This window comes from Microcoleus sp. AT3-A2 (assembly GCF_036705685.1).
Classification (GTDB): Bacteria; Cyanobacteriota; Cyanobacteriia; order Cyanobacteriales; family Microcoleaceae; genus Microcoleus.
Window position 1 is genome coordinate 230,686 of sequence record NZ_JAUBVF010000001.1, and the last position, 115,343, is coordinate 346,028.

105 protein-coding genes, 1 tRNA gene and 2 riboswitches (2 of these 108 only partly in view) are annotated in these 115,343 nt (G+C 44.9%); of the genes, 60 read left to right on the top strand and 46 right to left on the bottom strand.

What is annotated here, in order from left to right; translation table 11 throughout:
* Both urtA and QUB37_RS01035 read right to left on the bottom strand, forming a co-directional pair.
* Positions 1–216: the 5' portion of an urea ABC transporter substrate-binding protein gene (gene urtA, locus QUB37_RS01030; RefSeq protein ID WP_333158247.1), read on the bottom strand. 2,709 nt of this gene lie to the left of the window's left edge; the window shows 216 of its 2,925 coding nt (coding positions 1–216); it begins with the start codon at positions 214–216; the stop codon falls past the left edge of the window.
* Between the two features lie 1,077 nt (positions 217–1,293).
* Positions 1,294–1,608, bottom strand: a complete 315-nt coding sequence (locus QUB37_RS01035; RefSeq protein ID WP_333158249.1) for a winged helix-turn-helix domain-containing protein — start codon at positions 1,606–1,608, stop codon at positions 1,294–1,296.
* A 779-nt stretch (positions 1,609–2,387) separates the two neighbouring features.
* Between QUB37_RS01035 and QUB37_RS01040 the strand changes: the two genes are divergently transcribed.
* The 9 genes from QUB37_RS01040 to QUB37_RS01080 all read left to right on the top strand — a co-directional run bounded on the left by QUB37_RS01040 (position 2,388) and on the right by QUB37_RS01080 (position 12,263).
* Positions 2,388–5,534 (top strand): peptidase domain-containing ABC transporter, encoded by a 3,147-nt coding sequence (locus QUB37_RS01040; protein WP_333158251.1) that lies wholly within the window; start codon positions 2,388–2,390, stop codon positions 5,532–5,534.
* Between the two features lie 173 nt (positions 5,535–5,707).
* A complete protein-coding gene (locus QUB37_RS01045) occupies positions 5,708–7,510 on the top strand; it encodes an HlyD family efflux transporter periplasmic adaptor subunit (protein ID WP_333158253.1) in 1,803 nt (600 codons plus the stop codon).
* A gap of 73 nt (positions 7,511–7,583) precedes the next feature.
* On the top strand, positions 7,584–8,045 hold the full coding sequence (locus QUB37_RS01050) for a HetP family heterocyst commitment protein (RefSeq protein WP_333158255.1): 462 nt from the start codon (positions 7,584–7,586) through the stop codon (positions 8,043–8,045).
* A gap of 404 nt (positions 8,046–8,449) precedes the next feature.
* On the top strand, positions 8,450–8,725 hold the full coding sequence (locus QUB37_RS01055; protein ID WP_333158257.1) for a hypothetical protein: 276 nt from the start codon (positions 8,450–8,452) through the stop codon (positions 8,723–8,725).
* Positions 8,726–8,801: 76 nt separating this feature from the next.
* Entirely contained in the window at positions 8,802–9,077 is a 276-nt protein-coding gene (locus tag QUB37_RS01060) for a hypothetical protein (protein WP_333158259.1), read from the top strand.
* Between the two features lie 318 nt (positions 9,078–9,395).
* Positions 9,396–9,641 carry a hypothetical protein gene (locus QUB37_RS01065; protein ID WP_333158260.1) on the top strand — a complete coding sequence of 82 codons (246 nt, stop codon included), beginning with the start codon at positions 9,396–9,398 and terminating at the stop codon, positions 9,639–9,641.
* Positions 9,642–9,682: 41 nt separating this feature from the next.
* The gene (locus tag QUB37_RS01070; protein ID WP_333158262.1) at positions 9,683–10,009 is read left to right on the top strand and encodes a TonB-dependent receptor; all 327 of its coding nucleotides are present in this window, start codon (positions 9,683–9,685) and stop codon (positions 10,007–10,009) included.
* A gap of 122 nt (positions 10,010–10,131) precedes the next feature.
* Positions 10,132–11,898: a GNAT family N-acetyltransferase gene (locus tag QUB37_RS01075; protein ID WP_333158264.1), complete on the top strand. Its 1,767-nt coding sequence runs from the start codon at positions 10,132–10,134 to the stop codon at positions 11,896–11,898.
* Positions 11,899–12,050: 152 nt separating this feature from the next.
* Positions 12,051–12,263 (top strand): hypothetical protein, encoded by a 213-nt coding sequence (locus QUB37_RS01080; protein WP_333158266.1) that lies wholly within the window; start codon positions 12,051–12,053, stop codon positions 12,261–12,263.
* 34 nt (positions 12,264–12,297) lie between these two features.
* On the opposite strand, the gene QUB37_RS01085 is transcribed toward QUB37_RS01080, so the two are convergent.
* A complete protein-coding gene (locus QUB37_RS01085; RefSeq protein WP_333158268.1) occupies positions 12,298–12,528 on the bottom strand; it encodes a hypothetical protein in 231 nt (76 codons plus the stop codon).
* A 345-nt stretch (positions 12,529–12,873) separates the two neighbouring features.
* Between QUB37_RS01085 and QUB37_RS01090 the strand changes: the two genes are divergently transcribed.
* Entirely contained in the window at positions 12,874–13,725 is an 852-nt protein-coding gene (locus QUB37_RS01090; RefSeq protein WP_333158270.1) for a hypothetical protein, read from the top strand.
* A gap of 85 nt (positions 13,726–13,810) precedes the next feature.
* Positions 13,811–14,551 (top strand): peptidylprolyl isomerase, encoded by a 741-nt coding sequence (locus tag QUB37_RS01095; RefSeq protein WP_333158272.1) that lies wholly within the window; start codon positions 13,811–13,813, stop codon positions 14,549–14,551.
* 614 nt (positions 14,552–15,165) lie between these two features.
* Here the strand turns inward: QUB37_RS01095 and recQ are convergent.
* Positions 15,166–17,361 (bottom strand): DNA helicase RecQ, encoded by a 2,196-nt coding sequence (gene recQ, locus QUB37_RS01100; protein WP_333158274.1) that lies wholly within the window; start codon positions 17,359–17,361, stop codon positions 15,166–15,168.
* 97 nt (positions 17,362–17,458) lie between these two features.
* Here recQ and QUB37_RS01105 point away from each other — a divergent pair, with 97 nt between their 5' ends.
* Positions 17,459–17,743: a DUF427 domain-containing protein gene (locus QUB37_RS01105; RefSeq protein WP_190738299.1), complete on the top strand. Its 285-nt coding sequence runs from the start codon at positions 17,459–17,461 to the stop codon at positions 17,741–17,743.
* A gap of 68 nt (positions 17,744–17,811) precedes the next feature.
* On the opposite strand, the gene QUB37_RS01110 is transcribed toward QUB37_RS01105, so the two are convergent.
* Positions 17,812–18,477, bottom strand: a complete 666-nt coding sequence (locus tag QUB37_RS01110) for an L-threonylcarbamoyladenylate synthase (protein ID WP_333158276.1) — start codon at positions 18,475–18,477, stop codon at positions 17,812–17,814.
* 75 nt (positions 18,478–18,552) lie between these two features.
* Between QUB37_RS01110 and larC the strand changes: the two genes are divergently transcribed.
* Positions 18,553–19,962 carry a nickel pincer cofactor biosynthesis protein LarC gene (gene larC, locus QUB37_RS01115; RefSeq protein ID WP_333158279.1) on the top strand — a complete coding sequence of 470 codons (1,410 nt, stop codon included), beginning with the start codon at positions 18,553–18,555 and terminating at the stop codon, positions 19,960–19,962.
* A gap of 251 nt (positions 19,963–20,213) precedes the next feature.
* On the top strand, positions 20,214–20,780 hold the full coding sequence (locus QUB37_RS01120) for a Uma2 family endonuclease (protein WP_333158281.1): 567 nt from the start codon (positions 20,214–20,216) through the stop codon (positions 20,778–20,780).
* A gap of 201 nt (positions 20,781–20,981) precedes the next feature.
* Here the strand turns inward: QUB37_RS01120 and QUB37_RS01125 are convergent, their stop codons facing one another.
* A complete protein-coding gene (locus QUB37_RS01125; RefSeq protein ID WP_333158283.1) occupies positions 20,982–23,330 on the bottom strand; it encodes a PhoX family phosphatase in 2,349 nt (782 codons plus the stop codon).
* 284 nt (positions 23,331–23,614) lie between these two features.
* Entirely contained in the window at positions 23,615–24,082 is a 468-nt protein-coding gene (locus QUB37_RS01130; RefSeq protein WP_333158285.1) for a hypothetical protein, read from the bottom strand.
* Between the two features lie 249 nt (positions 24,083–24,331).
* Here QUB37_RS01130 and folK point away from each other — a divergent pair, with 249 nt between their 5' ends.
* The 5 genes from folK (at position 24,332) to QUB37_RS01155 (ending at position 28,722) form a co-directional block, all read left to right on the top strand.
* Positions 24,332–24,820 (top strand): 2-amino-4-hydroxy-6-hydroxymethyldihydropteridine diphosphokinase, encoded by a 489-nt coding sequence (gene folK, locus QUB37_RS01135; RefSeq protein ID WP_333158287.1) that lies wholly within the window; start codon positions 24,332–24,334, stop codon positions 24,818–24,820.
* Between the two features lie 181 nt (positions 24,821–25,001).
* On the top strand, positions 25,002–25,550 hold the full coding sequence (locus QUB37_RS01140; RefSeq protein WP_333158482.1) for an NUDIX hydrolase: 549 nt from the start codon (positions 25,002–25,004) through the stop codon (positions 25,548–25,550).
* A gap of 150 nt (positions 25,551–25,700) precedes the next feature.
* Entirely contained in the window at positions 25,701–27,146 is a 1,446-nt protein-coding gene (locus QUB37_RS01145) for an FAD-binding domain-containing protein (RefSeq protein ID WP_333158484.1), read from the top strand.
* 299 nt (positions 27,147–27,445) lie between these two features.
* Positions 27,446–28,057 (top strand): Uma2 family endonuclease, encoded by a 612-nt coding sequence (locus QUB37_RS01150; protein ID WP_333158289.1) that lies wholly within the window; start codon positions 27,446–27,448, stop codon positions 28,055–28,057.
* 17 nt (positions 28,058–28,074) lie between these two features.
* Positions 28,075–28,722, top strand: a complete 648-nt coding sequence (locus QUB37_RS01155; RefSeq protein WP_333158291.1) for a Uma2 family endonuclease — start codon at positions 28,075–28,077, stop codon at positions 28,720–28,722.
* A gap of 103 nt (positions 28,723–28,825) precedes the next feature.
* On the opposite strand, the gene QUB37_RS01160 is transcribed toward QUB37_RS01155, so the two are convergent.
* Complete coding sequence (locus QUB37_RS01160; protein ID WP_333158294.1) at positions 28,826–29,275, bottom strand: hypothetical protein; 450 nt, start codon at positions 29,273–29,275, stop codon at positions 28,826–28,828.
* 97 nt (positions 29,276–29,372) lie between these two features.
* Between QUB37_RS01160 and QUB37_RS01165 the strand changes: the two genes are divergently transcribed.
* Genes QUB37_RS01165 through QUB37_RS01175 form a run of 3 tightly spaced genes read left to right on the top strand, consistent with a single transcriptional unit; the run spans position 29,373 to position 32,237 of the window.
* Positions 29,373–29,699, top strand: a complete 327-nt coding sequence (locus QUB37_RS01165) for a hypothetical protein (RefSeq protein WP_333158296.1) — start codon at positions 29,373–29,375, stop codon at positions 29,697–29,699.
* A gap of 15 nt (positions 29,700–29,714) precedes the next feature.
* A complete protein-coding gene (locus tag QUB37_RS01170) occupies positions 29,715–31,847 on the top strand; it encodes a pentapeptide repeat-containing protein (RefSeq protein WP_333158298.1) in 2,133 nt (710 codons plus the stop codon).
* Between the two features lie 57 nt (positions 31,848–31,904).
* Positions 31,905–32,237, top strand: a complete 333-nt coding sequence (locus tag QUB37_RS01175) for a DUF2834 domain-containing protein (RefSeq protein WP_333158301.1) — start codon at positions 31,905–31,907, stop codon at positions 32,235–32,237.
* A gap of 432 nt (positions 32,238–32,669) precedes the next feature.
* Here the strand turns inward: QUB37_RS01175 and QUB37_RS01180 are convergent, their stop codons facing one another.
* The 3 genes from QUB37_RS01180 to QUB37_RS01190 all read right to left on the bottom strand — a co-directional run bounded on the left by QUB37_RS01180 (position 32,670) and on the right by QUB37_RS01190 (position 37,041).
* Positions 32,670–34,244 carry an FAD-dependent oxidoreductase gene (locus QUB37_RS01180; RefSeq protein WP_333158303.1) on the bottom strand — a complete coding sequence of 525 codons (1,575 nt, stop codon included), beginning with the start codon at positions 34,242–34,244 and terminating at the stop codon, positions 32,670–32,672.
* A gap of 250 nt (positions 34,245–34,494) precedes the next feature.
* Positions 34,495–36,069 carry an FAD-dependent oxidoreductase gene (locus QUB37_RS01185; RefSeq protein ID WP_333158305.1) on the bottom strand — a complete coding sequence of 525 codons (1,575 nt, stop codon included), beginning with the start codon at positions 36,067–36,069 and terminating at the stop codon, positions 34,495–34,497.
* A 252-nt stretch (positions 36,070–36,321) separates the two neighbouring features.
* Positions 36,322–37,041, bottom strand: coding sequence for a Uma2 family endonuclease (locus QUB37_RS01190; protein ID WP_333158307.1), 720 nt, complete (start codon positions 37,039–37,041; stop codon positions 36,322–36,324).
* Positions 37,042–37,215: 174 nt separating this feature from the next.
* Positions 37,216–37,362: riboswitch (cobalamin riboswitch) on the top strand.
* Between the two features lie 61 nt (positions 37,363–37,423).
* Here QUB37_RS01190 and QUB37_RS01195 point away from each other — a divergent pair.
* The 9 genes from QUB37_RS01195 to QUB37_RS01235 all read left to right on the top strand — a co-directional run bounded on the left by QUB37_RS01195 (position 37,424) and on the right by QUB37_RS01235 (position 45,835).
* Complete coding sequence (locus QUB37_RS01195) at positions 37,424–38,143, top strand: energy-coupling factor ABC transporter permease (RefSeq protein ID WP_333158487.1); 720 nt, start codon at positions 37,424–37,426, stop codon at positions 38,141–38,143.
* Positions 38,144–38,146: 3 nt separating this feature from the next.
* Positions 38,147–38,479, top strand: a complete 333-nt coding sequence (locus tag QUB37_RS01200; protein WP_333158309.1) for an energy-coupling factor ABC transporter substrate-binding protein — start codon at positions 38,147–38,149, stop codon at positions 38,477–38,479.
* Positions 38,476–39,276: a cobalt ECF transporter T component CbiQ gene (cbiQ, locus tag QUB37_RS01205; RefSeq protein WP_333158311.1), complete on the top strand. Its 801-nt coding sequence runs from the start codon at positions 38,476–38,478 to the stop codon at positions 39,274–39,276. The genes QUB37_RS01200 and cbiQ overlap by 4 nt, the downstream gene beginning before the upstream one ends.
* Positions 39,277–39,506: 230 nt before the next feature.
* On the top strand, positions 39,507–40,613 hold the full coding sequence (locus tag QUB37_RS01210) for a DUF2207 domain-containing protein (RefSeq protein ID WP_333158313.1): 1,107 nt from the start codon (positions 39,507–39,509) through the stop codon (positions 40,611–40,613).
* A 296-nt stretch (positions 40,614–40,909) separates the two neighbouring features.
* Positions 40,910–42,322 carry an ABC transporter substrate-binding protein gene (locus QUB37_RS01215; protein WP_333158315.1) on the top strand — a complete coding sequence of 471 codons (1,413 nt, stop codon included), beginning with the start codon at positions 40,910–40,912 and terminating at the stop codon, positions 42,320–42,322.
* A gap of 209 nt (positions 42,323–42,531) precedes the next feature.
* Positions 42,532–43,110, top strand: a complete 579-nt coding sequence (locus tag QUB37_RS01220) for a Uma2 family endonuclease (RefSeq protein WP_333158317.1) — start codon at positions 42,532–42,534, stop codon at positions 43,108–43,110.
* 38 nt (positions 43,111–43,148) lie between these two features.
* A riboswitch (cobalamin riboswitch) is annotated at positions 43,149–43,293 on the top strand.
* Between the two features lie 157 nt (positions 43,294–43,450).
* On the top strand, positions 43,451–43,891 hold the full coding sequence (locus QUB37_RS01225; protein WP_333158319.1) for a hypothetical protein: 441 nt from the start codon (positions 43,451–43,453) through the stop codon (positions 43,889–43,891).
* Positions 43,892–43,910: 19 nt separating this feature from the next.
* Positions 43,911–44,777 carry a methyltransferase domain-containing protein gene (locus QUB37_RS01230; RefSeq protein WP_333158321.1) on the top strand — a complete coding sequence of 289 codons (867 nt, stop codon included), beginning with the start codon at positions 43,911–43,913 and terminating at the stop codon, positions 44,775–44,777.
* A 209-nt stretch (positions 44,778–44,986) separates the two neighbouring features.
* Positions 44,987–45,835 carry an ABC transporter ATP-binding protein gene (locus QUB37_RS01235; RefSeq protein ID WP_333158323.1) on the top strand — a complete coding sequence of 283 codons (849 nt, stop codon included), beginning with the start codon at positions 44,987–44,989 and terminating at the stop codon, positions 45,833–45,835.
* A 157-nt stretch (positions 45,836–45,992) separates the two neighbouring features.
* On the opposite strand, the gene QUB37_RS01240 is transcribed toward QUB37_RS01235, so the two are convergent.
* On the bottom strand, positions 45,993–46,694 hold the full coding sequence (locus QUB37_RS01240; RefSeq protein ID WP_445299857.1) for a diacylglycerol/polyprenol kinase family protein: 702 nt from the start codon (positions 46,692–46,694) through the stop codon (positions 45,993–45,995).
* Positions 46,695–46,896: 202 nt separating this feature from the next.
* Between QUB37_RS01240 and QUB37_RS01245 the strand changes: the two genes are divergently transcribed.
* Both QUB37_RS01245 and QUB37_RS01250 read left to right on the top strand, forming a co-directional pair.
* Positions 46,897–47,178, top strand: coding sequence for an antibiotic biosynthesis monooxygenase (locus QUB37_RS01245; protein ID WP_333158325.1), 282 nt, complete (start codon positions 46,897–46,899; stop codon positions 47,176–47,178).
* 56 nt (positions 47,179–47,234) lie between these two features.
* A complete protein-coding gene (locus tag QUB37_RS01250; protein WP_333158327.1) occupies positions 47,235–47,741 on the top strand; it encodes a DinB family protein in 507 nt (168 codons plus the stop codon).
* Between the two features lie 236 nt (positions 47,742–47,977).
* Here QUB37_RS01250 and QUB37_RS01255 read toward each other — a convergent pair whose 3' ends face one another.
* Complete coding sequence (locus QUB37_RS01255) at positions 47,978–48,934, bottom strand: glycosyltransferase (RefSeq protein ID WP_333158329.1); 957 nt, start codon at positions 48,932–48,934, stop codon at positions 47,978–47,980.
* A 105-nt stretch (positions 48,935–49,039) separates the two neighbouring features.
* Positions 49,040–49,510: a tetratricopeptide repeat protein gene (locus QUB37_RS01260; RefSeq protein WP_333158331.1), complete on the bottom strand. Its 471-nt coding sequence runs from the start codon at positions 49,508–49,510 to the stop codon at positions 49,040–49,042.
* Positions 49,511–49,586: 76 nt separating this feature from the next.
* Here QUB37_RS01260 and QUB37_RS01265 point away from each other — a divergent pair, with 76 nt between their 5' ends.
* Both QUB37_RS01265 and QUB37_RS01270 read left to right on the top strand, forming a co-directional pair.
* Complete coding sequence (locus tag QUB37_RS01265; protein WP_333158333.1) at positions 49,587–50,930, top strand: glycosyltransferase family 4 protein; 1,344 nt, start codon at positions 49,587–49,589, stop codon at positions 50,928–50,930.
* Between the two features lie 34 nt (positions 50,931–50,964).
* Positions 50,965–52,887, top strand: coding sequence for a hypothetical protein (locus QUB37_RS01270; protein WP_333158336.1), 1,923 nt, complete (start codon positions 50,965–50,967; stop codon positions 52,885–52,887).
* A 307-nt stretch (positions 52,888–53,194) separates the two neighbouring features.
* On the opposite strand, the gene QUB37_RS01275 is transcribed toward QUB37_RS01270, so the two are convergent.
* Together QUB37_RS01275 and upp are read right to left on the bottom strand one after the other, a co-directional pair.
* Positions 53,195–53,341 (bottom strand): hypothetical protein, encoded by a 147-nt coding sequence (locus QUB37_RS01275; RefSeq protein ID WP_333158338.1) that lies wholly within the window; start codon positions 53,339–53,341, stop codon positions 53,195–53,197.
* A gap of 319 nt (positions 53,342–53,660) precedes the next feature.
* A complete protein-coding gene (gene upp / locus QUB37_RS01280) occupies positions 53,661–54,296 on the bottom strand; it encodes a uracil phosphoribosyltransferase (RefSeq protein WP_333158339.1) in 636 nt (211 codons plus the stop codon).
* Positions 54,297–54,897: 601 nt separating this feature from the next.
* Between upp and QUB37_RS01285 the strand changes: the two genes are divergently transcribed.
* A complete protein-coding gene (locus QUB37_RS01285; protein WP_333158341.1) occupies positions 54,898–55,470 on the top strand; it encodes a DUF4360 domain-containing protein in 573 nt (190 codons plus the stop codon).
* A 98-nt stretch (positions 55,471–55,568) separates the two neighbouring features.
* Here the strand turns inward: QUB37_RS01285 and QUB37_RS01290 are convergent, their stop codons facing one another.
* The 3 genes from QUB37_RS01290 to QUB37_RS01300 form a co-directional block, all read right to left on the bottom strand.
* Positions 55,569–56,816 carry a URC4/urg3 family protein gene (locus QUB37_RS01290; protein ID WP_333158343.1) on the bottom strand — a complete coding sequence of 416 codons (1,248 nt, stop codon included), beginning with the start codon at positions 56,814–56,816 and terminating at the stop codon, positions 55,569–55,571.
* Complete coding sequence (locus QUB37_RS01295) at positions 56,813–57,895, bottom strand: adenylate/guanylate cyclase domain-containing protein (RefSeq protein WP_333158345.1); 1,083 nt, start codon at positions 57,893–57,895, stop codon at positions 56,813–56,815. The genes QUB37_RS01290 and QUB37_RS01295 overlap by 4 nt, the downstream gene beginning before the upstream one ends.
* 89 nt (positions 57,896–57,984) lie before the next feature.
* Positions 57,985–59,232, bottom strand: coding sequence for a GTP cyclohydrolase II (locus QUB37_RS01300; protein ID WP_333158347.1), 1,248 nt, complete (start codon positions 59,230–59,232; stop codon positions 57,985–57,987).
* 409 nt (positions 59,233–59,641) lie between these two features.
* Between QUB37_RS01300 and QUB37_RS01305 the strand changes: the two genes are divergently transcribed.
* On the top strand, positions 59,642–60,976 hold the full coding sequence (locus QUB37_RS01305; protein WP_333158349.1) for a cytosine deaminase: 1,335 nt from the start codon (positions 59,642–59,644) through the stop codon (positions 60,974–60,976).
* Between the two features lie 326 nt (positions 60,977–61,302).
* Positions 61,303–61,977, top strand: a complete 675-nt coding sequence (gene queC, locus QUB37_RS01310; RefSeq protein WP_333158351.1) for a 7-cyano-7-deazaguanine synthase QueC — start codon at positions 61,303–61,305, stop codon at positions 61,975–61,977.
* Positions 61,978–62,082: 105 nt separating this feature from the next.
* Here the strand turns inward: queC and QUB37_RS01315 are convergent, their stop codons facing one another.
* From QUB37_RS01315 to QUB37_RS01325, 3 genes are all read right to left on the bottom strand, one after another.
* Positions 62,083–62,412 (bottom strand): hypothetical protein, encoded by a 330-nt coding sequence (locus tag QUB37_RS01315; RefSeq protein WP_333158353.1) that lies wholly within the window; start codon positions 62,410–62,412, stop codon positions 62,083–62,085.
* 35 nt (positions 62,413–62,447) lie between these two features.
* Positions 62,448–62,777: a tetratricopeptide repeat protein gene (locus tag QUB37_RS01320; RefSeq protein ID WP_333158355.1), complete on the bottom strand. Its 330-nt coding sequence runs from the start codon at positions 62,775–62,777 to the stop codon at positions 62,448–62,450.
* Between the two features lie 89 nt (positions 62,778–62,866).
* Positions 62,867–63,196 (bottom strand): tetratricopeptide repeat protein, encoded by a 330-nt coding sequence (locus QUB37_RS01325; RefSeq protein ID WP_333158357.1) that lies wholly within the window; start codon positions 63,194–63,196, stop codon positions 62,867–62,869.
* A gap of 469 nt (positions 63,197–63,665) precedes the next feature.
* Between QUB37_RS01325 and QUB37_RS01330 the strand changes: the two genes are divergently transcribed.
* Entirely contained in the window at positions 63,666–64,013 is a 348-nt protein-coding gene (locus QUB37_RS01330) for a hypothetical protein (protein WP_333158359.1), read from the top strand.
* A gap of 417 nt (positions 64,014–64,430) precedes the next feature.
* Positions 64,431–65,045 carry a hypothetical protein gene (locus QUB37_RS01335; protein ID WP_333158361.1) on the top strand — a complete coding sequence of 205 codons (615 nt, stop codon included), beginning with the start codon at positions 64,431–64,433 and terminating at the stop codon, positions 65,043–65,045.
* Between the two features lie 33 nt (positions 65,046–65,078).
* On the opposite strand, the gene QUB37_RS01340 is transcribed toward QUB37_RS01335, so the two are convergent.
* Together QUB37_RS01340 and QUB37_RS01345 are read right to left on the bottom strand one after the other, a co-directional pair.
* A complete protein-coding gene (locus QUB37_RS01340; protein WP_333158364.1) occupies positions 65,079–66,509 on the bottom strand; it encodes a hemolysin family protein in 1,431 nt (476 codons plus the stop codon).
* Between the two features lie 89 nt (positions 66,510–66,598).
* Positions 66,599–67,291, bottom strand: coding sequence for a hypothetical protein (locus QUB37_RS01345; RefSeq protein WP_333158366.1), 693 nt, complete (start codon positions 67,289–67,291; stop codon positions 66,599–66,601).
* Positions 67,292–67,475: 184 nt separating this feature from the next.
* Here QUB37_RS01345 and QUB37_RS01350 point away from each other — a divergent pair.
* Positions 67,476–67,548, top strand: a tRNA-Ile gene (locus tag QUB37_RS01350).
* Positions 67,549–67,796: 248 nt separating this feature from the next.
* Here QUB37_RS01350 and pyrR read toward each other — a convergent pair.
* From pyrR to QUB37_RS01380, 6 genes are all read right to left on the bottom strand, one after another.
* The gene (gene pyrR / locus QUB37_RS01355) at positions 67,797–68,330 is read right to left on the bottom strand and encodes a bifunctional pyr operon transcriptional regulator/uracil phosphoribosyltransferase PyrR (protein ID WP_333158368.1); all 534 of its coding nucleotides are present in this window, start codon (positions 68,328–68,330) and stop codon (positions 67,797–67,799) included.
* A 123-nt stretch (positions 68,331–68,453) separates the two neighbouring features.
* On the bottom strand, positions 68,454–69,722 hold the full coding sequence (locus QUB37_RS01360; protein ID WP_333158370.1) for a transposase: 1,269 nt from the start codon (positions 69,720–69,722) through the stop codon (positions 68,454–68,456).
* Positions 69,715–70,113, bottom strand: a complete 399-nt coding sequence (gene tnpA / locus QUB37_RS01365) for an IS200/IS605 family transposase (protein WP_333158372.1) — start codon at positions 70,111–70,113, stop codon at positions 69,715–69,717. The genes QUB37_RS01360 and tnpA (QUB37_RS01365) overlap by 8 nt, the downstream gene beginning before the upstream one ends.
* 292 nt (positions 70,114–70,405) lie before the next feature.
* On the bottom strand, positions 70,406–71,485 hold the full coding sequence (gene cbiB / locus QUB37_RS01370) for an adenosylcobinamide-phosphate synthase CbiB (RefSeq protein ID WP_333158491.1): 1,080 nt from the start codon (positions 71,483–71,485) through the stop codon (positions 70,406–70,408).
* A gap of 362 nt (positions 71,486–71,847) precedes the next feature.
* Positions 71,848–72,231 carry a GFA family protein gene (locus QUB37_RS01375; RefSeq protein ID WP_333158374.1) on the bottom strand — a complete coding sequence of 128 codons (384 nt, stop codon included), beginning with the start codon at positions 72,229–72,231 and terminating at the stop codon, positions 71,848–71,850.
* Positions 72,232–72,268: 37 nt separating this feature from the next.
* Entirely contained in the window at positions 72,269–72,712 is a 444-nt protein-coding gene (locus tag QUB37_RS01380) for an Rrf2 family transcriptional regulator (RefSeq protein WP_006635345.1), read from the bottom strand.
* Positions 72,713–72,977: 265 nt separating this feature from the next.
* Between QUB37_RS01380 and QUB37_RS01385 the strand changes: the two genes are divergently transcribed.
* Both QUB37_RS01385 and QUB37_RS01390 read left to right on the top strand, forming a co-directional pair.
* Positions 72,978–73,367: an AbrB family transcriptional regulator gene (locus tag QUB37_RS01385; RefSeq protein WP_015179394.1), complete on the top strand. Its 390-nt coding sequence runs from the start codon at positions 72,978–72,980 to the stop codon at positions 73,365–73,367.
* Positions 73,368–73,475: 108 nt separating this feature from the next.
* Positions 73,476–73,694 (top strand): hypothetical protein, encoded by a 219-nt coding sequence (locus QUB37_RS01390; protein ID WP_333158376.1) that lies wholly within the window; start codon positions 73,476–73,478, stop codon positions 73,692–73,694.
* Positions 73,695–73,800: 106 nt separating this feature from the next.
* On the opposite strand, the gene QUB37_RS01395 is transcribed toward QUB37_RS01390, so the two are convergent.
* The gene (locus QUB37_RS01395) at positions 73,801–75,069 is read right to left on the bottom strand and encodes a transposase (protein WP_333158370.1); all 1,269 of its coding nucleotides are present in this window, start codon (positions 75,067–75,069) and stop codon (positions 73,801–73,803) included.
* A complete protein-coding gene (tnpA, locus tag QUB37_RS01400) occupies positions 75,062–75,460 on the bottom strand; it encodes an IS200/IS605 family transposase (protein WP_333158372.1) in 399 nt (132 codons plus the stop codon). Before tnpA (QUB37_RS01400) ends, QUB37_RS01395 begins: the two co-directional genes overlap by 8 nt.
* A 384-nt stretch (positions 75,461–75,844) precedes the next feature.
* Here tnpA (QUB37_RS01400) and QUB37_RS01405 point away from each other — a divergent pair, with 384 nt between their 5' ends.
* A complete protein-coding gene (locus QUB37_RS01405) occupies positions 75,845–79,510 on the top strand; it encodes a PAS domain S-box protein (protein ID WP_333158378.1) in 3,666 nt (1,221 codons plus the stop codon).
* Positions 79,511–79,805: 295 nt separating this feature from the next.
* Here QUB37_RS01405 and QUB37_RS01410 read toward each other — a convergent pair whose 3' ends face one another.
* Positions 79,806–80,909: a site-2 protease family protein gene (locus tag QUB37_RS01410; protein WP_333158380.1), complete on the bottom strand. Its 1,104-nt coding sequence runs from the start codon at positions 80,907–80,909 to the stop codon at positions 79,806–79,808.
* Between the two features lie 380 nt (positions 80,910–81,289).
* Here QUB37_RS01410 and QUB37_RS01415 point away from each other — a divergent pair, with 380 nt between their 5' ends.
* Complete coding sequence (locus tag QUB37_RS01415) at positions 81,290–82,366, top strand: DUF3616 domain-containing protein (RefSeq protein ID WP_333158382.1); 1,077 nt, start codon at positions 81,290–81,292, stop codon at positions 82,364–82,366.
* A gap of 140 nt (positions 82,367–82,506) precedes the next feature.
* Here QUB37_RS01415 and QUB37_RS01420 read toward each other — a convergent pair whose 3' ends face one another.
* Together QUB37_RS01420 and QUB37_RS01425 are read right to left on the bottom strand one after the other, a co-directional pair.
* Entirely contained in the window at positions 82,507–84,144 is a 1,638-nt protein-coding gene (locus tag QUB37_RS01420) for an AAA family ATPase (protein ID WP_333158384.1), read from the bottom strand.
* 189 nt (positions 84,145–84,333) lie between these two features.
* The gene (locus QUB37_RS01425) at positions 84,334–84,693 is read right to left on the bottom strand and encodes a DUF2470 domain-containing protein (RefSeq protein ID WP_333158386.1); all 360 of its coding nucleotides are present in this window, start codon (positions 84,691–84,693) and stop codon (positions 84,334–84,336) included.
* Positions 84,694–84,817: 124 nt separating this feature from the next.
* On the opposite strand from QUB37_RS01425, the gene QUB37_RS01430 reads away from it, so the two are divergent.
* The 3 genes from QUB37_RS01430 (at position 84,818) to QUB37_RS01440 (ending at position 87,271) form a co-directional block, all read left to right on the top strand.
* Complete coding sequence (locus tag QUB37_RS01430) at positions 84,818–85,174, top strand: transcriptional regulator (protein ID WP_333158387.1); 357 nt, start codon at positions 84,818–84,820, stop codon at positions 85,172–85,174.
* 268 nt (positions 85,175–85,442) lie between these two features.
* On the top strand, positions 85,443–86,774 hold the full coding sequence (locus QUB37_RS01435) for a serine/threonine-protein kinase (protein WP_333158389.1): 1,332 nt from the start codon (positions 85,443–85,445) through the stop codon (positions 86,772–86,774).
* A gap of 269 nt (positions 86,775–87,043) precedes the next feature.
* Complete coding sequence (locus QUB37_RS01440; protein ID WP_333158391.1) at positions 87,044–87,271, top strand: type II toxin-antitoxin system HicB family antitoxin; 228 nt, start codon at positions 87,044–87,046, stop codon at positions 87,269–87,271.
* A gap of 8 nt (positions 87,272–87,279) precedes the next feature.
* Here the strand turns inward: QUB37_RS01440 and QUB37_RS01445 are convergent, their stop codons facing one another.
* Positions 87,280–87,615, bottom strand: a complete 336-nt coding sequence (locus tag QUB37_RS01445; protein ID WP_333158393.1) for a type II toxin-antitoxin system PemK/MazF family toxin — start codon at positions 87,613–87,615, stop codon at positions 87,280–87,282.
* A gap of 2 nt (positions 87,616–87,617) precedes the next feature.
* Positions 87,618–87,836: a hypothetical protein gene (locus QUB37_RS01450; RefSeq protein ID WP_190734845.1), complete on the bottom strand. Its 219-nt coding sequence runs from the start codon at positions 87,834–87,836 to the stop codon at positions 87,618–87,620.
* Positions 87,837–87,956: 120 nt separating this feature from the next.
* Here QUB37_RS01450 and QUB37_RS01455 point away from each other — a divergent pair, with 120 nt between their 5' ends.
* On the top strand, positions 87,957–88,244 hold the full coding sequence (locus QUB37_RS01455) for a DUF433 domain-containing protein (protein WP_333158395.1): 288 nt from the start codon (positions 87,957–87,959) through the stop codon (positions 88,242–88,244).
* A gap of 68 nt (positions 88,245–88,312) precedes the next feature.
* Here the strand turns inward: QUB37_RS01455 and QUB37_RS01460 are convergent, their stop codons facing one another.
* The 5 genes from QUB37_RS01460 to QUB37_RS01480 all read right to left on the bottom strand — a co-directional run bounded on the left by QUB37_RS01460 (position 88,313) and on the right by QUB37_RS01480 (position 100,208).
* On the bottom strand, positions 88,313–90,475 hold the full coding sequence (locus QUB37_RS01460) for a flotillin family protein (RefSeq protein ID WP_333158397.1): 2,163 nt from the start codon (positions 90,473–90,475) through the stop codon (positions 88,313–88,315).
* 140 nt (positions 90,476–90,615) lie between these two features.
* Positions 90,616–91,245 (bottom strand): response regulator transcription factor, encoded by a 630-nt coding sequence (locus tag QUB37_RS01465; RefSeq protein WP_333158493.1) that lies wholly within the window; start codon positions 91,243–91,245, stop codon positions 90,616–90,618.
* Between the two features lie 84 nt (positions 91,246–91,329).
* The gene (locus QUB37_RS01470; protein ID WP_333158399.1) at positions 91,330–92,361 is read right to left on the bottom strand and encodes a response regulator; all 1,032 of its coding nucleotides are present in this window, start codon (positions 92,359–92,361) and stop codon (positions 91,330–91,332) included.
* Entirely contained in the window at positions 92,358–98,834 is a 6,477-nt protein-coding gene (locus tag QUB37_RS01475; RefSeq protein ID WP_333158401.1) for an AAA family ATPase, read from the bottom strand. The genes QUB37_RS01470 and QUB37_RS01475 overlap by 4 nt, the downstream gene beginning before the upstream one ends.
* A 96-nt stretch (positions 98,835–98,930) precedes the next feature.
* Positions 98,931–100,208, bottom strand: coding sequence for a glycosyltransferase (locus QUB37_RS01480; RefSeq protein ID WP_333158403.1), 1,278 nt, complete (start codon positions 100,206–100,208; stop codon positions 98,931–98,933).
* A 360-nt stretch (positions 100,209–100,568) separates the two neighbouring features.
* On the opposite strand from QUB37_RS01480, the gene QUB37_RS01485 reads away from it, so the two are divergent.
* The 5 genes from QUB37_RS01485 to QUB37_RS01505 all read left to right on the top strand — a co-directional run bounded on the left by QUB37_RS01485 (position 100,569) and on the right by QUB37_RS01505 (position 102,702).
* A complete protein-coding gene (locus tag QUB37_RS01485; protein WP_333158405.1) occupies positions 100,569–100,766 on the top strand; it encodes a hypothetical protein in 198 nt (65 codons plus the stop codon).
* A 111-nt stretch (positions 100,767–100,877) separates the two neighbouring features.
* Positions 100,878–101,018, top strand: coding sequence for a hypothetical protein (locus tag QUB37_RS01490; protein ID WP_333158407.1), 141 nt, complete (start codon positions 100,878–100,880; stop codon positions 101,016–101,018).
* On the top strand, positions 101,018–101,353 hold the full coding sequence (locus QUB37_RS01495; RefSeq protein ID WP_333158409.1) for a Nif11-like leader peptide family RiPP precursor: 336 nt from the start codon (positions 101,018–101,020) through the stop codon (positions 101,351–101,353). The genes QUB37_RS01490 and QUB37_RS01495 overlap by 1 nt, the downstream gene beginning before the upstream one ends.
* A 217-nt stretch (positions 101,354–101,570) precedes the next feature.
* A complete protein-coding gene (locus tag QUB37_RS01500; RefSeq protein WP_333158411.1) occupies positions 101,571–102,461 on the top strand; it encodes a GNAT family N-acetyltransferase in 891 nt (296 codons plus the stop codon).
* Between the two features lie 85 nt (positions 102,462–102,546).
* The gene (locus tag QUB37_RS01505) at positions 102,547–102,702 is read left to right on the top strand and encodes a hypothetical protein (RefSeq protein ID WP_333158413.1); all 156 of its coding nucleotides are present in this window, start codon (positions 102,547–102,549) and stop codon (positions 102,700–102,702) included.
* Between the two features lie 110 nt (positions 102,703–102,812).
* Here QUB37_RS01505 and QUB37_RS01510 read toward each other — a convergent pair whose 3' ends face one another.
* From QUB37_RS01510 to QUB37_RS01525, 4 genes are all read right to left on the bottom strand, one after another.
* Positions 102,813–105,722 (bottom strand): NHLP bacteriocin export ABC transporter permease/ATPase subunit, encoded by a 2,910-nt coding sequence (locus QUB37_RS01510; RefSeq protein ID WP_333158415.1) that lies wholly within the window; start codon positions 105,720–105,722, stop codon positions 102,813–102,815.
* A 168-nt stretch (positions 105,723–105,890) separates the two neighbouring features.
* Entirely contained in the window at positions 105,891–108,101 is a 2,211-nt protein-coding gene (locus tag QUB37_RS01515; RefSeq protein WP_333158416.1) for an NHLP family bacteriocin export ABC transporter peptidase/permease/ATPase subunit, read from the bottom strand.
* Between the two features lie 142 nt (positions 108,102–108,243).
* Positions 108,244–110,031: an NHLP bacteriocin system secretion protein gene (locus QUB37_RS01520; protein WP_333158418.1), complete on the bottom strand. Its 1,788-nt coding sequence runs from the start codon at positions 110,029–110,031 to the stop codon at positions 108,244–108,246.
* 779 nt (positions 110,032–110,810) lie between these two features.
* Entirely contained in the window at positions 110,811–110,960 is a 150-nt protein-coding gene (locus QUB37_RS01525; RefSeq protein ID WP_333049849.1) for an isochorismate synthase, read from the bottom strand.
* 108 nt (positions 110,961–111,068) lie between these two features.
* Here QUB37_RS01525 and QUB37_RS01530 point away from each other — a divergent pair, with 108 nt between their 5' ends.
* The 6 genes from QUB37_RS01530 to QUB37_RS01555 form a co-directional block, all read left to right on the top strand.
* Positions 111,069–111,248 (top strand): hypothetical protein, encoded by a 180-nt coding sequence (locus tag QUB37_RS01530; RefSeq protein WP_333158420.1) that lies wholly within the window; start codon positions 111,069–111,071, stop codon positions 111,246–111,248.
* Between the two features lie 211 nt (positions 111,249–111,459).
* Positions 111,460–112,863 (top strand): nicotinate phosphoribosyltransferase, encoded by a 1,404-nt coding sequence (locus tag QUB37_RS01535; protein WP_333158422.1) that lies wholly within the window; start codon positions 111,460–111,462, stop codon positions 112,861–112,863.
* Between the two features lie 153 nt (positions 112,864–113,016).
* Positions 113,017–113,616: a nicotinate-nucleotide adenylyltransferase gene (locus QUB37_RS01540; protein ID WP_333091299.1), complete on the top strand. Its 600-nt coding sequence runs from the start codon at positions 113,017–113,019 to the stop codon at positions 113,614–113,616.
* Positions 113,577–114,326 (top strand): NrtR DNA-binding winged helix domain-containing protein, encoded by a 750-nt coding sequence (locus QUB37_RS01545; protein WP_333158425.1) that lies wholly within the window; start codon positions 113,577–113,579, stop codon positions 114,324–114,326. The genes QUB37_RS01540 and QUB37_RS01545 overlap by 40 nt, the downstream gene beginning before the upstream one ends.
* 70 nt (positions 114,327–114,396) lie before the next feature.
* Positions 114,397–114,690 carry an isochorismate lyase gene (locus QUB37_RS01550; RefSeq protein ID WP_333158427.1) on the top strand — a complete coding sequence of 98 codons (294 nt, stop codon included), beginning with the start codon at positions 114,397–114,399 and terminating at the stop codon, positions 114,688–114,690.
* 87 nt (positions 114,691–114,777) lie between these two features.
* Positions 114,778–115,343: the start of an NAD+ synthase gene (locus tag QUB37_RS01555; protein ID WP_333158429.1), read on the top strand. It continues 1,171 nt past the right edge of the window; the window shows 566 of its 1,737 coding nt (coding positions 1–566); it begins with the start codon at positions 114,778–114,780; the stop codon falls past the right edge of the window.

The window sequence follows — 115,343 nt, forward strand, 5'->3', positions numbered from 1 at the left end:
TTGCAAATCGCTGGCTCCATCTTCTATAACCGCTTCCAAGGGGCGTCCGAGCACCCCTCCCGCGGCATTAATTTCCTCAACAGCCAACAGCGTCGCATCTTTAACTGAAATTTCGCTGATGGACATCGTGCCCGTCAGGGAATGCAAAACGCCTATTTTGATCGGCTCACGAGTCGGGCCGGCTGCTTCGAGAGGGTTACTGCTCCTTGCTCCCATAGGGTTTTAGATAATTTTTACCGAAAAATGGGGTTTAAAGCCCCGCACTTAAGTGCGGCTTTTATCTAGGACTTTCCTTGATAAAAAGTGCTGAGGTTTCATATAATCATATCATGATAGTAAGAAAAGCAAAGCTAAAAAATGGAACGAAAGACCAATACTGTGCACTTCATGAAGCCATCCGAACAGGCGAGTTCATTAGAAACAAAGCTGTCAGATTTTGGATGGACAACGCAGATGTTAGTAAACCCATCTTGTACGCACTCTGCAAAGATATTGCCGGCATAGCGCTTTCGTGAAAAACCTCTATTCAGCCGCCCATCAAGCCAGTGCGGAACGCGCTTGGGCTTCTATATCTAGCTTCTATAGCCGCTGTAAAAAAGGCGAGAAAAGGAAGGGTTATCCCAAATTCAAAAAGCATTGTCGCTCTGTAGAGTACAATGTGTCATGCTGTAAACTAAGCTGTTGCACATTTAAACAGTGATACAAGCATTACCCTGCTTTTTGATTTTTCGCTCCCATTCAATTATTAATTGTCCTTATTTTAAGAGGATCTGCCATAAATACTTTAGCTATTCAATAGATGTAAATAGCATACTATTGGCAATATATTCTTTGGTCTAAGCGCATACTAATTCAATTAAGTTATAGCCGGGGCTGTATTTGGGGACAAATTATAAATAAAGATTAGGGATTTCTGTTTCATTTGTTTCAGGTACTCTTCTTTATTACGAAAACGAGCCTTATCAAGAAAGATCACTATTTTTGCTTTTTGTTAGCCACTTGTGAGGCTTGACCACCTGTTTTTACCCATTCATTAGATCGTTATAAAACTTCTTAGCATTTTATAAAAATTATGTGAATTACCTTTATTGATTAACTCTACCCACTTTTTTTATCTGAATACCTCACTCCTCCCATTAGATTAACTCTTCCCTTTTTTCTGTCTAATATGAAATTTTTTCTGATGCCTTTTTTACACCATTTCTTTCTTCTGGTGACTCTTAAACAAAATCTAATCTCGTCGCAAAACTATACCTGTAATCTTTCGGGTGTTGATTTTGCTATTTTTAAATATTAGGCTATCTTTATTTTAAAAGCTGTTCTTTTTTCGGGATTTCTCTTGGAATCTAGACTAGACTTTGCCCAAAGGTAAACATACTTTTTTTTCTTTAATTTCCTCCGAACTTTTCCTCCACTTAATTTTGTTCTTGTGGATTTCTCTAAGTATATTGCTAATCTCTGCGCTGTCCATCTGACAAAATCATCTCCTAATTCTTGAGAGTCTCTCTCTATGGTTGTTAATAATATTTCTATCAATCCCGATTTCAACAGTGTCGGTAATTGAAAATACAAAGAATTGCCACTGCCCGTCGGCATGACAATCATCATATCCCGTTTTTGTAAAGCAGCTTCGACAATTTCCTGAGTTGGTTGTTGGGTTATACACTATTCCATGCTTTTGGACAACAAATACACTGAGTACGATCGCACAAAATTCGTTACGCAGAGAAACCGATACTTTTAATCGGGGTTTAGACGGATAGTGATGGGTAGCGATAATGATGGGTTTGGGCCCTCACAGAAGTCACCCCTAAATGGAAGGCCCTTATCAACAACAGAATTTTCTATTTTACTTTAATTCGTTACATACCCAGATTAGATGGTGAATTAATTGCTTTAATTGCTGCTACAAACTAACAGTTATCAATATTTGTTGACAATGTTCGGAATCTGGACTTCACCAATAAGCGTCGAAAATTGATGGTTTTTGAATCCTGAATGTAAATTTTTGCGTATATATACGTATACCGGACACAACAACTGGCTCGCCCAGCTTCACATAATCTTAACAAATATCCGTATAATTACGGTAGTTTTATAAAGATTACGTAAAGATTGCCCTTAAAGGTAGCCAAAACCACGATTTTGTAAGTTAAACTGAGAGCCAGCCAAAACCACACTTACGTAATCACCACAAAATCCTGAAAAAACGCAACTTTATATATCCTAAAGGCGTTGAAGGGATGCCGTAACTAAGAGGTGTTAGTCGGACATATCGACAAACAGTTTTTAAGCCAACTAGGTTGCAACTAAACCAATAAAAATAGCTCATAGCCGGGTTAGTTTTCATTCAAGAAAAATGAAATAAATTTTTGACAGGGTAAGTTATGAAAAAAAATTTAGGGGTTAAAAATCAAATTTTTAAAACCCCAGAAGCCTGGGAAAATTTCCCGGCTATTCAGAAAATTTTCGAGGAAGTCGGTGCAGAACCGACATTAGTGGCGAAATTAAATACAGCCTGTGAAATTTGCGAGTTTCAGCTCGGAGATGAAATCACTCAATATCAAACATCAGATAATAGCAACAATTTCGTTAAAAAAGAACAGAGCGATCGCAATTTTTATTTGGTTTGCGAGGGAAGAGTCAGGCTGCTAGCGGTAGAAGCGTCTCAACAGCAGGAGATTTCGGCGGTGGTACTGGAAGTCGGAGCAATATTTGGGACAGAAGACTTATTTATTGAAAACGTACTTCCTTACAGAGCAATTGCGGCCGGTACTTGCCAAATCGCTCGAATTGCCGCCACCACATTGCAGCTTATCTTAGAAGAATCCCCGCAACTGCAACAGCACTTGCAGCAAGAATTTAAACAGCGACAGCGGTTAATATTTTTCAAGACACAAACAGATTTGCGATCGCTCCCTCCCCACCAACAACAGATTCTGTGGCCGCACTTACTTCCTTACATAGAAGAAAGCCGAATTCCGGCCGGAGTTTCCCTCGCTGAGCACTGCCAAAACTCCAACGATCATTTTTGGCTCCGCAGCGGTCAAATTCAAGGTCAAGCACCGCCAATTATCGGCAGTAACTGGGAATATTCAGACATAAAGAGCGACTGGATAGCGGTAAAAGACCTGCTAATTTACCAGCTTAGCAGGGAACAGTGGGAAATCGCTAAAGCCACAATTAGTTCCGAAAGCAATTCCCGCCCTAAAATCATCCGCAAACCTCCAATTTTAAGCTTAGTAGCGCCGCCAAAAGATGCCAGCTCTACCTCAAAAACCGAGCCATCAAAATTAACCGCAGTTGCTCAGCAAAAACCCCCAGCCGGAATCATCAGCTTTCCCAAACCCAAGCAGCGGCGCTGGTTGAGCAGCAGGCACCCATTCATTCAACAACAGAGCGCAGCAGATTGTGGAGCTACTTGCTTAGCCATGATTAGCGAATATTGGGGTAAAAAATTCAGCCTAAATTACTTACGCGAATTGGCAGAAATCGGTCGCAGTGGCGCGTCACTCAAGAGTCTGGCAAAAGCAGCGGAAAGGATGGGATTTCAAACCCGTCCCGTGCGAGCTTCTTTAACTCCACTGCGAAATCAAAATCCCTGGATTGCTCACTGGCAAGGCAATCACTATGTGGCAGTTTACCGCTTTAAAAATCAACAAGTTTTAGTGGCTGATCCGGCTGCGGGCAAGCGGTGGATGAGCATTAAAAGTTTTACCGAAAATTGGACTGGGTACGCCCTAATTTTAGACCCGACAGCGGAACTATACCGCAATCACACTGCCGAACATCAAGGCATCAAACTTAAAAATTTTGTTGGCATAGTCTGGCCCTACCGCGCTGCGATCGCCCAAATTCTGCTCCTCTCCTTGTTGCTGCAATTATTTGGTTTAGTTACTCCCCTATTTACCCAAGTAATTCTCGACCAAGTGGTTGTCAGCAAAAGCATAGTAACTCTGCACGTTTTTGCGATCGGGCTGCTGCTGTTTAGTGTTTGGCGATCGCTGTTGGGTGCAACGAGACAGTATTTGCTGGATTATTTGTCGAACCGGATTGACCTGACTTTAATTAGCGGCTTTATCAGTCACACTCTCAGTTTGCCGATCAAGTTTTTTGAATCTCGTCAGGTGGGCGATATCTTGACGCGGGTTCAGGAAAATCAAAAAATTCAGGCATTTTTGACTCGCCAAGCTATTACGGCTTGGTTGGATGCTTTGATGGCTGTAGTTTACATCGGACTGATGGTTTACTATAACTGGCGTCTGGCTTTGTTGGTGCTGGCGTTGATTCCGCCGATCGTGATTTTGACTTTAGTGGCAACTCCCTTTCTGCGAAAAGTGTCGCGAGAGATTTTTACCGAAAGTGCCAAGCAAAATTCATCTTTGGTGGAAATGATTACTGGGGTAGCGACGGTTAAGGCAACTGCTGCTGAGCGAGAAATGCGCTGGCGCTGGGAAGACCAATTAACTTCCATGATTAATGCTAAATTTCGCGGCCAGAAGTTGGCTAATTCTTTGCAGGTAATTGGGGGTGGGATTAATACTTTGGGCAGCACGGCTTTGCTGTGGTACGGGGCAATGCTGGTGATTCAAGACGAGTTGACGATCGGTCAATTTGTCGCTTTTAATATGATGATTGGGAGCGTGATTTCTCCTGTGCTGTCTGTAGTGGGACTTTGGGATGAGTTTCAAGAAGTGCTCGTTTCGATCGAGCGTTTGGATGATGTATTCTCTGCCCAACCTGAAGAAAGCCCTTACAAGCCAATGCTGGTGCTGCCTCGCATTCAAGGAAACGTCAAGTTTGACAATGTTTCTTTCCGTTATGCTCAGGATGAGGAACGCAATACGCTGCAAAATCTTTCCTTTGAGGTGCAAGCTGGAGAAACTGTGGCAATTGTCGGCCGCAGCGGTTCCGGTAAGAGCACTTTGGTAAAGCTGCTGCAAGGTTTCTATTATCCAGAAAAGGGGCGGCTGACAATTGACGGCCACGATATTCGCCACATTTCTTTGCAGTCGCTGCGAGTTCAGTTGGGTGTTGTTCCTCAAGATTGTTTCTTATTTTCGGGAACGATTTTGGAAAATATTACGCTGTATAAAAACGGAAATGATGCTGCTTCTGCAAGCTTGGAACAGGCGATAGAAGTGGCGAAGCTAGCAGAAGCTCACGCTTTTATTCAAGATATGCCGCTGGGTTATCAAACTCCTGTGGGGGAAAGGGGAACGAGTTTGTCTGGGGGTCAGCGACAACGAATTGCGATCGCCCGCGCTCTTTTGGGTGATCCCCGAATTTTGGTTTTGGATGAAGCAACTTCTTCGCTGGATACCGAATCTGAGCGCAGGTTTCAGCAAAATCTCGCCCGTATTAGTCGCGATCGCACTTCGTTTATTATCGCTCATCGGTTGTCTACGGTGCGTAATGCCGATCGAATTTTGGTTCTAGACAAAGGCATTTTAGCCGAACAAGGCAACCACGACGAATTGATGGCTGAACGCGGACTTTACTATCACCTCGCTCAGCAACAACTCGATATTTAAGTCATTAGTCATTAGTCATTAGTCATTAGTCATTAGTCATTAATCATTAGCAACCAATATAAGACTAAATATCATTTTTACTGGCTCCTGACTCCTAATTTCTGACTCCTGACTGATAGCTCCTAACAACTCCCAACTGCCAACAGTCAACCGAATAATCTAGAGGAAAGACAATGTTTTCAGAAGATGCCAAAGAATTAGGTCACGCTCCTAACGAAATAGGCGAAGTTTATGGGGGCGTAGCTTCAAGGCAAGAAAACGAAACCCGAAAAAAAGAGCGCTCTTTAGAAGTTGTCGAATCTCAAAATCGCTCTTCTCAAACTAATGACGGTATCAATATTGCCAAGTTACGGCAGCCTGATGCGAATAATTGGTCTACTTCTTTGCACTCGGTACTCGACCAGCCACCAGTATCTTTTCCCCAGCGGTTGATATTAGGAGGAATAGTTTTTTCCGTAGCTTTTGGAGCGTGGGCAACTTTGGGAAAAATTGACGAGGTTGGTCATGCTCAGGGCAAATTAGTTCCCAAAGGCGCTGTTTACAAAATTCACCCGACGGATACGGGAAAAATTATTAACCTCGCTATCAAAGAAGGTCAAAAAATCAAAGCTGGACAATTATTGGCGGAATTAGACCCGTCGAATGCCCAGAGCGAGGTGGAGCGTCTTGAGAAAATTTTGGACGCTTATCGAATTCAATTGGTGCAAGAGATGAGTTCGATCGAGAGAACTAAATTGGAAGTTGAAGCGAGCCAAGCTATTGCTGCTGCAGACCAGCGGGGGGCTGAAGCTGCGATCGCCCGTGCTCGCGCTTCAGCCGCCACCACGCAGTCTCAAATCGAGCAATTGCAAGCAGATTTAGTGTCTCAGCAAGCGCGCAAGCAACAGCTCAAACCTCTGGAAAAGGATGTGCAAGACTTACTCTCGCAACTCAAAACAGATATTAACTCCCAGGAAGGGCGGCGCGATCAGGTGAAACCATTGCAACGCAAAAGTCAAGAATTGCTGGGGCAATTGCAAGCAAAAGTGACTGCTCACAAAGAGCGGATCGCGCGTCTCAAACCTTTGGTAGATGAAGGAGCACTGTCAAAAGACGTATTGTTTCAAGCTGAGGAAGCTCTGCGAGAAAGTGAAAATGCGGTGATTAGAAGCCAGTTGGGGGAGACAACTCAAGCTGACGATCGCGCCTTTGAAGTCGAGCAAACAGTTCGCGACAGACAAAGTGCTGCCATCAGGAGTCAACTGTCTGATGCAACTGGGGTTAAGGAAAGGTTGTTTGAAGTCGAGCAAAATTTGCGCGATCGAACTAGCGCCATTTCTAGAACCCAAGGTGAATTAGCCCAACAACTCGCAGAAGTCGATCGACTGCAAGCCGAAGCGGCCAGCAAACAAGCTGCAGCGCGCCAAATGCAGTTAGAAAAAGAGCAAAAAATTCAGCAGTTGGAAATGCAATTAAATCAAGTCAAATCCAAAATTGCCGAAACCCAAACCCTGCTCGATCAAGCCAAAAATCAGCTCAAACAAAGATTTCTCTACGCACCCGTCAGCGGAGTGATTTCCGCACTCAACATTCACAACAAAGGCGAAGTAGTTCAACCGGGTCAAACTATTGCAGAAATGACTCCGAATCATGCTCCGCTAGTGCTGGAAGTCAGTTTGCCGAACCGAGAAGCGGGATTTGTCAAAACCGGAATGCCGGTGCAAGTCAAATTTGATGCTTTTCCTTATCAAAATTACGGTGTGATTCCGGGAAAAGTTTTATCTATTTCGCCGGATGCCAAAACAGACGAGCGATTGGGTGTTTTTTACCGGGTGGAAGTGAGTATCGATCGAGACTCAGTGAAAGCCAAAAATCAAACCTGGAAACTCAAAGCTGGCCAGACAGCTACTGCGGAAATTGTCATTCGCCAGCGCAGCATAGCCGACATTTTGCTTGACCCTCTCAAGCAGCTACAAAAGGGCGGCATGAGTTTGTAGAAATGAGTCATCAGTCAACAGTCATCAGTCAACAGTTAACAGTCAACCAATTTACACAAAACAGGATAAAATAATGAATTCCCAATTTCACCATTCTGCCAATCATTCCCAAGTTGGAATCAAACCCGAACAATTGGATGAGATAATTTCAGCGATTCTGGCAGGAAAGTATTCTTGGGCTTGTTTTTTACTTTTGCGGTGCACGGGTTACAACCCCCTAGACTACATCCCTTACCGTACTTCCAACCGCTTACTGAAGGAAAACAGTCAAATCAGCAAGTCGAGTAAACCGGAAACTAAGCCTGCATTGGGCAAAATTGCTGATTTAGATTATGTGGAAGTGGTGAGGGAAAAACGAGCCGGAGTTCGAGGGGGTTATGTAACTGAGGCTTTTAGCGAGTTGCACCCAGATACCGCAGGTTTTGGACTGGAAGTCAAGGAAGGGCTATGTCTCTCGACGCCGACGGTTGATGTTGGACATCAGGGCTTTTTTGCGGGATTAAAGACACGTTGGTTGAATTTCACGGGCGAGTAAATTAGTTGCTCGAAACAAAACCCGATTGCGGGCGTTGGGTGTACCAATTTTTTGGTTGACTCACCGCGGGCGATCGGGTTTTTGAGTATCGAAAATCCGCGCTTTCGATAAATCTGCCAAAATGGCAACCTTAGCCAAAGTAATTACTTTATACTCAGAAACTCGATTTTAGCTATTGTGGATTTATACTGCTTTGCGATCGATTTTAATACAGTTAGCCCTCTGTTTAGGCAATGCCCATCCTCCGTAAGTTGATTGAGTAGCCTCCCTTTTTCGTTGTCAGTCCCTGTCAAAATTAATCTGCCAAAATGGCAACACAGGTCTGATTAGCCTAGCTATATTAAATACAGAACAACCAAAGGTTGCTTCTAGCAAACAACTCACAAGCAAAAAGGAGAAAAGCCATGATTATTTCCGATCTGAACTACTTGGAAACTGCTGAAACTTCTGATGTAGTTGGTGGTATCTTTTTCGGCAACCTCGACTCCTATGTCGACGCCAGACTCAATGTTAAGGAACGCTTTGACGTAGACAAGATTTACACGCAATTTGTTGACATCAAGGGCAATCTAGCGACAGCTCAATCTGAAGCTTTTGGGAAAAACACCTCGACCCAAATCTTTACTACTGTTGTAGAAGGTAAGTATTCTGCCTCCACTGGATTTTCGGCTGCTAGCTAGGATAGAACTCCAATTCATACAGAACAACCAAAGGTTGCTTCTAGCAAATAACTCACAACCAAAAAGGACAAAAACCATGATTATTTCTGACCTGAACTACTTGGAAACTGCTGAAACTTCGGGTGTAGTTGGTGGTATCTTTTTCGGCAACCTCGACTCCTATGTCGACGCCAGACTCAATGTTAAGGAACGCTTTGACGTAGACAAGATTTACACGCAATTTGTTGACATCAAGGGCAATCTAGCGACAGCTCAATCTGAAGCTTTTGGGAAAAACACCTCGACCCAAATCTTTACTACTGTTGTAGAAGGTCAGTATTCTGCTTCCACGGGATTTTCTGCAGCTAGCTAGCATATAACTCCAATTCATCAAGTCACTTGGCAATTGGAATAAGTGGGTCGGCAGAAACAATTTCAACTGTTTGGTAGTAGGGCTTCCGAGCTCAAGCCCTACTAATAAATTAATACAGATACTTGAGGTTTCCTTAAATAGTTTGGTTAGTTTTGGCCGCCTTACTTAGATGATTTATGTAGGTAATTAATTTGCTTTTAAACAAATAATTAACTGACGAAACCTTGTTTCAAATAGAGCCGTAGGCAATTACTATTTACGACTCACAAATTTAGGATTTATCCAATTTTATAATCAACAAAAATTGGTTTAAAACTCATGACTGACTATAAAGTTGTTGTCAAACGCATAGTCTCACCCGATGGTAAAGTTATTGCTGAGGCGAAAAGCGTAGTCGAAGCATCTGGCGACGATCGAGGTGAAATTAGTCAAAGCGTTTCTGTAAAGGTTTCATCTGCTAATAGATCCAGCAGTTACGCCAAATCGAGTTCTAGTAGTTCTTCTTCATCTAGTTTTAGCAGCACTTTCTCAACATCTAGTTGCTCTAGTATATCTTCAATTTAATTAATGAATTTAGTCTGCTAAAAACTTCTCGTGATACGGCCATGAAATATTGCTTAATCATCTCTGACTTAAGTTATTTAGAACCCATTAACGAAAGCGAAAGCACAGTTGTAGTAGGTGGTGGCAATGTTTACGCTGATACATTCGCCACAACAACAGCCGAGCCTGGATATGCGATCGCTGTTGCAGGTGGACTTGCCATTGGTAATCAAACTTATACAAATACTGTAACCAACACAACGGTTAAAGACTTGGGTAGTCTGGAGTATAGTAGAGCTAAGGCAACAACCACAGCCTATGCAAAGACTGGAAACCAAACTGCTTCATCTACATTTCGCAGCACTTCTATTTCATTTTTTGGGCGTTAATAATCTCACCCGATAGGAAGAGTATGGATAATGCTGGGTTTTAGACATCCTCTCAGGAGGATTAGGAGGATCTAGTCTTAACAGACAAACATGGGGAGTATAATTGGTGAGGGAAAAATCATATGCAGATTGATAAAATTGATAATTTTGAAACATTTAATAAAATCCGAGAAAATTGGGATTCTGTATACGCTGCAGATCATCAGGCTCAGTTCTTCTTATCCTGGATTTGGTTATCTAGATGGTTGCAGATGGTGCATGAGCCGTGGTTCATATTAGCGGCAAAACCAGATACCAAAGATTCATCCTATGTTGCTTTTTTTCCTCTAAAAATTTTATTAACCCACCAGGATGGAGGCGGCTTTGAAACTGAAATCTGCATGGCAGGAAATAGCATAGCAGATTACACAGGACTTATTTGCCTGCCTGGTTATGAAGAAGAGGTAATTCCTGCTTTTGCTGCTTACATCCAGCAAAAGTTAGTATGGTCTAGTTTCAATCTAAAAAGTATTCTAGAAACAGATACACGGATGTCTCTCTTCTTGAGTAATTTTTCTGCCGATAGTTTTGAACTCACTCAACTCCGCATTCAAAGTGTGAATGAAGAAGAACCCGATATTTATCTTGCTCCTTATGTTTCATTACCAGATGACTGGGAGCAATATCTGCAAAACTACGTCGGTGTCAATACTCGTCAAAAAATCAGACGCTTTTTAAGGAAAGTTGACATATCTGATGAGTTTTATATCACCCAGGTTGACGCAGACAATTTGGAATCTCATATTGAGATACTACTCAAATTCTGGGAGTGCAGATGGAAAAAGCAAAAAGGGGATAACTTTGACGTAATCATGGGTTACAATCGCCTTATTTTACGTCATTGTTTTGAACATAACTGTCTGTATCTTTCGGTTATGTGGAAAGGAGACAGACCTTTAGGGGCGATCGCCAACTTTGTTGATTTTCAGCAAAAATCCATGCTATTTGTGATTACAGGTCGCGATCAAACCTTTAAAAATCCTCCACCAGGGCTTATCCTCCATGCTGATGCAATTCGATACGCGATTCAAAATGGCTTTAAAGTGTACGACTTTTTAATTGGCAATGAGGAATATAAGTATTCTTTTGGAGCTAAAGATCGGCACATTCAGCATATCGTAGTCAAAGACAAGAATCGCGACAATAGACAAGAGGATGTTAGGGATCTTCTTCCTTTAGCACTTAATCTCGCTGTTCGAGATCATCGATTGAACCGACTCACCGAAGCTGAGCAGGGATACCATCAGATTCTGGAAGCTCAATCAAATCACCCAGATGCACTCTATGGACTGGGAGTGTTGATGAGGCAAAAAGGCGAGTACCAAACTGCCGAAAACTTACTGAAAAACCTGCTTCAGGTTCAGCCCAATTCTATCAAGGCTTTATTTAGTTTGGGGAATTTATATCAAGCTCAAGATCGGTTATCCGAGGCGATAGAAGCCTATCATCAAGTCTTAGCTCTCCAGCCTGATGCGATCGCCGCATACAATAACATTGGCTATGCTCTACAGCAGCAAGGCCAATGGGAAGAGGCGATCGCCTACTATCAAAAAGCACTAGAACTAAAGCCTGATTGCGTTGAAGCTGAGGTTAACTTAGCTAATGCGCTTCATGCTCAAGGAAAGCTATCCTTAGAGAAACAAGCTCATTATGCGGCAATGAACAATGATTTAGGCTCCAAATGTAAACAAGTAGGCGATTTAAAAACAGCGATCGCCTACTATCGACAGTCCATCTCTATGAAACCAGATTTAGCAGAGGCTCACGATAATTTGGATCGGGTGCTGCAAGAACAAGATGAACATCAAACTGCAAGTACCTGCGATCGAAAAACTCCCATACCTGCCTAGTCCGCAAATGAGTTTTGATTAGTTTACAAAGGAGGAGCATTATGTTGATATATGATTTGTCCTACATCGAAAATGTTTCAGAAAACAAGTTGATTTTAGGTTGTGCTTCATTGGGAATAGATGCCTTTTAATCAGTAGACAGTGGAAACACTTTGACTGCTATAGACATTATTTTTAGAAACAAAGGTAAAGTTACAAAAGCAACGGGTACAGGAACAGCTATAGCGATTGGCACTAATCCTCTAGCTGATGTTGATGTTTACTACGCAGGCTTTGATAAAGTCAAAGTAAAAATTAAATCAGGAACAGGATCAAACTATGCTTTTGAGACTGTTACTGTAAAGGCGATGGACTTGCCACACTAGCTTTGATGGCTTGTAGTAAGGGCTTAAGTTCTTTTTAGTTTTTAATGATTGACCACTGCGTCACGGGTACGAGGGGTTTCTGGCCGAGGAAAGAGCCGATCGCCCCAACTCGCTGAATGCCAATTCTAATTACTTCCGCATCATCGCAGGTGCAGGGCGATCGCGATCGCCCTGCACCTGCGATGACTCCGAATCCATTCGATCGCGATCCAATGGATGCACCCATATCCCACAGCAACTCTATAATTTCAAACAAATCTGCCAAATTGGCAACACAGCTCTAATTAGTCCAGATATATTTAGATACATCGAAAGGAAGGTGCTGTTTAAATTTAAACAGACATTTTGAGGGTGATGGCGATGGCTAAATCAAACGCCCTTAGCCAGCAATGCCGATCGCCATCGCCCAGATTGGGATTGGCAACAGTTTTGTCTCCCCCTACTTTCGGGACGGATCAATGTTAATTTATTAAAAACATTTCACTCTTTAATCTGAAGTCAAGAGAAATTGCTTCCCACTATTCAAAATCATACATTTTTATTGGAAATTGGAGTGTCTCTATTCACGCAACTGCTTTTCGTCTTTACAGATAAAAGGAGATAAATCGCGATGCCGACCTTAGATTCACTAGCTGCTGAGCCCTTAAATACTGTTGGAAATAGCAATAGTTTAAGCACCTTAAATTCGCTGACGAATAACCCTAGTGCCGGCAGCAGCAGTTCCAGCAAATCTAGTGCCTTCGTAGATAACAGTGGCGCAGGCAGCACCAGCAGTGCGACAACCACTTCCCCTACAGGAAGCATTACCAGCACTGAGAGAGCCTACGCTGCGGGAGCCACCTCTAGCAGCGGGAGCGCAGAAGCTTCCACTTCTTCCAGTGAGCGTCCGACCACCTACGACAGCAACGGCGACGGATATTGGCTCGGCACCAGCGACAGCGATGTGATTATATGCGATAGCGGGATCGATCGAATTTTTGCAGGAAGCGGCGACGATATTGTCACAGCTAACAGAGGTGATGATGCGATCGATGGAGGCGATGGCAACGACACTTTGCGGGGAGGGAAAGGTCAAGATTTGCTGATTGGCGGCAACGGCGACGATTTTCTTTGTGGCGACTTCGGCACCGATACATTGATTGGAGGTAGCGGCGCTGATACCTTTGCCTTTAGACCCGAAACAGCTAGTGCAGCAGCTAATCCATTGTTAGCCGATCAAGTCGTTGATTTCAATCCCGCTGAAGGCGATCGAATTGGGCTGATAGGGGGACTTTCGGTAACAGACTTGACACTCGTCGCGTTTGATACGGATGGTTCCGGTACGACAGACGCGACTCTGGTCAAGTTTAGTTCAAATAATGGCGATCGAATTTTAGCTGTTGTTTTGGGAACAGTCAACGCAGCGGGTGCAACAACTTTGAGCAATGCTGATTTTATTAGTTTGCCAAATGACATCTTGTAGCTAACCGTTAACCGTTAACACCAACTACCCCGCAGGAATCTTTAGGGGATGAAGTTAATAAAGTTATATAGGTGGAGAGAGAAAGATGAAGGACTTTTACGGGCCATTGATTGAAGCAAGTGAAATCATCGAACAACTCAGACAAGAGATGCAATTAAAAACCTTTAGTCAAAAGGTTTTGCAGAAAAAAGTTATTGAGAAAGCAGCCCGGGAGCGGGGGTTAACTGTGACTCCCGACGAAATTCAAGCTGTGGGCGACCAACTCCGCCGCGAGAAGCGTTTGGAGAAAGCGGCGGATACGATTGCTTGGCTGGTCGATCAGATGATTTCGGTAGAAGATTTAGAAGCCGGAATTTGCGAGCGGCTCCTCAGCCAAAAACTAGCCGAACAATTATTTAGCAAAGAAGTAGAAAAGATTTTTCTTCAAAACAAACTGCAATTTGATCAAATAATTCTTTATCAAATAATTGTTTCCAACCCCCAGCTTGCTCAGGAACTATTTTATCAAATTCAAGAAGGAGAGATCAGCTTTTTTGATGCTGCTCATCTTTACGACATTGACGAAAATCGTCGGCATATATGCGGTTGCGAAGGCAAGGTTTATCGGTGGGGTTTAAAACCAGACATAGCCGTCGCCGTATTTAGCGCTAAACCCGGAGAAGTGATTCGTCCAATTGAAACAGATCTAGGATATCACTTGTTCCTGGTTGAAAAGTTTCTCCCGGCGGAATTAACCCCTGAACGGTATCAAGAAATATTGCACAATCTGTTTAACGAGTGGTTGGCTAACGAGGTCAACTATTTGGTGTACAGTTCTAAAGTGTAGAAACTTAATTTGTCGCCCTCAAAAACCCATATATATAAATTTGCCGCAACCACATACAATGCTAAAATCTAGGGTGCTTCTGGGTAAACAGAGAGACCTAATCTCGTTTCCGGCTGCATCAATATTATTCAATCATTGGGGCGGTGCATGAGTGTAAATAGTCTCATGCGTGTGGATTTAAATATTGCTCTATCTCAGGCATCCTATTACTTACATAAAAAGTGATCTGATGAGGTAATTATAGCTCAATAAGGTTTCGTTAAAAAAGTAATTTATCGCCTTCGCCGCTCACAAAAATTGAGAGCTGAAGAAAGTCTCGGTGATTGCTTCGGGGTTTCTTAGTAACCTCCCAACTGGGCGAAACATAGCGAACAATGACACCCTTAGCTAACCCCAGTTTACTGACTTATAGCGCTCTTAAAATTACTTTTAAAATTTGAGTTTTGCCAACCCCATATACGCCAGCTAGCAAAGCCCAATGGAAAAAATGTATCGGTTAAAAACGCCACTCTAATATAGAGATTATTCCAAAAAGCTACTTTTTAAATTCTCATTTTTCCCTCCTCTCTATTAATTATCTGCTTTCATCAGAGTTCATCTGCATACATCTGCGGTTAAAAACCGACATAATTTTGCCGCCACCAAGCCCGCACAAACTTAATCTCCTCAAACGTATAACGTTCTTCCAAAAAATCATAAATTGCTCTAAGTTTTTCATCCCCCATAACTTCAATTGCGTACACTATCGCCTGCTGACGTTCCGATTCAACCAACAAATTTATGTCAACTTCTCTGCCCATTTCCATCAATTCTATCAGATGCCCAGAAATAGTATTAGGACTCATACCCCGCGCATTGGCGATTCCTTGAACTGTCAAACCTTGTCGGTATAATTCCCAGGTTTGCATCTGCGAATAAGACGCAACGTTGGAAAGATTGGGAAGATTAGCGACATCAGAAGATGCAGCACCACTTGGCAATCCTTGTTCTTGGCAAAAAGTGCGAATTGCCTCCAAGAAAACTTTACCGTACTTATTTCGCTTGTTGCTACCAACGCCGTAAACTTCCTCAAATTCGGTGAGATTTTGCGGGCGTTTTTCTGCCATATCTCGCAAGCTTTTATCGGCAAAAACTACGTAAGGTGGCACAAATTGTTCGTCGGCAATTTGTTTGCGTAGCGTCCGCAGTACGGTAAATAAACCTTCTACTTCTACTGCCAAAGAACGAACCTTCCCCTGTACTTCCCGTTGGGGTTCAATGGCGATTTCAACTATGCGCTGACGTTTCATAATTTCCCAACTTTTTTCATTCAGTTTCAAAATGGGAAACCCGTCTGTTTTTTCGTCTAAAAAACCTTGATTTAACAGGGAGCGACTCAACTTTTTCCATTCGTCAGCACTTCTATCTTTGCCAATTCCGTAAGTAGAAAGTTGGTGGTGCTGGTATTGCAATATTTTTTGATTTTTTGAACCGCGCAGCACATCAATAATGTGATTCATTCCGAATTTTTCTTGGCATCTGGCGACGCAAGATAGAAATTTCATTGCCTCAATCGTCCAATCTTCTACTGGTTTTTGGTTGCAACAGTTATCGCAAGTACCGCAGTTTCCGGGGAATGAATCGCCAAAATAACTTAACTGGATTGTGCGACGGCAATCGCTGGATTCTGCATAGTTGATTACTCGACGTAATTGTTGGCGGGCAATTCGTTGTTCTTGCGGATCTGGTTTTTGCTCGATGATGTATTCGATGGTTTTGACATCGCCGTAGCCGTAAAATAAGCTGCAATGGGCGGGTTCGTTGTCTCGGCCTGCGCGGCCGGATTCTTGATAGTATCCTTCGAGATTCTTGGGTAAGTCGTAGTGAATTACAAACCGCACGTCGGGTTTGTTAATTCCCATGCCAAAGGCTACTGTGGCTACCATTACTTGCACGTCGTCGCGAATGAAGCGGGTTTGATTGGTTGCGCGATCGACATCGTTCATGCCGGCGTGGTAGGGTAAGGCTTGGATGCCGCTTTGTTGCAATTTATAGGCAACTTCGTCAACTTTTTTGCGGCTGAGGCAATAGATAATTCCCGAACCGCCTTTTTTTTGGATAATTTGCAAAACTTCGGCAAAACTGTGCTTGGTTTTGGGGCGAACTTCGTAGTATAAATTGGGGCGGTTGAAGCTGGCGACGTGGATGTAGGGATTTCGCAGAGTTAGCTGCTGGATGATGTCTTGGCGGACGCGCTCGGTGGCGGTGGCGGTTAGTCCCATAATGGGAATGTCGGGATATCGATCGCGCACTCGCTGCATTTGCCTGTATTCTGGTCGAAAGTCGTGTCCCCATTCCGAAACGCAGTGGGCTTCGTCGATCGCAAATGCCGAAATTCCTAATTTATTTGCTACTATATCTAAAAACGGTAAAAATCTCTCACCGAGCAAGCGTTCGGGTGCAACATAAAGCAATTTAATCTTACCTTCGAGAATTGCCGTTTCACGCGATCGGGTTTCCTGAGAACTCAAAGTGCTGTTGAGAAAAGTCGCCCCAATTCCATTATCCTGCAAAGCTTCCACTTGGTCTTGCATCAGAGCAATTAACGGCGAAACAACCACCGTCAATCCCGGTTTCAACAGTGCCGGTAATTGAAAACACAAAGACTTGCCACCGCCCGTCGGCATGACAATCATCATATCCCGTTTTTGTAAAGCAGCTTCGACAATTTCCTGCTGCCCCGGACGGAAAGAGTCATAGCCAAAAAAATGTTTAAGAGCTTGTTCCAGGGACAGTGGCACAGAAGATATTGGCGGATGAGACGCTGACATTTGCAGTAGTTGGTTGTTGGCTTCTCAACTATTCTATGCCTTTTGAGGACAAATACAGTTACAATAATTGAGAATCTCAATTTAAGCAGAAAAACTGATGCCGAAAGCAATTTGGAATGGTGCCGTTTTGGCGGAGAGCGACAAGTGTGAAATTGTAGACAATAACTATTATTTCCCCGCCGATGCCATCAACCGTGAGTATTTCAAGGACAGCAGCACTCACACTACTTGCGGTTGGAAAGGTGTTGCTAGTTACTACAGTGTCGAAGTCGGCGGACAAGTTAATAAAGATGCTGCTTGGTACTATCCAACTCCGAAAGATGCTGCTAAAAATATTGCAGGATATATTGCTTTTTGGAAAGGAGTTAAGGTAGAGGCTTAAAGCAATTTTGAGTTAAAAAATGGGGCGGAGTTTTTGCAATTTTTGCGCTTAACCCGCCCCTTAAAATTTTAATCCTTTTCCCAAGCTGCGACAGCTTCCGAACCCAAACCACGACGAACAACAATCGGTTCGCTTGCTGTCAAGTCGAGAATAGTAGAAACTTGATATCCTGGATCGGAACCGTCATCGACAATGACATCCACTAACTTGGACAAACAGTCAAAAAGTTCAGCTTTGCCAAAGCTTTCTGCTTTGGCTGCAGGCACTGGTGCTGCACCTTCATCATCAGTGGTAATGTGAGCGGATGTTGAAATAATCGGATTTCCCAAAGCTTCCAACAGTGTAAAACAAAGCGGGTGGTCGGGAACTCGAATTCCCGTGGTTTTGCGTTTTGGGGTCATTACCAACCGTGGCACTAACTTGGTAGCTGGCAGCAGAAATGTGTAAGGCCCAGGTATTAACCGCTTGATAATTCTGTATGCTTCATCGCTGACGGCTGCATAGTCGGCGATATTTGACAGAGAGGAACACAAGAACGTTAAAGGCTTATCATTGGATAGTTGCTTGATCTTCCTGACTCGTTCTACTGCAGACTTGGAGTTGATATCGCAGCCGATCGCGTAAACTGTATCTGTCGGATAAAGCATGACTGCCCCATCTTTCAGAGCTTTTTTAATTTTCTCGATCCGGTCTCTTTGGGGTGCAACTGGATGCACTTCGTAAATAGTTGCCATGTTAAGATATTGCAGGCTAAGTGGGCGATCGAAATATCGAGTGAAACAATCAATGCTAAAAATTAATTGTTAACAATGAATAAAATAGCTTATTTTGACTGTCCAACCGGCATTGCTGGCGATATGTGCATCGGAGCTCTCATCCACGCCGGCGTTCCTTTAGACTACCTAATCGAAAATCTCAATTTGCTCGGCATTTCGACAGAGTACCAGTTGCGGACGGAATTAGTCCACCGGAATACTCAACAAGCAACTAAATTTTATGTCGATTTAGCTGCGGATTTGTCGTTAAAACCCAAAAATCCCGCTACCGAACTCGATCCCTCGGAAACGGAATCCCCTACTTTTGACGCCCGCGGCCACCATCATCACGGGGAAGAACATTCTCACAGTCACGGGGAAGAAGATGCCGAAATTAGCCACACTCATCATCGCCACTTGCCCGAAATTGAGCAAATCATCGTCTCTGCAAAATTGCCTCCGCGCGTGGAAGCTTGGAGTTTGGCCGTATTTGGTAAATTAGCAGAGGCAGAAGGTGCCGTACACGGTATCCCCGCAAGCGAGGTTCACTTTCACGAGGTGGGGGCGACGGATGCAATTATTGATATTGTCGCTACTTGTTTGGGTTTGGATTGGTTGGATATTCAGGAGTTTTACTTTTCGGCGATGCCGACTGGTGGCGGTACGGTGAAGGCTGCACACGGCCGATTAGCGGTGCCGACGCCGGCGGTGATGCGGTTGTGGGAAACGCACCGCGTGCCGGTTTATAGCAATGGGATCGATCGCGAATTGTGCACTCCTACGGGAACTGCGATCGCCTGTACTCTCGCCTCTGCTTTCGGCCCGCCACCGTCGATGCAAGTTCAGGCGATCGGTTTGGGTGCAGGTTCTCGAAACCTGGCAATTCCTAATATTTTGCGCCTCTGGATTGGGGAGAAGTCAGAAGGGGAGAGGGGGAGAGTGGGAGAGTGGGAGAGTGGGAGAAAGACGGCTACTAATTCCCCATTCCCGATGCCCAATGCCCAATGCCCAATGCCCAATTTCATAGAAACTATTACGATATTGGAAACACAAATTGATGATTTGAGTCCGCAGGCGATCGGCTATGTTTTTGATGCTTTGTTTGCCGCCGGAGCTCTGGATGTTTTCACTGCCCCAATTGTGATGAAAAAGTCGCGGCTGGGGGTTTTGTTAACTGCGATTTGTCATCCCGAATTTCAGGATGCTTGCGAAGCTGTGATCTTTCGCGAGACTACTACTTTGGGAATTAGGCGATCGACTCAACAAAGAACTATTTTACATCGAGAAATCCAGACAGTTCAAACAGAATACGGCGAAGTCAAGATAAAAGTTGCGAAGTCGGGAGAAACGATGGTTAATGTACAGCCGGAATATGAGGATTGCGCGGAAATTGCCAGACTTAAAAATATTAGCTGGCGGGAAGTTCACCGCTTGGCGCTGCAAAGTTGGTACGATCGCACTTAATCAATTACAGTGACTTACATGAGGAATTTAGTCCCTGACGGGCTGACAATCCGTCAGACTCAGCAGGCTTGTGGAATATCTAAATCAGAGGAATCCAAACCTCTGATATCATGTCGGGTCGATTACCCCTAATACGATAGGGGCGGGTTCACGAAAAATATGTGCCAATAATTGACAATCTCAAAAACCCGCTCTTTTAATCGCTTTTTCTTCAAGCTATTCTAGAAACATACTTGATTCCCGATCGCATTATGGTTGCCTTACCCGATCGCCTATCGATGAGCGTAGAAGAATACCTGGCTTGGGAACCCACCCAAGAGGAACGTTACGAGTATTGGGATGGCGAAGTCGTCGCCATGAGTGGCGGCACCCGCAATCACAATCGAATTGCCTTCAACTTCTCTAAGCTCCTGGATGATGCCCTTGTCGATCGCCCTTGCGAGGTGTACATCGCAGATGTAAAAGTCCAAGTGGAACCAGGACAAAAGTATTTTTATCCTGATGTTGTAGTAACTTGTGATGACCATGATGACGATCCGCAATTAGTGCAATTTCCTTCCTTAATTATCGAAGTTTTATCGCCTTCCACAGAAGCAGCAGATCGCGGTCTTAAATTTGCTAAATACCGCCAATTCTCAACACTGCAAGAGTATGTCTTGGTGCAAGTTGAACAGCCCGGAGTAGAGATATTTCGGCGCAATCAACAGGGGCAATGGGTTCTCTACGAGTATGGTTTGGGCGATTCCTTGCAACTTGAATCGGTGAATCTAGAAATTGCGATCGCCGATTTATATCGCCAAGTACAATTCTCTGAATAATTCCGCTGTCAAGGGATTTGATATTAATTATTCTAGCAATTTTTTTAATTATTTGAACGAACCGCGAAGACGAGAAGAGCGCGAATAAAGAACAGTATCTTCTTCTTTCTCCTTATTCGCGTCCGCGTGCCTCGCGGTTCATTTAATCTTACTCCAGATTCGTAAAAACCCGGTTTCTGGGCCCCGATGCGTAAGTCCTATTTAAACAAACTGACCCGTTGGAGTCGATCGCACCAGACGAATTCCAATCACCGACGGCATAGGCGAACGACGCCGATCGTTCTCAATATTACTCGGCCACAAACTGCCGCGAGACACACTCCGAGTCTGATTGAAAACAGCACCGTTCAAATCCAACATTTCAATTTGCCGACTCAGTACAGTACCATCATCGATCGGGCAATCTTCTCCAGGATGCTGCACCGAAAGCAACAGCGTATCTCCCACAAAAGTCGGCCCCGTCATTTCGCACCGATTCGGGCCGTAAGCAAACGGAATTACTGTTCCTGCATTCGGGCCGGAAGTCGGAATGTAAAACAGCCAATTGTTGCCGAAAACACCAGTCAAATCTGACACATTTCCAGTCTTGTTGTGGTCGATCGTCGTTGGCTTTCCACTCGCACCCACATCAAAACCGTTGTGCGTGCTCGTAGACATATCAGTGACGGCCCAAATATTGCCTTGAGCGTCAAAATCCAAATTGTCGGCACTAGCAAATCCCGACCCACCTACCGAACCCGCTTCTCCGCCTTGAGCCAAACGTTGCCAGCGGAACGTCAAACCTGCACCGTCGGGACTGTCTTCAATTATTTTGTAAAGTCCTCCCGACTGCTGGGTGCTGTTGACGGCGCTACTGTATTTAGCAACAGTAAAAATGCGAGAATCTGGATAGCCGTCGCTTCCCGGTGCGGCGTCAGTATAAGCAATGAAAACTTCCTTAGTAGTAGGATTAACTTCCAAATCTTCCGGCCGCGCGGTCGGGGTGCCACCAATTAAATTAGCAGCTAAGAAAGCATCAACTAAAACCGCACCTTGGCTGCTGTAGAAATTAGCCAGAGTTTTATTTTGGTAGCCCGGAAGTGCTGTTTCTTCATTGGTTGTATCTACTACAAAAGAACCGCCGTCTTCGGTTTGACCAGCAATTCCGGCGCGTTTGGGCAAGCGAGTAGCGGCATCTCTTTGAGCTTTGCCAAAACTTGCTAATTCCGCCTCGCCAACTTTAGAAGGACGCACTGGATTTGTCTGGCTATTTATAGTTAGTGGCAGCCATCTTCCAGTACCGTTGCGGTTATATTGGGCCACGTACAAAACCCCATCTTCAAACAAGCGGCTGTTGGTTTTATCTGCGGGATTTGTGACACTACCGTTGCTGACAAATTTCCAGGTGTGTCCGCCGCGCCGATCGTCCCCCATGTACACTACTAATGTGCGGCCGGCTTCGGCGCGAATGGCGACGTTTTCGTGGCGGAAACGGCCCAACCATGTGTGCTTCCGGGGGCGGAAACTTGGATCTTGAGGATCGACTTCTACCATCCAGCCGTATTTTTCGCCGACTAAGCCGAATTCCTCACCCGTAGTACCCTTGGCGTAGCCAGTTTGGCCACCGTTGGGTTTGATGTTTTCCTGAACTCCCACGAAGAATAGTTCGCTACCTTGAAAATTTTCTTCGGCTGAGAGGATTGTGCCCCAAGGGGTTGTGCCGCCGGAACAGTTGTAAGCTGTACCGATGATGCGGTTGCCGAGTCCGTCGGTGTTGACTTGCGCGAAGACTTGGGTAGCTGCAGGGCCCGTGCCCGTGAGGTACTCGTTATCCCCTTGTCTGGTTCCCCAGGAGGTGACATCTTTGTATTTGTCGGTACGCTGGCTGTTGATTGCGAGGCCGGAAAGTCCGTGGATACGGCGGTTGAGGGAGTCGCCGGCGATCGCCCCAAAGCGTCCGTTGGCTTGTTTGGTGATGCGGACGATCGAACCACCCATATTGTAAAGAAATTCGCCAAGGGTAGCCTGATTTTTTACAGATAAGTCTATACCGAGGACGGCGCGATCGGTCGCCGGAAATGATGCCAAGTCTGACGGCAATTCCGGTGCCACTTTCGACATCGGGAAGGATACGTACTCGTGGTTAACCCAGAGATAACCGTCGTCACTGCTGCCGCGAAGGCCTACAAAGCCTGTGTAGTCGTTGTTGTAGCCGAAATAGTCTGCCGGATCGGGAAAAACTCGATCGCCCCAGCGGAGAATCACATACCGTTCGTATTCCGGCGGTACAACCACATCGTCAACAACGTTGTAGCTGGTTAATTTAGTATTCTGCGAGGCAGGCATCACGGTTCCCTGTCCGTTTAAGCCCGTCGGCATAAAGCTGGGAAGTTCTCGATAAATCGGCAGCGGGTGGGGCAGTCTTAACGGAGTGAAAGATAGCGGAACTACAGCTTCGGCCGAGGTGGAATTGATGCCGAATAGTGTTTTAGTTAGTTGAGGGGCAAGCACAGTGGTAGCTGCACTGCTGCCGAAGAAAATTAGCAGTTGTCGGCGAGTTATTTTAGACATAAATTCCTTTTCAAACCAACATCTCTAATCTGATGATTCCGTATGAAACTATATCACTGTTCAATTAAGGGAAGTTAACCTCAAGGTTAATTAAAATTGGGAGATATTTAGGTTAACAACAAGTTAAATATTGTAATGGGCAATTGGTAATTGGGAATAGAGAGAGAGAGATTCAGGAAAAAATATCTATCCGTGTATCCGTGATTTCCGTGTCGTGCTGTTGGTTATTTGTTATTTGTTATTTGTTATTTGTTACCCATGCCCAATGCCCCATTACCACTATTTTAATCATCTCGAAAACCCGGATCATTTTCTCGCGATGTCGATCGACTAGGCGCAGGTACATTAATCACTTGCGAAAACCCAGAATTTGCGGACGAAATATTGCTGTCTCTGAATCCCAGCAGCAATTGAGCATCGGCAAAATACCTAGTCCACTGTTCGATTCTCGCATCTTTTTGCCAGTCGTGGCGCGATACTCTCGATCGCAAAACTGGAACTCTTTGTCGGCTGCGATCGGCTGTAATGATGATTGTAACTTCTGTTAATGCCGGATTTTCTTGAAACTCGCGGGCGATCGACTCTTTCGCTAAATCTTCCGCCTGCTGCACTAAACTCGCAAAAGATTGACTGCCGTCCGAATCTAGGGTAAGGTAGCGCTCTTTTGTTTCAGCCAAAGCTATCGATATACTTGCTGTTAAACTGATAATTGCTAGAATGACGGCCGACAATAAACGTATGTACAAATTCATTATGTTTGAAACTAAATACTAACACTTGTCAATCATAATCAATAAAAATTAACATCTTATTAAGTTATGATTAAAATAATATTTTGTATAATCAGATTTTGCGGACAATAGGGCTTGTAAGCTAGATAACTAAATCTTTCTTTATTCTTGCTTTTTCCCCCTTCCCTCTTCCTTCTTCCGACTTCCCTCTTCCTTCTTCCTGACATCCGTGACATCCGTTACACAATCCGTTGCCGAACCTTCTTCTTTATGAAACTCACAAAAAGTGCGATCGCCCTCGGTAGCAACTTAGGCGACTCCCTCGCCACACTCTCTAGCGCGATCGTAACCCTCAACAACACCCCAGGAATAGCAGTAAAATCTCATTCAAGCTGGTATCAAACCGCCCCCGTGGGGCCGGCGCAACCCGATTACATCAACGCCTGCGCCATCCTAGAAGTTGCGCTACAACCAGAACAATTGCTAGCAAAATTATTAGAAATCGAGATAAAATTTAATCGAATTCGCCGAGAAAAATGGGGGCCAAGAACCCTCGACCTAGATTTGCTGCTGTACGACAATTTAATCCTAGAAACTCCGACACTGACTCTACCTCATCCCCGGATGACCGAAAGAGCTTTTGTATTAGTACCTTTAGCAGAAATTGCCCCGGATTGGGTGCATCCGGTGACGAAAAGTGCGATCGTCCAACTCCTGCAAACCGCAGACTGTTCCGGAGTGCAAAAATTGCAACTGTAAAAATTGAGTACAATTCAGGGATCGTACCAGTTTCAAAAAAAATGCAACCGTAGGTAAGCTCCAAACTGTGATAGTTATCAGTCATTCCCAATCAAAAATCAAAAATCAAAAATCAAAAATCCTATGATATCGCCTATGATGTCTTAAATCGGTGCCATCAAACATTATTCGCTTGTCGCTTATGTCGATCGGTCAAGAACTACCCCAACTCCTCAAACAACGCCTATTTTACCAAGGGCGCAAATTTAACTTTGACGTAGCTACTCTCCGTCTTCCCAACGGTTCTGAAGGCGAGTGGGAATGTATTCGCCACCCGGGCGGAGCACTTGCAGTTCCCGTCACACCCGAAGGTAAACTCGTCTTGGTACGCCAATATCGCTTTGCCACAAAAGGGCGAATTTTAGAATTTCCCGCTGGTACAGTCGAAATCAATGAAAATCCCGCCGAAACTATTAAACGCGAAATCGAAGAAGAAACCGGATATCGCGCCGGAAAATGGCAGAAATTAGGGCAATTTTTTCTCGCCCCCGGTTATTCCGACGAAATCATTTATGCTTTTTTAGCCCAAGATTTGGAAAAACTGGAACAGCCGCCAGCACAAGACGATGATGAAGACATTGAAACAGTTTTATTCACGCCGGAAGAATTAGAAAAAGCTATCTTAGCTGGGGAACCAATTGACGCGAAATCAATTTCTAGCTTTTTCTTAGCCCGTCCATTTTTGAGTTAAATAGGACGGACAGAAAAAACCCGGTTTCTTATAAAAATCGTGCGTCAAACCGATAAATCTTAACTTAGAAACCGGGTTTTTGAACCCGCGTGTGTCCAGGACTGTAAAATCTAAAATCTAAAATCTAAAATCTAAAATCGAATGTCTGATATATCCAATCTAATTTTATTTTGGCACCGCCGCGACTTGCGTATTTCTGACAACATCGGACTGGCAGCAGCGCGCCAGCAAAGCCCGAAAGTAGTCGGAATTTTTTGTCTCGATCGCAATATCCTAAATCGCGATGACGTAGCGCCAGCTAGAGTCACCTACATGATCGGCTGCTTGCAAAAACTCTCCTCGCGTTACAGGGAAGCAGGCAGCCAATTGCTGATAATTCAAGATGATCCGATCCTAGAAATACCCAGATTAGCAACAGCTATAAATGCTCAAGCAGTATTTTGGAACTGGGATGTAGAACCCTACGCAAAACAGCGCGATCAGTCCGTATCAAACGCCCTCCAACAAGCAGGAATTCAAGTTCAAAATTTCTGGGATCAACTGCTGCACGCCCCAGATGAAATTCGCAGCGGTACAGGGACTCCCTACACAGTTTATACACCATTTTGGAAAAAATGGAACAGTAAACCTAAAGCCCAACCAGTAGAGACACTGCCGATAACTTATCTGGAATTAATGACCGGCTTAACCGCCGAAGAACAAGCAATCGCCAACCAAGCAGGTGCAATGGAAACAGTGCCAACAGCCTTGAGTTTGGGATTTATTTGGGAAAATCCATTAGTAATAGAACCCGGAGAAGATGCAGCGCAACAAAAATTAGAAGAATTTTGCGATCGGGCAATTTACCAATATCAAGGACAGCGCAATTTCCCCGCCATTAACGGCACATCTCAACTCAGCGCAGCCCTCAAATTTGGTGCAATAGGCATCCGCACTGTTTGGCAAGCTACGCAGATAGTAATGGACACTTGCCGCAGCGAAGAAGCGTCTACAAGCATCCGTACTTGGCAACAGGAAATAGCGTGGCGGGAATTTTACCAACACGCCATGTATAACTTCCCAGAATTAGCAGACGGCCCCTATCGTCAAGCATTCAAAGACTTTCCTTGGGAGAACGATGAAAAACTCTTTCAAGCTTGGTGTCGAGGCAAAACTGGCTATCCTATTATCGATGCAGCAATGCGGCAGTTAAATGAGACAGGTTGGATGCACAATCGCTGCCGCATGATAGTCGCCAGTTTCCTCACCAAAGATTTAATTATTAACTGGCAGTGGGGTGAAAAATACTTCATGCAAAAATTGATAGATGCCGACCTTTCTGCTAACAACGGCGGCTGGCAATGGAGCGCATCTAGTGGCATGGATCCGAAACCTTTGCGAATATTCAATCCGGCGAGTCAAGCTCAGAAATTTGACCCTGAAGGGGAATATATTCGGCACTGGGTTCCAGAATTGCGTCGCGTTGATACTAAAGCTTTGCTAACAGGAAATATTTCCCCTTTAGAACGCCGGCTTCTTCATTATCCCTCTCCGATCGTAGATCACAACGAGCAACAGCGCAAGTTTAAGGAACTGTACAGCCAGCAAAAAAATTAAACATCACACCCAGAATCCCGACTTGTTCAAGAAGTCGGGGTTCTAGCTGACATTATGACATACGATTTACGCAATCATCCCAGGTATGGGGGCAACCACGGGGGTTTGACCCTACAAAACATATATATTGAGGCTGAGCCTAAGTCCTGTTACCTACCTAATTAATCTGTGATATCATGTTCTATTAATTAGCATTAAAAAAGTTTTTTGTAGTAAGGACTTTAGTCCTATCCTCACTCTAGTTGAGGGCGGTCGTCCTCACTAAAAACTATTAAGGGTTATATAACGGAGAAATTTTCATGATTCAAACCATAATCAAATCGATAACATTTGAAGAATTTTTGGAATGGTATCCAGATGGAACAGGACGTTTCGAGCTACGCAATGGAGTAATAGTTGAGATGAACCCAAATGGCGAGCATGAGGAAGTTACAGGTTTTCTCATCCGAAAAATTAACGTAGAAATTGACCGTTTAAATCTTCCTTATGTAACACCGTCAACTTATTTTGTCAGACCTCCAGAAACGACCACGGGCTACCAGCCTGATATCATAGTCTTAGACAAAACAGCTTTAATTTCAGAGCCACTCTGGAAAAAATCATCAGTTATTTCTCAAGGTAGCTCTGTCAAGCTTGTTGTCGAAGTAGTTAGCACTAACTGGCAAGATGATTACCTAGTAAAAGTGGCTGAGTATGAAAGATTGGGTATCCCGGAATACTGGGTTGTGGACTATGCTGCTTTGGGCGGCCGGCGGTTCATAGGTAATCCCAAACAGCCTACTGTCTCGATTTACCAGTTGGTTGATGGGGAGTACCAGGTTAGCCAGTTCCGAGAGGGCGATACGATTATTTCGTCTGCCTTCGGGGAACTTAATCTGACTGTTGAGCAGGTTTTTAGCTCTATAACTTAAATAAATCGGAGGTTGAAATGGTAACGCTGCAATTAAGACAAATCAGTGTACCCCCAGGACATAGAGTGCTGTTCCATGATGTCAACTGGCAGGAATTTGAAGCAATTTTAGAAGAGCTGGGAGAACACCGTGGCTCTAGAATAGCTTACAGTCAAGGAACTTTGGAGATTAGGATGCCACTACCAGAACATGAGAAAGCTAAAATCATTATTGGCTATTTAGTGAAAATTCTGTTTGAGGAACTAGAAATCGAATTTGAACCATTTGGTTCGACGACTTTCAAGCGAAAAAGTATGTTACAAGGAATTGAACCTGATGAATGTTTTTACATTCAGAATTACGCTCTAATGATTGGTAAAAAGCGGATCGACTTAACTGTAGATCCGCCGCCTGACTTAGCAATTGAAGTCGATATAACTTCCAAAACTCAACTCGATGCTTACGAAGCTTTGGGAGTACCTGAAATCTGGCGATATGAAAATAAAAAGCTTCAGATTAATGTGCTTCAAGAGGGGAAATATGTTGAAGCGGAAATTAGTCCGACTTTTCCCAATCTGCCAATTATTGAAGCTATTTCTCAATATTGCGAACAAAGCCAAACAGTGGGTACGAGTCAAACTCTCAGATTGTTTCGGAAGTGGGTTAAAGACCAAATACAAAATTGATATGAAATCGCTATTCCACGCACTGGCTGTTAGAAATCCGGCTTATTTACGATCGCCAAAAAGCCCAGTTTATGACAGCAAGCCTCCTAATTCCCTTGTATTTTTAATTTCGCTTTTGGGAAATAGAGAGAGTGTAAGGGTGTTGACCTTGAGCTCGATCGCCCACAAAAATAACATAAGTCCCCTTGTCCCCATAACCGGAAAATTCTACATTCCCCGCAGCAGCATTCGCCGGCAGCACGCAGAAACGCCCCCTCGGCCCCTGAATCATCAAACTCGGAGCTCCAGCAGTTTGTACTGCAATCCGCCAGTAAGGCAAATCCTGCGTTACTTCAATGACGTGGTTCGGCCCTTGAGAGACAAAACCGCAGTCGCCGCTATTGTTCGGGCCGCCGGAAACTCCAGAAACTCCCAGCGGTTCGGGAAATCCCGGAGCAATTTGTAGCGGTTGGCTCCGAAGGGCACCGGCATCCGCTAAAATCATTGCCAAGGCTACGGTCACGATCGAGCTAAACCACAGTTTGCCGCGATCGCCCGGATAATTTATCTTCATGTTTCCTCACACAATGGCATTTGGTTCTAGTTCTTTGACGGTAGGGGATAATTGCGGTTCCAAACACATTAATCTAAAATAACTTCGGAATTTTTTTATGAATCCTCAAAATAACTTCAATTGGCAGCAAGCGTTCGGAGAACTAAAAGCTAAAGTAGAACGATCGCCGCTCATCACACAAAATTCAGACAGCTATCAAGCCGTCGGAACCTTATACAATCAATTACTCGACAAGTTTCAAAGACTCCCCAAACCTGGGCAGGTGGCAGCCTTTGCCGTCGGAGCGATAATTGTCCTGACAGTCTTCAATAGTGTCGTACAGCTAATTTCAGCGCTGATGACTCTTGCCGTTCTCGGAGTGCTAATCTACATAGCGTATAAATTGGCAATTTCCCCCCAGTCCTCAAATACTAACGACAAATAATAGGAATTTCTAAATATGGCTAACCCCACCGCGCCCAGCGGCATCAATCAACCAGATCCGTCTTGGCAAACACAATCCAAGCAAATGCCACTGCTGGTTCGCAGGTGCGGCGCTTGGGCTGTGGAAATTTCGTTAATTGCGGCCAGCGCCCTCGTTCCCTTCAGTATCGGGGCATTGGTCAACAAGGAAACTGAAACCGTGCCGCTCAATTCCTCTGTAGCAGCAGCATCCGAAACCGTCGCCCGTACCTTGGGCATACCCGTGCGCGATCGCAGCCCCAGAGTCGCACCCCTAACTAATCTATTCTGGTCAGGGGCACTGCTGGCACCGGCAGTTTTAGCGGGGTGGCAACTGTTTTTGCTCGCCAGAACAGGTCAAACTCTCCCCAAACGCTGGTTCGGCGTCAAAGTTGTCACAGCGTCGGGTACTCCTCCGGGTTTTGGACCCGTGCTAATTCGCGAAAGTTTGGGGCGCTGGGGAGTGCCTCTGGGCGTCGCTTACGGCATTTGGCGCTTGAGCGGTGCGTTTCCGGATTTGCTGATTTTAGGGGGGCTGAGTGGCTTGGCAATGCTCGCAGACGGCGCGGTTGCGTGGCGTTACAAACGGCAAGCGGGACACGATCGCCTCGCGAATACTTTGGTCGTCAATGCTCGATCGAATCAACTGTCTGACAATCCTGTCAAGAGTCCAGATTGGACTGAGGAAGACGCGCAGATTGCGGCTTTGGTTGTGACTCCACAAAGTGGCCTGAAAGCAAATGCCAGTTTGTGGAATTGGATGCGCCAACACCCAGGCACAACTTTAGTGATAGTTACCGTCGGCAGCGCCGGATTGATTTTAACTTTGTTTGTCGGCACTCTCATCTACACTCAAAGTCAAGCAAATATGCGGGATTCGCGGCAGCGGAACGACGAATTATTTGTAGCTTTAGTTAGCAAATTGTCTCCCACATCGGCTAGCGGGGCATCGGGCAGGCGATCGGCTATTTTGGCTTTGGGGGCGGTGGAAGACTCCCGCGCCGTACCTCTGCTAGCGGATTTGCTCGCTCAAGAAGACAACCGCGCCATGCTGGACGCGATCCAGCAAGCTTTAGTCAGTAGCGGCCCGAAAGCTTTGCCTGACTTGCAGCGGTTGAATCAGGCCCTCAGCAACGACCTCGATTCCCTGCGCTTTGGCGGCAAGGCCCCGGAACGCGAGTTAGCGGCCGCCCGCCAGCGAACAGTACAAAGGGCGATCGGCAAAATTCTCACAGTGTATAGCAGCCAACTCAAGGGCGTGGATCTCAGCCGCACGGATTTAGCTCAAAGTCCTGCCGGCTCATCTCAGTTTACTTTAGTTTTAAACAAAGTTGACTTGTCGGGAATTAAGTTGAGAAATGCCAATTTAACCAATGCCAGCTTGCAGGGAACTCGCTTTTACGGCACCGGCGAAGACAGGCGTCCGGGTACATTTGACGATTGGATTTCTGACTTGAGCGGCGCTAATTTGGAAGGAGTAAATTTGACCGGGGCGTCCTTGAACAGTGCTGTAATGAACGGGACTAATTTTGTGCGCGCTGTCATGAACAAAGCTAATTTGTCAAACGGCAATTTGAATTCAGCTAATTTCAGCAGTGCTATTTTAATTGGAGCAAATTTACAGGAAGCACTGTTAAAAAATGCCCGTTTTACCGGAGCAGATATAGGAAGTGCGAATTTTTCGCGAGCAGATTTGTCAGGTGCACGTTTGGGCAAAGTGAAGGCTCAAGGCGCTCAGTTGTCCTTGACAAATTTGTCTAAATCGGAATGGCAAGGTGCTGATTTATCCGGTGCTGATTTGAGCGGCGCAAACTTACAAAATGCCAATTTGACTTCGACTAAACTCGCCAACGTGAATTTAAAAGATGCTCAGTTGCAAGATGCGAATTTTCGGAATGCGGAGGTGAGTTCGGTTGATTTTAGGGGCGCGAATTTAGCGGGAGCGGATTTTAAAGGCGCTGTGTTTCTGGGGAAGGCAGCTTCGGATCAATTTATTCAAAATCCGACTGGTAGTAAATCCGGTCGATTCCTAGGAGTTGATTTTGCGGAGGCTAAGAATTTAGATAAAAGTCAAATTGCTTACATTTGTTTGCAGGGGGGGGGTCATCCGAAGTGCCCGCAGAAGAAGTAAGGATTGGTTGTTAACGAGTAGGCTAATACAGTTGATCAACGAACAGGTAGGGTAATTATGAGCGTTAAGCGAATCATTTATCTCATCCTAGCAATTCTGGGCCTTGTACTGCCTTGGTACTATAACTTGCAGTTTTTTAGCAATGCTGGCTTGCTGGACTTTGTAACCGAGAGTTCGGCTAATCTGGCTGCGAAATCGGTAAGCTTAGATTTGTTGATTACAACTGTAGCAGGAAGCACTTGGATGTACGCTGAGTCAAAACGATTGGATATAAGTTTTGTAGGGCTGTACATAATTCTGGGTTTGCTTGTTTCGTTTTCATGTGCTTTCCCGCTTTTCTTGTTTGTGCGGGAAACCAAGCTGGAAAAATCAAGTGAAGTCTCAAGTTGAAAAGTTGTTTAACAGGTTAGTGCCGCCCAGCACAATAATTCGGTGCAGGCGATCGAGGTATTATATAATTTCCGCTAAAATCACCGTTATAGGTTTGTAGTGAGGACGGAAGTGCTGAGAATTTTATGAGGAGGAAATTCCTCACTACAAACCAACGTGATTGTTGTCGTTCGAGGGGACATAATATTAATACCAATTTCACTCATTTCTTGCTAAAAAATTTTTGGTTTAGTTTCATTCCCCCTGCCAAACCTACTACTGAATTGTTTATTGAAGTTGCTATTAAATCGTTCCCGGTTGCATCGGTATTTGTTCAAATGTCCAAACAGTTCGTTATCCCGAAAGCATAATTTTAGCCAACAGTCAACAGTCAACAGTCAACAGTCAACAGCCAACAGTCAACAATCATGAGGAGTACAACCGGAATTGAGATTACGCAATAGCATCCGAACTGGCAAGAGTCTCGAATTGCGCCAATAGCATTGCATCACCACTATTTGGAGCTCCAAAAATTTTAGGTAACTGGCCTGTTTCAGCTAGAACTTGTCTCACTTCTCGGTTAGATACATCGGCTAGATTTTTGTTATTTAGAATGGCATTAACCGCAGCGATACCCACACCTTGACCAACTGCGGCGTTGAATTCAACAATTCTGCCGACAGAACAAGCAAACCCTTCAAATCCAGAACAGGGACTGACCACTGCCAGGTTAGGAACGTTTTTAATTAATGCGTGGCGGATGCCAACATTAAAGATAGGGTGTTTAAAACTCAGACTTTTAAACCATCCTAGACGAGTTGCTTGATCGCGAATACCCTGGATGCCTCCGCGTACATCAAAATGATAGCTAAATGTTGCCAGGGCTTCATTAGCAGGTACGCCACCTAACAGCATTTGTGCGCCAGTTAAAGGTTCTACAACTCCCGTCACATTGCCAGCGTGTCTGATATAAAGTTCTGAGGCAGAAGTAACAGAAGTAGCGCCCAAACTCCTCAGCCAAGTTGTAATAAATAAAATCTCTCTTTGCATATTAGCCGTGGGTTTGCTCCCGTTTCTAGCTAAGGCTTCCGCTTCGCTGGCGGTGACTGCAAATAAAAGCGCATTCCACGAAAGTCTGTCATTTGGAAGTATGGCTATATTTCCCTCATCTAAAATTACGCCAGTTTCAGAAAAAGATAGTTTTCTTCCCCTAAAGGAGTGGTAAGCTACAGACAGAGCCGGCGAACGAACATCGATGTAATCGTTACCCGCCCACAGAGTTTTGAGATTGCCTTGAGTGTCTTTCATTTCCCGCCGGAGTTCTTCTGCTAGTTGGGCATCCTTGTCGGCAGCGTACAGCAAAAATTTTTGACTCTCTGAATCGGCCAGGTTGGTGAAGCGTTTTAGATAAATGTAATCGAGTTCTTTCAGTGCTCTTGCACTGAGTCCTTGGGTTTCAAAAACGAGGGTGACTGGAAGTTCTGAGTTAGGCAGACCAAATGTTTCAAATCCCTTCAGCTTTCTCACACCTGCTGCTTGAGCTAATTCGGCATTGACAGTGGCATCAATAAATTGCTTGCCGGCATAAACTACGCCTTTAGAGGTGGTTATACTAGCAATTTTTTGGCCTTCTTTAGTGACTGATTGAATTTCTACTTTGCTGAGGAGATCTGCCCCAGCTTTTACCAGCATTTCTTTCAGCGCTGCACTGGCTTTGCGGGGGTCAAGTGCAATTGCCTTAACGCCGGATTTTTGTAAGAATTCTTTATAGATTGTCGCCGGTGAACCAAAGGTATCTAACTTTAAAGATTGTTGAAGTTCTTCACTAATCTGACTTCTATCTAAATAAGCAAGACCGCCTCTTACCAAATGCCCGCCAATTCCTTCTTGCAAGCTTGCTTTCGACATCAGTAGAATTCGCGGATAACGCTTTGTTCGGCGAAGATATTCTCTGGAGGCAGAGATAACAGCTAGAACTCCTGGAACTTCATCACCAAAACAGATGACATCGTAATAACGCACATCCATGACCATTATTTAATAACCTCTCGTGATTTTCATATTTTAGAGCTAAATTTCAATGTTTTTTTACCGAAAGACGCGTTACAGACCGCAGAACAAGGCAAAAAACCCGGTTATGAAGGTTTTGATGCGTTCAGGACTAATTAAAATTGCTATAGCAATCCTAAATGAATCGTAAATTTTTTACCCCACCCCAACCCTCCCCGAACCCGCGGGGAGGGAGTAAGAAATTCACAAATGATTTAGGATTGCTATATTACGCAACAGCATCCGAAGTGACAAGATTCTCGAATTGCGCCAATAGGATTCCATCAGCATTATTTGCCACTCCAAAAATTATAGGTAACTGACCTGTTTGGGCAAGAACTTGTCTCACTTCTCGGTTAGATACATCGGCTAGATTTTTGTTATTTAGAAGGGCATTAATCGCTGCGATACCGACGCCTTGACCAACGGCGACGTTGAATTCAACAATTCTGCCTGCAGAACAGGCCAACCCTTCAAACCCAGAACAGGGGCTGACCACTGCCAGGTTAGGAACGTTTTTAATTAATGCGTGGCGGATGCCAATATTGAAGGTAGGCTTTTTAAAAGCCATACTTTCAAACCATCCTAGACTGCTTGCTTTCTCGTTAATACCCTCGATACCTCCGCGGATATCAAAATAATAGCTAAATGTTCCCAGTGCCTCATTAGCTGGTACGCCACCTAACAGCATTTGTGCGCCAGTTAAAGGTTCTACAACTCCCGTCACATTGCCGGCGTGTCTGATATAAAGTTCTGAGGCAGAAGTAACAGAAGTAGCCCCCAAACTCCTCAACCAAGCTGCAAGAAATAATATCTCGTTTTGCATATTAGCCGTGGGTTTGCTCCCGCTTCTCGCTAAGGCTTCCGCTTCGCTGGCGGTGACTGCAAATAAAAGCGCATTCCACGAAAGTCTTTCATTTGGAAGTATTGCTATATTTCCCCGATCTAACATTATGCCGGTTTCAGGAAAAGATAGCTTTATTCCTCTAAAGGAGTGGTAAGCTACAGACAGAGCCGGCGAGCGAACATCGATGTAATCTTTTCCCGCCCACAGAGTTTTGAGATTGCCTCTAGTGTCGATCATTTCCCGCCGGAGTTTTTCTGCTAGTTGGGCATCGTTGCCAGCAGCGGACAGCAAAAATTTTTGAGCGTCTGAATCGGCCAGGTTGGTGAAGCGTTTTAGATAAATGTAATCGAGTTTTTTCAGTGTTCTTGCACTGAGTCCTTGGGTTTCAAAAACGAGGGTGACTGGAAGTTCTGAGTTAGGCAGACCAAATGTTTCAAATCCCTGCAACTTTCTCACGCCGGCCGCTTGAGCTAATTCGGCATTGACAGTGGCATCAATAAATTGCTTGCCGGCATAAACTGTGCCTCTAGAGGTGGTTATACTGGCAATTCTTTTGCCTTCTTTATTGACTGATTGAATTTGTACATTGCTGAGGATATCGACTCCAGCTTGTAACAGCATTTGTTTCAGGGCTGCACTGGCTTTGCCGGCATCAAGTGCAATTGTCGTAACACCGGATTTTTGGAGGAATTCTTTATAGATTGCCGGCGGTGAACCAAAGGTATCTAAATTTAAAGATTGTTTAATTTCTGGACTAATCTGACTTCTATCTAAATAAGCAAGGCCGCCTCTTACCAAATGCCCGCCAATTCCTTCTTGCAAGCTTCCTTTAGACATGAGCAGAACTCGCGGATAACGCTTTGTCCGGCGACGATATTCTCTGGCGGCAGAGATAACAGCAAGAACTCCTGGAACTTCATCACCAAAGCCGATGACATCGTAATAACGCACATCCATGACCATTATTTAATAACCTCTCGTGATTTTCATCTTTTCGAGCTAAATTTCAATGTTTGCCCTCAAACTCTCTGTTTTTCCCAAATCTAGCTCCATCTTTCCTGATTGATTGTTTTGATAAATATTCACACATTCCTGGACGTAGCAACTGGGTTTTTTCCCGAAAATCCTGCGTTGAGGGCGATCGCACTCCGTTGAAAAACCCGGTTTCTGAGCGTCAACAGTGTGTAAGTCTTGTAGCCTTTACTGCCATCAGGTCAGATTATCAGGATCTATCCCCAACTCCCGCAATCGCTGAGCTAGTCGATCGGAACGTTGGGCCAATCGATCGGCGCGCTGCGATTCCTGTTGGGCGAGTTGCGCTGATTCTTTCACCTGTTCTTCAGGAGTCAGATAACGTTTTCCCTCTGCATCGTACCAATACAACCACTCCCTTGTCACCCCAGAATAATTGCCCCTTTCACAACCAATTCCTAAACTAATCTCTGGCATCCAAACTGGATGTCCTGGCTGTAATTCATACTTCCCATTGACTAACTTATGTACTTCCAAACGGGGTTTACGGCGGCGGCGGGAAGAATAAATGACGTAATAAAGTACGCCTAAAGCTTGATATTCCTCCAACTTTGCGGTGTATTCTTTCCGATAAGTTGGGGAAACTACTTCCAGCACAAAAGTCGGCAGAACATTTTCATCCCACAGCACGTAACTGGGACGTAATTCTTCATCATAAAACCTTTCTACACCTAAACTTAAGAAAGCATCTGGCACAATGGCCGGTTTGTCGGGGTGAGAATAGATACCCATATCTATGCCAAAAAACCAGTCCATGCGTTCTGCCCAAAGTATTAGCAAGATTGCTTTTAACAACCCCGGTATTAGTTCTTGCAGTTCGTTATCCACAGGCGTTTCATCCGAGTCTGGTAGTTCATCGGCGGAGGGCAAGTTCCTCGGCAAGTTGTACTGTAACATTGCGGCTTTCCTCAAAACTCATTAATATTATACCGTTGATTTGTTTGGCGATAGTATTTATTGAACGAACCGCGAAGACGCGCAGGAAGAGAAGAGAATATGATAGGTAATTTTGACTTAGTTAATCTGAATGAATTTTTGTAAAATATTTGCTGAGACTTACGCGATCGACTAAACTATGTCTAACCAGTCGGTTCTAATGGGGAGCAGCCGTTAGAGGAAACGGGGAAAGTTCGGTGCAAGTCCGGCGCTGTCCCGCAACTGTAATGAGAGTTTTGTCGCTTTCTGAGTCAGGATGCCCGCCGATGTGTTAGTTTACATAGTCTCATCTGCGAGGTTCAGCGTGAAGGCCAGAAATCGGAAATTGGTCAGCTTGGGATTGATGGCTGGCTTGAGTTGTTATATTGTCCTGGGATCGGCAACGCCCGCCGCAGCTATGCACATTTCGGAAGGTTTTTTGCCGGTGCAATGGGCTGCATTTTGGTGGATGGTGGCGTTGCCTTTTTTTGCAGTAGGTTTGCGCTCAATTACTCGTATTACAAAAGAACACCCGGAACTTAAACTATTGCTTGCTTTGGCGGGTGCGTTTACTTTTGTGCTTTCTGCTTTAAAAATTCCTTCGGTAACGGGCAGTTGTTCTCACCCGACGGGTACAGGCTTGGGTGCAATTTTGTTCGGCCCTTCGGTGATGGCTGTACTGGGGGCTTTAGTTCTGCTGTTTCAAACGTTACTGTTAGCGCATGGTGGCTTGACAACGCTGGGAGCGAATATGTTTTCGATGGCGATTGTCGGCCCTTTCGCTGCCTATTTTATCTATCAATTGCTGTTGCGAACTGGCAACCAGCGGGCAGCAATTTTTTGTGCGGCGGCTTTGGCAGATTTACTGACTTATGTGATGACTTCGATTCAATTAGCATTAGCTTTTCCGGCAGCAAGTGGCGGTTTTATGGCTTCGTTTCTCAAGTTTGCTGGTATCTTTGCTATCACTCAAGTACCCCTGGCTATTAGTGAGGGATTGCTGACTCTATTGGTCTGGAATTGGCTGCATTCTTACGGGAAGCCGGAGTTGGAAACTTTGAAATTATTGAGACAGGAGTCATAAGGCGTGAGTCAAAAAATTACAAAAAATCACCAATCTACTTCGCGACAAAATTGGCTGTTGGCTGGCGCTGTGATTGTTCTGGCAGCGTTTCCTCTCGTTTTTGTGCGGGGTGAATATGGCGGTTCCGATGACCAAGCTAAGAAAGCAATTACTGAAATTCAACCGGGTTATAAACCTTGGTTTAATCATTTGTTTGAGCCGGCTAGCAGCGAAATTGCCAGTCTATTGTTTGCGTCTCAAGCGGCGATGGGGGCTGGCGTAGTTGGGTACGTCATTGGGTTGTATAAAGGCCGATCGCAATCTCGGCAGCAGTCTGATCATAAATCGTCGGAATGAACCATCAGATTGATAGTCTGGCTTATACCAATCGCTTGCGCGGGTTGCCGCCATCTCACAAGTTATCTTTTGCGATCGCCCTTTTAATTCTGTCTCTCGTTTCTGGGGCGATCGTCCAATTGTCGATCGGCCTTTGGTTAGCCGTCTGGATCGTCATCTATGCGGGTATTCCGGGGAAACTGTATTTGCGGTTGCTGTCGCTACCGTTGATGTTTTTGCTGACAAGTTTGCCTGCTTTGGCGCTGGGTACGGTTGAGTTAAGTCAAATCCAGGAAATTCAGTGGGATATTTGGCAAGGTTGGGGCATTAGCGTCGGCACTTTTTATCTGTATGTGAGCCGCACTGGAATATACCAAGTGAGCTTGCTATTTGTTCGCGCCTTCGCATCGACAAGTTGTATGTATTTCATCCTCTTGACGGTTCCATTTACCGAAACTTTGCAAATTCTCAGACAATTACGGTGTCCAGAGTTAGTCACAGAACTGCTATTACTAATGTATCGGTTTATTTTTAGCTTATTGGCGATCGCCGATGAACTTTGGATAGCACAAAATTCGCGCTGTGGCTACCGCACTTGGAAACTAGGAATGCGTAGTTTAAGCATTTTAATCGGGCAATTGCTTCAGCGAACTTTGGAAAATTACCGTCAAGTCTCGCTGAGTTTAGCGTCTCGCGGCTTTAATGGAAAACTGCGCGTTTGGAATTCTTATCCTTATAAACCTTCACAAAGATATATATTTGAAGCGCTGTTTGGTTGTACAACTTTAATATTGTTAAGTATGGTATTTCAAAGTTGAAAATAAATAAAGAAATGAGGAGACGGCAGTGCCGTGTCCCTACAATTTATCGCGGTAGGGACACGGCACTGCCGTCTCCTCTATATCATTCCGGCGCAGCCGGAATTGATATGAATTCCCTGCCAGACTAAAGATATGACTTTTATGAGTATAATTCATGATTTTTATGAATTGACTCCACAAGAAACCTGTTGAATAATTGTAGTCAACAGTTATCTTGTGGAAACCCTATGATAAATAAACGACTCCTCAAAAAAATAGTTTTTTGCTTACTAGCATCATTAAGCCTACTGTTAGTCACAGTCACTCATGCAGCCGCCCAAGAGCTACCGTTTTACTGGGATAACATCAACGTCGCGATCGACGTTCAGACGAACGGAGATATGTTAGTCACCGAAACGCAAAAATATGTATTTACAGCAGCCTACAACACTGAACGATATCGCTATATTCCTTTAGGTAAGGTCGATGAAATTAAAGATGTGATCGTTACCGAAAATAATCAAATAATTCCGAGTAGCACGGGGCTAGAAAACAATGAACTTTGGATTCGTTGGCAACATCAATTAAAAGCGCCAGAATCATATACTTTTGTCATCAAATATCGGGTGGTAGGTGGATTACAGCTAGAAGGTGGGAATACTCTAGTTTATTGGAAAGCCATTGCAGCAGGTCGTAAAGCTCCGATTAATAGCGGAAAAGTTACGGTTAAATTACCAGACGCTTTGTCAGGGAAAGTTCTCTCGTTTACGAATTTTGGTACAGCCGCAGTTCCGCGTCAAGTAGATCCTAAAACATTTGAGTTTGTGGCAAGTCAGCCTATTCCACCAGAACAAGAATTAGAAGTGCAGATTGCATTTCCCCAGAAAATTCTGAATCTGCCTCAACCTGGTTGGCAACAATATGACAACCAGGGAGAAGAAGGCTCTTTCATAAACAACATAATGGGTGTAATCGTTTTTTTGCTAGTTGGTTTGACATTGTTTATTTCCTTAGCATTTTTTCCGATGGTTATGCTTCTCTTTGTGTTGACTTTCACCGTCATTATTTACCAAGAAATCAAGAAAGCAATCAATAATCGACGCTGCCCTGAGTGCAAAACGCTTAATCTCAAACGGACTTATCAAGTTTTGGTTCCTGCAACTACTGGCAATTCAGGAAAGAGGTATGTTACCCATCACTGTGGAAACTGCTCTTACCATAAGGAGTACGAAGAAGTAATTCCAATCATTATCATTAGCAATGATGGCGGCGGTGGCGGCGGTGGTGGCGGTGGCGGTGGTGGCGGTGGTGGCGGTGGTGGCGGTGGTGGCGGTGGTGGCGGTGGTGGTGGTTAATATCAACGCGACTTACGCATCACAATTAAAGAAACCGGGTTTTTACTGAATCTGTGGGTTGTAACGCGTCTTCTGGGCCAAAAACCCGGTTTCCGATCGCCCGCGTCTCCAGAAATATTGTTGATAATTCTCGTATTCTCGTTAGTTTAGCGGGCCGGATTTGAATAAGGGCGATCGCACTTCCTGCAACAGCTATTACAAATATGACTTTTATGAACTTAATTAATGAATTATATGAATTGACGTAAACAGTAATTGAATGAATAATGACAGTATCAAAATAAAGAGAAAAAATCATGTATCAAGATACTAACAAAAAAAACAGCCCGCCTCCCATTGTTTTTATTATTGCCATCGGCTTAATTGGGTTTGGTGCATACAAGTTCCTTCCCGGTTTATTGGAGACCAAAACTTTAAATACACCTACATCTACATCTACAGCGGCAACGATCGCACCCGGAGCGATCGCCAATCGTATCAGTTTAGGAAATCAGATATTGGTAGCCTCCCAAACAACAGCAGAAAAACAAGCAGGAGTTCAAGCTTTTGCTGAGGGAAATTACCAAGCGGCAGGCGAATCTTTTGAGAAATCGCTGCAACAAAATCGCAACGACCCGGAAACCCTTATCTATTTGAATAATGCCAAAGCCAGCAATGGTTTTTACTTGAAAATTGCTGTCAGCGTCCCCATTGGTAGCAACCCCAATGTTGCCCAAGAAATCCTTCGAGGTGTCGCCCAAGCTCAGGATGAAATCAATACTAGCGGTGGCATCAACGGTGCAAAACTGCAAGTAGAAATTGTCAACGATGACAACAGTCAAGAGGTTGTCAGAGAAGTTGCAAGGACATTGACAAAAGATCCGAATATACTAGCAGTAATTGGACACAATGCTAGCAACGCATCTCTTGAAGCTGCTCCGATATATCAGCAAGAAAAACTGGTAATGGTGACACCGACGAGCTTTGCCAATAATCTATCAGGATTTGGCAGCTACATCTTTCGGACAGTACCCAATATTAGCTTAATGGCAGATCCTTTAGCAGAATATGCAGTGAAAACAGCAGGCAAAACTAATATTGCCATTTGTTATGACTCCCAAGCACCGGATAACATATCATTTAAAGATGAATTTGTGGCAGCTCTTACTGCTGCTGGAGGCAAATTAGTTCCTACTGTTTGCGATTTTTCGTTACCGTCTTTTAATCCCGAAAGTGCGATCGCCGATGCTATCAGCAAAGGTGCACAAGGATTGATGGTAGCGCCCCACGTCGATCGCATTGACCGTGCGATTTCTCTGGCTCGCATCAATCGAGGCAAATTGCCACTCTACGGCAGCACTACGCTCTACACCTTTCAAACTTTAAAAGACGGACAAAAAGACGTTGACGGGCTTGTTTTGCCCGTTCCCTGGCATCCTGAAACTAATCCCGGTAGCCGTTTCCCAGAAAATGCTCGCCAGCGTTGGGGAGGCATTGTGAATTGGCGAACAGCAACGAGTTTTGACGCGACTCAAGCTGTGATCGCTGGCTTGCGGCAAAGCAATACGCGGGAAGGATTGCAACAAGCACTCAGAAATGCGAGTTTTTCGGCAGCAGGATCGAGCGAGGATGTGAAGTTTTTGCCCACGGGCGATCGGGCTGGTAAGCCGATTTTAGTGCAAGTTAAACAAGGAGGAAGCACTGGCTATAACTTTGTCCCGTTGCGGTAAGTTTGTTAAGTGCGATCGCCCTCAAATCTTGCACATTCTCAAGAAGTCTTTCAGGGGCGGGATCTCCTGCCCACTCCACCAAAAAATTCCCTCTTTGTGGAACAGGCCGGAAAGCCTGTTTCTTAGCATGATTAAAATCTAATCTTATGTTGAATTAGCCAAATTTTTAAGATAAAATGAAATGAGTAGATTAAAGGAGAGCGTTGTGTATGATCGCGCAAGTTGAAACCAAAACCTACACCGCTGAGGAATATCTAGAATTGGAAATCAATTCTCAGGATCGGCATGAATTTATCAATGGGGAGATTGTTCTGATGGCTGGCGGCACACCGGATCACAATGAAATTACCACTAATTTAGTTGTTGCGCTGAAACTGGCGTTAAAAGGGAAACCATATCGGACTTTTAGTTCGGATCAGCGGCTATGGGTTCCGCAGCTTAATAATTATACTTACCCGGATGTGATGGTGGTAGCGCGCCCGATCGAGCTGCAATCTGGACGGACGGATACAATTACCAATCCGCTGCTAATTGCTGAGGTGCTGTCTAAAGGTACCAAAGCTTATGACCGCGATGAAAAGTTTGCTGCATATCGCAGTATTCCTAGTTTTCAGGAGTATTTATTAATCGACCAATATCGGCTACAGGTCGAGCAATATTCTAAAACTGATGCGAATAAGTGGATTTTTTCGGAATATAGCTGTATGGGCGATCGGCTCAGTTTAACATCTGTTGCTGTGGAAATTTCGCTGGCCGATTTGTATGAAAATATTGAGTTTGGTGAATAGGCGGACGCTTTTTTGTCAAATATCCCAAATAGTGGTAATATCCCCGTATATCGATCGGCTCTGATGAAAAACACACATCAGACGCAAGGGGGAAAGTTCGGTGCGAATCCGGCGCTGTCCCGCAACTGTAATGAGATCATTGCATCTCTGAGTCAGGATGCCCGCCGATTTGTTTACAATCATGTTTTTCATCTGCGAGGTATGGATGATGGTGAGTTTATTATTTTTTTAATTATTGGATTGGGGTTTTTTAACCGCAGATATCAGCAGATAAACACAGATGAACGCTGATGTAATTCGATCTGGGTTCTGAAGCGTATATTATTTTAATGGGAAAGAAATGCGAATCGAAGATAGTGTTTGGCAGGGTAGTTTTGGCTACTGGCAAAACTTGTTTATTCACCAAAATATTTTGCCGATCGGACATACTGCTTGGAATGGCTTTTTGCATCAAGGACGAGGCTTGGTTGCTTGCAAAATCAATACTCCCATTAACGGTTCTGTGAATTGGAGCGTAGATACTATAAAGTATGATCTACAATTTATTTCCGACTTGGAGGCAACCGTTTATTTGCAACAACTAGAAATAGAGGAGAACACTGTTTCCAATCTGCTCTCTATCATTGATAGCTACGAACCCAAGGAAGCAATTATATTTTTGTCGATCGCCAACGGTCAGATTGATATCAATTTGTTGCAAAAGTTGGCAATTTCTCCTGTTGAGTGCTATGAACAAGTATGCAAGCGCTGGGAAGAATTTCAACTCTGCCCGAAATCCTAAAACTTACTAAATTTTCCGAATGCCGCAGCCAAAATCAATCGAAATTTCCAAGGTAACTCGCTACCAAAATGCAGCGCTTAATTACTATTTGGGCCTGACAGATTCGCCCTACCTTCACTACGGCTATTGGGAAACCCTACCTGTGCCCGCTGACGAACTAACGATCGCACGATTGCGCCTCGCTCAGCAAGCTTATACTGTAAAACTGTTGGATGCTATCCCCAAAGGCACTCATACGATACTCGATGTGGGCTGCGGGATTGGTGGAAATGCGGCTTATTTGCTCGATCGAGGTTTTGCAGTCGAAGGGCTCGCACCCGATCCTTTCCAAAAACAGCGCTTTCTTCAGTGTACGGGCGATCGGGCAATCTTCCACCTCACGAGGTTTGAAGACTTCAAAGCAACTCATTTCTACGATCTTATTCTCTTTAGCGAAAGTAGCCAGTATATGTCGGCTGTTGATATTGCTAACGGTGCCGCCAAAATCCTCAATCATGGCGGTTACGTGTTGCTGGCTGATATGCTGCGATCTGATGCTAATTATAAAGAGGGAATGTTCTCTAATTGTCATGTTGTTACGGAACTTCATGCAGCATTAAAGCAGGCTGGATTCACTTTAGTAAAAACTGAGGATATTTCCGCCCATATTTTGCCAACAATCGATTTGTATGTCGATACTTTCCGCCGATATGGACTGAATACAATGCTCTATGTTGCAGATTTAATTGCGATCACAGTTCCGCCCGTCCACAAATTCCTGCGCTGGATATTTCGCCGCTGGTTCAAGAAGTTGGTGGTTGAAGGATTGGAAGCGGGCCAACTTTTTGAGCAACATCTCTGTTATGAAATGCAACTTTGGCAGTTGTCAAAATCTGATCAAGGCTGACACAAAGATAGCAATTCTAAATCATTTGTGAATTTCTTACTCCCTCCCCTTGATAAGGGGAGGGTTGGGGTGGGGTAAAAAGTTTACGAATGCTGCAATGATTGCTATACAATGGAAATCGGTAATCGGTAATTTGAGGCATAGCCTCCGGGTATTTATTCCCAGGCAGAGCCTGGGAACAAGGCTATAAAAAATAAAAAATAACGAATATGTCTGAATGGATTCTCGAATTCGATCGCACTTCCTACTCCTATCCCTGCGGTTCGCGAGTTGCAATTCAGGGTTTAAATCTAAAAGTCCCCGCTGGGAAACGGTGCGGGCTGATCGGTCAAAATGGCTGTGGCAAAACTACATTTTTTCTGTTAGCAAATGGCTTATATCAACCGCAACAGGGAATCATTAGCTGGCAAGGTGAACCCTTTCGCTACGATCGCAAATCTTTGATGCAACTGCGCCAACAAATCGGACTCGTCTTTCAAAATCCCGAACATCAATTAGTAGCTTCGACGGTAGAAGAAGATATTTCCTATGGATTGTACAATTTAGGCTTAAAAGAATCCGAAGTTGCTCAACAGGTACAGCAGGCGATCGACAAATTCGATCTAAGCGAACTCGCCCGCGAACCAATTCACAATCTCAGTTTGGGCCAGAAAAAGCGGGTTTCCATCGCCGATATCATGGTTCTGGAGCCCAAACTGCTGCTGTTAGATGAACCTACCGCCTATCTCGATCCGCGTCACACCCGACAACTGATCGGTTTACTCCAACAAATTCACAACGCCGGAACCACTATTCTTTTAGCAAGCCACGACCTAGATTTCATCTACCGCTGGGCTGATTGGGTGTTTGTAATGGATCGAGGAAAATTGATTTTAGAAGGAACACCGGAAACAGTTTTTGCTCAGCGGGATGTGTTGGAACAATTACAGCTTGGTGTACCGCTGGCGATCGAGCTGATGGAGCAAATCAGGGCGATGTTTCCCACAGACGATCGCTCAAAAATCCCCGCTTTCGAGCAATGGCAACAACAAATTTTACAAGCACGTCGGCTGCTTTAACGGAACTTAGACAATTGATCATTGGCGTTGCTGATTCACAGTATGAATCACCTTTTATCGGAAGTTACAAAACTCACCCTCCGAAAGTTTATAGCAATTGCGAAATCTTGAATTCATACCTATATCCAGCAACACCACCCGTGGGGGGAAGTTCAGATTACACATTACCAATTATCAAAAATTGATTTAGGAAAAAGGCGATCGCCCCACTGCCGATCGGCACAGTCAGATTGTCAATTCCCAGCTTGGAAACCGACTCCAAAGTAGCAGCAGCCAAAGCTACAACAGCAGACACAGCCCAAGTTTGCCAAATATTGCCTTGAACCGCCAGCAAAATCAAACTACTAATAGCAAAACTCACCAAATACATAGTTGCAGAACCTTCCCAACTCTTCTGAATTCCCCCAACTCGATAAATATGTTTGCCGTATTTCTGCCCGATGACAGCAGCCAATCCGTCGCCCCAAGTCATGACTAAAATGCCCAAAGCAGCGTATTCCTGATGTTGCAGCGGCCAAAACCAAGCTACGAGAACGCTGATACTAACAGCATAGAAAAAAGTCCCCAAACTCTTGCGGTTGATACTATTAAGACTCGGCAAAATGGGAACTTGGTAAGAAATTAGGGCGATCGCGCCTGCTAAAACCCCCGCCGAAATCCCCACCCAACCGGGTATTTCCAGCCACCACGCCAGCAAAATCACGTTTCCAGTACCGATGTGCACCACCTTCCGCGATACTTCAGGATCGACAGAAGTAAAGCGATTTAACCCTTCAGCTACCAGTAAAATCAAACCCAACCAGACTCCCACGAGGGAAATTTGCAACCACACAGTCGGAATTTCAGAAAATATAGACACGATATTTAGGAAAAACTTAGATCGGGCACTGTTTACTACTTTAGTGGAAAGCGCGATCGCTCTGTTCGGTGTTGCGAAGATTTTCAACCGTCGCTACGGTATAATTTACTCGCTCTCCTGTGGTCGGCTTTGGAGACAAGGTGAGTTAGTCTAATAAAATTATTCGTTTGAAGTTTTGAAATTATCAGAGAATCTAACTGCTATGCAATATGTCTTAATTATTCATGAAGTAGAAAATTATGAAGCTTGGAAACAGGTATTCGATCAGGCTGAAAGCATCCGAAAAGAAGCTGGAGAGCGCTCCTATCAAGTCTTGAAATATGACAATGAACCCAACAAAATCGTTCATTTCTCCGCGTGGACATCAATCGCAGATGCTAGGGCGTTTTTTGAGTCGCCTGCACTGGTTAAAATTAGAGAGAAAGCGGGAGTTAAAGCTCCTGAATTTATTTATCTAGACCAATTAGAGTCTGGAGTATTATGAAAGACGTATTTGTTGTATAATGTAAGTTGTTCAAACTATGTGGTTAAGTTTTGAGTATGTACGACGGTAGCTACTACCAGCTAATGGCAGAGTACAATTGCTGGATGAACCAAAATATATATTCTGTCTGCTCGGCTATTCCTGATGAACAGCGCAAACAGGATATGGGTGCTTTTTTCAAGTCGATTCATGGCACTTTGAATCACTTACTGTATGGTGACAGAGCATGGATGGGTCGTTTCACTCTTCACCCATTTTCGGGTACCGTTATCGGTCAAGAACTCTATGCTGAATTTGAGGTTTTGAGAGCAGAACGGGAGACAACAGATCGGCAAATTCTAGAATGGTCTAGAAACCTTAATTCTGACTGGTTGAGTCAACCGTTTGAGTACACAAGCAATGTAGATGGTAAATGCCGCGTGCTACCGACTTGGGTTCTGGTGACACATATGTTCAATCATCAAACTCACCATAGAGGGCAAATTACCACACTGCTCAAACAACTGAGCTACGACCCAGGCGTTACAGATATTCCGTGCCTACCCGCTATATCAATCGGATAATTTCTTCTGCACGCACGAGCGACACGCCAGAAGATTCGGTGCTTAAAACCTCGTCTACACTTGCCTCTCGTCCTAGCAGGGGGGGACTGAAGAAAATCAAGAATTCAAACCCGTATCGCTGGGTTTTGTCTCTATAAACGTAATTTTAACCGCCGACTCTTCAACCTTTGCTTTGCGGGTTTTTTATGTATAGACGCGGTTTCAACGGCCGGGTATTTTGTCGAAATCCTACGCTTTCACAACTCCCGTTTCAACAACTCCCGCACAGCCGCAAAAGCCCTCCCCCGCCACTCCACTGGCAGCAGCGACAATCCCAAACCCGCCCACATTTTCGCCTCAGAAACCGACTTTCCAGCCCGCACCATCAGGCGCCCTTTTTCAGTTTCACCCACCTCAATCAGTCGCAAACCTAGCGCTAATTGAGTTTCTGCAATCCTTTGGAGCCTGACTTTTTCCAACTTCTCGGAATCAAATTCGTAGCCTGTCAAATAGCGCAATTTATCGCTTAAATAGGGAATTGCCCGCTCGACCCCTTGCTGTCCAGCATGAACTCGATACTGCATCAACAGCTCCGGCAAGTAATAGCATTTTTTGCCAGCAATCGCAAGTCTCACAAACAAATCGTTATCTTCGCAATTTTGCAAATTCGGCCGCAGAAATCCTACTTCTTCCAGGGCGCGGCGCCGAAACAAAGTTGCCCCTATTTGCAAACTTTGTCTCACAAAAACTGTGGAGAGCAAATCTTCAATAATTCCAGCAGACAACTCGGCGCGGCCCCACCGCTGCGAATTTAGTTTCGTCTGGTTTTCGTCAATATAATTGTTAATGTCGATCACCCAGTGATCGGTACTGACAAAATCGATGCTGGGGTCTTTATCTAAAATAGCCGATGTCCGCTCTAGAAATTGCGGTGTCAGGCGATCGTCATCGTCAAACTTGATAAAATATTCGCCCCTTGCCGCCGCAAAGCCCGATCGCATATTATTACTCTTGCCGATATTCTGCGGGTGGCGAATGTAGCGAATCCCGCGATCGACAAATTCCGACATCAACAGAGGAGTGCTGTCAGTGGAACCGTCATCACAGATAATTAATTCAAAATCTGTATAAGTTTGATCTAGCACGCTGGCGATCGCACAAGCCAGTAGATGCACTCGATTGCAAGTAGGAATGCAAACGCTAATTTTCGGCACAAGTTTATACTATTTTAGATTTGAAATCGTCTAAAAATTTTGCAATTCAGTGCTGACAAAAGAACCACCAATGCCCAATGCCTAATGCCCAATGCCCTATGTATTTTAACTCAAACGAGCCGTACATTCGAGAATTAACTTTTGATTCACCAAAGCAAATGGTTGAATTTCCAAAGCACGACGAAAAGCTTGAATAGCATTTATGTATTCTCCCAACGCAGCGTAGCACAAACCCAGACCATGCAACGCGCCAAAATGCACCGGGTTCAGTTTGAGGACGATTTCGCAGTCGTGGATCGACTTTTTATAATTTCCTTGGGTATAGTGAAGTACGGCGCGTCGGTTCCAAGCTTCCGCAAAATCTGGCGCTTCCGCAATCAGTTTCGTCAGCAAATCCAAAGCGTGGTGAACATCGCCTGCATCTAACGAAACTTGCGATCGCCTGAGAATTTGCATCCCATAGTCACCTTTCTGGTTAAACCAAGTGCGCCAGAGTTCTGTAGTTGCCCGATCGCGCACGATTTCGTCGGATTTTTTCAAGTCTTCGAGTAGCGCCTTAACAGATAATTCGTCCATAGGTGCGAAGATTGTTAAAAAGATTTTATCAATTAATTTTATCGCGCAAGCGACAACTTTATTTATCCCACATCCCATGAAGATTTTGATGCTTTCCTCGACTTTTCCTTATCCGCCAAGCCGCGGAGGAACTCAGGTAAGGACGTTTAATTTATTGCAATACTTGAGCCTGCGGCATGATGTAATTCTCGGCACTGTACGATCGCCAGATGTCACCGATTCACAAATCGACACATTGCGCCAGCAAGTTGCAGAATTGGCAGTTTTTCCCCATCCGCAGACACCCCCCCAACCCCCCCTTGCTAAGAGGGGGCTAAGACTCCAGCAGGAGACTGAGGAAGGATTTTTACCTCCCCCCCTTAATAAGGGGGGGACTGAGGAGGGGTTCTCTGAAATAATAGGAAAATTCCACAGATTCGGTCGATTTTTGCAGTCGGGAACACCTCCCAACGTACTCTCAAGCTACTCCCAAGCAATGCAGAATTGGGCAGACGAATTGGTGACAACAGGCAAATGCGATGCTGTCACCTGCGAACACAGCGTTAATGAGATTTACGTGCGTCCAGAATGGCGACAAAAACTGCTGACAGTGGCAAACATTCACAGTTCCGTTTGGGGAACTTGCAGGGAAATCTTAGCCACCGGCACCTCGGAAAAACCCCTGCGCGATCGACTAAATTTACCGCTACTCGCCCGCTACGAAAAACGCTACTGTTCCAAATTCTCCCGCATTGTTGCGACAACATCCACAGACAGAGAGCAACTCCTCGAATTACTGTTGCCTCCGGTTCAGGTGCGAGGAAAACAAGATTTTTTTGTACCTCCCATAGATGTAATTCCTAACGGCGTGGATTTAACTCAATTTCCGTACCGGTCGATCGATCCGGGAGGACACACCTTAATTTTTGCAGGCGCAATGAACAATTTGCCCAATATTGACGCGGCGCGGTTTCTCAGTTTGCAAATACTGCCGCCTTTGCAGCAGCGCTATCCCGATGCTACCCTCACCTTAGTAGGGGCTTCGCCAGTCCCGGAAGTGCTCGCCTTGGGGGAACTTCCCGGAATTCAAGTAGTAGGCCGGGTACAAAGGGTGGCAGAATATTTGCATCAGGTTGCTGTTTGTGTGGTGCCGATGCGGATTGGTTTTGGGATTAAAAATAAAACTTTGGAGGCGATGGCTGCGGGAACTCCCGTGGTTGCTAGCGATCGAGGTTTGGAGGGTTTAGCCGTCGATGGCGGCACACAACTAATAAGGGCCTTGCGGGCAAACAAAGTTCAGGAGTATGTTGAGGCGATTACCTGTCTGTTTGAAAATCAGCAGCTAAGACAGGAGCTCTCTGTCAACGCTCGATCGCTCGTTGAAAGCCAATACACTTGGGATATCATAGGTCGGCAGTACGATCGGCTATTGCAATTTTAAACTCTAAATTCTAAAATCTAAATTCTAAAATGGCATGATGGAACACAAAATTAACCCCTCAAAAAATCGAGCCAAACCCCCAGAAACTCGCCAAGTTGCTCCTCCTCCGACAAGACGCCGGCGCCAAACCCGACGCCCCAAAAATCTTCAAGAGTCCCAGCTTCCAATACCTACTCCCCGAACTCGCGCCAGGTATCCCTGGAAAAGACTGATAGCTAATTTGACAGCCCTCAGCATCTTGGCTGGCTGTGCAGCTTTAATGGGAGGCGGCGCTTGGCTGAGTTATCAGCTCATCGTCGATCCCAATGGTAACAGGTTGATCTCTCAGTTTGTGCCGGAATGGTCGCGCCTGCCTACAGGTAGCAGAGATTCGATCCAAACTCTCGATCAAATCAAAGCCAGCATCCGCAAATTGGGATTCGTAACCGGAGAACCCCTGCCTCTTCCCGTCGATCAATCCCGCGATAATTCTATTTCCGATTTGCTCTTGCCGGTGATGGTAGAAAGAACTGTTAAGGCTTCTACTGTTTGCACAAATCCTTGTCGCCAAATTGTCGAACTTCGAGTGTACAAGCGCGTGCAACTTCCCGATCGCAGTTCCGAAAAAGAGCAGTATTTTCAGTTAGCAAGTTCTGTGAACGTAGAAGGCCCGGCAGAATCTTTTGTCATTGCTTCTTTAGCTGACTCTACATATGACAATCAAGCCTCGAATCAGTCGCTACCCCTAACACAACTGCGGCGCTTTGACGGAAAGCCCCCCGCCTCCGGCATTTGGTTTAATGTCAGCGGTCAACTAAAGCAGGGCGACAAGAAAATTCCCTACGGACAAGTCGTTCGCTACAACCCCAGCCAAAATCATTTAATGCCGCTGTTGGAGTGGGCCAGTGCGGCCGGACAACCGCCGAATTGGCAGCAAATTGTTAAGGGGGAAAACCCGCAGTTGGCGATCGACCAAACAGTTGGTTTAGAGCCGCAATTTACCCTTTATCAAATTGGCCCGCGCAAATTTTTGCCGAACCCAGTTCAGTTAACCGCGATTTCTTTAGAAGAAATTGCCTTCAATGACGAGACTTACAAAAATGGGCTGCGGCTGGCGAAAAGCGGACTGTGGTCTCCAGCATTAAATGTTATGCGTGTGGCGAAGGGGAAAGCTGGCAAAAATTGGCCCGCAGTCGCACAAGCTCAGCTAGAAACGATCGAATTTCACGCTAAAATTACTCGGGCGCAGGCGATCGCATCTTGGGCCAGTCCCGGTCAACAAGTTCTCGCAGAATTGATCGACGGCCGCTGGACCGAAGCTTTGCAAGTATTTGAAGCCGATCCGAGTAACAGTCACGAAATAGCCACAACCCTCAAAAATGACAGCGGGCGGATCTGGAACCGCATCGACGCCGCCTTGAGAGTGAATGCCGCTGACGCCGATGTCAAGGCTTGGGGTGCCCTGATTGTAGCGTCTCAAGACGGAACTCGTGAGGCGATGAATTGGCTCGACCAGCAATCAGATACTGACAGCGAAACAAGAAGTCGAATTCGGAATTTGGTCAACAAACTTCAGGAAGCAGTTTCTCAGGCGGAAAGTTTAGAAGCCCACAAGAGTCAAATTATGGGTTCTGCTACTTTAATTAACAGTGTCAATCCCGCTGAGTGGCTAGAACCCGACCCAAAAAACGAGTTAAAATTGGCGGAGGAACAAGTTTGGTATCAGGTGCAGGTAGCGAGTTTTTACGATGGTAGCCGCTGGGTTAATTCGCCATTTTCTGATGTAGAAGTGAGCTCTTTTCCTGCTACTCAAGTCAAGTGGCTATGGGGGCGGCTGGGATTACAGGCTGACCCCAAGATTAAGATTGAGGTAGCGATGGCTAACGGTCAACAAAGAGTTGCTGTGGGAACGGTGAAAGCAGTGCAGATTCAAGACGGAAGTCTGCGCTTGCTGGCGGCGGTTGACAAGCGATCGTAATCTGGTCGAAAGCATTCGCCAGATAGAACAGTCCCGGACGCACTCTAGAAACAAAGAAACCGGGTTTTTTTACCATTTCTGCAGATCGCAACAGAAGTATTTTCGTAAAAAAACCCGGCTTCCTTCCACCTGTACGTCCAAAACTAGGAAAAAGGAAAATTCTTTCTTTTGCCCCTCCCGCAACTACGAAAGCAGCGCAATCTCAAAACTCTTACCCTTACTCCTCTCGAACTCGGACAACAATGCAGACAAAAATTTTGTTAATTTAATTAATTAACACAACCTGTGCACAAAAAACCCAGAGATGTCAAATCGCGCCCTTTTTAGAGAGTGCTGCAATCATCTGCCGTTTCACTGCTTTAGCCCAAAGCTCAAACTCCAAACTGTTGATATTCTGAACTTTCACTTTTTCAACAGGCTGAGTTGGGGCTTCTTTCTGTGCTGTAGTCTCCATTGTTTTTTCCCTCGTCAAAAAATGTTAGTAGTCGATCGCAAACGGTTAGCATCATACATCTATTTTAATAACTAATTCTTGCAATTAATTACACTAAAGGCAGAGAATTCAACCATCAAATGCAGTAAATACATCTAGATCATGCAATTTACGAATTTAATGTAATAAAACCCTACAACCATTGTTATATATAGGGTTTTCCTGACATTAAAATTTTACAATTTACATTGTATGGCACTATCAAACCACTGCTTATGTTAGTAAACTTATTTTTAAATGAATGTATTGGCATATACAGCAGAAAATAATTTTATTGAATTCACATAGTGCCGTAAAGCCGATCGCCCGCATCTCCCAATCCGGGTACAATATAGCCGTGCTCGTCCAAACACTCGTCAACTGCGGCCGTATAAATCTGCACATCAGGGTGTTGTTCGTGAAAGTGCCCCACTCCCTCCGGTGCCGCCAGCAAGCACAAAAATTTAATAGACTTCGGATTAACTTCTTTCAGCCTATCCACTGCCGCGACTGCTGAATTACCAGTAGCCAGCATCGGATCAACAACTAAAACATCTCGCTGTTCGATATCCTGGGGAACTTTGAAATAATATTCGATCGCCATCCGAGTTGTCGGATCGCGGTACAAACCAATATGTCCTACCCTCGCAGACGGAATCAGCTCTAAAATACTATCTAACAATCCCTGACCGGCGCGCATAATCGAAATAATAACAATTTTCTTTTCTGCAGCCAGTACCGGTGCATTCATTTTGGCGATCGGCGTTTCTATTTGTTCGTATTTTAGCGGCAAATCTCGCGTCACTTCATAGGCTAGCAGCATCCCAATCTCTTTCAGTAGTTGGCGAAATTTCGCCGTACTCGTTTGAGTTTGCCGCATTAGAGTTAACTTGTGCTGTATCAAAGGATGGTCGATAACAGTAACTTTAGGACTCATTTTTTTAAACAATTAATCTGCTTTATTCTAACTTATCAGCCCTTGAGGCATTCTTGACGCAAAAAAAACGGTTTCTGCCGCCCCTGCGTCCTGGACTACTTATATCAAACCCCTATTGAAAGCACAAATACCGCGCTAATAAAATTCGCTCCGACAATTTCCTTTCATCCGCCTAGCGCGACACTAAGTATGCGAGGTTTGAAAATAGACAAATATGTCATTATCTCGTTTCCTCTCCTTCCCGCACTCTTCCTAAGAACGCAGATCCGGGCCCAAAAGCCTCCCCACTGGTTTCGCTGTCTCGCGCTCCGTCCAAGCCCAATAACACAGATCCGGAGTTTCGCACCGAAATCTTCCGGAACTTTTACCAACCGATATGAATCTTAAGAAGTATCAACATAAAACCTATTTTTTCGATTAATTCACTAATCGAAAAAACCTGAATAGGAACTGCCCATGAGGTTATAAGCTTGGCTTGACTGGCTTTTCATCTTTCAACATGAAGGCGGCTATATCCAACTTTAAAACACATTACCTAAACTCAGTTCCATTTTTTTAGGGTGCTCCTAACACACAACTGAACTTATTAAGGAGAACATCCATGAAGTTTGTAAAACTATTGCTAGCTACGGCATTAATGACTGCTTCTATCAGCCCCGCCTTGGCTAATCCTGCCGTTCAAATTTTAGGTGCAAGCTACGGCGGTAGCGGTTGCCCCGATCGCTCTGCCAGCGTCAGCGTCAGCCCCGACGGTCAAGAACTCACCATCCTATTTGACAAGTTTGCAGCCCTGGGAAATGTCTCAACAGAAAGCCGGAAAAGCTGCAATCTGAGCATTCCCATCAAAGTACCCCAAGGCTACCAAATTTCTATCTACGATGCTGATTACCGCGGCTACGTTGCTCCTAAAACCACAGGCAACCTGCGAGCAGAATACTTTTTCGCTGGAACCCGCGGCCCAGTTTTTAATCGGAATCTCAGTGGCGAAACTAACTACAATGTTCGAGATAGCTTAGCCACTGTAGCTAATGTTTGGTCTCGCTGCGGCGACAGTGTAAATATGCGAGTAAATGCTGCGATGACAGCCCGTGGTGCTGGCATGGCCACCGTTGACTCCTTCGATTTGGCTCATCGCGGTTTAGTTTATCACGTCAAATATCGCACTTGTCTCTAAGCAGCTTGTTGGGAGTGTAGTGTGAGGTATAGTTTTCAGGTTTGAATTTTGAATTTTAAGTTGGAAGAGGGGATAATTTCCCCTCTTCCTTCTTGCTTCTAAAACACAGTGCCGTCACTTTCAATCTGAATTGGTGGCACTCCACCAGCCCTCAATTCGCCCGCAATTTTCCGCCCCGCCGCCCAAGTTCCTCCTTGCAAAATCTTCACCAGCGGCAATTCTGTCGCACTCAAATGCAGCTTTTCTCGCATAGATGCGGCAATTTTATCTAAAAGATTGACAGTGAGCGATCGCCATTCTACTATAACTTCCGAATCCGGGAAGTAACTCTGCTCAAAAATAGCCAAATCTTTTGCCTGCAGCAGCCCGATATCCAAACACAAACCGCCGTTGCGGTACTCCGGCAATCCCGTTAACTCATCCAATCCCGCGACTTCTAAACCAAGTTCTTGCAGCGGTTCCAACAGCGAATAAGTCAACCATTGCGAGAGTTTGTGAAACGGCACGAATTCATCTCCCAGATTTTCTCCTGTTAAAGCCGGATGCCGCCAAACATCGCCTAAATTAACCCCACCAATTGCATATCTTCCCGGCCAAATTTCCCCAAAACCTCTCAAAACAGCGCTCAACACATCAGCAGCCTTCACTGTTTTGGATACTGAAACCCGAATGTCGAGCAAGTATTTGGCTAAATTGCCGGGACGCGGGTTTTCGCTACCAAATAATAATGGATGCTGGCAAACGGCATTTCCCAAACGCTGCAATAATTCTAATCTGCCTGTTAAACCAACTAGCGGATTGTCTCGACTTACCTGAAATCCAGTAGCTAAGGTTTCTAGTTTTAATTGAGAAAGTCCGCGAGAATCAGCTTGCCAAGGAAAATCGAGATTGCTAGAAAAAACACCTTGACAAAACATCCGCAAGCTGGCTATTGCTAACCCTTCAGAACGGCGGTAAACCTGCCCGGTTTCTGGTTCACAATACTGCCAATCTGCACCAGCACCGGCATCAAGCAAAACGCTGATAATTGCTAAATCAAATTTGATCTTAGCTTGCTCTATGAGTGCAAATTCTGCTAAAGCTGCATCCAATTCGGCGAGGCGCGGCAGGTTGCCGGCTTCAAAATGTCGCCAGCGACTGTGAAAGGGAATGTTAAAATCGGGATACTGTTGGCGCGTTGTGTCAATTACATAATTTGCTGCTTTGTCGAGTTGGGATAAATCGACACGGAAGTAGCGAAGTTTGTCAAGACGGGCTAAATCAAAAAGCCGATCGCACTTTTGGCGAATAGCAACCGGTGTTCTCAGATATTCTACAGTCTCAAGTTCAATATTTTTCAACGTCATACCACCAAACAACGGTAAACATCGTTTTCTTGAAAAAAGTCAAACTGACTGTAATCTAAAAGGTTATCTAAAATCGCATTTTTATCTAGTTTGATCAGCTTATATTCCCACTTCGATCCGCTGACTTCGCGTTTTACTTGATCCGAAACTATCACCGAATTTCTTTCAGTCCCCGGAGATACTATTTTACTTAAATCTTCCAAGCGGTCGGCTATGTTAATATCTTTTCCGTAAGTGCAAGACCTAAATATATATAAATTTCCCTTAGCAACTCCCACCGACAAGCCACAAGGTATTTTATTGGCGTGAATAAAAAATTTCCAATTCTCGCACAAACTTTCCATTGCCGCTAAGGCTGAATGAGCTTCTGGGAAAGTCAACAAATGCGAATCCCCAACAATACTCCGAATTGTACCGCCGTATTCTTCGCAAATTGTTTTTTCAAAAGTATCAAAGTTGGTGAGCAAATATTCCACATCTTTGATCGAATTAGATTCTTGATAAGCTATAAAACCTCTCAAATCTGCTTTAATTATTGCTTGATTCTTGATGATTCGGGTTTTGTAACTTTGGTCAACTTTGTATACTTTTTCAGGTTCGCTCATCCCTTTCAAAGAAAACTCGTTGACAAAAGACGTTTGCACTTCTGCCTTGTTGAGCGCCAGCCATGCTGCTTGGGACAAATATATTTCATCCGGCGGAGTTACTGATTCTATGCGCGCTGTTAAATTCACCGTATCGCCAAAGATATCTTTATCTTGATGCAAGACATCTCCTAATGTAATCGACACGCGAATAGCCAACCGTTCGTCGTTCGCCTTGCTAGATTGTTGCGCTCTCAATTCTTGCTGCATTTCTATGGCTGCTACCGCCGCTGCTGTGACGCTGGGAAAAATTATCCAAAATGAATCACCTTCCCCTTTAATCACGCTGCCTTCATTTCTGGCGCTAATATCTGAAACAAAATTTTTATGCTCGTTTAACAAACTACTTAAGTCCGACTGAGATAATTTTTTGACTCTGGCGGTATATCCACAAATATCTGTTTTTACGATCACACTAGAACGCAAATTAGCCATAACCTACCCTGACTGATCAAAAACCAGCAATAAATTTTATGTAGCAAAGACGCGATTGTTCGCGTCCCATCGGTCGCGTCTTTGCCCTCTTAATCTCCTAAATCGCGTCCGATCGCTTCTGCAAGAATTGTAGCATCTGGCACCGGGTCTGGCGTGTAGTAGCCGGCGGCTTTTTTGGCGACGATTTCGACTTGTGCGTCTGCAGGAATCCAATCTTCAGGAATGGGGATGCGATCGACCACCTGAATACCAGAATTGATAATCGCATTGTATTTCATATCGCTCATAGAAACTAAACTGTCTATTCGAGAGATCCCCAACCAGTGCAGCACGTCTGGCATTAGTTCTTGAAACCGCATATCTTGAACTCCCGCAACACATTCAGTGCGCGTAAAATAGGCATCAGCGCGATCGCCACCTTCCTGCCGTTTTCTGGCATTGTACACCAAAAACTTAGTCACTTCCCCCAAAGCTCTCCCTTCCTTGCGGAAGTAAACTATTACCCCAGAACCACCTGATTGTGCCGTTTGGATGCAAATTTCCATCCCATGCACCAAATAAGGGCGACAAGTGCAGATATCGGAACTGAAGACATCAGAACCGTTGCATTCATCGTGTACCCGTACCGCCAACTGCTTATCCGGGTCAGAAATATTCGCGACATCGCCAATAATATAAACCGTAGTTCCGCCAATTGGTGGCAAGAAAACCTGTAAGTCTGGCCGCGTCACTAAATCCGAGAACATTCCCCCTGTTTGCTCGAACAGGACACGGCGGATAACGCTTTCTTGGGCCCCAATCCGCCGAGCAATTCCCGGCAAATACCAAACCGGGTCGATCGCAATTTTAGTTACTGCTAAATTGCCACCTGCTTTGACTATTTTGCCATCAATTTGCACCCGCCCCTTAGCAATAGCATCTTGTAATTCTGGCATATTAATGTGAGCTTTAGTGACAGCAATTGTCGGGCGAATATCATATCCCTGCTGGAGAAATGAAGTATAAACTTCGCTGACCAAACCCCCAAACGGATCGAGAGAAACAATCAAATTGCGATCGCCCCAACTCTGGTGCGGCCCGATGTGTGCGGCCGGAGAGGTGTTGGTAAAATCGGGGCGATGATCTGCTTGGAGTGCGCCGGAAGCAACTGCTAGCGCGCGATAAACAGAGTAGGAACCCGAATGAGTGCCGATCGCATTCCGGTGAGACGATTTGGTGAGGCTACCAATCACAGGCCCGCGTTTCAGCGGATCGATTTCTCCCCAGTGGATGGGATGAGGTTTTGTGCCAGATCTGTCGGGATGGGATGTTAAAACTATATGCTTGGGTTTTGACACAGTTGTTTATGACTCTTGCTATGGATGCTGGTGTTAGTTGAAAGTTAAATTGCAATTTGAAGCAGTGATTTATGATAGCAAAAGGATTCGGGATCGGGAAGTATCCGGCATAGCAAAACTCGTGATGGTGATTTTCGCGCTGTCCTAAAAATACAAAAGTTTTGCCTATGTGCTTTAGTGATTAAGGCTGAAGTACCAACAGCAAAACTACTTATTTAATCCAAGTTTCTCTAGTAGTTATATTTTTTTTGCATGATGTTTGTTTAACTAACCGCAGAGGGCGCAGAGGGCGTATAAAATCTAGAAAAGAGTGAAAGAGGGAAAAGAGATGTTCACAATTCCTGCAATGATTGTTATAGTTACAACTGGTAGCCGGGAATTATCAACAAAATACTAACTCACAAAATTAATGTTGCCAAGTACATCTAATTATTTGCTCAAAAATGGTCGCGTACCCGCGTCTCTTCTAGAGATAAAATCGATCGCACCGTCAGATTCTACTGTAGCGACAACGGGGACTGAGAACAATTTTTGTTTGGTGGATGTGGAAATTGCAGCGGGTACGATCGCCCAAATTACTCCAGCAGGTACAAAACCTGTATCCTCCTCTGGAGATATCCCAGTGATAGATTTGCAGGCCGGCTTAGTTTGGCCTTGTTTTGTGGATATGCACACCCATTTAGACAAAGGTCACATTTGGGAACGATCGCCCAATCCCGATGGAACTTTTGCCAGCGCGATCGAAGCGGTAGGCGCTGATGCTCAAAAAAACTGGAATGCAGACGATGTTTACAAGCGAATGGAGTTCGGCCTAAAGTGCAGCTATGCCCACGGAACTAAAGCCATCCGCACTCACATCGACAGCGCGGGCGAACAGGGAACCGTTAGTTGGGGAGTATTTGAAGCGCTGCAAGCCGAATGGGGCGATCGGCTGATCTTGCAAGCAGTTTCCCTGGTTTCCCTCGACTATTACCTGACACCCGCAGGGGAAAAATTAGCCGATCGCATAGCCCAAATCGGCGGCATTCTCGGCGGAGTCGCCTATATCAACCCCGACTTAGACAAACAACTCGATCGAGTTTTTACCTTAGCCAAAGAACGAAATTTAAACCTCGACTTCCACACCGACGAAAACGACGATCCAGATTCAGTAACATTGCGGGAAGTCGCAAAAACCGCCATCCGCCATGAATTTTCCGATCAAATTATCTGCGGACACTGCTGTAGTTTAGCCGTACAACCCTCAGATTTAGTAACAGAAACTCTGGAATTAGTCAAGGAAGCAAATATTGGCATTGTCAGCTTGCCGATGTGCAACCTTTACTTGCAAGACAGAGAATCTCAGCATACACCGCGCTGGCGGGGAGTGACTCTCCTGCACGAACTCAAAGCAGCCGGAATTCCCGTTGCAGTTGCTAGCGACAATTGTCGCGATCCGTTTTACGGATTTGGCGATCATGATGTTTTGGAAGTTTTTAATATGGCAGTCCGAATCGCCCATTTAGATAGGCCTTATGGAGACTGGCCCTGTGCAGTTACAAAGACTCCAGCCGATTTAATGGGATTGCCGAATTTAGGACGAATTGCAGTGGGTTTACCTGCTGATTTGATTTTGTTTAAGGCGCGGAATTTCAGCGAATTGTTATCTAGAGCGCAGGGCGATCGCACAGTTTTGCGGCAGGGTATTAAAATTGATACAATTTTGCCCGATTACCGCGAACTCGATGATTTATTAGCAATTTAAATCTGACATCCTGCACCAATCTCAAGCACAGGCATCTTGCCTGTTCCACAAAAGATAAATTTTCTTTCTACTCTACTGGTTCTACTCGTTACTAGGCTCTGCCTGGTAACATAGATCCGGAGGCTCTGCCTCCAATTTTCCTGGTCGCAATGCGAGGCAGAGCCTCTAGATATGGTTCCCAGGCAGAGCCTAGGAACCAGTTAGTTTTTAGGGTAAGGCGTGCAGTGCATACGCTACATTTAGATGTTCTGCACAACTATTATTATTGTCAATTTGCCACTAATTTGATATAAATATAAAAGCTAATTTGATTGAGGATGTTTTAAGTGAAAGCAGTTATTTTATTGTCGGGAGGGCTGGATTCCTCAACTGTTTTGTATCAAGCCAAAGCCGACGGCTGCGAGTGTTACGCTATTTCCTTTGACTACAAGCAAAGACATCGGCGGGAGTTGGAATCAGCAAGGGCGATCGCACTTTCGGCCGCGGTTAAGGCACATCAGATAGTAAACTTTGACTTGACACTTTGGGGCGGTTCGGCGCTGACGGATGATGAGATTGAATTGCCGATCGATCGCACTCTGGGAGAAATGTCTCAAAACATCCCAATTACCTACGTTCCAGCTAGAAATACAATCTTTCTCAGTTTTGCCCTCGCCTACGCCGAAACTCTAGAAGCCGATCGTATTTACATCGGCGTCAACGCTTTAGATTATTCCGGCTATCCCGACTGTCGCCTCGATTACATCCAAGCCATGCAGGAAGTATTTCGGTTGGGAACGAAGCAGGGAAGAGAAGGAGAAGCTATTAATATTGTAACACCTTTGATTGAACTTAAAAAAACCGAAATTATTGAATTAGGCAACAAATTAAAAGTGCCTTGGGAGCAAACTTGGTCTTGCTACGCAGGCGGCGAAACTGCGTGCGGTGTTTGCGATTCTTGTCGCTTGCGGCTGGCGGCTTTTGAGGAATTGGGATTGAAAGATCCGGTGTCTTATGCTTAAAGATGACTTACGCATTTCCTAGGGGGCGTCAGAGGTAAAACCTAATTATTTCGTACTCGCTTCAAGCCTGACGCACCTTACAAACAAAACTAAAATTTAGGCGGCTTATTTACCTTCCGGCTCATCCTCAACTTCCGGTTGAGCCTGGTCTTCCTGTTCAAACCTAATTTCATTTTGCAGCGAATTCAATGACACTAAAAGCATATCAGCTATTTGCGATTGTCCTCTAGCCCTCAAGATATCTATCGCTTTCTGAAAATCTTCTACTCCCCCCTGTTTTTCTCCAATTACAGCTCGCATACGAGCACGGATAATATAAGCTTCTACAAAATCCGGATTAAGATTAATTGCTTGAGTAAAAGCTTCAGCAGCTTCCTTATACAGTTCTTTGCGACCGAGGTCGAATCCTTGTTGATAAAGTTCTTGAGCTTTCATCGCATTTCTTAATTTATTTTGAATCAGTAGGCTGCTTATTTGTCTTCCGGCTCATCCTCAACTTCCGGTTTACCCTGGTCTTCCTGTTCAAACTTAATTTCATTTTTCAGCGAATTCAATGGGACTAAAAGCATATCAGCTATTTGCGATTGTCCTCTAGCCCTGTAGATATCTATCGCTTTCTGAACATCTTCTACTGCACCCTGTAGGTTTTCTAATAAAGTTTGAGCATCAGCGCGAACCATATGCGCTTCGGGAAAGCTAGGATTGAGATTAATTGCTTGAGTTAAAAGTTCAACTGATTCTTTATATTGTCCTTTGCGAGCGAGGTCTAATCCTTGTTGATAAAGTTCTTGAGCTTTCATAATGTTTTTTAATTTCTGCTGTTCATCGCGCTTGCATAAAGGATCGAGTCTATTGACTTTACCTGATGAATTTTGAATCAGCAGGCTGCTTATTTACCTTCCGGCTCATCCTCAACTTCCGGTTTACCCTGGTCTTCCTGTTCAAACCTAATTTCATTTTGCAGCGTATTCAATGGGACTAAAAGCTGATCAGCTATGTCTGATCGTCCTCTAGCCCTGTAGATATCCATAGCTTTCTGAAAATCTTTAACTCCCCCATGTTGGTCTCCAGTTCCAGTCCGAGCATAAGCACGGTAAATATAAGCTTCTACAAAATCAGGATTGAGATTAATTGCTTGAGTAAAAGCTTCAACTGCTTCCTTATACTGTCCTTTGCGACCGAGGTCGAATCCTTGTTGATAAAGTTCTTGGGCTTTCATAGCATTTCTTAATTTCTGCTGTTCATCTCGCTTGCATAAAGGATCGAGTCTATTTACTTTACCTGATGAATCAAGTATAAAGCACCCTGGTTGTTCCTGAGCATTCGCTACAGTCTGAAAAAGAGGTAGAAACGCAATAATTACAGAAGAAAAAGCAGAAATTAAGTAGGGGTGTTTCAGCATTACTGGTACTGTTTAAATATTATTTACAGCAGATTCCACGTTTATAAAGTACAACCGAGAGCGATCCCTGTAGGGACACGGCATTGCCGTGTCCCTACACTTCATAAACCTGGAATGCGCTATATGTAGACAGCTATCATACCTGTCTGGTTGCAATTGTGACATTGGTCATGGCAATAGGTGATTTATATCACTTACGGTGAAATGGCTCGGCTCGTAATATCCTATAAATCACGCTCATAAATTTCGCAAGCATCATTTTGTAAATATTATTGGAGCTTCAGCTATGAACTACGTTCCAAAGACCGTATTATTTCTCGGCGTAGCAACTGTTATTAATGGGCTTACTTTTGCAGCTCAGGCTCAGTTTTGTGCAGACCCTTCTCATACACCAGCAACCAAAGCTAGACTCGATCAACTTGCCGATAGTCAAAATATAGACATTGGTGAAGTTGGAAAAGCTTATGAAAACTTTGCACTAGCTACCATCAGACCAGGTACTCCAATTCCAGAGAATTTCAGGTTATTTCCTTCACCCGCAAGGGCAGCAGCCACAGGTGGTGCTAGCCGAAACGTACAACCTGATGGAGTTCTTCCACTTGTGTTCGTGAATTTTCCAGCAGGCCCAACTTAAACATATGCTAATAGCGTTTTCTATGAGGTAAAGGCACTTAGTGGAGGTCTCCTGCCCCCTAGTTACTCAGATTATCAAATTCTCGGTTTCATTGATGCACTCGGTGACAGTTCTGCCAAGACAGCAGGCAGAATACCAGCAATCATTTTTCTCACTAGCGCCGATATCAAGCAGATTAGTAATGCTACAGTAGCAGAAGCTTCATTGAGAAGTGTAGCTGTCTGGCACGCTATAGGTTGTGAAATTCCGGGCAGCTTTAATCAGCTTCAACTAGGTGAAGCTTCGTTGAGAAATCCCGTAGTCTACTTTCTCCAGCTAACGCTTCCAGAACGAATTGGCCCTGGAATCCCCGGCAGGATTTTCACCAAATAATGGTTTATTATCTACTCATTCATAGTTTACTTAATGGTGAAAATTATGTCTATTGAAGAGCGCCGAGGTATTGAAACAATTGACAGAAACCAAAATCTACTTCTCGTTCGCGCTCCTATTGAGTCAGTGGCGGAAAAGTTCAGTAGGGCGAGACGTGCGGATGTTTGGGAACGGGATATATACGATCGCGAAATCGACATTACCACCGAAAGCTATATTGTTTTTCAGTTCCGAGGACACCCTTGGACGATCGTTGAAAAACTGAGTTGTAGGCCCGGTTCCCTTGTGTTTGGAGAAGGAGATGCGCTCACCCTTTCTAACTTCATACCCAGTCGCGCCATCTACTACAAATGCAGCGATACTTGCGGTTATATTGGTTATAACTGCTACGATGGAGGTGCATTTGCGGAGATGCTGTACTTTGAGGAAGAAATGGATCTCCTGTTCCTCTCTGACTTTCGTGAGGTTAAAGCTGAGGACATTGACAGTGCCTTTCGCTTTACTTACGCTTTTATGGAGGAGCAAGATATCTACATTCCCTTCGTATATTACGAAAATGTGAAGGCTGGCGATCGCGTTAATTTGCGCCCCAAAGGCCCGACGTTAGATGATTTAGTACGCAGCGACTTCGAGCGAGTAGATTATATAGGCATTAACTAAAAAATTCTGAACTCGAAAATTTCGCCACACCTTTCAACCCGCTATTCTTTCGCCTTTCCTCACAACTTGCCCGTCGGCTGCTGCAACTGCACCTAAAGTGCGATCGCCCGTCGCCCCTTCCAACAAGTGAATTTGAAGTTGATCCAACCGCGGCCCGGACACAGAAACAACCGTAAGTTCCACGTTTTCGCCGCGCCAAACTTCCCCCACAGCCGGCATTCTTTGCAACTGATAACTCAGAAAACCTCCAATTGTCTGATATTCGTCAGTTACGGGCAAATCCAAATTCAATATTTGATTCACATCATCTAAATTTAACTGCGCTTGCACCAAAAAAGTGCGATCGTCCAATACTTGCAAAGCAATTTCTTTGCTGTCGGGCGACTCGTAGCTGCGGCCGATAATTTCGGCTATCAAATCCCTCAGCGTCACCAATCCCGAAATGCCGCCAAATTCATCGACAACGATCGCAATTTCTTCCGACGAACTCTGCATCAAAGGCAGCAATTCTCCCAGCACCATCATCTCCGGCACAAACCTCACCGAACGCATCCAAGTTACAATTGGCGTGTCGGGAGATAGCAAACCTTCAGCTAGGGGTTTCGCAAGTTGTTTGAAGCCAATAATGCCGATAATGTCGTCTAAAGAATCTCCCGTCACGGGATAGCGGGAATGGTGAGAAATCGCCATTTCGTCGAGCAAATTTTGAAAGGTGGCCGTCTTGGGAAGTGCGACAATGCTAGGCCTCGGCACCATCACTTCTTCTACCCAAACTTCGCCAAATTCAAACACGTTGTTGAGCAATTCTCGCTTTTCTGCTTCCAAGCCGCTGGATTCGCTGGAAGTAGCTATAATTAATTGCAGTTCTTCCGGCGTAACCGGCCGATGCCTTAGATCGTATTCGATGCCCGCAAACCGCAAGAGCGATCGAGTAGATTGATTGAGAAACGACACAAAGGGTTTGAACAAACGGGCAATCAATAAACTCGGAGGCCCTAAACTTCTGGCTAGTTGTTCGGAATACAGTAAGGCTACAGATTTGGGAAAGAGTTCGCCCAGTACGATTTGCAGGTAAGCTAGCAACAAAAAAGTTACTATTGGTATGCTAAAAGAATGGGCGATCGCCGACTTGATGTAAATTGGCAGCGGCAAATAGCCGATCGACATTCTCACTAGCACGGCGATCGTACTTTCCCCAATCCAGCCGAGAGCTAAACTAGAAAGAGTGATTCCCAACTGCATTGTTGAGAGCAATCGCTCAATACTGTGCTGCAAAGATTGCACAGTTAAAGCTGCAACGTCGCCAGCGTCCACTAACTGATTGATGCGCGATCGGCGTACCGTCACCATCGAAAACTCAGCCGCCACAAAAAAAGCATTAATCGCAATCAGCAACAGCACTGACAGCAACCGCGACAGCACCTCTGTCAAACTCATCGCGGGTAAATCAGATATCTCCTGCACTCTCGCCCCTAAAAGTGACACAATGCTCCATAAAAAAACTTTCTCGATCAAACCTGAGAATCAGTCTGCAGGTTTGGTCTTCTTTTATTTTACTTCGCCACTGGAATGCCAGATATTTGCAACTGAAGTTTTTGACCTGGATAATCTGTCAGCGTCAGCGAAACTTCCTTAGCATTTTCCAGCAAAGCTGTGGGAATACTCACCGTACCGTAAAACACCTGCCCGTTGGGGGGCAGTTCCGACGGCAAGTCCTCGGCAGTCGCGCTTAGGGCCCGACCACGATCGTCAGTGACGTTCAAGAAACTGTAGAGAAACCTCACAGCTTGGGAGCCTTCATTTTTCATGCTCACGTCTAGCAGCATGGAATTGTTGCGCTGACTGGCCGCGCTTACTTCCAGAGTTATTCCCCCGTCGCGACTGTTCCGGGGAAACTTGGCGCTGGCATTTTGTGCAGCCGATTTTTTGGCCGCGGCTGGTTTAGAGCTTGCCTTCTCTGTTTTAGTATTTGCCCCGGCCGTTGTTTTTTCTGGATCGCGACCTTCTACCCGTGCTTTGACGGTTGTGAGAATGTCTTTTTCTTTCAAAATGCTCACTTGGTCTTTGCTAGCCTGAGTTCCCTGCTTGCCGCTGCCAGCATTGTTGCTGGGGCGAATATCGGGTTGAGTCGTTCCTTGCAAGGCTTCGCGACCTATAGTAAATCCCCAAACAGAACTCGTCACGCCTGCTCCAAACATCAGAGCGAGCAGAATTAGAGTCAGCACTACTGTCGAATTCACTGCCATTGCCTATAAGTTTATGCCGAGTCCTAGAAACTGCTTTGTCCGGTCGATCGGCTCCAGCACATTGGCTAACAGGCGATCGAGACTCAGCAGATCTAAAGATTTTGATTTTTGTTCTCTAGTTCTAGCACGGACTGAGAAATTATGTTATAATTCATTTTGAGTTAGATCAAAGAAATTGATTTAACGGCAGTTGGCCGAGCGGTTTAGGCAGCGAACTCATAATTCGCCCCAGGCAGGTTCAACTCCTGCACTGCCGATTTTTAAGAACATAGGACGCTCCTCGCGCGAAAAACCGCGTTTCTTCCTAGAGGCTTGCTTACCCAAAAGCCCCTATTCTGGTAGAAATCGGGTTTTTTACGTTGTCAGCGGGCGGAAACGAAGTATTTTGCTCAGTGATGGACGCAAAAAGTGGTTTGACGCGCTACTTACAGCGCACCCTACTTAGTTTATTTAGCTGGACTTTGTTTAACAGTCATTTGTGCCCAATCTAAAATCTAAAATCGTATTATCCTTTAATTAACTCCACTCCGTCGCGCCCATCGAGTTCTTGAACGTAAACCTTAACTTGTTCTTCCTTTGCAGTCGGCAACTTTTTACCCGTAAAATCCGGCTGAATCGGTACTTCTCGGTGGCCGCGATCAACTAATACCGCTAACCAAATTTTCTCCGGCCGCCCGTAATCGTTTACCGCATTCAAAGCCGCTCGACTCGTTCTGCCTTTATATATAACGTCATCTACCAACACCACGGTTTTGCCCGTCAAATCGAAAGGAATTTCTGTTTTAGCCGGTGTCCGCATCGCAACTCGATCCAAGTCATCTCGGTAAAAGGTAATATCCAAAGCGCCCACGGGTACTTTGACTTGTTCGAGAACTTCAATTTGATCTGCCAAAATTTGAGCTAAAGGCACTCCTCTACTATGAATGCCCAACAGCACTAAATCCGAGGGATTCCCTGATTTTTCGACAATCTGGGAAGCGACGCGGGTGAGAGTGCGCCTCACTTCATTAGGGGATAAAATTTGGATAATTTTAGTCATGGGTTGCTGCGAGCTAATTGTTGGCTGTTGGCATATCGAACAATTTGAGATTTGAGATTTGAGATTTGAGATTGACTTGACAGATGAATCTGGGGGTTTGAACTCAATTGATACTCCCCAGCCCTAAAGGGACGGGGATTCTTGAAGAGTCCAGATGCGAACTTTCAAAGGCGAAATCAAAGCGCCCCTACTGACTCCTCTTAGGCATAGCCCTAAAGTTGCCGCTACTTTTCGCAAAATATTTGCAGCGCCATTGCCGTCTGCATTAATTTTGCTTCCATCTTTTGAACGATACAATCCACGATTAACTCGCTTTCCAGATTCTTTCCACCCTTCAGGTTTTTCACCGAACTTAGGCAGCTCATCTGAATCTAGAAAACTCGCCTTACTTGTATAGCTTTCTTCGGTTTCAACAAATTGAATACCGTACTGTTCACCAAGTTGAGAAATCCTATCCTTCAATCGAGCGGTAGGAATTTGTACAAAGTTTTGATTCGTTTTGTTACCAAGATTTATTGCTTGGCGCATCCCCTTGTTCCAGCCAAAAACGACCGTACCTATTTGGTTCTCAAGGCAATGATTCAATACTAATCTAGCTGTTTTGTTAACGGCATCTCTGACCTGCCTGTTTCGCTTTTCTGTAATATGCGCCAATCTCCTAGACCAAAAGCCTTGAGAGCTATGCTCTTTAATCGCTGCAACTCGCTTGTTATACCATTGATTTAATGATTTCAGATGCCGTCCATCTACGATAAAACTTGTTCCCACATTGGAAACACAAGTTAACCAATTATTCAACCCTGGATCGATACCCAGAGCTTTCTTGACATTTAGTTCGACCATTGCTGGCTGAAGTTGGTAGACAAATTCGACATAGAATTGCCCATTTCTTGGCAAAATACGAATTTCTCTAATTACCTTGTAGTCCAGGTTGGATGGCATTGGTAAATAAAATTCACTAATTCCAAACCACAGTTTAACCTTACCGCCTAATGGGAACCTCAATTGCCCATTCTTGAGTTTTACGTCTGCCTTTGGGAATGCCACGAGTTTTAGGCTGTTTTTGCGGTATTTCGGTAGTTTGGGGCGTGGCGTTACTGTGCCACTTTTAATTCCTTTCAACAGTCCAATGTACGACTTAAAAGATTCCGCAACACTGGTCAACGTTTGTTGAGCGACATGAGAATACAGTGCTTTGAAATGAAGATTTTCCTTGAATAATTTGTGCAAGTCATACTTACTGGGAATTCTCCCGGTTTTAAAATACAACTGCCGAGAATAGTAAGTTCCGCAGTTGGCTAGCTTGTTCGACTCTTCGCATACAAACTCTAGAACGCTTCTTAACTCTCGATTTGGACTAATTAAATTCTGCTGGCATCCATAACTAGACATTTTTTTGATTCTCAATGTACTGCTTGATTACTGAAATAGGCGCACCGCCAACAGTCGCAATAAAGTAGCTATTTGTCCATAAGGTTGGTAATCGACTTTTTAGCCAAGGGAATTCTTGACGAAGATACCGAGAAGAGCGCCCCTTCATGTACCGAATCAGTTTGGCAATTCCAAACTGAGGATCGCACTCGATCAAAAGGTGAACGTGATCTGGCATTACTTCCATTTCAATTAATTCACTACCAAACTCAATCGCCGTCTTTAGCAATATTTCTTTGAGTCGAGTATCAACACCTTCAATTAAAACCTTCCGGCGATATTTCGGACACCACACAATATGGTATTTACACGAGTAAACAACATTTTTGTTTGATTTGTAATTAACGCTCATAATAGAGTTATACAGGATGAACCTGCATAACTCTATTAATCTGGCATTAAGATTTGTTAAATACTGAAGGCGGTTGAAACCGCTGCCGACTTGTCCCCGTGTCTAAAGCCAGGGGCTTGCGTCTCGTTCTTCGGTCAAAACTTTTTTTGCTGCTGTAGGTGGCGGATCTCTGTCTTCTGCAGGACTTACCCCGAACGGATGAAAAGCAGATGCTGCGATTGCTTAGCCGAGGACGAACAATCACAGAAATAAGTTATTTATGCCTCCTGGACTGTTCGGCTGAGGTCATCAGTTAGGGGATCAAACATAATAACGTATAAAAAAGCAATGATAGTCCCAACCAAATCAGAAAGCAATACCGAGTTAATTGCAATGCTTGGCAAATTAGCGGCGCTGTGATAGGGTGAACCGGCTCACCTAACAGTGGTTTGTGTTTGAGAACTCCGCGATAGGAATTAGTACCTCCTAGTTGCACTCCCAAGATGGCCGCGTAAACGCACTCGCTCCAACCGGAATTGGGACTGGCATCTTTAACAGCATCTCTCTGACAAATCTGCCAAATGTAAATCGGTTTGCCAGATATAACGGCTAAAGTAATCACTGTTAGCCGGCAAGGAATCCACGTCAGCACGTCTTCTAGTTTGGCGCTAAACCATCCTAAATCAGTGTATGGCGCTTCTTTGTAGCCGATCGTAGAATCTAATGTGCTGGCTGCTTTGTAAGAGATCGTCAAGGGGACTATAGCACTCGCCCACATCGAGTTAGGATCGATCGGGGCAGCGGTAACACTTAATAATAGATGCGGCAGAGCGAACCCAAGTAAGGCATAAAATAGCGGTGCTGTCACGCCATCGACTGCATTCTCTGTTACAGTTTCTAACAATGCTCGCAGAATTTCTGGCTCGGATAAGTTTTCGGTATCCCGGCCGACGTAAAGGCTCAACCTTTCTCGTGCCTTGACTAAATCTCCAACATTTAAAGGTGCTAGCACATCCTCTGCTGCCGCCCTCAAACTGCGACCGGCAAAACAGCTTGCCAGCAAAATGGTCTGTATGGCAATACCTAAAAGAGGATGCACCCAACTAGCAGCTTGGACGATCGACCAACTGACAGTATAACTGCCTACAATCAGCCCGATCGCTAGTATTGTACCAGCACATCGTAGCAGCAGTTTGTGCCGGTCGCCAGCGGGACGATCGCCAGCGGGAGGCATTTTGCCTGCGGGATTATTCCATATATTAAAGACAAGTCTAGTATAGCGGTCGATCGCCCAACCCATCGCCTGCACGGGATGTGGCCAACCCCAAGGATCGCCGATCGAATAATCCAACACCGCAGCTAAAATCAAAACAGGAAATTCATCCGGCATCATTATATGTTGTGTCAAACTTGATAGTCCGTCAATCGATTTTAGATTTTAGATTTTAGATTTTAGATTAAAGAATTGAAGAAAGCGACCCCACCGATCAATCCGGGGGCTTGCGATGGGGAGCGAGGAGCTTTTTTCTCGCTCCACGGATGAATCCGGGGGCCCGAACCATCTTCCTTGATTGTCAGAGCAGGAGCCATCGCCCCAGAGAGCAGATTTCAACTCCTGCTACCCTTGCGGACTTTGATTTTTTGAGCGGCGATTTTATAGTAGAAGGAAGAAGGAAGAAGCAATAAAGGCAAGGGTTTGAGCAATTCAAAACCTCATCATCATCAGGCGTGGTTGCTATAAATGCTGAGATTACTTTAGTCGCGAAGCAAGTGTACGTTCTCCTCCCAATTAACACCGTCAAAGGGTAGGATCTGAAAGTGTTCGATGGCATAGTCGTCAAGACAGCGGACGTTGACATCGAAATGATCGGGATGCGATCGGGGGCGATAGAACGAGTGAATGCCGCAAATTCGGCAGAAAGTATGTTGAGCAGTTCCTGTATTAAATGTATAGGTTGTCAAAACATCTTCGCCACTGAGCAAGGTAAAACGTTCCGGTGGCACAATGAGGTGCAAAAATCCCTTCTTTTGACAGATAGAGCAGTTGCAATCAGATGCTTCGTGTTTATCAACGGCGACACGGAAGCGGACAGCTCCGCAGTGACAGCCACCAAAGTAAGTAACAAGTGTTGCGTCCATGTGTGCTTGCTGCCGATCGAATGAATGAACTTACCATTTAAATGATAAAGCTAGTTTCTTCCCCAAGAGCCGCTTGCCAACTGCGGACATCATAGTATAAGTCTTCGAGGGAAATACTGTACAGCGCTTCGGCAAGTTTTTTGTGCAATCGGTTCCACAAACTGAATGTTACCCAGTCCTCTGCTTGCGTCGCGTCGGGAAAATGTCGAGGTAAAGGTTCAATAGTTTCACCTACAGCCTCTAAGATTTGTCCTAAAGAGATTTGAGCTGGCTGGCGGGCTAATTGATATCCTCCTTGGGAACCCCGAACAGATTGGACTAAACCGGCTCGTCGCATTTCAATCAGCAATTTTTCTAGATACGGAGCAGGTAACTCCTGTCGCTTCGCTATCGATTTCACCGATGTCGGGCCAAAGCGAGGTTGCAAACTTAGATCCAGTAATGCTTTGACACTGTAGTGTCCGCGTGTGGTTAACTTCATGGGATTTTAAGAGCGGGGCAAATATTCAGCTAGCTGATAGCTGATAGCTTATGCTACCGAGTTTAGAGATTGCTCGCACCGGCTGCAGCTACTCCTCAAGAAAGACTGCAGGTTGTTAAAAATATTTAGATAATAGTGGTTAACAATTGAGCTGATCGGTGTAATATGGTTTTACGACCAGCTATAAAGCTAAAGTTTCTTGGTCAAACCAAAAACCAACCGAGAAAAAATCCGTACACCAGTTGAATATTTCAGGACTCAGTAAATGGCTAAAAAGAAAAATATCGAACCCCTTGAAGGCGAAGATCTGATCAAAAAGGTCAAAGACCTAGAGAACCTTACCAAGGAAGAAAAAGCTAGAGCCTGTGGCTACTACACCGTTACCAAGAACGGCGTAGAACGGGTCAACATGATGAAATTCCTGAATGCGCTGATTGATGCAGAAGGCATTCAGCTAGACGGGAAGCAAAACGGCAATGGACGCGGCGGACGCTCTGCCAGCTATCGGATTAGCGTTCAATCTAACGGCAACTTACTGATTGGAGCTGCCTACACCAAACAGATGGAACTCCAGCCGGGAGATGAATTTGAAATCTCTCTGGGACGCAAGCACATTCACCTGCGCCAAATCGATCGCGAAGAAGAAGAATCCTAGGCTTTTACGACTTGCTTTGACTTCTTGCTTGAACAGGTTGGTTTGACTTCAAGCATTGACTGCGAGCAGAGAATTGGCTCTGAAATCTTTCTGTGAGCCTAAAACACTATGGCTTCTATAGATGGCAATGGCTCGACAAAAGCCACTGCCACCACTTTATATTTTGCGAGAATACCTATTCTCGCCCCTCGCTATATCCGTTTGGACAAGCGGGGGATTTTCCGCGTAGCTGTTGAAGAGAAGTTCTGCAGCAGATTGTGTACGGGATTTAACGGATGTAACGCATGGATGTTCACCAAGGGATTGTATAGCGGATTTAACGGATGAATGTTGAGTTTCGATGGTCGAGGTTCCAGGCAAGAAGCAGGGTAGGTTGAGCTACGAAACCGAACAAAGCAAGAAAATGGTGGAGGTATTTTGATACTCCCCAGCCCTAAAGGGACGGGGATTCTTGAAGAGTCCAGATGCGAACTTTCAAAGGCGAAATCAAAGCGCCCCTACTGACTCCTCTTAGGCATAGCCCTAAAGTTGCCGCTACTTTTCGCAAAATATTTGCAGCGCCATTGCCGTCTGCATTAATTTTGCTTCCATCTTTTGAACGATACAATCCACGATTAACTCGCTTTCCAGATTCTTTCCACCCTTCAGGTTTTTCACCGAACTTAGGCAGCTCATCTGAATCTAGAAAACTCGCCTTACTTGTATAGCTTTCTTCGGTTTCAACAAATTGAATACCGTACTGTTCACCAAGTTGAGAAATCCTATCCTTCAATCGAGCGGTAGGAATTTGTACAAAGTTTTGATTCGTTTTGTTACCAAGATTTATTGCTTGGCGCATCCCCTTGTTCCAGCCAAAAACGACCGTACCTATTTGGTTCTCAAGGCAATGATTCAATACTAATCTAGCTGTTTTGTTAACGGCATCTCTGACCTGCCTGTTTCGCTTTTCTGTAATATGCGCCAATCTCCTAGACCAAAAGCCTTGAGAGCTATGCTCTTTAATCGCTGCAACTCGCTTGTTATACCATTGATTTAATGATTTCAGATGCCGTCCATCTACGATAAAACTTGTTCCCACATTGGAAACACAAGTTAACCAATTATTCAACCCTGGATCGATACCCAGAGCTTTCTTGACATTTAGTTCGACCATTGCTGGCTGAAGTTGGTAGACAAATTCGACATAGAATTGCCCATTTCTTGGCAAAATACGAATTTCTCTAATTACCTTGTAGTCCAGGTTGGATGGCATTGGTAAATAAAATTCACTAATTCCAAACCACAGTTTAACCTTACCGCCTAATGGGAACCTCAATTGCCCATTCTTGAGTTTTACGTCTGCCTTTGGGAATGCCACGAGTTTTAGGCTGTTTTTGCGGTATTTCGGTAGTTTGGGGCGTGGCGTTACTGTGCCACTTTTAATTCCTTTCAACAGTCCAATGTACGACTTAAAAGATTCCGCAACACTGGTCAACGTTTGTTGAGCGACATGAGAATACAGTGCTTTGAAATGAAGATTTTCCTTGAATAATTTGTGCAAGTCATACTTACTGGGAATTCTCCCGGTTTTAAAATACAACTGCCGAGAATAGTAAGTTCCGCAGTTGGCTAGCTTGTTCGACTCTTCGCATACAAACTCTAGAACGCTTCTTAACTCTCGATTTGGACTAATTAAATTCTGCTGGCATCCATAACTAGACATTTTTTTGATTCTCAATGTACTGCTTGATTACTGAAATAGGCGCACCGCCAACAGTCGCAATAAAGTAGCTATTTGTCCATAAGGTTGGTAATCGACTTTTTAGCCAAGGGAATTCTTGACGAAGATACCGAGAAGAGCGCCCCTTCATGTACCGAATCAGTTTGGCAATTCCAAACTGAGGATCGCACTCGATCAAAAGGTGAACGTGATCTGGCATTACTTCCATTTCAATTAATTCACTACCAAACTCAATCGCCGTCTTTAGCAATATTTCTTTGAGTCGAGTATCAACACCTTCAATTAAAACCTTCCGGCGATATTTCGGACACCACACAATATGGTATTTACACGAGTAAACAACATTTTTGTTTGATTTGTAATTAACGCTCATAATAGAGTTATACAGGATGAACCTGCATAACTCTATTAATCTGGCATTAAGATTTGTTAAATACTGAAGGCGGTTGAAACCGCTGCCGACTTGTCCCCGTGTCTAAAGCCAGGGGCTTGCGTCTCGTTCTTCGGTCAGCCAAGAGTGCGTAATACCAGTTTAAAAAAATGCAACTGTCGGCAAACTCCAAAGCACGAGCTTCCTCATTCATCCCCAATTATTTAATCTAAAATCTAAAATCTAAAATTGTATAAGTCTCGTGCTTGCTTCTGATTTGTGTCTGTGTGGGAGGGGTTTTGAGGGCAAGGAAACACCCCGATCGCCCCTAAGTGAAATTACAGGCGGGAACAGTTAAAGTGTTAGGGAGCAATTAGTCATCAGCCTATGCCGTTGCCCCGATTCGCGAGTAAAACTTCTCAACACCAAACAAAAATCTCCCTGCGTCGCCTTCTAGTAGCCTCTTTTGTGCTGCAAATCGTCGCCGTAGTTGGGATTGTCGGGTATCTGTCCTTTCGCAACGGAGACAAAGCAGTTGAAGAGCTCGCCGAGAAATTGATCGCGGAGACGGGAAAGAGAGTTGAAGAAAAGCTGATTTCTTTTCTCGAACCTACCCAGTGGGTAAATCAACTTAACGCTGAAGCGATCGAGCGCGGTGAATTAAACTTACAGTTAGAAAAGCCGCAGCCTCGGGGAGAGAAGTTCCTCTGGCAGCAAATGCGATCGTTTAAAAGCATTCAGTGGATTTCCCTCGGTGCGGAAAAATCAGGAGAATATCTCGGAATTTGGCGCAACCCCAGGGATAACAGCTTGCAAATTGTCGCGGCGAACAAGTCTAGCAACTTTCACAGCATTTACTACGCTACAGACAGCCTAGGCACTCGCACCGCTAAATTAAAGGCAGAACCCAGAACCTACGATGCCCGTCTCCGCCCCTGGTACAAAGAAGCTGTCGCAGCTAATAAACCTATTTGGACGAGCATTTATCCGGGTTTTACTCCTGGGACTGTTTTTATTGCTGGCAGCCAACCGATTCGCGATCGAAATGGTAAATTGCTGGGAGTTTGTGGCGTAGACTTTTCGCTTTCGGAGCTTGAGCAATATCTGCATCGCATTAAGCTTAGCAAAACGGGACAAATTTTCGCGATCGAACGATCGGGCTTGCTGGTTGCCAGTTCGAGTCAAGAATCACCCTTTAGAAAGATGTCGGGAAACCCGCAACTGCAGCGGCTGAATATTTTAGACAGCAAAACTCCTGTCATTCGCATCGCAGCTAAATATTTATACGAACACTTCGGGGGCTTTGGCGACATTAAGAAGCGGCAGCAACTGCAATTTAGCCGAGACGGGAAGGAATATTTTGTGGAAGTGCTGCCTTTTTCTGATGTTTACGGTTTGAACTGGCTGATTGCGATCGCAGTTCCCGAATCCGATTTCATGGGCCAAATTAACAAAAATACGCGCACTACAATTTTACTTTGTGGGGCGGCGCTGCTGCTATCGACAATTGCTGGAGTGCTGACAGCGAGGTGGGTAACGCTGCCACTGCTGCGGCTCAACGAAGCAGCTAAAGATATTGCCGCCAGAGAATTCGATCGCCCTGTTGCTGTCAGTAGGCTTGAGGAAGTCGGCGAATTAGCGCAGTCTTTCAACGAGATGGCAGCTCAACTGAAACAGTCTTTTCAAGCTTTGGCAGAAAGTGAAGAAAAATTTGCCAAGCTGGTAGAAAATTTGCCTGTTGGAGTCTCGGCGATGAATCCGCGCGGCGCAGTTATTTTCATGAATTCGGCGGGTGAGCAGATATTGGGTAGGGGAGAAATGCCCGATGCTACCGCACAAGAGCTACCACAAGCTTATCAAATTTATATAGCAGGCAGTAATCAACTATACCCGGTCGAGCAAATGCCGTTTGTGCGAGCGTTGAGTGGCTTGGAGGTGATTGCTGAAGATATGGATATTCGCCGAGATGGGAAAAATATTCGTTTGCAAGTGCGAGCGGTGCCGGTGTTTGACAGTGCGGGGAATATCCTTTATGTTCTTACTGTTTTTAAAGATATTACAGCTCGCAAACAGGCAGAGCAAATATTGGCTGACTACAACCGTACTCTGGAAATTGAAGTAGTCGATCGCACGATCGAGCTAGCCTCGATCAATGCCCGCTTACAGCTCGAAATTGAGGAGCGCAAGCAAGCTGAAAAAATTATCCGTCAAGAGCGTGACTTTAACTTAAAGATTATCGAAAATTCCCCGATTTTTTTTGTGGCGATCGACTCTGAGGGTAAAATCCTGCTGGCGAATAACAGTATGTTGGAAGCGGTGGGCTATACTGCCACAGAAGTTGCAGGCAAAGATTACTTAGCTACATTTGTACCCCCAAGCGATCGAGCCGGATTACATTCAATTTTTACGGGCGTAACAGCGCGAGAGCAAACGGTTAACGAACATCGCATTCTCACTTCGGACGATCGGACTTTGTTAGTCGAGTGGCACGGCACACCGGTGATCGACGAAGGTGGCAGCCTGGATTTCTTGTTTGGATTTGGGATTGATATTGGCGAGCGGAAACAAGCACAATTAGCCTTGCAAAAAAGCGAAGCTCTGTTTCACAAATTAGCGAACACTGTTCCCGGAGAACTTTACATATTCGTGCAGCATCCCGACGGCTCAGTCAAGATGGAATATATCAGTCCTCTTTGCCGAGAAATTCAAGAATTAGAGCCGGAGGAAATCCAGAACAACTCTGCTTTACTCTCCGAACAAATACACCCGGACGATCGCTCCAGTCACTTCGAGGCAACTGTCAAAAGTGCGACTAATCTCGAACCATTTTCCCACGAGTGGCGGATTGTGACACGATCGGGAAAACTCAAATGGCTGCAAGGTTATTCTCGACCCGAATTGCGCGAAAATGGAGATATTGTCTGGCACGGCATAATTATTGATACGAGCGATCGCAAACAAGCAGAACAAGAACTCCAACAAGCCAAAGAAGCCGCAGAAGCTGCCAACAAAACTAAAAGCCTCTTTCTCGCCAACATGAGCCACGAATTGCGAACCCCCCTCAACGCCATTCTCGGCTTCGCTCAATTAATGGAACCCAGCGCTAATTTAACTTTGCCCGAAAAAGAAAATATCAAAATTATTCGCCGCAGCGGAGAACACCTGCTCCAACTGATCAATCAAGTCTTAGACTTATCTAAAATTGAAGCTGGGCGCATGACACTCAACGCCAAAATTTTTGACTTGTACCGCTTGCTGGGGGACGTGGAAAATATGTTTCAAATTCCGGCGAGTAATAAAGGATTGCAATTAATTATTGACTGCTCTTCCGATGTTCCCCAATACGTGCAAACTGATAATCTTAAGTTGCGACAAGTGCTGATTAATCTATTAGATAATGCGGTTAAATTTACCCGGTCTGGTTCAGTGTTAGTCACAGTATGCTCCAAGCAAGAAGGAATATTTGAGCCTACAAAAAACAAATCTTTAAATGTTGAAGAACCTCAAAAAAGTATTTTTATTGGTTTTGAAATAGCAGATACAGGAGTTGGCATTTCCCCGGAACAATTAAAAAGCTTATTTGAATTATTGGTGCAAACTTCATCAGAAAAAAAAGTTCAAACAGGTACGGGTTTAGGATTAAACATCAGCCGCGAGTTCATAAGATTAATGGGCGGCGACATTACCGTCGAGAGCGAAGTGGGACAAGGGACTGTCTTCAAGTTTGATATTCAAGTTGTTACCGCAGCGGGTGCTGGTGAAGTCATTAATAAATATGTTGAAGTCAATGATTTATCGCAGAGTTCAAGTATGCTACAAGAAAAAATATCTGATAGTGCTGCAATATTTACGCTGGACTCCAAGCCAAAAGTTTCCCCAGAATGGACGAGGAATCTAAAACAGGCAGTTCGTGAGGCTGACTTCGACTTGATTGCCACAAGTATTGAGGAAATCGGCAGCGATAATGATATTTTTGCGGAAGTCCTGATGAATCATCTATATAATTTTGATTATCAAAAAATACTAGATTTGATTGCTGAAATTGAGCGATAGGGGGCTGAGCTTTCGAGTGCGCCGAAGCCTACCTTACCTATAAAGTTGCTGTAGGGAGCATCTCGGCCGAGATGCTCCCCGAACAGTTATTTTAGCTGCTGCCACAATAGTCCTGGGATGGCATAAAATCCTCGCTCAAAGGTCTATACACTCTGATAATTATCATGCTTGATTTGCTGCTAATAATTGAGTGTTTGAATTGACTTTTTTCAAGCTAGAGTTAACCCCCCCGATCGCCCTTTTGGTAAGGGGAAATCGAGGGGGTTAAATGTTATTTGTCAAGTATCTGAGGATATTAAGCAGGGTTCGCTTCGGCTCGTCTTTGTAGCAGGCGGGCAATTTCAGCTTTTTCTACAAGTCCGACGAGGACACCGTTTTCACGAATGACGGGGAGTTCTTGTACTTTGAGTTGTTCCAGAAGGGTGACGACTTCGAGGAGGGATAATTCTGGTTTGACTGTTGTGGAAAATTCGATCGGCTTCAGGAGTTCTTTCACTAAAACTTCGGGCCAGCGTCCGGTAGGAATGGTTTTGAGGTCATCAAGGTCGATCGCCCCTACCAATTGTCCGGCATCATCTGTTGCCAGGAATCTGCGCCAGGTTTGAGTGCTACCGATCACGTAGTTGTTGGCAAATTCTCTGAGGGACAAGTCTTGGGAGACGATCGGACTTTCGGGGGTAACAGCATCTGCGGCTGTCAATCCTGCTAGTTTATTTTGGACTGTGGCATATTGTGCAGATTGACCGGCATTTTGCAGTAAGAACCAACCGATTACTAGATTCCAAATATTGCCGAATACGCCTGTAGCAATGGCAATCCAACCAATTATTTGACCAACGCGACTAGCAAAAATTACACCTTTGTAAGGGTTGCCAGTAATTTTCCAGACAATTGCTTTGAGGATGTTGCCGCCGTCGAGGGGCAAACCGGGAATTAAGTTAAATAAGGCTAGAACTAAGTTGATGGAAGCTAAAAGTCCGACGATTGCGGCTGCAGGGCCTGTGAGACCAGCACCGATGCCGATGGCTGTTAACAAACCGGATAACAATAAGCTGACCAACGGGCCTGCAATTGCTACCCAAAATGCTTCGGCTGGGGTTTTAGATTCTCTTTCTAAATTAGCCAGTCCGCCAAACAGAAATAGCGAAATCGATTTCACGCCAATTCCCTGTTTAATGGCTACCCAACTGTGTCCTAATTCGTGGGCTAAGACGGAAGCAAATAACAGTAACGCTGTGAATAATCCCAGCATCCAGGGCGCTACGGGGCCCAATGTGGGAAACAGGGCAGCTAATGCGCCGCCGTACTGCCAGGTTACTAAACCCAGAACTAAAAACCAAGATGCGTTGACAAAGAAGGGAATCCCAAACAGGTTGCCGACGCGAAATGTACCGTTCATAATGGCTACCTCTGATTTTACGAATGAGAGGTTTTTCTCTCTGTCTCCTTATCGTAACGAAACGTAACGAGGATGTTAATGCTTCAATTAGGGTGTTATCCGTCTGTGGAGGTTCGGTTTGCTGAATAATTACCGCCGACTGCGGTTTTGCCCGCTAGGGGTTAAATATTCTTATCTCAAAACGGAAGTTTTTGCTATGAGGCTTGAGGAAGATATCTGTTTTAGTTTTCTGTTTTAATTTTCAGCCGGTTTTAACCGAATGCAAGCTTTGAGACGGAGAATTTATTGCCGGCGGACTATTACACCTGTAGCAAGAGCTCAGTTTCAACCGACTTTAGCTATAATAACTTACCCTAAGAATAGTTTTGGTGCTAATAATTATGCCAGAATCCTTTTTGCTCGGCCGGCTGCTGCTGCAATTCAACAGCGAAGTCGCTGATGTCATTACAGACTTATCCGCTGTCGCTTTAACTCCCGATGGTCATTTGTGGCTGGGTTCCGATGAAACGACTGCGATCGAGCGTTTGTCGCTTGTGGCGCCTCATATTTTTGGAGAACATCAAAGATTTGCGATCGCAGATTTTATCGATCTACCTGGAAAATGCGAAATCGATATCGAAGGAATGGATTTCAGCAGCGATTATCTGTGGCTGGTGGGTTCTCACAGCACAAAACGCAAAAAAACTAAAGGCAAAGACGCCGACAAAGATATTGAAAAATTAGCACAAATCGAGACTGAGGTCAACCGCTATTTGCTGGCGCGCATTCCTATGAAAGACGGGATTTTGTGCGAGTCAATTTCCCCTTCAAACAATCCCGAAACCAAACTTAAAGCGGGATGTCTGCAGCGGACAGAAACAGGCAATTTGCTGACAGAGGCGCTCAAAGAGGACAGCCACCTCGGCTTGTATTTATCTGTGCCGATTCCGAGTAAAGAAAATGGCTTTGATATTGAAGGGTTGGCGGTGCGGGGCGATCGCATTTTGCTCGGTTTGCGGGGGCCGGTGCTGCGGGGTTGGGCGATAATTTTAGAAATAGAAGTTGAAGAGGCAGAACCGGGAGTTTTAAGGCTTAAGGAAATTGGGAAAGGAGGGAAATTGTACAACAAACATTTTCTTGATTTAAACGGTTTGGGGGTGCGAGAATTGTGCTGGAATGGGGAAGATTTGATTGTTTTAGCCGGGCCGACGATGACTTTATCTGGGGCGACAAGGGTTTTTCGGTTGAAGGGAATTTTAGGGCGATCGGGCGACAGTATTAGTGGACAAGATGGTGGAGATTTGGAGGTATTGTTCGACTTGCCTTTTAAGGTTGGTACGGACAATGCTGAGGGATTGAGCCTGTTTCCCTATTTGGACGGGCAGAATTCGCTGTTAGTGGTTTACGATTCGCCGGATGCGGGGAGAATAATTGAAAAAAATTCTATCCTGGCTGATGTTTTTAGGTTGGGTTTGTAGTAGTATGCTGCGTCATAACGGGAGATATTGGGGATAATTAATCACCCATGAACTGATGCACCATGCGATTAGGAAGGTGCGTCAGATGGGATTTTTGGGAGAATTAATTCGACCTTAACTGACGCACCATACAAGTGGGGTTAATTGTCTATCGCATCCCTTCGCCCCTGGCTGTAGCGTTTCAATTCATCAATTAAGTGAGTATCGTTAGAAGCTGTTCTCGCACCCGCTTCCGCCGCCCACCGCTTCAAATCTTCAATTTGCGATCGCGCGATCGCAGCTAAAGGTACTGTATCCTCGATCGACCTCAAAATATCCTCGGTCATCAAATCCCGGCGCTGTCCGTTGACAAAAGTGCCAAAGGCTCGATACAATCCATCTATTACAACTTGCTCGATTTCTGCACCGCTAAAATTCTCAGCGCGCTTCGCCAAAACTTCTAAATCAAACTCGCGCAATCTAGTCGGCCGCAGTCGCTGCAAATGCACTTTAAAGATATCTTGCCTTTCCGATTCTGAGGGCAAATTCAAAAAGAAAATTTCATCAAATCGGCCCTTTCTCAGCAACTCGGCCGGCAAAATCCTGACGTTATTTGCAGTTGCAACAATAAACACCGGACTGGTTTTTTCCTGCATCCAAGTAATCAAACTGCCGAATACCCGGCGCGAAGTTCCCGAATCGCCGTCGCCACCGCTGATAATGTTGCCGAAGGCTTTATCTATTTCATCGATCCACAAAACACAAGGTGCGATCGCCTCAACTAATTGTATCATTTGTCTAACCCGACTTTCGCTTTCCCCGACCACGCCACCAAACAATCTCCCCGTATCCAACCGCAACAGAGGCAAACGCCATTCTGAGGCTATTGTTTTCGCAGATAAAGATTTGCCAGTGCCTTGAATTCCTACTAACAAAACTCCTTTGGGATTCGGTATGCCGTAGCGACGCGCTTCATCAGTAAAAGCATCTTGCCGCATCTTTACCCACTGTTTCAAATTCTCCAAGCCGCCAACACTTTTTAGGGATTCTCTGGAGTTAAAAAACTCCAAAATGCCCGTTTGGCGAATTGCTTGCTGTTTTTCCTCCAAAACTCCGTCAATATCTGACTCGTTAATTTGCTGTTTGGCGGCCAAAGCTTTAGCCAAAACCCGCCCGATTCTAGCGCGACTCAAACCCTGACAAGCTTTAACCAACTGTTCCCTTGCTAAACCGCTAACTTGCAACTGTTGCGGCTTTTCCACAACGTGGGAAATTAAACTGTCGATTTCTTGGACGTTGGGCAAAGGAAAATCAATTACTGTTACTTCTTCTTTCAATTCCTCCGGTAATTCCAGCGTGTGAGAAGTAAGAACTATAGTTTTTTTGCTGCGCTTTAATTCTCGCGTTAAATTTCGCAATTCTCGCACTACCGCCGCGCTTTTTTCGCTGTATGGATATTTCAAAATTGGGTGCAAATCCCGCAGTACAAATATTGTATATTCTTCAACTGCAGTTTTGCTGACGCGATCGAGCGCCGCCATTACCGAACCTTTCCCAGAACCGTTATCCTCCCAGCCGCGCACAAGATCCCACCGCAATACCCGGCGCGCGGGAGTTACTTGCAGCGCTACTTGGGCAATTACGGCTTCGACCGGTTCCTCCTCCGCGCCGACAATGTACAGCAGCGAATAGCGGGCGCGAATCATCAAATCTAGTCGCTTTACCAGTGCCTCAAAATGGTTATTTTTACCGCCATTGATGGCATCTAATTCTTTGGATTGGGGGTAATTTTCTGTCATTCTATTTCATATCTTAGATGTATATTCAACTTTATTAAATATTTGGTTTGCAGTCAGGACTTTAGCCATTAAAAAGGACTTAACCGGAGTTAAGGCTTGTAGTAAGGACTTGACTCCTTAACAACTATTTAGCCGGACTAAAGTCTGTACTGCGAACGTTAAAATTATAACAGAATAGTGACCAGTTGGCTACTTAGCAACTTTTCGAGCTTGTTTCACCATTTCAATGAGAGTGTGGTGAGCATCTTCGGCGTCTTTTAAAGTGCGATCGAATTTAACTCTAACGGGCACTGTTTCGTCGTTGACTTTAGCTGTTAAATCCATGCCGTTAGCATCAATAGCGAGCATTTGAGCTTCTGTTGCCTGCGGTTGGTCACCAAATGCTTGAGCATATAGCACGACAGCGCTAGCGTGGTCTTCGTTCATGTGAGTGCAGATGCGATCGCTAATCTCAGTGGAAAACTGTTCTGACATGGGAGATTCCTCAGATGCAATATCGATCGATTGTACTGCGATCGGTACAAAGTTTTCAACCGCGATGAATTGCATCAAGAGTTATGAAAGATAAATAACTAAATTATATCCGCGTTAATCTGCGTCCATCTGCGGTTAAAAAAATCCCATAATTCAACTAAAATGATAAAATATTACTTTCTTAATATTTCCTAATCACATGAAAAACTCTAGCGCTTATATCGAACTACTCAAAACATTTCCGCCGCGACCCATAACTGCTGAGGAGGAGTTAATGGCAACTCAAGAAGCGATCGACTCTTTGTTGGATAAAGACGAACTGACTCCCGACGAACGCGACTACCTCAACGTACTGGGAACCCTTGTTTATGAGTACGAACAAACTTTAGAACCTATACCTGACATTTACGGAGTCGAACTGTTAAAGGCTTTAATAGAAGAATTTGAACTCAGACAAAAAGACCTAGTTCCTATTTTTAAAACCGAGTCTATTGTCTCAGATATCCTCAATGAAAAGCGTCAACTTACAACGGAACACATCCAAAAAGTTGCCTAGTTTTTCCGCGTCTCGCCGGCTGTTTTCTTTCCGCTGCATCCAGTCAAAACAACTGCTTGAATTTAAAACGAGATTTTTGTTTGTAGTAAGGACTTTAGTCCATAAACCGGGTTTTTACGATAATACGCATTGTCACCGAGAGATTCTCTAAAAACCCGGTTTCTTGAATCGGAGTGCGTAAATCCTGAGAATGCTTCCTTTTCATTGCTTTTTAAAGGCGAGACAGTTTATCATAATTAGCAACTAAATAGAATTTAAACAACCTGCCATGCTGTGGACACCCGGACAAATTCTGAGAACTCGCCCTCTCCGCATTGACACCATCCTGGGAATGGGGGGATTTGGCATGACTTACAAGGCCACACACTTGCAACTTAACTATCAAGTTGTCCTCAAAACACCGAATCTGAGTTTGCAAAATGACCCGGAATACGCCAACTTTGTTCGCAGATTTATCCGCGAAGGGCAAATCTTAGCCAAATTTTGCCAAAACGCGCATCCTGGAATTGTCCGTATTAGCGATTTGTTTGAGGAAAAAGGCCTTCACTGTTTGGTAATGGATTTAATCGTCGGGCAAAGTTTATTTAATGCCGTACAGCAACAGGGGCGACTCCCGGATACGGAAGCAGTGGCAATTATCCGCCAAATTGGAGAAGCATTAAGTGATGTTCACCAAGCCGGAATTGTCCATCGAGATGCTCATCCAGGTAATATCATGTTGCGTCCGAACGGGCAAGCGGTATTAATTGATTTTGGTCTTGCAAGTGAATTAATGCCAAGTATTATTAGTAGCCGACATCCTCATAACCCTGCTTTTGCTCCTTGGGAACAGCATATCGAAGGTAGCGGTAAACCAACGGTTGATATTTATGCTTTAGCTGCATCTTTATATTATGCGGTAACTGGAAAAGTGCCAACAGCTTCTCTCAATCGGCATTTTAGAAATGAAGCGTTGAAACCTGCTAAAGATTTTGGGGTGAAGGATTGGGTGAATTTAGCTATAGAAAAAGGCATGGCATCCGCTCCGCAACATCGGCCGCAGTCGATGAAAGAGTGGTTGAATTATCTCCGGGAACCGATTCCGTCAACGGTTGCCGGTGTTTCGGTACAGCTTAAATCGGCGCGGGGAGTTGACTATACTCACCTGCGGGATTTATTGGCAGCGGAAAAGTGGGAAGCAGCGGATGGGAAAACACTCAAGGTGATGTTAAAAGCTGCAAGACGGGAGAAGGAAGGCTATTTTAATAGGGAATCGATCGAGAATTTTCCTTGCGATGATTTGCGGACGATCGACCAGTTGTGGGTAAAATGCAGTCAGGGTCGTTTTGGCTTTAGCGTCCAGAAAAAAATCTGGTTGGAAGTTGGTGGTAAAGTTGATTATGACACTGAATGCAAGCTAGGCGATCGTGTGGGTTGGCGAAAAGAAGGACAGTGGTTGGAATACAGTAACCTAACCTTTAATAATAAGCAAGCACCTACCGGCCACCTCCCGGCGGCGGGTGGGGCCCGGCGGTCGTTGGGTTGGGGCGGGTGGTGTGGTGGTGGTTCTCTCGCATCGAGAGCTTCTCTCGCATCGAGAGCTGTAAGCTGTAATCTATAGCGATTTCAGCCCTTTGTCAAGTCTTTTTTCTCTAACCTTTTTCTACGAAGTTATCGGCTTTTGGTCATTTCATTACCTGCTACGCGGGGGTTTACTCTTCAAACAACAGACTCGCGAAATTCGGGTGATAGCAATTAGCCAACACAAACTGTTTGGGGTTCAGAAACCGGGTTTTTTACGAAATCTTTGGTTGTAGCCAGCAGATTTGGTAAAAACCCGGTTTCTTTGGTCAGTGCGTAAGTCCTAATCAACTCTAAAGTCGAGACTAAATGATGCGTTATGCGATCGTGATCGAAAAAACACCCCATAACTATTCAGCTTATGCGCCAGATTTACCCGGATGTGCAGCCACAGGCGCTACCCTTGCGGAAGTACAGCAGCAAATTAAAGAAGCGATCGAATTTCACTTAGAAGGGTTGCGAAAAGATGGTTTACTCATTCCCCAACCAACTACTCTATGTGAGTATGTTATCGAACGTTTCTTAGTCAAACAGTAACAATTATATCATTCCCAATCCGCAAGAGCTACTTTCAAGCAAGCACGAACCTCCTTCCAGTCACGTTCCGACAGATGACCAATTATAACTAAGTTGGAAGATGGGGGTAGAGTGACAATAAAACTGCGAAAAACAGAAGCGGCTCGTAAACCTGCTGCGGCCCAATCTTGGAGTATATAATCAGTTACACCTAAAGCAGTTGTCTGTGTAGTCAGGAGTCCAGCTATTACATCGCGGCGGGTTGTGTTATAGGTAACTGATGATAGAATTACAGCCGGACGACGTTTAATGCCAGTGACACCCGGAAAATCAACTGTCACCACATCACCAGGATTAAAAGACACTATTACATCTCCTCATTTTCAGAAAAAATGGTGGCCGCGTACTGCAAAGAAAATGCCGTCACATCGAGTTTATCTTCCTCAGTCCAAGTCTCGCTTTCATCGACAACCGACAGATTTTGCTGCACCAAATCGTTGAGAATAAGAGTTGCCAAGCGCAGTCTATCCTTTGGTGAAAGGGTAGACAGAACGCGATCGTAAACTTCTCGAACAGTAGTTAACATAGCAAATCCTCTTGCTTCTTATCTTGTGGAACACTTAGGGCAAGTTGATTTGATTATAGCTCAAAAAATTAATAAATTTATGCTCTACTCAAATTCTAATTTTTAACCCAAAATTCATCTATGCCAACTTTAACTGATATTGGCACTCTCATCATTTCCACACCAGCAACCTGTGGAAATCGCCCCCGTATCGCAGGCACTAGAATAACAGTTCAACGAATCGCAGTTTGGTACAAAATGGGGATGAAATCAGAAGAAATTATTGCAGAAATTCCCCACTTAAATTTAGCACAAGTTCATGCAGCATTAGCTTACTACTACGCCAATAAAGAGCAAATTGATGGCGATATTGCGATGGAAGAAGCTGAGTGTGATCGCTTAGCCAATGAACACAAAGTGGGGAGTTAATCGTTAGATACCCTGACTTATTTAAGAAGTCAGGGTATATGAGTATTCTATCGTACAAACTGCACAGCCTAACTAAAAGATCGATCGTCAAACGGCAATTCATCAAACAGCGGAGCAATATCAGCCTCAGAATTCGCGACAGGGGAATTAGCGCGAGATGCCGACGGCTTAACAGAATTCACCTGGGCTACTGATAACTTGGCTGCAGGTTCCGATTTCTGTAAATTAACTACCGGCAACTCCCCGCCATTTTCTCCATTTTTGCCCGTTTGATTCCACAACATCATTCCCAGCAAACCATCAACCAAACCGCCACCGCTACCGTTGCCTGTTACCGCAACATCCGGCACAACTCGCACGTTGCGATCGCCTATAATTTGCATTAACTGCAAAGCCGTATAACCCGAACCTCCCAAAGCTACAACACCCGCGCGATAAGCTTCAGCTTGAGCATTTCCCTTCACTCGAATCGACTCAGCTTCACCTTGAGCTTGTTTCACCTGAGAATTCGCTTTCAACTCAGAAATCTTCACGCCTTGTTCCGATTTCACCATCTCTTGCTGAATCTCAGCCAGCGCCGTTTCCCGCACCAATTGTTGCCGCTGAGTTTGTGCTAATTGCTGCACCTCATAAGTCTTGCACTGTTCCTCAGCAATTTTGCGATCTGTTTGAGTTTGCATCAACTCTGCCGGTGGCAATATATCCCCGATCAAAGTATCAATTGCCTGCACGTCATAGGTACGCAAAGCTGCTTTGATATACTCGGCGGCTTCCGCTTGTCGGCCGCTTCTTGCGGAGAGAAAATCTAATACAGAATAAGCTTGAGCCGAATTGCGGAAATAATTCCCGATTGTCGGCTGCAAAACGTGGTCTACTAAATTCTGCATCGAACCGACGCGAGAAATCACTTTTGGAGCATCCAAAGCGCCGACGTGAATAATCTGAGCTACTTCTAAATCAAAGGCGAAACCGTCTTGAGAACGCACGGTTAAAGACGAAAGTTTAGAATCGTAACTGTGCCTTTCTGTTTTGCCAGACCAATTCAATACTATATTAGTAGTCGGCACTAACTCTACTTTCAAAATGCGAGTATTTAGCGGATGTTTGCCCGGATAAAGGGGAGTTACCCAAACGCCTTTATTGCCGACATTTACTAAATTTCCGTGAGTGAAAGCAGCGCCGCTCACATCTTCCGAGGTTTTACCGACATAGGAAATAACCGCGCCGACATAGCCGATCGGGATTTCGGTCATCGCCACTTGGTCAACCCCGACAAACCAAGGATTTAAGTTCCACGAACCGGAAAGCAAAACCTGTTCCTGCAAACCGCGCCGCCCGCTGGCGGTGATAAATTTTTGCGCGTTTTGGAAGTTGTCGTGATTGGGAATAATCGGGCCGGCAATTTCGCCATCTTGAATTGGAACGCCGTCAAAAGTTGTGACAATTCCCACTTTATCAGGGGCAATTCTGTACAGCTTTAAGTGTTCGGATGTCATCCCGTGTTTGGCAGCATTTGCCGCTGTAATTACTGTAAATAATGCTGTATTAATTCGATAGCTACCGCCAGTCAAGATGCCGAGTTGTCTCCCTTTTTCGCCGCCGCCTTTGAGGAATTGGCGAGCATCTTGAAAATTGTCACATTCTGTGATTTTGCCGAGGATGCGCTGCGGGGGAATTGACTGGCCACCTGCTGCGATAATTAAACCAATTTCACCTTGGGGAACTACAGTCAGAGACTCTTTGCGAACGTTGTATTGCAAAGGCCAATAACCCCAGTGCCAACCGGGGGGCAAAGTATCAGCTTGATATCCTGCTTCTCCGTTTAAGGCAATTAAATCTCCGGGCGGTAAAGACTTGCCGCCGAAGCTAAACTTTTTACTGACAATGCCAACTTCGCGATCGCCAATTACTACCAATCCGCCAAAAAATAGCGGCAGCACCAGAATAATTATCATACCGCCGATCGCGATCGGGATAAATCCGCCCGGAGCGAGCTGCATTGTCTGCACGGGAACAGTGCTGCGTAACTGCCCTAGCTGCAAGCTAGAATCAGGTTGTGCGACTAACTGAGCCGAGGTTTGATTTGCGGGGGGGATATTGCTAGTGGCTAATACCGGCGAGGGTTTCAAACTGCTAATTGCACTAAGAGCTAAAGACGCCGAAACAGCGGCTGCTAAATGTTTTAAAACGCGGACTTTGACTTGAGATTTGGACAAAAATGAATAAAGCATTTTTTTTGAGCATGGCTAATTTGTCCTATGAGCTCCAGCTTAGCCTTACTAAAAAGTTTTTACCTAAAACTTAAGGTCTTATTTATCATTATTTGCCCTCATAATAGTCATATTTATTAGTAAAAATGCTTATAATTACACTACAGGCTGACAATCCCTCTTTTTAATGCGGAAATCGCGGCCTGCGTGCGATCGCTAACTCCCATTTTGCTCAAAATATTGTTGATGTGAAACTTGACTGTGCTTTCGCTGATGTGCAAAACTTCACTAATCTCGTGGTTGCTTTTACCAGCGACTATGAGGCGGATGACTTCTAATTCACGATCGCTCAATTCAGGGCCACTCAGGCGATCGGCTAACTTAACACCCACTGCCAGCGGAATATACTTTTTACCCTCAAAAACCGTCCGAATTGCTGCTAAAAGCTCCTCTGGTTCCGCATCCTTCAGCAGATAGCCTTTTGCACCAGCTTGCAATCCGCGATAGATGTTTTCATCGCCGTCATAAGTCGTCAGCACCACAATCCGGGCGCTGGGAAACTCCGCACAAATCGCAGCAATAGCGGCGACTCCATCCATCACCGGCATCCGCCAATCCATCAGCGTTACATCGGGCTGATGTTGGCGAAACATTGCCACAGCTTCTTGCCCGTTGCTTGCTTGCGCCACAACTTTAACATCTGATTCCTGCTCCAGCAGCGCCACTAAACCTTGCCGCACAATATAATGATCGTCGGCAATTAAAACGCGAATAATATCTGATTGGTTAATCATGTTTCCCTGTTAATTTTATCAAAAAAAACTGAAAATCTAACTACAAACTTACTATGTATGGTGCGAAATGTGCACCTTACTTTACTGGCGATTAACTGAAACTATAACTTCTGTTCCGTTTCCGGGGCTGCTGTTTACAATTAGTTGCGCGTTAATGCGATCGGCGCGTTCTCTCATCCCCAATAAACCAAAGCCATTCCTAAAACCCATACTTTCCGTGTCAAATCCCTGTCCGTTGTCTTGCACGCGCAAAAGAAACTTGGATATTTCGTAAACCAACTCAATTTTTATCGCCGTAGCTTGGGCATATTTGAAAGCATTTGTTAATGCTTCTTGCCCGATTCGCAACAGGTTATTTTCTATTTCTAATGGTAGGGAATAGGCTGTGCCAACCACTTCAAAAATAGTGCGCGTATCTGTATCTGATGACAGTTGTTTAGCAATTTGGTTTAGAGCGCTATACAAGTCGCCATCTTCTAACAGTTGCGGGCGCAAAGATTCTACGGATCGCCGCGCTTCAGCAAGTCCAGAGCGAGCCAATTCGCAGACTGTTTTTATGTGTGCTTGTGCTTGTTCTGGATTCGCTAATATTACCCGTTCTGCGGCTCCCAAATGTATGATGATGCCTGCAAAAGTTTGTGCTAAAGTGTCGTGAATTTCCCGCGCCATGCGGTTGCGCTCTTCGAGAATATTTTGGTCTATGAGTTGTTGAGACATCCTTTTCAGACGTAATTGGTTTTCGACGCGGACTAAAACTTCTTGTTGTTGAAAAGGTTTTGTAATGTAGTCTATTCCGCCCACAGAGAAGGCTTTTACCTTATCGAAAATTTCTTGCAAAGCGCTGATAAAAATTATTGGAATATCTTGAGTTTTCGGAGTAGCTTTGAGCTGAGCGCAGACTTCATAGCCATCCATGTGAGGCATCATAATATCGAGTAAAATTAAGTCTGGTAAGTTGGCATTGATAAAGTTTAGAGCTAATTTCCCACTGGGAGCTAGGTGAACTTTATATCCGGCGGCTGATAGTATCCCGCTTAAAAGTTTTAAATTCTCAGGACAATCATCAATAACTAAAATACTTTCTTCGCGGGTAAAACTGAGGTTTTTGTTCATGTCTCATCCCTCAATGTGTGTATTAAATTTAGCAACTGTTCGTACTGAAAGTTTTTAATGCAAGCTGCGCTCGCCCTCGCTAAGGGCTGATTGATTTCGCGAATTTGATTGATGACTGTTTGCATCTGTTCCAAATCGAGATTGCTAATGGCTTGCTGGAGATTGGCTACTAACTCAGGAGGCAGTTCAGAAAAAGCGGTTTTTGTCAATACATTTACTTCATTTTCTGTGAAACTGGCCGCAGCATTTAGTTCTTCAAAAACGAATTGTACTCCGATATGTTTGTGGAGAACATCAAATATGTTTGCTTCTCTAAATGGTTTGCGAACAAAATCATCGCACCCGGTAGAAAGGATAACGGCTTTCTCTTCCTCAAAACTACTTGCTGTTATGGCAATAATTGCTGTCTGGGGTAGGCACGGGGGCACTACCCCTACAAAATCATCGTTTTCCGTAGGGGCAATCCCCCTGTGGTTGCCCTCTTTAATTTGTTTGGTTGCTTCATAACCATCCATCACCGGCATCCGCATATCCATAAAGATTAAGTGCGGCGAATATTGCTCCCACTTTTCTATTGCTTCCATCCCATTTTTGGCTTCGTAAACCTCGAAACCGATCGCAGAAAGCAGTTTAACTAGCAGTTGACGGTTGTCAAAAGCGTCGTCTGCAACGAGAATTCGATAGCGGGGTTGATTGGGTGCGATCGCAATAACTCGTCTGGTTGGCTGTTCCCGTTGGCGATCGGCCTTTTCAACTGCATTAACTTTAATGTCAAATTTGAATATAGTACCGCCTCCAGCACAAGAACTGACTGTCATTTCACCTCCCATTAACTGCACAAAAGAACGTGCGATCGTTAAACCTAATCCTGTTCCTTGTTGCGATTCTTCCCCTGTTTTAGTTTGCACAAAAGCTTCAAATAGCTTGTCTAATTCACTAACATCAATTCCCGCTCCCGTGTCTTCTATCTCAAAGTATATTTTATGAGCAAGCTCATGATTTTTAATTTTCACATAAATGCCGCCTTCGGAGGTAAATTTAATCGCGTTAGAAAGCAGGTTGATCAAGATTTGGCGCAATTTTATTTCATCAGTTTGCACATATTGGGGAACGTCTGGCATCCGCTCTACTAATAACTGCAATCCCTTATTTTGTGCAGGAAGTTGGAACATATTTTTGATGTCGTCCAGCAGGCGGTGGAGGTCAAAATTGGTCTCGTTGAGAGTCGTGCGTCCCGCTTCTATTTTGGACAAATCTAATACTTGGTTAATCAGTTCGAGCAAATGTTCTCCGCTGCGGGTGATAATACTCAGGTGTTCTTGCTGTTCCTGCAATAGGTGAGAACCGCGATTCATTAATTGGGAAAATCCGAGAATTGCATTGAGGGGAGTCCGCAATTCGTGGCTCATATTTGCGAGGAATGTACTTTTTGCTCGGTTGGCTGCTTGTGCGGCATCTTCGGCTCGTTGTCGCTCGCTGATTTCTCGCTGGAGTTCAAGAGTGCGATCGCTCACTTGCTGTTCTAAAGTGCGGTTGTAATCAGCTAAAACTTTTTCTGCTTGTTTGCGATCGGTGATGTCTTGAAATGTGGCGATCGCATAATTAATTTTACCCGTTTCATCCACAATTGGTGTGCTGGAAACTTCCAAGGAAACAATCTTATCAGGTCGGTGGAACTCTATATCATCTACTTTGACAGTTTCACCCGCCAAAGAACGCACGATTGGCATTTGTGCGGTGGGATATAACTCGTTAGTTCCCGCGAGATACAGTTGACAAGCTTCTGCTAATTTCTCAGTATTTGCTTCGGGTATTGTGGGAATGGCACTTAGTTGATGTGCCGTCTGATTTGCGTAGGTAATTTGTCCGGTGGTGTCATGCACGGCTACCCCAATTGGCATAGCATTGATAAATTGAGTAAGCTGATTTTCGCGTTTTTTTACTTCTGCATAAAGTTTAGCATTGGTAAGTGCGATCGCCGCTTGTCCCGATAACAATTGCAAAACTTCCAGGCGATCGGGAGTAAAAGCTTGGGCGGTGAGGTTATTTTCGAGATAAACAATAGCAGCCACTTGACCTTGATTCATCAAAGCGGCACACAAAATAGACTTAGGCTGACGTGCTTTGATGTAAGGGTCATTCGTAAACTTTCCTTCACGAGTCGCATCATTTAATACTAAATTTTCTTTGGTTCGGGCGACATAATTGATAATTGTTTCGGAAAGTTCCGAGCAATTTTCAACAGGCTCAGATTGCAACACTGTTATCCGTTCATCATTGATGGCACCTTCAGCTTCAATCACCAATTGACCCTGCTTTTTTAGAATCAAATAGCCTTTTTGAGCGCCGACATTTTCAATCAAATTTTTCATCAATCTGGAGAGTAATTTATCCTGTATAATTTCGCCAGAAATTGCCTCGGAAGCTTTCATTACTGTAGCGATATCCAAGGAAGAACTAGAACGGCTGTCAGTCGTTGATGTAGTGGTTGAAATGGCTTTATTTGTATGGCGATGGAGCGTAAATAATTGCGGATATCGCGTTTCTAAATCTTTAACTTTAGCCACGGCACCCCAGAGTTGATAGCAGTAACGAGCTTCCTGCATATAAGCTTTAGCTGTTAATTCTTTCCCTCTCGATAAATAGAACTTGGCGGCGAGTTCGTAAGCGAGGGCGGCTTCGTGGATGTACTCGTTTTCTTTGGCAAGGGAAATTGCGCGATCGTAATAGTCGATCGCCTGTGCATCTTTGCCAATAACCCGATATCGTTCTGCCTCCACTAGATTAAATTTGTGCAAGTGATTCATCGGGGCATGATGCGCCCATTTTTTCATTTTTTTCTGATTAGCAGTGACTTTTTTTAAACAGTGCTTTTGCTCGTCGAAAGAAGCATTAGAATAGAACGAAAGCTGAGCCAGCGACTCATAAAAATAACAGTATGATACTTGAAGAGTTCCAGCAGCACTCTCTACATACTGCATGGTGGAAGCTGCATTTGATACAGCTTCAGCATATTGCCCGAATAAATAACAGAGAATCATTTTATAAAAATGCAGGGCAAAAATCGAAGTGCGATCGTTAGCTTCAGTTAATAGTGATAGCGCAGTTCGCTCATCATAGGCTTCCCCAATTAAATAGCCGGGATTTTCCGACTTACCTAATAAATTAAAAACCGACTGCTCTAAAGGTTTAATCTGCCAAATAATCGGGTCATATTTTGATTGTTCTATTGCCTCGCCATAAGTAGCAATATCGCCTTCCAGCCCTGACAATTCAGCGCCGAAGAGGTACGAATAACCGCAGTAAGTTTGAGACGCACAAGCACGTTCTTCCACTTGTCCTGTTTCCAATCCGCTTTTGTAAGCCTCCAACAAAGATGGCAACGTTTCTTTAGCTGGCGCTTTCCAATGACGGATGAAGTCATTAAATGGAAGCAGGACTTTAGTTTTTAATTCTGGCTTGCCAAATTGATCCAACATCCTCAATGCTAGCTGACCAAATTTATAACCACCTTCAATATCTCCCACAACTCCGCACAAAATTAATCCATAAACTGCATAAGCATGGAGAGACTCAGGATAGTTGCCATACTTTACAGATAAAATCACCTGCTTAAACACAATTAAAGGCATGAGTTTAGGGGCCACGCCATAGGCGACAGTAGTCATAAATGACAAGATACGCAGTGCGGCTTGTTTAGAAGGATCGCTTCCTTGAGGTAGATTGGCTAAATCCTCAATGCGTTTCCCAGCTAGGGTTAACTTAACTTCCAGCAATCCGATTATGCTATCTAGATTGTTAGGCTTTGCGGGCAGTTTTACTCCCAACTGCCTCAGAATTTTTAGCCCCAGATTAATTGCCATATCTAGTTGATTTTGGGCAGCATGAGTACCCATTTTTACCTCGATCGTTTTGACGCTATCGAGCACTGTTTTAGCATTGGTTAGTACGAGGTTGCCTAAACTTTCCATCTCCTCAAAATCGCCCACTATGTAAGCTAGCTCTGCGGCTTCTTGATGCAGTTGCAAACTTAGCGGGTATTGCACCTGCCAAGCGTTTTCTGCCAGCAATTGTATCCCCGTTTGCAGATAGTTGAAAGCTGGCTGATAAGCTGCAGATGCCTTGGCTTTTTTGCCAGCAATCAGATTTAACTGAGCCAGTTCATCTTTGTCTTGCTGGCGATCGATTAATTCACTGCTGAAATTGAGTTGATTAACAATGTCAAATATTTTTTCTTCTCGTTTGTTAATGGGAATATTTTGCAGCAGCAGTTGTCCTATTTGTTTGTGGACTATCGGCTTATCCTGTTCATCAATCAGGGAATAAGCAGCTTGCTGAATTCTGTCATGAACAAACTTGTATTCTACGGATTGGCTACTGGGTAATCTTCCTGCAATTTCTAATTCCACATCTCCCCTATTCCCCAGCAACACTACTAAATTGTCAGCAACGGCTACGTACAAATCATCCGCCGTTTGTTGCACAGATTTTTCGCAAAGTGACGCTAGCGTTTTCAGCTCGAATTGATTGCCAATGCAGGCTGCTAGCTTTAAAGTTTCCTGGGTATTCTGTGGTAGTTGTTTAATTTTACCAGCCATCAATTCGACAACATTATCAGTGAATCCCCTCGCTTGAATTTCCTCTAAATCCCACTGCCAACCCCCCTGTGTCCCCCCTTGGTGAGGCAGAGGAGTAAAGTCAAATTGTAATAGCCCTTCCGTATAAAGCGATTTGAGAAATTCATTCATAAAGAAAGGATTCCCGCCCGTTTTGAAAAACACTAACTCGCCAAGGGAGTTGACTCTTGCTTCCGGGCAATTCAGGGCATCGCCAATCAGTTGAGTAACCGTGGCTAAGTCCAAAGGGGACAGGGAAATGCGATCGACCTTTGCCCCTGTTTTGACAATCTCTTCAATTGTTAGCATTAACGGATGAGCCGCAGAAACTTCGTTATCCCGATAAGCCCCAATAAAAAACAGTCCGGCTGGCGAAGCATTCATCAGCAGTTGCATCAGTTTCAGAGATGCCCAGTCAGCCCACTGCAAATCATCGATAAATATTGTCAGAGGATGTTCGGGTTTGGTAAAAACTTGAATGAAGTTTTGAAACACAAAATTAAAGCGGTTTTCCGCTTCTGCCGCACCCAATTCTGGCGCCGCAGGTTGCTTGCCGATAATTAATTCAATTTCAGGAATTACGTCAATAATGACTTGACCATTGATTCCCAATGCGTCTAATAATTTTTCCCGCCATTCTTTGAGATTTGCTTCGCTTTCTGCTAACAGTTGTTTGACTAAATCCTGAAAAGCATTGACAATGGCGCTGTAGGGAATGTTGCGCTGATATTGGTCAAATTTGCCGGAGATAAAATAACCGCGCTGTTGAGTAATAGGTTTGTATAATTCTTGCACCAAAGCTGATTTACCGATACCAGAATATCCCGAAATCAGCATCATTGAACTTGTGGCACAGGCATCTTTCCTGTGACTGCTGACTGTTTCAAAAGCTGTTAGTAAGCTATCAATTTCTTCCTCTCTGCCATAAAGTTTTTGCGGAATTTGAAAACGGTTAGAAATATCTTGACTCCCTAGGGGAAAAACTGATATGTTGTTATTGCTGTGCAGTTGATTTAAACATTGTTCTAAATCCGCTTTAATTCCGATCGCACTTTGATAGCGCTCCTCAGCATTTTTCCCCATCAACCTCATCACAATATCGGAAACAATTTGCGGAATTTCGGGATTCACCTCACAGGGAGATAAGGGCTGTTTAGCGAGATGACTGTGTACTAATTCCAGCACATCATTGGTGTCAAAAGGCAATTTGTTGGTCAGCAGTTCGTAAAAGGTAGCCCCCAGGGAATAAAAATCCGTGCGGTAATCTAAACTTCTGTTCATTCGGCCGGTTTGTTCCGGCGACATATAAGCAAGAGTTCCCTCTAAAATGTTGGGATTTTTGATGGTGTAATTCTCGCGCGTTAACTGCGTGGAAATGCCAAAATCGATAATTTTGAGTTTTCCGTTAGCTGGATTGAAGACAATATTTGAAGGGTTAATGTCTTTGTGAATGATGTGGGCGCTGTGAATTTGTTGTAAACTTTCTGTAGTGGCGATCGCAATTCTGAGAAATTCTTCAATACTAAATTTTTGCTGCTGCATCCAAATTTTCAAGGATTCGCCGCCAAAATCCTCGACAAACATCACCAGCGTGTTTTGATATGGCTGCAAATCATAGGCTTTTATACAGCCACTCAGATTCAGAGATTGTGTAATTTTATACTCTGTGCGATAGCGGGCGAGTTCTTGGGGTGTGGGATAATTTTCTTTAAGGACTTTGAGCACGACGGGGAGACTGTCGGGTTGTCGGAATGCTCGGTAAACCAGGGAGTTTGCGCTTTCGTAGATGAGCTCTGTGACTTCAACGCCAGGAAAAGTGAGCATATTCAGCCTGCGGTCAACTTTGCAGTCGAACATAGCATAAATTTGCTCCTCACACAAGATGTGCGTGAGCCATCAGTCGATTTTAGATGTTAGATTTTAGATTTTAGATTTGACTCCACATCTTAGATTTTAGATTTTAGAAGCTAAGACAGGTTTCCCAGTCAATACAGCTTGTTCGATAATGTCAGCGGCGCGCTTGACTCCGCCCGATCGCCCGATCGCCCCTTGCATCTCGATCGCCCTTTGTTTATACGACTCTTGGGTTAGCACTTTCACAATTGCCGATCGGACTTTAGAAACGCTCAATTCCTTCAAAGAAACCACTTCGCCAACACCCGTATAAGCAATCCGCGCCGCCACTCCCGGCTGATCATTGGCCACAGGAATTGCCACCATCGGTACTCCATTGCTCAATGATTCCAAAGTCGTATTCATCCCAGCGTGAGTAATCGTGAGAGTGGCTTTTTGCAGCAATTCTAATTGTGGTGCATAACCAACAACGAGCGGATTTCCCGGCAAGGGCGGCAAGGATTCGGGAGTCGCACCGCCGCCGAGAGATATTACCAATTGGGCGTCTAATCCTTCACAAGCAGAGGCGATTATTTGAAAAACTTCCGAGTGATTTAGAATCGTTCCCATTGAGGCATAAATTAAGGGTTTGCCGGTTAATTTTTCAAATGGGAAAGATACTGATTTGCGAGTGGCTGGGTTGTGAAAAGGGCCCGTGAAATGGAAATAAGCGGGTAAATTTTGTCGGGGAAATTCAAATTTTGCCGGTTGCTGGCTGATTTGAGCGAGTTTGGAGTAATGATCGTTTGGGTGGGAATAGAGAGGTAATTTCCACTGGAGGCGAGATTCGGCGATCGTCTCTCGAATCGGCTTGGTAAGCAAATTGAATAACTGATAGCCGATTTGATTTCGTAAGCGCCCTTTCCAAGTTGGACTGTATTGCCAAGTAGTAACAACGGGAGGAATGTTGGGTTCTCGATTCAGCATCAAGGCGCTGCAAATTGTGATATAAGGAATGTTTAAAAAGTCCGCAATTGTTCCTCCTTCAAGTGAAACTTGGTCTACGAGTAAAGCTTCTACACCAGCTTTTTTGAGAATTGCTGGAGCTTGTGAGAGGAGAATATCAGAACCTTGGGTGATTAGTTTAATAGTATATCGCAAGGCAGTTAATCCGCTGAGTTTTCCCATTTGGGCAAGACCTTCGGCACTCGCTCCGGCGGGAAATTCATCTTCGCCTAATGGCTGGAATTCTAAGCCGCTTGCTAAGGTTGTGGCTTGAGCATCGAGGAAATTAAATACGGTGACTCGATGACCTCGGCGAAGCAGTTCGCTGCCCAAAGGTATCATGGTGTTGAGGTGGCCGGTGGATGCCGGACAGAAGATGCCGAAGTGGGTCATTAGGGAAGGCTCCGTGTGAGTTTAAACTTGTTTTAGCATTTAATCGGCGGTATGAGTAGTTTGTGTTGGGGGGTTGGGGCGTGGGGGCGTTGGGGCGAGCGCTTGGAGAAACTCAGGAATGGGACGCAGGCTTCAGTCATTGCAAGAGAGTGTTACCAGTCTATATTTGTATGCGATCTGCGATACCTAGCCAAAAGTTCAGGTAATCTCCTCAACTAAATGTGAGTTAAAACTCAGTTGTTTTTAGAGGTTCAAAACTCTACTTTGAGCTAGCTACTTTAGCCTGGGAATTTCGTAAACTAAATTTACGCAAAGACCAGCACTAGCTTAGCTGGAACAAATCAACAAGGAGTAACTTCCATGTCGAGTGAAAGCATCATAAAAAAAGCAGCAGCAGAACAAGAAAGCTCAATAAATCAAGAATTGAACGACTTGGAATTAGACGCGATCGCAGGCGGTATGCGTACTATCACAGTCAGCGGCGAAAGGCCCAAATTTGGTCTGGGGCCGTCCATGCAATTAATTGAAGCAATGCAGTCCTATTACGGACAGAAGTAATGAACTGCTTGTAACTAGAAGCGATCGCGCTTCTGCTACGGTCAAGCATCTTCCGCAAATTCTTTCCTTTTTCCCTATTTTTAACTGGTAGGGATTAGGGAAACGCAAAAAATGACAACAACCCTGTTTTCCGCATGGCTGCATAAATCAACCAAATTTTTACCAATTAGAAGAGTAGAAGATTTGGTTAATAGAGGCTTGGTTAGCAGCCAACTCGAAAAAACAACCTCGATTATCAAAGGAGAAATCTAATGTCTATCGCAACTCTCAATCAGTTTTACCAAGAAGTAGTGTCCGATCAGGCTTTGCAACAGCGATTTCAATCGGTAACTAACCGGGCAGGAGTCGTCAATATGGCAGTTGAATTAAGTCAAGAAAATGGCTATAATTTTACTTCAAAAGAGGTGGAAGAGTGGCTCAATACCCACAGTCCCGACGCAGCTAGTGGTGAGTTGAAAGATGAAGAATTAGAGGCTGTAGCTGGTGGTAAAGACAACCCTAATGATGAGATTGACTGGGGGCTGACAATGAAGGTGAACGGGTCTAATCCTAATGCTTGGGAACTTTTTGAACAGAGCAAACAGTAAATACTTGGTAGAAACTTGTAGCTCTTAAATGATTACGGCAACATAGGAGACAAAGAATTGCATTTAAAAAATGTTTTTTTGTCTCTTATGGAGTAAAAATTTAAGGTGGGATATCGTTATCAGGCTTAACCAAAAAAATATTTGCCAGAAAAACTTCCTTGCATTAAGCGGAGCGGAAAGTTTTTTAGTATTTTTGAAAATTGAAAAAAGCTAAATTATGTACACATTCAATAAACTAGATAATACTTTTACAGCACTGCTGTATCAGCAATTTACCTTTCCTATATTTCGTCCCCTATTGGCAGCTTTAAAACCCGAAGATTCTACTGTTGCGCTCGCAGCTTCGGACTCCAACGAACCCATTGGTTTAGCCATAGCAGAGATTAAACCTGATAGTAAATGTGGTGAGATACTTTCTATTTTTGTAAAACCAACCTATCGTTGTCAGGGAGTAGGTACAGTTCTTCTCACTCGTTTGGAAAAAGAGTTGATATCTCAAGGCTGTAAAACTGCAAAACTGATTTATACTTCGGGTCAACCAACAACACCAGCTTTTGAACGTCTTCTCCAAAAGTGCAATTGGCTACCTCCTCAACCTCGGATGCTAGTGTGCAAATCTAGTACAGATAAAATTATTAATGCTCCCTGGATGCAAAAAACAAAGCTTCCAGATTCCTACAGCATTTTTCCTTGGATAGAGATTAGTGAAGCCGAACGGCTAGCACTCCAGAAACAGCAAGAAATATTTCCTTGGATTCCCAAAGATTTACTTCCTTTTATACAAGAAGAAAATTTTGAGCCTCTCAACAGTTTGGGTTTGCGTTATCAAGGAGAGGTAGTAGGATGGATGATTAATCATCGCCTCGCACCCGACACCATTCGCTACACCTGCGGTTTTCTGAGGCCGGATTTGCAAAAAATGGGACGATTTATTCCTCTACTTGCTAATGCAATTCAACTTCAAGCAAAAGCTAACATTATCAATGGCATTTGGACTGTATCAGTTAAACGTCCCTCTATGGTTAATTTTATCAAAAAACGAATGGCTCCCTACTTGACTTCTTTTAAGGAAAGTAAAGAGTCCTGTAAATTCTTAATTCAAAGCTAGAGCCATAAATTTAAGTAGCTAAAGGTTGACTAACAAATCCAAAAAAGTTTAATTTTATAGCTAAAATTACTTAATTTGTAACTTCATGTTTCCACCAAAGATGACGGCACTACAGCCAGTATACCTCATGCAGCAAGCCCCGGATATGGGTAACACTACAATATTTAGCGTTGGCTTAGTTATCACCTGCTTGCTATTGCTAATTTTGTTGTGGCTGCCCGATTTGCTAACAAAAGAATAAGCATCATTGTACTGTCGCCCAGAGGGCGGAAGTACCATACAGCAGTGCAAGCGTCTCGCTCGCTATGTATAAGCAAGCGAGCGAGACGCTCGCACTGCATTAAACATTGCTTACTCTATCTGCCGCGCCACTAATCGAGCAAATAATCCTCCCTGTTTTACCAATTCCTCAAACGAACCAAATTCTACCAAACGGCCGGCTTCAATTACATAAATACGATCGGCATTGCGAATCGTACTCAGGCGGTGGGCGATGACAATTCGGGTAACATTTAACTTATCCAAACTCTCAGTAACGATCGCCTGCGTGCGGTTGTCCAAAGCACTCGTAGCTTCATCCATCAGGATAACCTTTGGTTTGACAACCATCGCGCGGGCAATTAACAATCTTTGTCGCTGTCCTCCCGAAAGATTCGTGCCGCCTTCGCTGACAACCGTGTGCATTCCCATCGGCATTTGTTCGATATCGGCGGCTAAACCGGCCATTTGCGCCGCTTCCCAAGCTTCCTCCTGCGTTACCATCGCCCCGCAGGTAATATTGTCAAACATCGAACCAGCATTAATTCTGCCGTTTTGCAGCACTACTCCTAACTGCCGCCGCACAGCTTGAACGTCGAGGCCTGCTAAATCTTGATTGTCGTAATAAACAGTCCCACTTTGTGCTATTTCAAATCCCAATAACAGCCGAAATAATGTTGATTTGCCACTACCAGACGGCCCGACGATCGCGATAAATTCCCCCGGTTGAATATTGATGCTGACATCATCTAAAATTGGGGGGCCGTCCTCCCGGTAGCGGAAAGTCGCCCTATCGATCGTAATTTGACCTTTTAATCGGCCCGGATCGGCTTTTGTCGGGTCAGATTCCGGGATGCCCTGGACGATCGGTTTGGCTCGCTCCCACAGCGGTACAATTCCTAAAATATCAGTTAGGGTATTGCTCAAATCAGTGACGCCAGAAAGAAAAGTGCCGAAGGCGGAATTAAAAGCAAGAAAGGTTCCCATATTCAGTCCGCCTCCTTCTGTTTGAGAGGTTTGCATGAACACAATTGCAAACCAAAACATTAGGATAGAACTTACTAACGGCAGCGCTTCGTTAAATACAGAAACGCTGTCGTCAATTCGTTTAATTCCCGTTCTTAGTTTAATTTGTTGGCTGTATTTTTTCGCCCAAGCTGCAAAGGCTCGCCCTTCGGCGGCTGCTACCCGCAGCTTTGATACTCCGTTAATTAGTTCTACTGTCAGCCCGTTAATGTCCCCTTCTCCTGTTTCCATCTGCCGCTCTTTTGGGATTAAGAGCAAGCTGGATGTGACTGTTACTATAACCGCCAGAAAAGTTAAGCCAATTCCGACTAAAGTCAGCGGCAGGCTGTAAATAAACATCAGCCCCAAATTCAGCAGGGAAAATATGGCGCTCAAAAGTGTCCGCTGCGTCGCGCCGCTGAGTTGGGCGCGAATTTGATTAACTGCTAATAAACGAGTCAGCAAGTCGCCAGAAGAATAGCTGCGAAAAAATGCCGGTTTTAATCTCAGCATTCGATCCCAAACTGCCGGCTGGAGAGTGCCGCTGGCAGCATTTTCGATCCGCAGCGTCAGAATTGTTTGGGCGATGCTAAATACAGCCCGTCCGATCGCCGCAACTAACAATACCAGCCCTAACTGCCACAGTAACAAACGATCGCTGTCAGGAATAGCATCATTGACCAAAATCGAGGTAGCTTGCGGCGTCACCATCCCCAGCAGCGTTCCCAATATCCCCAGCCCGAAAGCAACGATGATATCTTTTTCGTAGCCCTTCGTTCCGAAGCGAAACAGTTCCGCAGCGTTGTGAAGCAATAGCGGCAGGGGCCGGTAAAACATGAGAGTTTCTGACGACAACTCTTGGGCGATTGCTTTAGTTACCCGTTTGCGAGTGCGAGCGCTCGGATCGAACAAAGTATAGCGAGATCCCTTACCAGGCAACAAAGCTACTGGTCGATCGTCGGACTTTGTATAAGCCAATAGCGGGCCGCAGTTCTGCCGCCACCAATCCCCAGCCAGCAGCACGCGGCGGGTGCGAAATTGCGACGATCGCGCGATCGCCTCCATCGGATCTTTCACTCGGCTGAAATCTTCCGAACCCGCCGGGGGATTGACGGTTATACTTTGTGCCTTACCTACAGCCCCAGCAGCGATTAACAGCGGTGTTCCTTCCTCAGACAAGGCAGTTTTCCGGGGATGCAAAACCTCGGTTAAATCTCCCAAAGCTGTCTGAGTTACTTGGCGGTTTAGCTGTTCGCGTTCCTGAAAGCGCCGAAATTCCTCGGCTTTTTGCTGGGAAACCAGCAAGTTCAAGCAGCAGCAAAAATACTCGTGCAGCAAAGCTAAACTCGCGGGCAGCCAGTCGGCATTTTCCACCTCTGCTGTTGAGAAAATTTGCACCTCAACTTCCCCCGATGCCACCAGCAGCATATTCCCAGCCAGGGGAAACGCTGGGGAAGCGGAATTTAACTGCAATTCCCCGACACTCGCATCGCCCGACGAGACGCGCACCCAGACAACTGTTCCCGGCGGCGATCGCAGCATTTGACCTTTTTGCAGCGATATCTGCTGCGAGGCTGCTACAACCTCAGTTTCTGGGGCAACTTTTTCCTCCGGGGCGTGAAGCGGATCTATGCCGTAGGGAATCACTCGTTCTCCCAAATGCTTTATCCACCCTTGCACCAGCGATCTCGTTTTGCTCTCACCAGCAGCAACTAAAGCGGCACAATCTGCGATCGCGATCGGTTCCAGTTCCGTTTCGGCGATCGCGATCGCCAGAATTCCCCACCCATCCCCCAGGGCAGCGCCGAACAAAGCCTCGCCTGCACCGACGCCGAACAGATAATAGCGGTTGCCCGCAGGCTTCTCACTTTGTATCTTGGCTGCAAAGACTGCGATCGCGCCCGACTTAACAATCCATACCTGATGCGGGTCATTCAGCAGCAGCGGTTCATTTCCTTTAACTCGGTGCAGTTTCTTAACAGGATTTAGATCGAGCATAGCTAGTAATTTGTGATTAGTAAGATCAAGTCTGGTTAGTTGCTTGTACAGCAGATGGCAAGTTTATGAAGTACACATCTATCTGATCGATCGATACCCGTAGGGACACGGCATTGCCGTGTCCCTACAAGGGCTCTGTAGCTTACCTCAAAAGTTCGGTATTTCTGTTTATTGTTCGTTCCCAACCAAACGAGCATAAGCTCCTCCCAGCTTTTTCAACTCCTCATGAGTTCCTCTCTGAACTACTTTCCCCCCTGCAAGCATAATAATTTCATCGCAATCTCGAATCGTACTCAAGCGGTGAGCAACCACAATACAAGAAGTACCGCGACGCCTCAAATTGCGATCGATAATTAACTCTGTTTCAGCATCCAGAGCACTCGTTGCTTCATCCAGCACCAACACCGCTGGATTCCTCACCAATGCCCTGGCAATTTCCAAGCGCTGCCGCTGTCCGCCACTCATATTTGTCCCCCCTTCATTGAGTTGAGCATCGTATCCTCCAGGCATATTCAAAATAAGTTCGTGAATTGCCGCATCAATGCACGCTTGCACTAAATCTGCTTCCGGTACTGTCGGGTCCCAAAGCGTGAGATTTTCCCGAACAGTGCCGGCAAATAGAAATATCTCTTGTTCGACCATTGCCAGCGAATTTGCTAGGATAGAACGCGGAATCAAATTGCGAGGAACCCCGTCAAATAAAATTTCGCCATTCATTGGTTCGTAAAGTCCGGTAACAAGTTTGGCAATAGTAGATTTGCCCGAACCGCTGCCCCCCACTAACGCTACCCGCTGACCCGGTTTTACGGTTAAGTTCAAGTTGTCAATTAACGGCGCTTCCAAGCGGCTGTAGCCAAAACTGACACTCCGCAATTCAATGCTTCCTTGCAGGTGAAAAGCATCTGGTGCGATCGCGCCGCGGCCGTTTTCATTATTAAAAGAATCGCGATATGCTTCAGGATCGATCGGGTTTTGTAAAACGTCATCAAGTCGGCTTAAATCGGCTTCTAATTCTTGCAAAGTGCCGCCAAAATTGACCAGGTTGTTAACAGGTCGGAGGAATTGTTGAGTGAGACTTTGATAGGCAATTAACATCCCGATACTCAAACCGCCGTTCATCACCCGCAAGCCCCCGACAACCAAGATAGCAGTTGCAGCTAATGCCGTTAAAAATGCTGGCAATATTGACAATATTTGAGTGGGCAAAGCTAATTCTTGCTGGGCGTTGCTCATTTTGGCATAGTACCCGGCAAACTTAGAAAATAAATCGAATTCTAAACCGCTAGCTTTGACAGTTTCAATAGATTGAATGCCTGCGATTGCAGCACCGCCCACCTTACCTGTTTCCTGAGCTAATCTGGTGTTAGCATCGACGCGGCTGCGGGATAAAGATTGCAGTGCCAAAAAGTTTAATGCTGCAAAAACAGCGGCAACGCTGGTCAATACCCAGTCGTACATAACCATAATTATCGCATAGAAAACCATCATCACCGCGTCGATCGCAGTTGCAGCAAGTTTCCCCGATAAAATTTCAGCAACCTTGTCATTAACTTGGCAGCGGCTGCTAATTTCACCTGCAAACCGCTGCGCGTAAAATCCCACAGGCAAGCGCAAAGTATGCCAGAGAAACTGTCCCGACATCGAAATCGAAAGTTTGTTTGCCAGCCGCCGCAAATAGAAAAGCCGCATCCGCGCTAGCAGCCCTTGGACTGCCGCCGCAAACAGCATTCCCAATATTAAAGGTCGCAGCCACTCGTGACGGTTTTCGACCAGAATTTCATCTACAAAAATTTGGGTAAATGCCGCGCCAGCCAAACGGGGAACAGTCAGTAATAAACCAGCAATTAAACAAAATGCGATCGCCCAGCGGGAACTTTGCAATCTTGAATCTAAAGCACTGGCAATACTCGGTTTTTTGCCGCCCTTTTTAAACTCCGGCCCAGGCTCAAAAGTCAAAACAACGCCAGTATAAGCAGACTTAAATTCTTCTAGAGAAACAGTCCTCGGCCCCGATGCGGGGTCGTTGAGATAAACGCGCTTTTTCTTCATCCCCTCAACCACCAAAAAGTGATTGAAATTCCAAAAAACAATAAAAGGTGGGGGTACAGTTTTCAACTCTTCGACAGTTTTTTTAAACCCTTTAGCATCTAAGCCGTAAATTCTGGCTGCTTTAAGGATATTAGAAGCTTTACTGCCATCGCGAGAAACGCCGCACTCGCTCCGCAATTGAGCTAAAGGTACCGGGTGTTCGCAGTAACTTAAAATAATTCCTAAAGCAGCAGCACCGCATTCTACTGCTTCCATTTGCAGCAGGGTGGGAGTGCGAACTCGCCTTAATTTGCGCGGCGTAAAAAACTTGTCAATCCAGGGAATTTTCATTGCTTATTAACGGGTAATTAGTAAATGAACAAGACTGACGCACCGGGGCCTAGAAACCGGGTTTTTTACGAAAATACTTCGTGAGGGCGAGCAGATTAGGTAAAAAACCCGGTTTCTGACTACCCATGCGTCAGTCCTGTTGTTAGTAAACTCCTGTCAAAGATCGAAAAATAGGAATCACGTAAGAAATCGGCGCTAACTGCCCGATTTGAACCCGAACTAGCGCAGTAGTACCGGGGGAAATCTTGAGAGGAGGCCCGTTCGAGGAAGACCATTTGTAACCGCTGATAGTGTTCGGATCTTCCTGCAATTCCACAAAAACTTGCACGGGAGCACCGCCACCAGCGATGTTTTTCGAGATGCTGTCAGCCAAATTTTCATTGCCGATAATTGCCGACATATCTTGATTAGTAACCGGAAAAGGAGAAACTTGCGTTATTTTGCCGACAATGCCGCCGTAGCGCTCTCGCTTGACGACGCTAGGGGTAACTTGTACAGTCATTCCCGGTTTAATTTGCTTGCCGTCTCTGTCAGCAAAATAAACAAGACTGACCATTTTTTCGCGAGCATTTTGAGATTCAACTGTCCCGATCCTTGTACCGATGTTCAGCATTTGACCTGCAACGGCGCTAACTTCTAAAACGCGGCCGTCGTATTGGCTGGTAATTTTGCTGTCGGCGGTCAACTGATTCTGCAAGTGGGCAATCTTGCGTTTAACTTCCTGAATTTGATTTGTTTGGGCGATCGACTTTTCTAAATCTTGTTGAGCTAGTTTGACCGCTTGAGTTTCCATGTCTTTAATCTTAGTTTTGATTTCGTCAATTTTATTCAGGTTTTGCAGGTACTCCCGTTCGGCGTTACTTTTCTGCACTTTAAGTTCTTGGAGATTGTTTTTAATTTCGTTAAGGCGGTTGAGATTTTGCAGGTACTCTCGTTCGGTATTCGTAGCTTCTACTTTGAGTTGCTGCCGGTTGTTTTTGATGTCGTCAATTTTATTGAGATTTTGCAGGAATTCGCGATCGCTATTGGTTTTCTGAACGTCGAGTTCCTTTAACTGCGTTTCAATATCTGCCAGTTGCATCTGAGAGTCCGCGAATTCCTGTCTCGCTTGCAGCATTACATCCTCGCTGATAGCCCTCTCTTGTTCGTAAAGAACGCGCCGAGTTTCAAACCGCTGCTGCAAAGTTTCCACCAAAGAAGTGATGTGCTGTTTTCGCTGCAAAAGACTGTCGCGTTTTTTGGCGATCGCGGCCAGAGTTTGCTGCCGCAATATCGGTGCAACTTGTTCCCGCCGCAAACTTTCTTCCAAACTTTGGCGTTTTTCTGCTAATGCTGTCAGAGTTTGCTGTCGCAGTACCGGCGCAATTTGTTCGCGGCGTAAACTTTCTTCCAAACTTTGGCGTTTTTGCTCTAATGCAGCCATACTTTGCTGGTGCAATATTGGTGCAACTGACTCCCTATTCAAGCTTTCTTGAAGGTCTTTTTGCTGCTGTTCTAGGGTTTTTAATTCGAGGGCAATCTGCTGTTTTTGCAGCTTATTAGTATCTTGCTTTTGCCCTTGCAGTTCAGCTAATTTGGCTTTTTCTTGCTCTAGCTGCTGCTTGAGGTCTAGTTTATCAATTCTGCCGATTTCCTGACCGCGTTTCACTGCATCTCCCGGCTTGATATTGAGCTTTACCAATTGACCGGAACTAGCAGCTTGAAATTGCACGACTCGGCGGGGCAGAAGCAACACGCCTTGACCAGAAACAGTCAGCGGAATTCGCCCGATCGCACTCCAAACAGCAGCAGCAGCAACTAAACAGCCAATTGCAGTTAGTGGCAGCCACGATCGAGGACTAACCACCTGCATCATTTCGTCGAGGCGTTCCGGTGAAGATAAGCGATCGATCGCTTCAGTAGTGAAAAGTTTGTTTTGTTTTACCTGCATCAGCTATTCCTTTCGAGAGTGCGATCGCGGCTTTAAGCAGGGGTGTATTTGAAGGGGAAATTCCTTGCCAGTCAATTGAGGCCCAAACAATTTCCCAACAAACGTTCAAAGCTTCCGTGCAATTACTTGAATGTTCTCACTCCTGTTTGCAGCTTGCCTGTAAAATCACTTTACGGCAATTAACCCTGGTAAGACCCTAACTAAAAGTAGAGTTTTCAGCTAACAAAAAGACCAGCTTACAGCCAGTCTTCCGACGGGGGAATGACCCGAACTTTTGGCTAGGTATCGCCCGCAGCCAGTGCCTACACATTGGTCACAGTTAAGCTAAAAACACTTTTGTCAATGACTAAAATTACTCTAAGGTATCGAAGTAACAACTTAAAATGTCGTGCAATTTGTTCAAGGAGGTGGGGTAGAACATTTACGACTTCTGCAATGATTGTTATATAGTTTGATTTTTGATAAAATTACTGAACCAACCCTAGTGCAACAAAAGGTTCTAGTTTTGCTTGGTATTTCTCTAATTTATACGCAGTAAACCGGGGGCAAAAATCTTTATTTCAAACGCTTAATGTACACTGAATATGCCTTTTGTCAGTTGGGGAAGTTCAGTGTAATTGGTGATTGGTAATTGTAGGTGGGGTAGAAGGAAGGGAAACCCACCTACAATTACTATTAACAGTCAACAGTCAACAGTCAACAGTCAACAATTAATAGTTAACTGTTGACTGTTAAAGAATGCGTGTGCCGAACTCACTAGAAACTGCCGGAAGGGCTGTTCATTCTCTCGATTTAGAACTTTTGGAGAGCTTACCCTCAAAAGGTTGAACTCCACTATTTGGATAGTTGTCATCGCTGGGGCTAAAAATCCGCACCGCTGCTTCCGAAACGTAACGCATCGCGTTTGCCAAAGATTTAGAAAGATTCATAGAATCTGCCTCTCTTGTCTGGGTTCTGATACTTTTAATATTACTCGGATTTTTGGGCTGTGGATGAGTTTAGCAATATTTATTTGAATTACTTATTGGTCTGCAACAATGAAGCAAGCTGAAGGTTTGAGACATTACACATTTTTGGACGATCGACCTTTTGCTGATAGATTTTTCCTGGCTCAACTCAAGCAGTCGCGATCGCCCTTCGACGCTCAGAAACCGAGTTTTCTAACTCTATTCAAAGGCTGCAACGAAATATTTTCGCAAAAAACCCGGAACGCTTGAGTGTTTATGCTTAATTCCTGAGTTTGTTAAATTAAGTATTTATATGGATTTTACCATAATATTAATGTACAAATCAACCAAAATCCGCTATTAAAGGGCATAATCAGCGAATTTTTTCGACAAATATCTGCAATCTTCATCAAATATTTACAAAAAGATATGGTGTTTGTCACTATAATTAAGAAAAAGAAGTTTGTCCGGGGTTTTTCTTATGGAAACTGCGACAGAAAGCCTGCAGCTCACAGGTTTTGAAGAAATCTTAGAAGACCGGGAACTGACGGTTTCTTCAGCAGATTACAGCCTTTTGACCGATCTCTACCAGCTAACGATGGCCGCTTGTTACGTCGGGGAAGGGCTCGACGGGCGGGCCGCGAGTTTTGAATTATTCGCGCGCAGGCTGCCAGAGGGTTTTGGCTACGCGATCGCGATGGGTTTGGCTCAAGTTATCGATTATTTGGAAAAATTTCGGTTTTCGCCGACGCAAATTCAGGCTTTGCAGTCCACTGGGATTTTTGCAGGTGCCCCGGAGCGATTTTGGACTTTACTCGCCACAGCCCGTTTTACTGGCGATGTTTGGGCGGTGCCGGAGGGGACGGCGGTGTTTGCCAATGAGCCTCTGCTGCGAATTGAGGCTCCTCTGTGGCAGGCTCAGTTAGTGGAAACTTATTTATTGAATGCCATAAATTATCAAACTTTGATTGCGACGCGGGCTGCGCGGCTGCGCGATGTGGCGGGTCCGGAGGCTAAGTTGCTGGAATTCGGGACGCGCAGGGCTTTTGGGCCTCAAGCTGCTGTTTGGGCGGCTAGGGCTGCCCTGGCTGCGGGGTTTGACGGAACTTCTAATGTTTTGGCTGCTTTGAAGTTGGGCCGCAAACCTGTCGGTACGATCGCCCATGCTTTAGTGATGGCTGTGGCTGCCCTCGAAGGCAGCGAGAATCAGGCGTTTGCAGCATTTCACCGCTATTTTCCGGGGGCGCCGCTGCTGATCGATACTTATGATACTGTGGCGGCGGCGCGGATGTTAGCCGATCGAGTAAACAGCGGTGAAATGCAGTTGGAAGGCGTGCGACTGGATTCGGGCGATTTGGCGCTGCTGTCTCGGGAAGTTCGATCGATCCTGCCTGGGGTTCCAATTTTTGCTAGCGGCGATTTGGACGATCGAGAAATTGCTAAATTAAAAAGTAGCGGCGCTTGCATTGACGGTTACGGTTTGGGAACGAAGTTGGTCAGCGGTTCCCCTGTCAACGGTGTTTATAAGTTGGTGGAAATTGACGGGATTCCGGTGATGAAAGAGGCAAGCGACAAGGTAACATATCCCGGAAAAAAGCAAATTTTTAGACATATTGAAAATGGGCAAATTCTCGGAGATTGTTTGGGATTGTCGGGAGAAAATATTAATAATTGCGATTCTCATATACCATTAATGAAATTGGTTGTCAAGGACGGCAAACGAGTGCAGAAGCCTGAAAGTTTGCACGATATCGCGAAACGAACTGCTGCTTCTGTCGCCAGTCTTCGCCCCGAAACTCGCCAACTTGACAACCCGATTTCGCTGCAGGTGGAAATTTCTACAGATTTGCAGAGTCTCACCCAAAAAACGAAAAAGAGTCAGTAGTCAGTAGTCAGTAGTCATTAGTCAGTAATCATTAGTCAGTAGTCAACAGTCAACAGTTAACAGTTAACAGTCAACAGTCAACAGTCATCAATCAACAGTCATCAATCAACAGTCAACAGTCAACAGTCAACAGTCAACAATTACCGATTCCCTATGCAGAAGATTGCTCTTTTTGGAACCAGTGCCGATCCACCCACAGCAGGACACAAAACAATTCTGAGTTGGCTTTCTCAACATTTTGATTGGGTAGCAGTTTGGGCATCGGACAATCCTTTTAAGTCGCACCAAACTTCTCTAGAACACCGATCGGCAATGCTGCTGTTAATGATTCAAGAAATTAATTCGCCGAGACACAATCTTTGTTTGCATCCAGAACTCAGCAGTCCGAGGACGGTGGAAACCGTGGAACAAGCAAGATTGCTGTGGCCGAATGCAGATTTGACACTGGTAATCGGTTCTGATTTAGTGGGGCAACTGTCTCGCTGGTACAAATTTGAAGAATTGTTAAAACAAGTTGATCTGCTGATAGTACCGCGACCCGGTTATCCATCAGAGCAAATAGATTTGTGGCAGTTGAGGCGCATGGGTGCAGAGGTGGCGATCGCATCTTTGAGTGGTCCCAATGTTTCTTCTACCTTCTATCGGGAAACAGGAGACACCCAAGCCCTGACTCCGACCATCGAAGATTACATAAATAGGGAGCATTTGTACGCATGGCACGAGGCACAAAAAAGAGCGAAGGTTGCTCATTAGCGGACTTTAAAGTAGGAGTAGATAATGTGATTTTCTCCGTCGATGCCGTGCAGAACCGCTTGTTGGTACTGTTGGTAATGCGGCAAGACGAACCGTTTATCGATTCTTGGAGTCTTCCCGGTACTTTGGTGCGGCACGGAGAGTCTCTTGAAAATGCGGCTTACCGGATTTTGTCTGAGAAAATTCGGGTAAAAAATTTGTATCTGGAGCAATTGTATACTTTCGGAGAACCGGGGCGCGATCCTCGGGAAATTACCAGGGGCGATCGTTATCTTTCGGTGAGTTATTTTGCTTTGGTTCGCTTTGAGGAAGCTGAGTTAATTGCTGGGAGTGTAGTGGCTGGTGTGGGCCATCGCGTCGGCGGCATTGCTTGGTATCCCGTGCAACAAGTTCCTAAGCTGGCCTTCGATCACAATCAAATTCTCGAATACGGATACCGGCGACTGCGTAACAAACTTGAATACAGTCCGGTAGCTTTTGAAGTTTTGCCGGAGCTTTTTACTTTGAGCGATTTGTATCAGCTTTATACAACTATTTTGGGGGAAAATTTTTCTGATTATTCTAATTTTAGATCTCGATTGTTAAAATTGGGTTTTTTGTGCGATACCGGTGTTAAGGTTTCGCGGGGGGCTGGCCGCCCTGCTAGTTTGTACCGCTTTGATGCGGTCGCTTTTGCTCCTTTCAAAAATAAGCCACTGGTGTTTATCTAGCTGTTCCTTGGATGACATTCGGGGATCAATTTAGTAACATTAGAATAGAAGCTATTAAGGAGTGCAGACTATGAAAGACCCTGATGAATGTGCTAATATTCACGAAGTTCGGGAGGAAATTGATATCATCGATCGAGAAGTGATCGACGCTTTGAGCAAAAGATTTAAATACGTCGTCGCGGCAGCAAGGTTCAAAACGAGTGAAGCTGGCGTTAGAGCGCCCGATCGCTTTCATGCTATGTTACAGCAGCGGCGCGAGTGGGCTTTAGAATCAGGTTTGAATCCTGATGTGGTTGAAAATATTTACCGGGATTTGGTAAATTATTATATTGAGGAAGAGTTGAAAGATTTCAAATCTGAGTAAGGTTTCTATACATTCAAATCTAGAACTATAGGAAAGTGAGTCCGCGCGGGCGGACTGTTAGCAATATTTATGAGGTGATTTGGTGATATGAAAATTGCGATCGCACAACTCAACCCTACTATTGGTGATATCTGTGGCAACTCCAACCTAATTCTGGAGGCTGCGAAAAAAGCTGAGGTTGAGGGCGCAAACTTATTGCTAACACCGGAACTTTCCCTGATCGGTTATCCGCCGCGCGATTTGTTAATCAATCCGAGTTTCATTGCAGATGCAGGTGCACAGTTGCTGCAACTGGCGCAAGCTTTGCCGCCGGAGTTGGCAGTCATAGTCGGCACTGCCTTACCTAATGCTAATGCTGTTAAACTCGGCGGAAAATCATTGTTTAACAGCGCTGTTTTGTTGCAAAATGGCGCCGTCAAACAAGTTTTTCATAAACGCTTGTTGCCTACTTATGATGTATTTGATGAAGATAGATATTTTGAACCGGGAGAAAACAGCAATTACTTTTCTATTGGCGAACTCAAAATCGGCGTGACAATTTGTGAAGATTTGTGGAACAATGAGGAGTTTTGGGGTAAACGCAGTTACGCGGGCGATCCTGTTTCTGATTTGGCAAAATTGGGTGTGGATTTAGTGCTGAATTTGTCGGCATC

Coding starts and splice junctions, on each gene's coding strand:
- QUB37_RS01515 (WP_333158416.1), bottom strand. CDS start 108,101: ATGAAAATTCCCTGGATTGACAAGTTTTTTACGCCGCGCAAATTAAGG.
- QUB37_RS01520 (WP_333158418.1), bottom strand. CDS start 110,031: ATGCAGGTAAAACAAAACAAACTTTTCACTACTGAAGCGATCGATCGC.
- QUB37_RS01290 (WP_333158343.1), bottom strand. CDS start 56,816: ATGACGTTGAAAAATATTGAACTTGAGACTGTAGAATATCTGAGAACA.
- QUB37_RS01070 (WP_333158262.1), top strand. CDS start 9,683: ATGAAATATTGCTTAATCATCTCTGACTTAAGTTATTTAGAACCCATT.
- QUB37_RS01260 (WP_333158331.1), bottom strand. CDS start 49,510: ATGGACGAATTATCTGTTAAGGCGCTACTCGAAGACTTGAAAAAATCC.
- QUB37_RS01275 (WP_333158338.1), bottom strand. CDS start 53,341: ATGGAGACTACAGCACAGAAAGAAGCCCCAACTCAGCCTGTTGAAAAA.
- QUB37_RS01185 (WP_333158305.1), bottom strand. CDS start 36,069: ATGGATGTGCGTTATTACGATGTCATCGGCTTTGGTGATGAAGTTCCA.
- QUB37_RS01380 (WP_006635345.1), bottom strand. CDS start 72,712: ATGAAGTTAACCACACGCGGACACTACAGTGTCAAAGCATTACTGGAT.
- QUB37_RS01165 (WP_333158296.1), top strand. CDS start 29,373: ATGAATCCTCAAAATAACTTCAATTGGCAGCAAGCGTTCGGAGAACTA.
- upp (WP_333158339.1), bottom strand. CDS start 54,296: ATGAGTCCTAAAGTTACTGTTATCGACCATCCTTTGATACAGCACAAG.
- QUB37_RS01320 (WP_333158355.1), bottom strand. CDS start 62,777: ATGAAAGCTCAAGAACTTTATCAACAAGGATTAGACCTCGCTCGCAAA.
- QUB37_RS01210 (WP_333158313.1), top strand. CDS start 39,507: ATGATAAATAAACGACTCCTCAAAAAAATAGTTTTTTGCTTACTAGCA.
- tnpA (WP_333158372.1), bottom strand. CDS start 70,113: ATGAGCGTTAATTACAAATCAAACAAAAATGTTGTTTACTCGTGTAAA.
- QUB37_RS01330 (WP_333158359.1), top strand. CDS start 63,666: ATGAACTACGTTCCAAAGACCGTATTATTTCTCGGCGTAGCAACTGTT.
- QUB37_RS01425 (WP_333158386.1), bottom strand. CDS start 84,693: ATGCAATTCATCGCGGTTGAAAACTTTGTACCGATCGCAGTACAATCG.
- QUB37_RS01530 (WP_333158420.1), top strand. CDS start 111,069: ATGAAGCAAGCTGAAGGTTTGAGACATTACACATTTTTGGACGATCGA.
- QUB37_RS01195 (WP_333158487.1), top strand. CDS start 37,424: ATGGCTGGCTTGAGTTGTTATATTGTCCTGGGATCGGCAACGCCCGCC.
- QUB37_RS01435 (WP_333158389.1), top strand. CDS start 85,443: ATGCTGTGGACACCCGGACAAATTCTGAGAACTCGCCCTCTCCGCATT.
- QUB37_RS01105 (WP_190738299.1), top strand. CDS start 17,459: ATGCCGAAAGCAATTTGGAATGGTGCCGTTTTGGCGGAGAGCGACAAG.
- QUB37_RS01495 (WP_333158409.1), top strand. CDS start 101,018: ATGTCTATCGCAACTCTCAATCAGTTTTACCAAGAAGTAGTGTCCGAT.
- QUB37_RS01480 (WP_333158403.1), bottom strand. CDS start 100,208: ATGACCCACTTCGGCATCTTCTGTCCGGCATCCACCGGCCACCTCAAC.
- QUB37_RS01385 (WP_015179394.1), top strand. CDS start 72,978: ATGGCTAAAAAGAAAAATATCGAACCCCTTGAAGGCGAAGATCTGATC.
- QUB37_RS01170 (WP_333158298.1), top strand. CDS start 29,715: ATGGCTAACCCCACCGCGCCCAGCGGCATCAATCAACCAGATCCGTCT.
- QUB37_RS01485 (WP_333158405.1), top strand. CDS start 100,569: ATGTCGAGTGAAAGCATCATAAAAAAAGCAGCAGCAGAACAAGAAAGC.
- QUB37_RS01335 (WP_333158361.1), top strand. CDS start 64,431: ATGTCTATTGAAGAGCGCCGAGGTATTGAAACAATTGACAGAAACCAA.
- QUB37_RS01160 (WP_333158294.1), bottom strand. CDS start 29,275: ATGAAGATAAATTATCCGGGCGATCGCGGCAAACTGTGGTTTAGCTCG.
- QUB37_RS01155 (WP_333158291.1), top strand. CDS start 28,075: ATGGTAACGCTGCAATTAAGACAAATCAGTGTACCCCCAGGACATAGA.
- QUB37_RS01540 (WP_333091299.1), top strand. CDS start 113,017: ATGCAGAAGATTGCTCTTTTTGGAACCAGTGCCGATCCACCCACAGCA.
- QUB37_RS01230 (WP_333158321.1), top strand. CDS start 43,911: ATGCCGCAGCCAAAATCAATCGAAATTTCCAAGGTAACTCGCTACCAA.
- QUB37_RS01090 (WP_333158270.1), top strand. CDS start 12,874: ATGCCGACCTTAGATTCACTAGCTGCTGAGCCCTTAAATACTGTTGGA.
- QUB37_RS01055 (WP_333158257.1), top strand. CDS start 8,450: ATGATTATTTCCGATCTGAACTACTTGGAAACTGCTGAAACTTCTGAT.
- QUB37_RS01035 (WP_333158249.1), bottom strand. CDS start 1,608: ATGATGATTGTCATGCCGACGGGCAGTGGCAATTCTTTGTATTTTCAA.
- QUB37_RS01430 (WP_333158387.1), top strand. CDS start 84,818: ATGAAAAACTCTAGCGCTTATATCGAACTACTCAAAACATTTCCGCCG.
- QUB37_RS01045 (WP_333158253.1), top strand. CDS start 5,708: ATGTTTTCAGAAGATGCCAAAGAATTAGGTCACGCTCCTAACGAAATA.
- QUB37_RS01545 (WP_333158425.1), top strand. CDS start 113,577: ATGGCACGAGGCACAAAAAAGAGCGAAGGTTGCTCATTAGCGGACTTT.
- folK (WP_333158287.1), top strand. CDS start 24,332: ATGAAACTCACAAAAAGTGCGATCGCCCTCGGTAGCAACTTAGGCGAC.
- QUB37_RS01095 (WP_333158272.1), top strand. CDS start 13,811: ATGAAGGACTTTTACGGGCCATTGATTGAAGCAAGTGAAATCATCGAA.
- QUB37_RS01455 (WP_333158395.1), top strand. CDS start 87,957: ATGCCAACTTTAACTGATATTGGCACTCTCATCATTTCCACACCAGCA.
- QUB37_RS01050 (WP_333158255.1), top strand. CDS start 7,584: ATGAATTCCCAATTTCACCATTCTGCCAATCATTCCCAAGTTGGAATC.
- QUB37_RS01325 (WP_333158357.1), bottom strand. CDS start 63,196: ATGAAAGCCCAAGAACTTTATCAACAAGGATTCGACCTCGGTCGCAAA.
- QUB37_RS01140 (WP_333158482.1), top strand. CDS start 25,002: ATGTCGATCGGTCAAGAACTACCCCAACTCCTCAAACAACGCCTATTT.
- QUB37_RS01360 (WP_333158370.1), bottom strand. CDS start 69,722: ATGTCTAGTTATGGATGCCAGCAGAATTTAATTAGTCCAAATCGAGAG.
- QUB37_RS01235 (WP_333158323.1), top strand. CDS start 44,987: ATGTCTGAATGGATTCTCGAATTCGATCGCACTTCCTACTCCTATCCC.
- QUB37_RS01450 (WP_190734845.1), bottom strand. CDS start 87,836: ATGTTAACTACTGTTCGAGAAGTTTACGATCGCGTTCTGTCTACCCTT.
- QUB37_RS01245 (WP_333158325.1), top strand. CDS start 46,897: ATGCAATATGTCTTAATTATTCATGAAGTAGAAAATTATGAAGCTTGG.
- QUB37_RS01500 (WP_333158411.1), top strand. CDS start 101,571: ATGTACACATTCAATAAACTAGATAATACTTTTACAGCACTGCTGTAT.
- larC (WP_333158279.1), top strand. CDS start 18,553: ATGAATAAAATAGCTTATTTTGACTGTCCAACCGGCATTGCTGGCGAT.
- QUB37_RS01040 (WP_333158251.1), top strand. CDS start 2,388: ATGAAAAAAAATTTAGGGGTTAAAAATCAAATTTTTAAAACCCCAGAA.
- QUB37_RS01190 (WP_333158307.1), bottom strand. CDS start 37,041: ATGTTACAGTACAACTTGCCGAGGAACTTGCCCTCCGCCGATGAACTA.
- QUB37_RS01075 (WP_333158264.1), top strand. CDS start 10,132: ATGCAGATTGATAAAATTGATAATTTTGAAACATTTAATAAAATCCGA.
- QUB37_RS01125 (WP_333158283.1), bottom strand. CDS start 23,330: ATGTCTAAAATAACTCGCCGACAACTGCTAATTTTCTTCGGCAGCAGT.
- QUB37_RS01180 (WP_333158303.1), bottom strand. CDS start 34,244: ATGGATGTGCGTTATTACGATGTCATCTGTTTTGGTGATGAAGTTCCA.
- QUB37_RS01490 (WP_333158407.1), top strand. CDS start 100,878: ATGACAACAACCCTGTTTTCCGCATGGCTGCATAAATCAACCAAATTT.
- QUB37_RS01410 (WP_333158380.1), bottom strand. CDS start 80,909: ATGAACGGTACATTTCGCGTCGGCAACCTGTTTGGGATTCCCTTCTTT.
- QUB37_RS01395 (WP_333158370.1), bottom strand. CDS start 75,069: ATGTCTAGTTATGGATGCCAGCAGAATTTAATTAGTCCAAATCGAGAG.
- cbiB (WP_333158491.1), bottom strand. CDS start 71,485: ATGATGCCGGATGAATTTCCTGTTTTGATTTTAGCTGCGGTGTTGGAT.
- QUB37_RS01505 (WP_333158413.1), top strand. CDS start 102,547: ATGTTTCCACCAAAGATGACGGCACTACAGCCAGTATACCTCATGCAG.
- QUB37_RS01375 (WP_333158374.1), bottom strand. CDS start 72,231: ATGGACGCAACACTTGTTACTTACTTTGGTGGCTGTCACTGCGGAGCT.
- QUB37_RS01265 (WP_333158333.1), top strand. CDS start 49,587: ATGAAGATTTTGATGCTTTCCTCGACTTTTCCTTATCCGCCAAGCCGC.
- QUB37_RS01060 (WP_333158259.1), top strand. CDS start 8,802: ATGATTATTTCTGACCTGAACTACTTGGAAACTGCTGAAACTTCGGGT.
- QUB37_RS01345 (WP_333158366.1), bottom strand. CDS start 67,291: ATGGCAGTGAATTCGACAGTAGTGCTGACTCTAATTCTGCTCGCTCTG.
- QUB37_RS01535 (WP_333158422.1), top strand. CDS start 111,460: ATGGAAACTGCGACAGAAAGCCTGCAGCTCACAGGTTTTGAAGAAATC.
- tnpA (WP_333158372.1), bottom strand. CDS start 75,460: ATGAGCGTTAATTACAAATCAAACAAAAATGTTGTTTACTCGTGTAAA.
- QUB37_RS01285 (WP_333158341.1), top strand. CDS start 54,898: ATGAAGTTTGTAAAACTATTGCTAGCTACGGCATTAATGACTGCTTCT.
- QUB37_RS01460 (WP_333158397.1), bottom strand. CDS start 90,475: ATGCTTTATTCATTTTTGTCCAAATCTCAAGTCAAAGTCCGCGTTTTA.
- cbiQ (WP_333158311.1), top strand. CDS start 38,476: ATGAACCATCAGATTGATAGTCTGGCTTATACCAATCGCTTGCGCGGG.
- QUB37_RS01120 (WP_333158281.1), top strand. CDS start 20,214: ATGGTTGCCTTACCCGATCGCCTATCGATGAGCGTAGAAGAATACCTG.
- recQ (WP_333158274.1), bottom strand. CDS start 17,361: ATGTCAGCGTCTCATCCGCCAATATCTTCTGTGCCACTGTCCCTGGAA.
- QUB37_RS01405 (WP_333158378.1), top strand. CDS start 75,845: ATGCCGTTGCCCCGATTCGCGAGTAAAACTTCTCAACACCAAACAAAA.
- QUB37_RS01510 (WP_333158415.1), bottom strand. CDS start 105,722: ATGCTCGATCTAAATCCTGTTAAGAAACTGCACCGAGTTAAAGGAAAT.
- QUB37_RS01420 (WP_333158384.1), bottom strand. CDS start 84,144: ATGACAGAAAATTACCCCCAATCCAAAGAATTAGATGCCATCAATGGC.
- QUB37_RS01150 (WP_333158289.1), top strand. CDS start 27,446: ATGATTCAAACCATAATCAAATCGATAACATTTGAAGAATTTTTGGAA.
- QUB37_RS01225 (WP_333158319.1), top strand. CDS start 43,451: ATGCGAATCGAAGATAGTGTTTGGCAGGGTAGTTTTGGCTACTGGCAA.
- QUB37_RS01270 (WP_333158336.1), top strand. CDS start 50,965: ATGATGGAACACAAAATTAACCCCTCAAAAAATCGAGCCAAACCCCCA.
- QUB37_RS01390 (WP_333158376.1), top strand. CDS start 73,476: ATGGCTTCTATAGATGGCAATGGCTCGACAAAAGCCACTGCCACCACT.
- QUB37_RS01550 (WP_333158427.1), top strand. CDS start 114,397: ATGAAAGACCCTGATGAATGTGCTAATATTCACGAAGTTCGGGAGGAA.
- QUB37_RS01215 (WP_333158315.1), top strand. CDS start 40,910: ATGTATCAAGATACTAACAAAAAAAACAGCCCGCCTCCCATTGTTTTT.
- QUB37_RS01220 (WP_333158317.1), top strand. CDS start 42,532: ATGATCGCGCAAGTTGAAACCAAAACCTACACCGCTGAGGAATATCTA.
- QUB37_RS01175 (WP_333158301.1), top strand. CDS start 31,905: ATGAGCGTTAAGCGAATCATTTATCTCATCCTAGCAATTCTGGGCCTT.
- QUB37_RS01130 (WP_333158285.1), bottom strand. CDS start 24,082: ATGAATTTGTACATACGTTTATTGTCGGCCGTCATTCTAGCAATTATC.
- pyrR (WP_333158368.1), bottom strand. CDS start 68,330: ATGACTAAAATTATCCAAATTTTATCCCCTAATGAAGTGAGGCGCACT.
- QUB37_RS01470 (WP_333158399.1), bottom strand. CDS start 92,361: ATGAACAAAAACCTCAGTTTTACCCGCGAAGAAAGTATTTTAGTTATT.
- QUB37_RS01315 (WP_333158353.1), bottom strand. CDS start 62,412: ATGAAAGCTCAAGAACTTTATCAACAAGGATTCGACCTCGGTCGCAAA.
- QUB37_RS01305 (WP_333158349.1), top strand. CDS start 59,642: ATGTTGCCAAGTACATCTAATTATTTGCTCAAAAATGGTCGCGTACCC.
- QUB37_RS01525 (WP_333049849.1), bottom strand. CDS start 110,960: ATGAATCTTTCTAAATCTTTGGCAAACGCGATGCGTTACGTTTCGGAA.
- QUB37_RS01415 (WP_333158382.1), top strand. CDS start 81,290: ATGCCAGAATCCTTTTTGCTCGGCCGGCTGCTGCTGCAATTCAACAGC.
- QUB37_RS01250 (WP_333158327.1), top strand. CDS start 47,235: ATGTACGACGGTAGCTACTACCAGCTAATGGCAGAGTACAATTGCTGG.
- QUB37_RS01110 (WP_333158276.1), bottom strand. CDS start 18,477: ATGGCAACTATTTACGAAGTGCATCCAGTTGCACCCCAAAGAGACCGG.
- QUB37_RS01295 (WP_333158345.1), bottom strand. CDS start 57,895: ATGGCTAATTTGCGTTCTAGTGTGATCGTAAAAACAGATATTTGTGGA.
- QUB37_RS01475 (WP_333158401.1), bottom strand. CDS start 98,834: ATGTTCGACTGCAAAGTTGACCGCAGGCTGAATATGCTCACTTTTCCT.
- QUB37_RS01065 (WP_333158260.1), top strand. CDS start 9,396: ATGACTGACTATAAAGTTGTTGTCAAACGCATAGTCTCACCCGATGGT.
- QUB37_RS01440 (WP_333158391.1), top strand. CDS start 87,044: ATGATGCGTTATGCGATCGTGATCGAAAAAACACCCCATAACTATTCA.